At 68.8% G+C, this 114,248-nt stretch carries 98 protein-coding genes and 2 tRNA genes (2 of these 100 only partly in view); 45 read left to right on the forward strand and 55 right to left on the reverse strand.

Going from position 1 to position 114,248, the window contains the following annotated elements; translation table 11 throughout:
• The 7 genes from rpoN to TSB10P1A_RS15430 all read right to left on the reverse strand — a co-directional run.
• Positions 1-599: the start of an RNA polymerase factor sigma-54 gene (rpoN, locus tag TSB10P1A_RS15400; RefSeq protein WP_186388809.1), read on the reverse strand. 961 nt of this gene lie to the left of the window's left edge; 599 of the gene's 1,560 nt are visible here — the first part of the coding sequence; it begins with the start codon at positions 597-599; its stop codon lies beyond the left edge, outside the window.
• Between the two features lie 220 nt (positions 600-819).
• Positions 820-1,623, reverse strand: coding sequence for an LPS export ABC transporter ATP-binding protein (gene lptB, locus TSB10P1A_RS15405; RefSeq protein ID WP_186388810.1), 804 nt, complete (start codon positions 1,621-1,623; stop codon positions 820-822).
• Positions 1,624-1,749: 126 nt separating this feature from the next.
• On the reverse strand, positions 1,750-2,364 hold the full coding sequence (gene lptA, locus TSB10P1A_RS15410) for a lipopolysaccharide transport periplasmic protein LptA (protein WP_186388811.1): 615 nt from the start codon (positions 2,362-2,364) through the stop codon (positions 1,750-1,752).
• Entirely contained in the window at positions 2,361-3,071 is a 711-nt protein-coding gene (gene lptC, locus TSB10P1A_RS15415; protein ID WP_186388812.1) for an LPS export ABC transporter periplasmic protein LptC, read from the reverse strand. The genes lptA and lptC overlap by 4 nt, the downstream gene beginning before the upstream one ends.
• 150 nt (positions 3,072-3,221) lie before the next feature.
• Positions 3,222-3,857 (reverse strand): ribonuclease D, encoded by a 636-nt coding sequence (locus tag TSB10P1A_RS15420; RefSeq protein ID WP_186388813.1) that lies wholly within the window; start codon positions 3,855-3,857, stop codon positions 3,222-3,224.
• A 162-nt stretch (positions 3,858-4,019) separates the two neighbouring features.
• The gene (aqpZ, locus tag TSB10P1A_RS15425) at positions 4,020-4,706 is read right to left on the reverse strand and encodes an aquaporin Z (protein ID WP_186388814.1); all 687 of its coding nucleotides are present in this window, start codon (positions 4,704-4,706) and stop codon (positions 4,020-4,022) included.
• A 226-nt stretch (positions 4,707-4,932) separates the two neighbouring features.
• A tRNA-Leu gene (locus TSB10P1A_RS15430) sits at positions 4,933-5,019 on the reverse strand.
• Positions 5,020-5,362: 343 nt separating this feature from the next.
• Here TSB10P1A_RS15430 and TSB10P1A_RS15435 point away from each other — a divergent pair.
• A complete protein-coding gene (locus TSB10P1A_RS15435; RefSeq protein ID WP_186388815.1) occupies positions 5,363-6,367 on the forward strand; it encodes a complex I NDUFA9 subunit family protein in 1,005 nt (334 codons plus the stop codon).
• Positions 6,368-6,380: 13 nt separating this feature from the next.
• On the opposite strand, the gene TSB10P1A_RS15440 is transcribed toward TSB10P1A_RS15435, so the two are convergent.
• Positions 6,381-6,746 carry a DUF1127 domain-containing protein gene (locus tag TSB10P1A_RS15440; RefSeq protein ID WP_186388816.1) on the reverse strand — a complete coding sequence of 122 codons (366 nt, stop codon included), beginning with the start codon at positions 6,744-6,746 and terminating at the stop codon, positions 6,381-6,383.
• 166 nt (positions 6,747-6,912) lie between these two features.
• On the opposite strand from TSB10P1A_RS15440, the gene TSB10P1A_RS15445 reads away from it, so the two are divergent.
• Positions 6,913-7,938 carry a YafY family protein gene (locus TSB10P1A_RS15445; RefSeq protein WP_186388817.1) on the forward strand — a complete coding sequence of 342 codons (1,026 nt, stop codon included), beginning with the start codon at positions 6,913-6,915 and terminating at the stop codon, positions 7,936-7,938.
• Here the strand turns inward: TSB10P1A_RS15445 and TSB10P1A_RS15450 are convergent.
• Positions 7,921-8,727: an undecaprenyl-diphosphate phosphatase gene (locus tag TSB10P1A_RS15450; RefSeq protein ID WP_186388818.1), complete on the reverse strand. Its 807-nt coding sequence runs from the start codon at positions 8,725-8,727 to the stop codon at positions 7,921-7,923. The two genes, TSB10P1A_RS15445 and TSB10P1A_RS15450, sit on opposite strands and share 18 nt — an antisense overlap.
• Positions 8,728-8,855: 128 nt before the next feature.
• Here TSB10P1A_RS15450 and TSB10P1A_RS15455 point away from each other — a divergent pair, with 128 nt between their 5' ends.
• Together TSB10P1A_RS15455 and queG are read left to right on the forward strand one after the other, a co-directional pair.
• Positions 8,856-9,548, forward strand: a complete 693-nt coding sequence (locus tag TSB10P1A_RS15455) for a glutathione S-transferase family protein (protein WP_186397188.1) — start codon at positions 8,856-8,858, stop codon at positions 9,546-9,548.
• Positions 9,545-10,732, forward strand: a complete 1,188-nt coding sequence (queG, locus tag TSB10P1A_RS15460; protein ID WP_208987118.1) for a tRNA epoxyqueuosine(34) reductase QueG — start codon at positions 9,545-9,547, stop codon at positions 10,730-10,732. Before TSB10P1A_RS15455 ends, queG begins: the two co-directional genes overlap by 4 nt.
• A gap of 21 nt (positions 10,733-10,753) precedes the next feature.
• Here queG and TSB10P1A_RS15465 read toward each other — a convergent pair whose 3' ends face one another.
• From TSB10P1A_RS15465 to TSB10P1A_RS15535, 15 genes are all read right to left on the reverse strand, one after another.
• Positions 10,754-11,254, reverse strand: a complete 501-nt coding sequence (locus tag TSB10P1A_RS15465; protein WP_244293137.1) for an RNA pyrophosphohydrolase — start codon at positions 11,252-11,254, stop codon at positions 10,754-10,756.
• Positions 11,255-11,412: 158 nt separating this feature from the next.
• Positions 11,413-12,594, reverse strand: a complete 1,182-nt coding sequence (locus TSB10P1A_RS15470) for a divergent polysaccharide deacetylase family protein (RefSeq protein ID WP_208987106.1) — start codon at positions 12,592-12,594, stop codon at positions 11,413-11,415.
• A 73-nt stretch (positions 12,595-12,667) separates the two neighbouring features.
• Complete coding sequence (locus tag TSB10P1A_RS15475) at positions 12,668-14,002, reverse strand: S41 family peptidase (protein ID WP_186388821.1); 1,335 nt, start codon at positions 14,000-14,002, stop codon at positions 12,668-12,670.
• Entirely contained in the window at positions 13,999-15,363 is a 1,365-nt protein-coding gene (locus TSB10P1A_RS15480) for a murein hydrolase activator EnvC (protein WP_186388822.1), read from the reverse strand. Before TSB10P1A_RS15480 ends, TSB10P1A_RS15475 begins: the two co-directional genes overlap by 4 nt.
• A 279-nt stretch (positions 15,364-15,642) precedes the next feature.
• Positions 15,643-16,128: a 23S rRNA (pseudouridine(1915)-N(3))-methyltransferase RlmH gene (rlmH, locus tag TSB10P1A_RS15485; protein ID WP_186388823.1), complete on the reverse strand. Its 486-nt coding sequence runs from the start codon at positions 16,126-16,128 to the stop codon at positions 15,643-15,645.
• A 125-nt stretch (positions 16,129-16,253) separates the two neighbouring features.
• Positions 16,254-16,667 (reverse strand): ribosome silencing factor, encoded by a 414-nt coding sequence (gene rsfS / locus TSB10P1A_RS15490; RefSeq protein ID WP_186388824.1) that lies wholly within the window; start codon positions 16,665-16,667, stop codon positions 16,254-16,256.
• Between the two features lie 235 nt (positions 16,668-16,902).
• Entirely contained in the window at positions 16,903-17,511 is a 609-nt protein-coding gene (locus TSB10P1A_RS15495; RefSeq protein WP_186388825.1) for a nicotinate-nucleotide adenylyltransferase, read from the reverse strand.
• Positions 17,512-18,792, reverse strand: coding sequence for a glutamate-5-semialdehyde dehydrogenase (locus TSB10P1A_RS15500; protein ID WP_186388826.1), 1,281 nt, complete (start codon positions 18,790-18,792; stop codon positions 17,512-17,514). It lies immediately after the preceding gene.
• Positions 18,785-19,999 carry a glutamate 5-kinase gene (gene proB / locus TSB10P1A_RS15505; RefSeq protein WP_186388827.1) on the reverse strand — a complete coding sequence of 405 codons (1,215 nt, stop codon included), beginning with the start codon at positions 19,997-19,999 and terminating at the stop codon, positions 18,785-18,787. The genes TSB10P1A_RS15500 and proB overlap by 8 nt, the downstream gene beginning before the upstream one ends.
• A gap of 175 nt (positions 20,000-20,174) precedes the next feature.
• Positions 20,175-21,218: a GTPase ObgE gene (gene obgE, locus TSB10P1A_RS15510; protein WP_186388828.1), complete on the reverse strand. Its 1,044-nt coding sequence runs from the start codon at positions 21,216-21,218 to the stop codon at positions 20,175-20,177.
• A gap of 35 nt (positions 21,219-21,253) precedes the next feature.
• A complete protein-coding gene (locus TSB10P1A_RS15515) occupies positions 21,254-21,796 on the reverse strand; it encodes a GNAT family N-acetyltransferase (protein ID WP_186388829.1) in 543 nt (180 codons plus the stop codon).
• Complete coding sequence (locus TSB10P1A_RS15520; RefSeq protein WP_186388830.1) at positions 21,793-22,437, reverse strand: GNAT family N-acetyltransferase; 645 nt, start codon at positions 22,435-22,437, stop codon at positions 21,793-21,795. Before TSB10P1A_RS15520 ends, TSB10P1A_RS15515 begins: the two co-directional genes overlap by 4 nt.
• Positions 22,419-23,039, reverse strand: a complete 621-nt coding sequence (locus TSB10P1A_RS15525; protein WP_186388831.1) for a GNAT family N-acetyltransferase — start codon at positions 23,037-23,039, stop codon at positions 22,419-22,421. The genes TSB10P1A_RS15520 and TSB10P1A_RS15525 overlap by 19 nt, the downstream gene beginning before the upstream one ends.
• A gap of 136 nt (positions 23,040-23,175) precedes the next feature.
• Positions 23,176-23,445 (reverse strand): 50S ribosomal protein L27, encoded by a 270-nt coding sequence (gene rpmA, locus TSB10P1A_RS15530; RefSeq protein WP_186388832.1) that lies wholly within the window; start codon positions 23,443-23,445, stop codon positions 23,176-23,178.
• A gap of 46 nt (positions 23,446-23,491) precedes the next feature.
• Positions 23,492-24,112 carry a 50S ribosomal protein L21 gene (locus tag TSB10P1A_RS15535; RefSeq protein WP_186388833.1) on the reverse strand — a complete coding sequence of 207 codons (621 nt, stop codon included), beginning with the start codon at positions 24,110-24,112 and terminating at the stop codon, positions 23,492-23,494.
• A 573-nt stretch (positions 24,113-24,685) separates the two neighbouring features.
• Here TSB10P1A_RS15535 and TSB10P1A_RS15540 point away from each other — a divergent pair.
• The 3 genes from TSB10P1A_RS15540 to TSB10P1A_RS23565 all read left to right on the forward strand — a co-directional run bounded on the left by TSB10P1A_RS15540 (position 24,686) and on the right by TSB10P1A_RS23565 (position 27,287).
• Positions 24,686-24,775: transfer RNA gene (locus TSB10P1A_RS15540), tRNA-Ser, on the forward strand.
• A 456-nt stretch (positions 24,776-25,231) separates the two neighbouring features.
• The gene (locus TSB10P1A_RS15545; protein WP_186388834.1) at positions 25,232-25,687 is read left to right on the forward strand and encodes a DUF3788 domain-containing protein; all 456 of its coding nucleotides are present in this window, start codon (positions 25,232-25,234) and stop codon (positions 25,685-25,687) included.
• Positions 25,688-26,099: 412 nt separating this feature from the next.
• Positions 26,100-27,287, forward strand: a complete 1,188-nt coding sequence (locus TSB10P1A_RS23565) for a hypothetical protein (RefSeq protein WP_208987107.1) — start codon at positions 26,100-26,102, stop codon at positions 27,285-27,287.
• A gap of 210 nt (positions 27,288-27,497) precedes the next feature.
• Here TSB10P1A_RS23565 and TSB10P1A_RS15555 read toward each other — a convergent pair whose 3' ends face one another.
• Positions 27,498-28,253 (reverse strand): IclR family transcriptional regulator, encoded by a 756-nt coding sequence (locus TSB10P1A_RS15555; protein ID WP_208987119.1) that lies wholly within the window; start codon positions 28,251-28,253, stop codon positions 27,498-27,500.
• 138 nt (positions 28,254-28,391) lie between these two features.
• Between TSB10P1A_RS15555 and TSB10P1A_RS15560 the strand changes: the two genes are divergently transcribed.
• The 3 genes from TSB10P1A_RS15560 to pcaF are packed head-to-tail and all read left to right on the forward strand — an operon-like array spanning position 28,392 to position 30,996.
• On the forward strand, positions 28,392-29,123 hold the full coding sequence (locus tag TSB10P1A_RS15560) for a 3-oxoacid CoA-transferase subunit A (RefSeq protein WP_186388836.1): 732 nt from the start codon (positions 28,392-28,394) through the stop codon (positions 29,121-29,123).
• 3 nt (positions 29,124-29,126) lie between these two features.
• Entirely contained in the window at positions 29,127-29,795 is a 669-nt protein-coding gene (locus tag TSB10P1A_RS15565; protein WP_186388837.1) for a 3-oxoacid CoA-transferase subunit B, read from the forward strand.
• Position 29,796: 1 nt separating this feature from the next.
• On the forward strand, positions 29,797-30,996 hold the full coding sequence (gene pcaF / locus TSB10P1A_RS15570; protein WP_186388838.1) for a 3-oxoadipyl-CoA thiolase: 1,200 nt from the start codon (positions 29,797-29,799) through the stop codon (positions 30,994-30,996).
• Positions 30,997-31,061: 65 nt separating this feature from the next.
• Here the strand turns inward: pcaF and TSB10P1A_RS15575 are convergent, their stop codons facing one another.
• Positions 31,062-32,075: a cyclase family protein gene (locus TSB10P1A_RS15575; protein WP_186388839.1), complete on the reverse strand. Its 1,014-nt coding sequence runs from the start codon at positions 32,073-32,075 to the stop codon at positions 31,062-31,064.
• 1 nt (position 32,076) lies between these two features.
• Complete coding sequence (locus TSB10P1A_RS15580) at positions 32,077-33,012, reverse strand: 3-hydroxyacyl-CoA dehydrogenase NAD-binding domain-containing protein (protein ID WP_186388840.1); 936 nt, start codon at positions 33,010-33,012, stop codon at positions 32,077-32,079.
• 92 nt (positions 33,013-33,104) lie between these two features.
• On the opposite strand from TSB10P1A_RS15580, the gene TSB10P1A_RS15585 reads away from it, so the two are divergent.
• From TSB10P1A_RS15585 to TSB10P1A_RS15600, 4 genes are read left to right on the forward strand one after another with little or no spacing between them, the layout of a single operon-like run.
• The gene (locus TSB10P1A_RS15585) at positions 33,105-34,427 is read left to right on the forward strand and encodes a short-chain fatty acid transporter (RefSeq protein ID WP_186388841.1); all 1,323 of its coding nucleotides are present in this window, start codon (positions 33,105-33,107) and stop codon (positions 34,425-34,427) included.
• 2 nt (positions 34,428-34,429) lie between these two features.
• Positions 34,430-34,735, forward strand: coding sequence for a YciI family protein (locus tag TSB10P1A_RS15590; RefSeq protein ID WP_186388842.1), 306 nt, complete (start codon positions 34,430-34,432; stop codon positions 34,733-34,735).
• 2 nt (positions 34,736-34,737) lie between these two features.
• Complete coding sequence (gene catC / locus TSB10P1A_RS15595) at positions 34,738-35,028, forward strand: muconolactone Delta-isomerase (protein WP_186388843.1); 291 nt, start codon at positions 34,738-34,740, stop codon at positions 35,026-35,028.
• Positions 35,025-35,744, forward strand: a complete 720-nt coding sequence (locus TSB10P1A_RS15600) for an SDR family NAD(P)-dependent oxidoreductase (protein ID WP_186388844.1) — start codon at positions 35,025-35,027, stop codon at positions 35,742-35,744. Before catC ends, TSB10P1A_RS15600 begins: the two co-directional genes overlap by 4 nt.
• 27 nt (positions 35,745-35,771) lie before the next feature.
• Here TSB10P1A_RS15600 and pcaD read toward each other — a convergent pair whose 3' ends face one another.
• From pcaD to TSB10P1A_RS15615, 3 genes are all read right to left on the reverse strand, one after another.
• A complete protein-coding gene (pcaD, locus tag TSB10P1A_RS15605; protein WP_244293138.1) occupies positions 35,772-36,554 on the reverse strand; it encodes a 3-oxoadipate enol-lactonase in 783 nt (260 codons plus the stop codon).
• Positions 36,538-37,458, reverse strand: a complete 921-nt coding sequence (locus TSB10P1A_RS15610; RefSeq protein WP_186388845.1) for a LysR family transcriptional regulator — start codon at positions 37,456-37,458, stop codon at positions 36,538-36,540. Before TSB10P1A_RS15610 ends, pcaD begins: the two co-directional genes overlap by 17 nt.
• A 110-nt stretch (positions 37,459-37,568) precedes the next feature.
• On the reverse strand, positions 37,569-38,660 hold the full coding sequence (locus tag TSB10P1A_RS15615) for an NADH:flavin oxidoreductase/NADH oxidase (protein ID WP_186388846.1): 1,092 nt from the start codon (positions 38,658-38,660) through the stop codon (positions 37,569-37,571).
• Positions 38,661-39,053: 393 nt separating this feature from the next.
• Between TSB10P1A_RS15615 and TSB10P1A_RS15620 the strand changes: the two genes are divergently transcribed.
• The 5 genes from TSB10P1A_RS15620 to TSB10P1A_RS15640 all read left to right on the forward strand — a co-directional run bounded on the left by TSB10P1A_RS15620 (position 39,054) and on the right by TSB10P1A_RS15640 (position 43,541).
• Entirely contained in the window at positions 39,054-41,102 is a 2,049-nt protein-coding gene (locus TSB10P1A_RS15620; RefSeq protein WP_208987108.1) for an alpha/beta hydrolase domain-containing protein, read from the forward strand.
• 195 nt (positions 41,103-41,297) lie between these two features.
• Positions 41,298-41,639: a helix-turn-helix transcriptional regulator gene (locus TSB10P1A_RS15625; protein ID WP_208987120.1), complete on the forward strand. Its 342-nt coding sequence runs from the start codon at positions 41,298-41,300 to the stop codon at positions 41,637-41,639.
• A complete protein-coding gene (locus TSB10P1A_RS15630; protein WP_186388848.1) occupies positions 41,636-42,112 on the forward strand; it encodes an SRPBCC domain-containing protein in 477 nt (158 codons plus the stop codon). Before TSB10P1A_RS15625 ends, TSB10P1A_RS15630 begins: the two co-directional genes overlap by 4 nt.
• Complete coding sequence (locus tag TSB10P1A_RS15635; protein WP_186388849.1) at positions 42,109-42,753, forward strand: glutathione S-transferase family protein; 645 nt, start codon at positions 42,109-42,111, stop codon at positions 42,751-42,753. The genes TSB10P1A_RS15630 and TSB10P1A_RS15635 overlap by 4 nt, the downstream gene beginning before the upstream one ends.
• Before the next feature lie 176 nt (positions 42,754-42,929).
• Positions 42,930-43,541: a hypothetical protein gene (locus TSB10P1A_RS15640; protein ID WP_186388850.1), complete on the forward strand. Its 612-nt coding sequence runs from the start codon at positions 42,930-42,932 to the stop codon at positions 43,539-43,541.
• A 27-nt stretch (positions 43,542-43,568) separates the two neighbouring features.
• On the opposite strand, the gene TSB10P1A_RS15645 is transcribed toward TSB10P1A_RS15640, so the two are convergent.
• From TSB10P1A_RS15645 to TSB10P1A_RS15655, 3 genes are all read right to left on the reverse strand, one after another.
• Positions 43,569-43,793 (reverse strand): hypothetical protein, encoded by a 225-nt coding sequence (locus TSB10P1A_RS15645; protein ID WP_186388851.1) that lies wholly within the window; start codon positions 43,791-43,793, stop codon positions 43,569-43,571.
• Positions 43,794-43,901: 108 nt separating this feature from the next.
• On the reverse strand, positions 43,902-45,899 hold the full coding sequence (locus TSB10P1A_RS15650) for a biotin carboxylase N-terminal domain-containing protein (protein WP_186388852.1): 1,998 nt from the start codon (positions 45,897-45,899) through the stop codon (positions 43,902-43,904).
• 8 nt (positions 45,900-45,907) lie between these two features.
• Positions 45,908-47,485, reverse strand: a complete 1,578-nt coding sequence (locus TSB10P1A_RS15655; protein ID WP_186388853.1) for a carboxyl transferase domain-containing protein — start codon at positions 47,483-47,485, stop codon at positions 45,908-45,910.
• A gap of 204 nt (positions 47,486-47,689) precedes the next feature.
• Between TSB10P1A_RS15655 and TSB10P1A_RS15660 the strand changes: the two genes are divergently transcribed.
• Complete coding sequence (locus TSB10P1A_RS15660; protein ID WP_186388854.1) at positions 47,690-48,862, forward strand: acyl-CoA dehydrogenase family protein; 1,173 nt, start codon at positions 47,690-47,692, stop codon at positions 48,860-48,862.
• 107 nt (positions 48,863-48,969) lie between these two features.
• On the forward strand, positions 48,970-49,578 hold the full coding sequence (locus tag TSB10P1A_RS15665; RefSeq protein WP_186388855.1) for a TetR/AcrR family transcriptional regulator: 609 nt from the start codon (positions 48,970-48,972) through the stop codon (positions 49,576-49,578).
• Between the two features lie 33 nt (positions 49,579-49,611).
• On the opposite strand, the gene TSB10P1A_RS15670 is transcribed toward TSB10P1A_RS15665, so the two are convergent.
• Positions 49,612-50,244, reverse strand: coding sequence for a LysE family translocator (locus tag TSB10P1A_RS15670; protein ID WP_186388856.1), 633 nt, complete (start codon positions 50,242-50,244; stop codon positions 49,612-49,614).
• 381 nt (positions 50,245-50,625) lie between these two features.
• On the opposite strand from TSB10P1A_RS15670, the gene TSB10P1A_RS15675 reads away from it, so the two are divergent.
• Positions 50,626-52,041, forward strand: coding sequence for a dicarboxylate/amino acid:cation symporter (locus TSB10P1A_RS15675; protein ID WP_186388857.1), 1,416 nt, complete (start codon positions 50,626-50,628; stop codon positions 52,039-52,041).
• A 42-nt stretch (positions 52,042-52,083) separates the two neighbouring features.
• Here TSB10P1A_RS15675 and TSB10P1A_RS15680 read toward each other — a convergent pair whose 3' ends face one another.
• The 4 genes from TSB10P1A_RS15680 to amt all read right to left on the reverse strand — a co-directional run bounded on the left by TSB10P1A_RS15680 (position 52,084) and on the right by amt (position 60,576).
• Positions 52,084-55,293 carry an efflux RND transporter permease subunit gene (locus TSB10P1A_RS15680; RefSeq protein ID WP_186388858.1) on the reverse strand — a complete coding sequence of 1,070 codons (3,210 nt, stop codon included), beginning with the start codon at positions 55,291-55,293 and terminating at the stop codon, positions 52,084-52,086.
• 118 nt (positions 55,294-55,411) lie between these two features.
• On the reverse strand, positions 55,412-56,575 hold the full coding sequence (locus tag TSB10P1A_RS15685; RefSeq protein WP_186388859.1) for an efflux RND transporter periplasmic adaptor subunit: 1,164 nt from the start codon (positions 56,573-56,575) through the stop codon (positions 55,412-55,414).
• Entirely contained in the window at positions 56,572-57,168 is a 597-nt protein-coding gene (locus tag TSB10P1A_RS15690) for a TetR/AcrR family transcriptional regulator (protein ID WP_186388860.1), read from the reverse strand. Before TSB10P1A_RS15690 ends, TSB10P1A_RS15685 begins: the two co-directional genes overlap by 4 nt.
• Positions 57,169-57,270: 102 nt before the next feature.
• Complete coding sequence (gene amt, locus TSB10P1A_RS15695) at positions 57,271-60,576, reverse strand: ammonium transporter (RefSeq protein ID WP_208987109.1); 3,306 nt, start codon at positions 60,574-60,576, stop codon at positions 57,271-57,273.
• 343 nt (positions 60,577-60,919) lie between these two features.
• Here amt and TSB10P1A_RS15700 point away from each other — a divergent pair, with 343 nt between their 5' ends.
• The gene (locus TSB10P1A_RS15700) at positions 60,920-61,462 is read left to right on the forward strand and encodes an invasion associated locus B family protein (RefSeq protein ID WP_186388861.1); all 543 of its coding nucleotides are present in this window, start codon (positions 60,920-60,922) and stop codon (positions 61,460-61,462) included.
• Between the two features lie 111 nt (positions 61,463-61,573).
• Here the strand turns inward: TSB10P1A_RS15700 and TSB10P1A_RS15705 are convergent, their stop codons facing one another.
• Positions 61,574-62,344, reverse strand: coding sequence for a SapC family protein (locus tag TSB10P1A_RS15705; protein WP_186388862.1), 771 nt, complete (start codon positions 62,342-62,344; stop codon positions 61,574-61,576).
• Positions 62,345-62,525: 181 nt separating this feature from the next.
• On the opposite strand from TSB10P1A_RS15705, the gene TSB10P1A_RS15710 reads away from it, so the two are divergent.
• Positions 62,526-62,933, forward strand: a complete 408-nt coding sequence (locus TSB10P1A_RS15710) for a hypothetical protein (protein WP_186388863.1) — start codon at positions 62,526-62,528, stop codon at positions 62,931-62,933.
• 191 nt (positions 62,934-63,124) lie between these two features.
• Entirely contained in the window at positions 63,125-63,448 is a 324-nt protein-coding gene (locus tag TSB10P1A_RS15715) for a hypothetical protein (protein WP_186388864.1), read from the forward strand.
• A gap of 9 nt (positions 63,449-63,457) precedes the next feature.
• Here the strand turns inward: TSB10P1A_RS15715 and TSB10P1A_RS15720 are convergent, their stop codons facing one another.
• The 5 genes from TSB10P1A_RS15720 to TSB10P1A_RS15740 form a co-directional block, all read right to left on the reverse strand.
• A complete protein-coding gene (locus TSB10P1A_RS15720) occupies positions 63,458-64,138 on the reverse strand; it encodes a GNAT family N-acetyltransferase (protein ID WP_186388865.1) in 681 nt (226 codons plus the stop codon).
• A 34-nt stretch (positions 64,139-64,172) separates the two neighbouring features.
• The gene (locus TSB10P1A_RS15725; RefSeq protein WP_186388866.1) at positions 64,173-64,706 is read right to left on the reverse strand and encodes a phage tail protein; all 534 of its coding nucleotides are present in this window, start codon (positions 64,704-64,706) and stop codon (positions 64,173-64,175) included.
• Between the two features lie 10 nt (positions 64,707-64,716).
• Positions 64,717-65,244, reverse strand: a complete 528-nt coding sequence (locus TSB10P1A_RS15730) for a phage tail protein (RefSeq protein ID WP_186388867.1) — start codon at positions 65,242-65,244, stop codon at positions 64,717-64,719.
• A gap of 34 nt (positions 65,245-65,278) precedes the next feature.
• Positions 65,279-65,779: a phage tail protein gene (locus TSB10P1A_RS15735; RefSeq protein WP_186388868.1), complete on the reverse strand. Its 501-nt coding sequence runs from the start codon at positions 65,777-65,779 to the stop codon at positions 65,279-65,281.
• A gap of 304 nt (positions 65,780-66,083) precedes the next feature.
• Entirely contained in the window at positions 66,084-80,345 is a 14,262-nt protein-coding gene (locus TSB10P1A_RS15740; protein ID WP_186388869.1) for a hypothetical protein, read from the reverse strand.
• 353 nt (positions 80,346-80,698) lie between these two features.
• On the opposite strand from TSB10P1A_RS15740, the gene TSB10P1A_RS15745 reads away from it, so the two are divergent.
• Positions 80,699-81,190 (forward strand): ureidoglycolate lyase, encoded by a 492-nt coding sequence (locus TSB10P1A_RS15745; protein WP_186388870.1) that lies wholly within the window; start codon positions 80,699-80,701, stop codon positions 81,188-81,190.
• An 18-nt stretch (positions 81,191-81,208) separates the two neighbouring features.
• On the opposite strand, the gene TSB10P1A_RS15750 is transcribed toward TSB10P1A_RS15745, so the two are convergent.
• The 7 genes from TSB10P1A_RS15750 to hutI form a co-directional block, all read right to left on the reverse strand.
• Positions 81,209-82,759 carry a TRAP transporter large permease subunit gene (locus tag TSB10P1A_RS15750; protein WP_371515133.1) on the reverse strand — a complete coding sequence of 517 codons (1,551 nt, stop codon included), beginning with the start codon at positions 82,757-82,759 and terminating at the stop codon, positions 81,209-81,211.
• Positions 82,759-83,298 (reverse strand): TRAP transporter small permease subunit, encoded by a 540-nt coding sequence (locus TSB10P1A_RS15755; RefSeq protein ID WP_244293139.1) that lies wholly within the window; start codon positions 83,296-83,298, stop codon positions 82,759-82,761. The genes TSB10P1A_RS15750 and TSB10P1A_RS15755 overlap by 1 nt, the downstream gene beginning before the upstream one ends.
• A 130-nt stretch (positions 83,299-83,428) precedes the next feature.
• Positions 83,429-84,526 (reverse strand): TRAP transporter substrate-binding protein, encoded by a 1,098-nt coding sequence (locus TSB10P1A_RS15760; protein WP_186388871.1) that lies wholly within the window; start codon positions 84,524-84,526, stop codon positions 83,429-83,431.
• A gap of 80 nt (positions 84,527-84,606) precedes the next feature.
• Positions 84,607-86,280 (reverse strand): urocanate hydratase, encoded by a 1,674-nt coding sequence (hutU, locus tag TSB10P1A_RS15765; RefSeq protein WP_186388872.1) that lies wholly within the window; start codon positions 86,278-86,280, stop codon positions 84,607-84,609.
• Positions 86,277-87,095 (reverse strand): N-formylglutamate deformylase, encoded by an 819-nt coding sequence (gene hutG / locus TSB10P1A_RS15770; protein ID WP_186388873.1) that lies wholly within the window; start codon positions 87,093-87,095, stop codon positions 86,277-86,279. The genes hutU and hutG overlap by 4 nt, the downstream gene beginning before the upstream one ends.
• Complete coding sequence (hutH, locus tag TSB10P1A_RS15775) at positions 87,092-88,639, reverse strand: histidine ammonia-lyase (protein WP_186388874.1); 1,548 nt, start codon at positions 88,637-88,639, stop codon at positions 87,092-87,094. Before hutH ends, hutG begins: the two co-directional genes overlap by 4 nt.
• Positions 88,639-89,871: an imidazolonepropionase gene (gene hutI / locus TSB10P1A_RS15780; protein ID WP_186388875.1), complete on the reverse strand. Its 1,233-nt coding sequence runs from the start codon at positions 89,869-89,871 to the stop codon at positions 88,639-88,641. Before hutI ends, hutH begins: the two co-directional genes overlap by 1 nt.
• Before the next feature lie 113 nt (positions 89,872-89,984).
• Between hutI and TSB10P1A_RS15785 the strand changes: the two genes are divergently transcribed.
• The 10 genes from TSB10P1A_RS15785 (at position 89,985) to TSB10P1A_RS15830 (ending at position 101,264) form a co-directional block, all read left to right on the forward strand.
• Positions 89,985-91,358, forward strand: coding sequence for a formimidoylglutamate deiminase (locus TSB10P1A_RS15785; protein ID WP_186388876.1), 1,374 nt, complete (start codon positions 89,985-89,987; stop codon positions 91,356-91,358).
• A complete protein-coding gene (locus TSB10P1A_RS15790) occupies positions 91,358-92,104 on the forward strand; it encodes a GntR family transcriptional regulator (protein ID WP_186388877.1) in 747 nt (248 codons plus the stop codon). The genes TSB10P1A_RS15785 and TSB10P1A_RS15790 overlap by 1 nt, the downstream gene beginning before the upstream one ends.
• Positions 92,105-92,302: 198 nt before the next feature.
• On the forward strand, positions 92,303-93,337 hold the full coding sequence (locus TSB10P1A_RS15795; protein ID WP_186388878.1) for a TRAP transporter substrate-binding protein: 1,035 nt from the start codon (positions 92,303-92,305) through the stop codon (positions 93,335-93,337).
• A 66-nt stretch (positions 93,338-93,403) separates the two neighbouring features.
• Complete coding sequence (locus TSB10P1A_RS15800) at positions 93,404-94,672, forward strand: flavin-dependent oxidoreductase (protein ID WP_186388879.1); 1,269 nt, start codon at positions 93,404-93,406, stop codon at positions 94,670-94,672.
• Between the two features lie 2 nt (positions 94,673-94,674).
• Positions 94,675-95,154 (forward strand): MarR family winged helix-turn-helix transcriptional regulator, encoded by a 480-nt coding sequence (locus tag TSB10P1A_RS15805; protein WP_186388880.1) that lies wholly within the window; start codon positions 94,675-94,677, stop codon positions 95,152-95,154.
• A 324-nt stretch (positions 95,155-95,478) separates the two neighbouring features.
• Positions 95,479-95,988: a hypothetical protein gene (locus TSB10P1A_RS15810; protein ID WP_186388881.1), complete on the forward strand. Its 510-nt coding sequence runs from the start codon at positions 95,479-95,481 to the stop codon at positions 95,986-95,988.
• A gap of 57 nt (positions 95,989-96,045) precedes the next feature.
• Positions 96,046-97,317: an imelysin family protein gene (locus tag TSB10P1A_RS15815; RefSeq protein ID WP_186388882.1), complete on the forward strand. Its 1,272-nt coding sequence runs from the start codon at positions 96,046-96,048 to the stop codon at positions 97,315-97,317.
• A 110-nt stretch (positions 97,318-97,427) separates the two neighbouring features.
• On the forward strand, positions 97,428-98,930 hold the full coding sequence (locus TSB10P1A_RS15820) for a di-heme oxidoredictase family protein (RefSeq protein WP_186388883.1): 1,503 nt from the start codon (positions 97,428-97,430) through the stop codon (positions 98,928-98,930).
• Between the two features lie 47 nt (positions 98,931-98,977).
• On the forward strand, positions 98,978-100,141 hold the full coding sequence (locus TSB10P1A_RS15825; RefSeq protein ID WP_186388884.1) for an imelysin family protein: 1,164 nt from the start codon (positions 98,978-98,980) through the stop codon (positions 100,139-100,141).
• Positions 100,122-101,264: a DUF1513 domain-containing protein gene (locus TSB10P1A_RS15830; RefSeq protein ID WP_186388885.1), complete on the forward strand. Its 1,143-nt coding sequence runs from the start codon at positions 100,122-100,124 to the stop codon at positions 101,262-101,264. The genes TSB10P1A_RS15825 and TSB10P1A_RS15830 overlap by 20 nt, the downstream gene beginning before the upstream one ends.
• A gap of 19 nt (positions 101,265-101,283) precedes the next feature.
• Here TSB10P1A_RS15830 and TSB10P1A_RS15835 read toward each other — a convergent pair whose 3' ends face one another.
• Positions 101,284-101,808, reverse strand: coding sequence for a glycine cleavage system protein R (locus TSB10P1A_RS15835; protein WP_208984448.1), 525 nt, complete (start codon positions 101,806-101,808; stop codon positions 101,284-101,286).
• Between the two features lie 73 nt (positions 101,809-101,881).
• Positions 101,882-102,406 carry a cupin domain-containing protein gene (locus tag TSB10P1A_RS15840; protein WP_186388886.1) on the reverse strand — a complete coding sequence of 175 codons (525 nt, stop codon included), beginning with the start codon at positions 102,404-102,406 and terminating at the stop codon, positions 101,882-101,884.
• Between the two features lie 446 nt (positions 102,407-102,852).
• On the opposite strand from TSB10P1A_RS15840, the gene TSB10P1A_RS15845 reads away from it, so the two are divergent.
• Genes TSB10P1A_RS15845 through cobM form a run of 6 tightly spaced genes read left to right on the forward strand, consistent with a single transcriptional unit; the run spans position 102,853 to position 109,227 of the window.
• Positions 102,853-104,037 carry a sirohydrochlorin chelatase gene (locus TSB10P1A_RS15845; RefSeq protein WP_371515134.1) on the forward strand — a complete coding sequence of 395 codons (1,185 nt, stop codon included), beginning with the start codon at positions 102,853-102,855 and terminating at the stop codon, positions 104,035-104,037.
• A gap of 10 nt (positions 104,038-104,047) precedes the next feature.
• The gene (locus TSB10P1A_RS15850) at positions 104,048-104,701 is read left to right on the forward strand and encodes a precorrin-8X methylmutase (protein WP_208987110.1); all 654 of its coding nucleotides are present in this window, start codon (positions 104,048-104,050) and stop codon (positions 104,699-104,701) included.
• Complete coding sequence (gene cbiE / locus TSB10P1A_RS15855; protein WP_186388888.1) at positions 104,698-105,924, forward strand: precorrin-6y C5,15-methyltransferase (decarboxylating) subunit CbiE; 1,227 nt, start codon at positions 104,698-104,700, stop codon at positions 105,922-105,924. Before TSB10P1A_RS15850 ends, cbiE begins: the two co-directional genes overlap by 4 nt.
• Positions 105,921-106,649 (forward strand): precorrin-2 C(20)-methyltransferase, encoded by a 729-nt coding sequence (cobI, locus tag TSB10P1A_RS15860; RefSeq protein ID WP_186388889.1) that lies wholly within the window; start codon positions 105,921-105,923, stop codon positions 106,647-106,649. The genes cbiE and cobI overlap by 4 nt, the downstream gene beginning before the upstream one ends.
• Positions 106,619-108,439 (forward strand): precorrin-3B C(17)-methyltransferase, encoded by a 1,821-nt coding sequence (cobJ, locus tag TSB10P1A_RS15865; RefSeq protein ID WP_244293140.1) that lies wholly within the window; start codon positions 106,619-106,621, stop codon positions 108,437-108,439. Before cobI ends, cobJ begins: the two co-directional genes overlap by 31 nt.
• A complete protein-coding gene (cobM, locus tag TSB10P1A_RS15870; protein ID WP_186388890.1) occupies positions 108,436-109,227 on the forward strand; it encodes a precorrin-4 C(11)-methyltransferase in 792 nt (263 codons plus the stop codon). Before cobJ ends, cobM begins: the two co-directional genes overlap by 4 nt.
• A gap of 15 nt (positions 109,228-109,242) precedes the next feature.
• Here cobM and TSB10P1A_RS15875 read toward each other — a convergent pair whose 3' ends face one another.
• Both TSB10P1A_RS15875 and cobA read right to left on the reverse strand, forming a co-directional pair.
• Complete coding sequence (locus tag TSB10P1A_RS15875) at positions 109,243-110,565, reverse strand: cobyrinate a,c-diamide synthase (protein WP_186388891.1); 1,323 nt, start codon at positions 110,563-110,565, stop codon at positions 109,243-109,245.
• 2 nt (positions 110,566-110,567) lie between these two features.
• Entirely contained in the window at positions 110,568-111,506 is a 939-nt protein-coding gene (gene cobA, locus TSB10P1A_RS15880; protein WP_186388892.1) for a uroporphyrinogen-III C-methyltransferase, read from the reverse strand.
• Positions 111,507-111,608: 102 nt separating this feature from the next.
• Here cobA and TSB10P1A_RS15885 point away from each other — a divergent pair, with 102 nt between their 5' ends.
• The 3 genes from TSB10P1A_RS15885 to TSB10P1A_RS15895 all read left to right on the forward strand — a co-directional run.
• Complete coding sequence (locus TSB10P1A_RS15885) at positions 111,609-112,715, forward strand: cobalt-precorrin-5B (C(1))-methyltransferase (protein WP_186388893.1); 1,107 nt, start codon at positions 111,609-111,611, stop codon at positions 112,713-112,715.
• Positions 112,712-113,467, forward strand: coding sequence for a cobalt-precorrin-6A reductase (locus tag TSB10P1A_RS15890; protein WP_186388894.1), 756 nt, complete (start codon positions 112,712-112,714; stop codon positions 113,465-113,467). Before TSB10P1A_RS15885 ends, TSB10P1A_RS15890 begins: the two co-directional genes overlap by 4 nt.
• Before the next feature lie 91 nt (positions 113,468-113,558).
• On the forward strand, positions 113,559-114,248 hold the 5' end (the start) of the coding sequence (locus TSB10P1A_RS15895) for a GumC family protein (RefSeq protein ID WP_208987111.1). 1,383 nt of this gene lie beyond the right edge of the window; 690 of the gene's 2,073 nt are visible here — the first part of the coding sequence; its start codon is at positions 113,559-113,561; the stop codon falls past the right edge of the window.

Here is a 114,248-nt window from a genome sequence, read left to right on the forward strand (position 1 = left end):
TCGAGATCGAGGCGCAGGTAGCCGGCATCGTCGAGATTGTCGATCAGCACCTGGGCGACGAGACGCTCCACCGGATCGGCGATCGCCAGCACCATCTGGTCGCCGAGATGCTGCTGCAGCGACACGTCGGAGGCGACGAAGGCCTCCAGATTGTAGTCCTCCGAGGTGCTGCCCGCGCCGGTGCGCGTCGTCAGACCGGTCTGCCAGGGGTCGCGCTGCTGCGCCTCGCCCGCCCCCGCCTCGGTGCGCCCAGTGCCCGGATCGTCGGGATAGATGTTGCCGAGATCGGTGTCGAGGCGCTGGGCGATGTCGCGGGCGCTGTCGGAGAGTTCCGAGCTGAGCCAGGCATCGCCCTCCGCCTCTCCGGAAGAGGAGGGCGCCGCGGCCTCGGCCGCCTCGCGCTCTGACGGGCTGTCGGCCTCGCCGGCTCCGCCTTCGCCCTCCGCGCGCTCCAGCAGCGGATTGCGCTCCATCTCCGCCTCGACATAGCTCGTCAGGTCGAGCGACGACATCTGCAGCAGCTTGATCGCCTGCATCAACTGCGGCGTCATGATCAGGGTCTGGCCCTGGCGGATCTCGAGCTTTGGCGACAGCGCCATGCAGGCTCCCGGACATGCGGGGCATTTCGATGCAAGGAAACCCCGGCCGCGGCGGGCCCATACCCGCGCGCTCCGGCGGCGGAACTGCCCCGTCCTCCGCCCGCTCCCCGGACCCGTCCGTCCTGCATGCCGGCGGCGCCGGACATGCGGGCGCGCGTCGCACCTGCCCCCCGGCGCGATTGGTCCGCTTCTTGCTTTGTACCCTATGGGAGTTTTCGCATCAAAGCGTAAACTGTTCGCCGAGATAGAGACGGCGGACATCCGGGTTGGCGACGATCTCGAGGGGCGAGCCCTCGGTCAGCACCTCGCCGGCGGCGATGATATAGGCCCGGTCGATCAGGCCGAGCGTCTCGCGCACATTGTGATCGGTGATCAGCACGCCGATGCCGCGATGGGTGAGGTGGCGCACCAAGTGCTGGATGTCGCCGACGGCGATCGGGTCGATGCCGGCGAAGGGCTCGTCGAGCAGCATGAAGGTCGGCCGGCTGGCCAGCGCCCGGGCGATCTCGACGCGCCGCCGCTCGCCGCCCGACAGGGCGATGGCGGGCGAGGCGCGCAGATGCGTGACGCCGAATTCCTCCAGCAGCGAGTCGAGGTCGTGCTGGCGCTGCTTGCGGTCCGGCTCCACCACTTCCAGCACGGCGCGGATATTGTCCTCCACCGACAACCCGCGAAAGATCGAGGCTTCCTGCGGCAGGTAGCCGATGCCGAGCCTGGCGCGCCGGTACATCGGCAGGCGGGTGATGTCGAAGCCGTCGAGGCGGATGGTGCCGTGGTCGGGCTGGATCAGCCCGGTGATCATGTAGAAGCAGGTGGTCTTGCCGGCGCCGTTGGGGCCGAGCAGGCCGACCGCCTCGCCGCGCTGGACCATCAGGCTGACATTGCGGACCACCTGGCGCCGCTTGTAGCTCTTGCCGATACCGTCGACGACGAGCAGCCCGTCCTCGCTGGCCGGGTCGTAGGACGGGGCGGCGGTTCCGGTCCGGTCCTGCGTGCCTTTGCGGAAGATGGAGAGGATGTTCACGGATCGGTCCACAGTTGCGCGGCGCGGAAAGGCGGCGCGGGCCGCCTCGTCGGTCTTGCTTGTTGCTTCATTGCATGAAGGCGGCGCTCGTTCAATCCGGCGCGCCCGCCGTCGTTCCGCGCCGGATCAGTTCTGCGGCGCGGTCTCGCGCAGGGTGTTCGGCTGGATCAGCACCCTGACGCGGCCGGATTTCGGCGCCTCGAGATCGGCCTTGCCGGTCTTCAGGTTGACCGTCAGCTTGTTGCCGACGACCACGTTCGGCCCCTGCGACAGCACCACCTCGCCGCCGGTCATCACCATGATCTGCCGGTTCATGTCGAACGAGGCCTGGTCGCCGGTCGCGGTCTGGTCCTTGGACGAAATGTAGACCCGCCCGCTCGCCTCCAGCTTCGAGATGCGCTGGTTGACGCCGCCGGCGGCGGAACCGTCGTAATGCACGACGAGGCGCTGGGTCTTCAGCATCGCGTCGCCCTGGGTCACGACGACGTCGCCGGTGAAGATCGCGCTCTGGCTCTTGTCCTGCACCTGCAGTTCGCGCGCCTCGATCTGGATCGGCTCGCGCTCGTTGGAGCCGAAGCCGGCGAAGGCGTCGGAAAAGGTCTGGGCTCCGGCGCTGCCGGTGGCGAGCGCCAAGCTGAGGAGAGCGCTGCCGGTGGCGAGCGCCAGGCCGAGAAGAGCGCCGCCGGCGGCGGCGGCGAGACGGGCGGAAAGGGCGGGCAGGGCGTGCCGCGATGCGATCATGGAGCTTTCTCCGCGTTCGGCGGCATCACCGTCATGGAGATGCCGTCGGTGAAGGTCAGTGTACCCGCGTCCTGGTCGAAGCGCATCCGCCCGGCGGTCAGCGAGCCGAAGGAGGAGGTGAACAGCGTCTTTTCCTCGCTGCGCAACTGCCCGCTCTTCAGGTTGGCGTCGAGCGAGCCGAAGCGCGCCGTCTCGCCGCCATTGGCGGTGACGTCGACGCCGTCGTCGAGCCTCAGCGTTTCGGCCGAGCTGTTATAGGTGCCGCGTGCGGCGACAATACGAACACTCTGCTCGGCCGAAAGCCGCAGGTCTGCGGTGATGTGTTCCAGGTCGATGATGCGGGGATCGCTGATCCGCTGGATCGCCCGCCGCGCCGAGACCTTGTAGGAGCGCTCGCCGTCATGGCCGGACAGTTCCGGACTGTCCATGACGAGACCGTCGGCGGTGATGGTGATCAGGCCGAGGCCGAGGCCGGAAAGGATGCTGCTGACCGCGATCATCGCGACGACGACGAGCATCATCACGATGCCGGCGCCCGGCACCAGGAACCGCAGCCGGCGGACGCGGCGGCTGTGACGGCGGGCCGCCTCGCGGGCAGCCGCGCGGCGGGCGGCCTCGCGCACCGGATCATACGCGCCCGCCTCCTCGGGCCCGCCGAAATCCTGCCCGTCGAAGGCAGGCTGCAGTCTGTAGGCCTCCTGGTCCAAGCCCGTGTCCGTCCGTCCGTCTGGTCTTGTCGCGGCGATGGCGATGCGGCACCGGTCCGCACCCATGCGGGCCGCGCGCATTCCTCGTCCTGCCCCTATATAGGGGGCCGGGCGGGTCCTGTCTGCCTCCGCCGGAAAGAGGCGCCGGTCTCAGCTATGGGCGAAGATGTCGGTGTCGTCCCAGCCGGCGAGATCGAGCGCCGCCCGCGCCGGCAGGAAGCCGAAACAGGCCTCGGCGATCTGGGTGCGCCCCTCGCGCTCCAGCCGCTCGGCGAGCTTGTCCTTCAGCGCATGCAGGTAGAGCACGTCGGAGGCGGCATAGGCGAGCTGCGCCTCGGTGAGGCTTTCGGCTGCCCAGTCCGAGCTCTGCTGCTGCTTGGAGATCTCGATGCCGACCAGCTCGCGGGCAAGGTCCTTGAGCCCGTGCCGGTCGGTATAGGTGCGCACCAGCCGCGAGGCGATCTTGGTGCACCACACCGGCGCGCAGTCGATGCCGAGCCCGTGCGACAGCACGGCGACGTCGAAACGGGCGAAGTGGAAGATCTTGGTCTTGGCCGGATCGCCGAGCAGCTTCGCAAGGTTCGGCGCGCTGGTCTGGCCGGCCGCGATCTGCACCACATCCGCGCTGCCGTCTCCGGCCGAGAGCTGCACCACGCAGAGCCGGTCGCGATGCGGCTTGAGGCCGAGCGTCTCGGTGTCGATGGCCACCGCGCTTGCCGTCCGGTAGGCGGCCATTTCGGGCGCGGAGAGATCGGGCAGGTCGCCGCGATGCAGGCGAATGGTCATGCAGGGGGCCTCCTGGCGGGATGCGTATCTGTGCCTTGTCGAAAGTGACGCCCTTGATATCGGCGTTTCCCGGCCGCGTCCATCGTCTGCGGGAGGTGGGAGGTGGGAGGCGCGCGCGCGCGCTGCGCCTCCCGTGGTCGGATCGCTGCGCGGGACCTGCGATCAGTCGCGCTCGCCCATCACCTTCCAGACCAGGCCGCCGACGACGGCACCGATGACCGGGGCCACCCAGAACAGCCAGAGCTGCCCGAGCGCCCAGCCGCCGGCGAACAGCGCCTGGCTGGTGGAGCGGGCCGGGTTGACCGAGGTGTTGGTGACCGGGATGGAGATCAGATGGATGAGGGTCAGCGCCAGGCCGATGGCGATGGGGGCAAAGCCCGCCGGCACCCGGCCATGGGTCGAGCCAAGGATGACGATCAGGAAGCCCGCCGTCAGCACGATCTCGATCAGCAGACCCGAGATCATGGAATAGCCGCCGGGCGAATGCGCGCCGTAGCCGTTGGCGGCGAAGCCGCCGAGATCCGCTCCCGCCTTGCCGGAGGCGATGACATAGAGGATCGCCGCCGCCGCCACCGCGCCGGCAAGCTGGGCGAGGATATAGGGAAGGAGGCTCGTTGCCGGGAACCGTCCCGCCACCGCCAGCCCGACCGAGACGGCGGGATTGAAATGGCCGCCGGAGATGCCTCCGACCGCATAGGCCATGGTCAGGACGGTCAGGCCGAAGGCCAGCGATACGCCGACGAAGCCGATTCCAAGTTCGGGAAAGCCGGCGGCAAGAACGGCGCTGCCGCATCCACCGAAGACAAGCCAGAACGTTCCGATGGTTTCGGCCAAGAGTTTCTTTTGCATTGCGTTTTTACCCCCCATAGGCGGTTAATCAATCATGCAAGGGGACACTGGGCAGGCGGCAAGTCAACTGGAAATTGTGCGTGCGGGTGCCCGCAGCGAATGCGGCAGGCGCCAGCCGGTGCCGCGGCCCCCCCCCGTCGGGGCCGGCGACCCAAAACGAAAAAAGGCCCGGCGAACCGGGCCTTTTTCGTGTGTCTCGGACCTATTGGCATGTCCGGGACGAATTTGGTGCCCAGGAGAGGACTCGAACCTCCACGCCCTTTCGAGCGCTAGCACCTGAAGCTAGTGCGTCTACCAATTCCGCCACCTGGGCTGTGAGGCGCGCTTGTAAGGAACGGTCGCAGGCTTGTCAACGGGGGTTTTGCGATGTGTCCACGTATGTGCAAAACCGGCCTTCACAGACGCGGATGCAAGGGCTATTGAGACCGGCAGGCGCCTTTGCCGGGGCCGCCCTCCGCCGGCCGCGCGAATCGGCGCATCGGCGGATGGGGTCCGGCCAGGATGCCGACCGACTTGCGGGGCCCGGCCCCGCCGGCGCGAAGACGATCATAGGCGCAGAGGCCATCGCCGGCGCACCGTCACAGGCAGGGACGGCGCCGGGTAGGAAGCCGGGTAGGAAGCCAGGTAGGAAGATGGTCACGAAGGGAGCGACAGTCATGTCCGCGGCATCTGGTTCGAAGGCCCTGAACGGCAAGCTCGTCACCGTATTCGGCGGCTCGGGTTTCATCGGGCGTCACGTGGTCCGGGCGCTGGCCCGGCGCGGCTACCGGGTGCGGGTGGCGGTGCGCCGCCCCGATCTGGCCGAGCATGTGCAGCCGCTCGGCGCCGTCGGCCAGATCATGCCGGTGCAGGCCAACCTGCGCCATCGCTGGTCGGTCGACCGGGCGGTGCAGGGCTCGGATGCGGTGGTCAACCTGGTCGGCATCCTCTATGAGGCCGGCGCCCAGACCTTCGACGCGGTGCAGTCCTTCGGCCCGCGCGCGGTTGCCGAGGCGGCACGCGCCGCCGGCATCGACAAGGTGGTGCATCTGTCGGCGATCGGCGCCGATGCCAATTCTCCCGCCGCCTATGCCCGCTCGAAGGCGGCCGGCGAGCAGGCGGTGCTGGAGACGGTGCCGCAGGCGGTGATCCTGCGCCCCTCCATCGTCTTCGGTCCCGAGGACGATTTCTTCAACCGCTTTGCCGCCATGGCGCGGATGTCGCCGGCGCTGCCGCTGGTCGGCGGCGGCGCGACCAAGTTCCAGCCGGTCTTCGTCGGCGATGTCGCCGAGATGGTCGCCCGCGCGGTCGACGGCGAGCTGAGGCCCGGCGGCATCTATGAACTCGGCGGGCCGGAGGTGCTTTCCTTCCGCCAGTGCCTGGAGACGATGCTGAAGGTGATTCGCCGCAACCGCCTGCTGCTGCCGCTGCCCTTCCGCCTCGCCCGCCTCCAGGCGCGGGTCCTGCAGGTGCTGCCCAAGCCCCTGCTGACGGTCGACCAGGTCGAGATGCTGAAGGTCGACAACGTCGTCTCGGGCGAGGCCGAGGCGGAGGGGCGGACGCTCAAAGGGGTCGGCATCGAACCGCGCACTCTCGCGGCGATCCTGCCGACCTATCTGGATCGGTTCCGCCAGCACGGCCAATATGCGGCCAACCGGATGACCCCCGGCCCGGAGGTCTGAGACCCCGTCCCCCTCAGCGCCGGGGCTGGCGACGGCTCGCCTCGGGCCGGCCGACGCGCATCCGCTCGTACCTGATCATGTCGTCGTCCGGCTCGTAGCCATAATAGCCGCGCGACAGGCCGATATCGCGCAAGCCTGCCTCGTCCAGCCGCTCCAGCGCCGCCCGCGTGCGCCGGGCCGAGCGCCAGACCATCCAGCGGGCGATGAGCGCCTGTATGGCCCGCCCCAGCAGGAGCGCCGGCAGGAAGCGCGGCGGCGTCGGAAAATCATACGGATCGGCCGTCGCAGGGCTGTTCGGGTGCGCCCCCTTCCCGGCGGCCCGGGCGTTGACCGCAGCAGTCCTGATCGCCCCGGTCCGGTTCACGCGCATGTCGGTCATGACTGTCTCTCCTGTTGCCAGGCCGCTCTCCCCGTGAGGCCCGTCGAGGGCGCTGCATTGTGGAAAGCGGCGATGCGAAGCAGGATGGCAGGGCATACCTGACACCAGCGCGTCAGGTATGTTCGGGCAGTGTCGCGGCAGGTGATTTTTTCCGGAGACAAGAGCGATGAACGCCATCGAACGGGCGCTCGGCATCCTGCTGCTGCTGACCGGCGGCCAGCGCAGCGCGGTCGAACTGGCGGAGCGATTCGGCGTCTCCGTGCGCACCATCTACCGCGATGTCGACCGGCTGCTGGCGCTGGGCATTCCGGTGGAGGCGGAGCGCGGGGCGGAGGGCGGCTACCGGCTGGCGCGCGACTACCTGCAGCCGCCGGTGGCGCTGACCCGCGGCGAGACGGCGGCGCTGCTGGTGGCGCTGGCCCTGGTGCGCGGCTTGCGGGCGACGCCGCTGCTGTCGGAGCTCGATGCGGCCGAGGCCAAGCTGCTGGCCTCGCTGCCGCGCGCCGCGCGCGAGCTCTTCGCGCAAGGCGAGCGCATCGTCGGCATCGAGTGCCCGCCCGTCGACATCTTCCATCCCGAGCCGGACGGCACCGGCGAGGGCGACACCCAGCTTGCCGTCGACCGCTTCATGCAAGGGCTTCTCGCCGCGAAGCGCGTGCGCCTCACCCACGAGAACCCCTATCGCGGCCGCAGCGCCGACTACGACATGGAGCCGCACGGCATCCTGTTCGACCGCGACCGCTGGTATCTGTTCGGCCACGATGTCGATCTGGGGTCGGAGCGGCTGATCCGCGCCGACCGGGTGCGGCAGATCGAGGTCGGCGGCTTCGGCTTTCGCCCGCGCGCCTCCCTGTCGGTGCAGAGCCAGATCGGCCGCGCCTGGCTGTCGCGCGCCATGCGCCGCTGGGAAGGCGAGGGGCGGGTCAGCCGGCTGCTCGTCACGCAGGAGCAGGCAGAGCGGCTGCGGCGCGACTGGTATTATCGCCACGCGATTTTCGGCGCGCCAAGCGGGGAGGGCGCCGCCGACACGCGGCTGGAGGTGTGCGTTCCCAGCACCGAGGCCGAGGTGATCCTGCCCTTGGTGCGCTGGCTGGGGCCGGGGGCGCGGCTGCTTGCCCCCGACGATCTGCGCCGCCGGCTCGCGCAGGACCTGGCGGCGATGGCGGCGGAGGCCTCAGCCGACGAGATATAGGCCGGCGAAACCGGCAAGGCCGACGCCGATGCGCCACCAGGCGAAGGGCGCGAAGCCGTGCCGGCTGACGAAATTGAGCAGCCCGCGCACCACGAAGACGGCGGTGACGAAGGCGGCGACGAAGCCGACGGCGATGACGGTGACGTCGTCCACCGACAGGATGTCGCGGTTCTTGTAGAGGTCATAGGCGAAGGCGCCGGCCATGGTCGGCATCGCCAGGAAGAACGAGAACTCCGCCGCCGAGCGCTTGTCGGTGCCCAGCAGCAGGGCCCCGGCGATGGTGGCGCCGGAGCGCGAGACGCCGGGCACCATCGCCAGCGTCTGGAAGAAGCCGATCGCCAGGCACAGCCACAGCGGATAGTCCATCACGTCGTCATAGCGCGGCACCCGCTTCATCCGGTCGACGGCGAGCAGCGCGATGCCGCCCAGGATCAGCGTGGTGCAGATCAGCGCCGGCGATTCGAACAGCACCGCCTTGATGAAGCCATGGGCGAGCACGCCGATCACCGCCGCCGGCAGGAAGGCGAGCAGGATGCCGGCGACGAAATGCCGGGCCACCGCCTCGTGCGGCAGGGCGACGGCAATGGTCCACAGGCGGTGGAAATAGACGGAGAGGATGGCGAGGATGGCGCCGAGCTGGATCAGCACCTCGAAGGACTTGCCGGTGCTCTCGAATCCGATGAAATGTCCCAGCAGCAGGATATGCCCCGTCGAGGAAACGGGAATGAACTCGGTCAGGCCCTCGACAAGGCCAAGGATCAGCGCTCCGACGAGCGTCTCCGTTTGCATGGGCTGAACTCTCCGGCTTCCTGGGGAATTGCTGCGTTGTGTGACGACGTGCTGCAGCGTATACGGGCGCCTCATGGTGCCGCCCGCTCTGCACCGTTTGATTAACCGTAACCGGTTACGATCCTCTTATGCTGACGTTGTATCGCCATCCGTTCTCGCCGCAGTCGCGTTTCGTGCAGCTTGTGCTCGCCGAATACGGCGCAAAGGTGGAGTTTGTCACCGAGCGCCCCTGGGAGCGCCGCCGCGAGTTCCTGATGCTCAATCCGGCCGGCGCCCTGCCGGTGCTGCGGGAGAATGACGGCCCGCCGGTGTGCGGCGCCTTCGCCATCATGGAATATCTCGACGAGACGCGCGGCTATGCGGTCGGCGACCGGCGGCTGATGCCCGACCATCCGGACGCGCGGGCCGAGACCCGGCGGCTGGTCGACTGGGCGGTGAACAAGCTCGACAACGAGGTCATCGGCCCCTTCGTGCGCGAGCGCATCTACAAGCAGGACATGCCGTCCTCGCAGGGCGGCGGATCGCCGGATTCGGCCATCCTGCGCGCCGCGCGCGCCAATATCGGCCACCATCTGCGCTATTTCGGCTATCTTGCCGCCTCGCGCAACTGGCTGGCGGGCGAGCGGCTGACCTTCGCCGATTTCGCCGTCGCGGCGGAGCTGTCCTGCGCCGATTATCTGGGTGAGGTGCCATGGGCGGAGGAGGAAAACGTCAAGGCCTGGTACGCGCGGATGAAGTCGCGCCCGAGCTTCCGTCCGCTGCTGGCGGAAAAGATGCTGGGCATGCCGCCGGCGCCGGTCTACGCCGACCTGGACTTCTGAGCCCGCAGCAGGCGGAGCGGCTGAAGGCCACGCTCGCTGACAAGGCGCGGGCGCTCGGCTTCGACGACATGCGCATCGCCGACGCAGCCGCACCGCCCGACATTTCCGAAAATCTCTCACGGTTCCTCGCCGCCGGCCATCACGGCTCGATGGCGTGGATGGCCGAGACGGCGGAGCGGCGCGCCGCGCCCCAGGCGCTGTGGCCGGAGGCGCGGCGGGTGATCAGCCTGGCGCTCTCCTACGCGCCCGACGAGGATCCGCTGGCGACGCTCGCCGAGCGTGAGCGCGCGACCATCTCCGTCTATGCCCGCAACCGCGACTATCACGACATCATCAAGGGCCGGCTCAAGGAGCTGGCGCAGCACCTGCTGGCGCAGGCCCGGCGGATGGGGCTGGATGAAGGGGAGGTGAAGGTGTTCGTCGACACCGCCCCGGTGATGGAAAAGCCACTGGCCCAGCAGGCGGGCCTCGGCTGGCAGGGCAAGCACACCAATCTCGTCTCGCGCCGGCTCGGCTCCTGGTTCTTCCTCGCCGAGATCTTCACCGATCTGGAGCTGCCGGTGGATGAGGCCGAGGTCGACCATTGCGGCTCCTGCCGCGCCTGTCTCGACGCCTGCCCGACGGACGCGTTCCCCGCGCCCTACCGGCTCGATGCGCGCCGCTGCATCTCCTATCTCACCATCGAGAACAAGGGGCCGATCCCGCGCGCCTTCCGCACCGCCATCGGCAACCGCATCTATGGCTGCGACGATTGTCTCGCCGCCTGTCCCTGGAACAAGTTCGCGGTCGAGGCGCGCGAGGCACGGCTGATCGCCCGCGACGAGCTGCGCGCGCCCGCCCTCGCCGACCTGCTTGAGCTGGACGATGCGGCCTTTCGTGCGCTCTTTTCCGGCTCGCCGATCAAGCGCATCGGCCGCGACCGCTTCCTGCGCAACGTGCTGATTGCCGCCGGCAATTCCGGGGCGTCGTCGCTTGTCGCAAGGGTGGAGGCGCTGCTCGGCGACGCCAGCCCGCTGGTGCGCGGCGCGGCCGTGTGGGCCTTGTCGCGCCTGCTGGCGGCGGACGCCTTTTCCCGCCTCGCCGCCTTGCGGATGGCGAGCGAAGACGACGGCGAGGTGCGCGCGGAATGGCAGGCGGGCTTGGCCGCGTGTACGGCAGATGGGCAGGGCGGACAGTCGTCCTGATCCGCCGACGCCCCGCGAATTCTAGCGGGTGAAGGCGGAAAACGCCTGCACGACGCTTTCATAGACGGCGCGCTTGAACGGGATGACGAGGCCGGGCAGGTCCTCCGCCCGCCGCCAGCGCCACTCGCAGAATTCCGCCTTGTGGCCGTCGGGCGGGGTCAGGATGTCGATCTCCCGCTCCTCGCCCTCGAAGCGAAAGGCGAACCATTTCTGGGTCTGGCCCTTGTAGCGGGCCTTGTGGCGGATCGGCACGATCTCCGGCGGATAGTCGTAGGAGAACCAGGACGGCGCCTCGGCGATCAGCGAGATCGAGGCGATCGCGGTCTCCTCGTAGAGCTCGCGGCGCGCGGCGGCGAGCGGGTCCTCGCCTGCGTCGATGCCCCCCTGCGGCATCTGCCAGCAATAGTCCGGGTCCGCGCCGCCCTCCGGCGCCCGCTTGCCGGTCCACACCAGCCCGTCGGCATTGAGCAGCATCACACCCACACAGGGGCGATAGTCGGGCAGGGCGGTGGGGCTGAGCACGCGGCGGTCTCCTTCGGCGAGGCTGCGAGGATAGGCGAGGGTGATACGCGGGCGAGAGCCGGGCGGCAAGGGGAGAGGTGCCTGATAGGCGGAAGACGGGCAGGCGGAAGACGGGCAGGCGGACGAGGGGCAGGCGCGCCAACGGCCGGCGCGCGGCGTTATTGGCCGACCCGGTCGATCGAGGCGCTGATCGGGATGAGCTGCAGCCCGCGCTCCTCCAGGTCGCGCGACCATCTCTCCAGCTCGTCGATGGTCACCGGCAGGGCGCTGGCAATGCCGACCGCCATGCCGCGCGCCCGCGCCGCCCCTTCCAGTTGCAGCAGCCGGGCGGTGATCTCCTTCGGCCGCGGCACGTCGTCGATGACGAGGTCGGCGTGGGAGAAGGGCGTGCGCAGCCCGCTGGCGGTCGAGGTCGCGACACTGCGCGAGGACGAGCCGTCGTCCACATACATCAGCCCGCGCCGAGTGACCTCGCCGAGCAACTGCTGCAGCGATCCCTCCGTGGCGGTGAAGCGGGCGCCCATGTAGTTCATCACGCCGACATAGTTGGAGAGCCGGCTCATCAACCAGGCGAGCCGGTCGCGCAGCTCGTCGGGCGAGTGGCTTACCAGCAGCGTGTGCGGCCCCGGATCGTTGTCGGGATAGTCGAACGGCTCCATCGGCAGTTGCAGCAGGAGTTCGTGGCCGGCGCGGCGGGCCTGCTGCATCCAGCGGTCGATGCTGGAGCCGTAGGGGGCGAAGGCGAGGGTGATGTCCGGCGGCAGCCGGTCGATCGCCGCCTGGGTGCTGGTCTGCGACAGGCCGAGGCCGCCGACGACGATGGCGATCTTCGGCACCGAGGCGAAGGTCTGGCTGACCGGCCGGGCATAGATGTCGAGCGGCCGCAGCCCGGTCTCCGAGACGGTCGGCAGGCGGCCATGCGGACCCGTTTCGCTCACGCGCGCATCCGGCCGCTCCGACAGGCCCTGGCCGGCGACGAGCGCCGGGGAGGCCTCGTCCACGGGCGTGCCGGTCTCGTGTCCGGAGAGGGGCTTGGGTTCGAAACGCGGACCCAGCGTCTCGTCGCGATCCGCGACCTGTGACCTCGCCTCGCCCCGGTCGGGCAGCGAGGGGCGGATCTCCACGACGCCGAAGTCGCGGGCGGTCAGGCCGTCGAGGGAGCGTTCCAGCGGGATCGAGGCGGTGGGCTCGCCGCCGAGCGGATCGTCGACCACGCCGATCCACACCAGGGCGGTCAGTGCCAGCAGGGTGATCATGCCGGCGCCGATCAGCCCGAGCGGAAGGTTGAGATATCTCTTCTTGCTCAGCCCGAGGGGAGTCGAGAGGTCATTTCCCGCCATGGTGCCTCATCCGCTTTCAAGACGGGCGGGTGCGGCCTCCCCTCCCCAGGGCGCCCGCACCCGGTCGTTTCTGTCAGTTCGGAACCGCGGCCTTCCGGTCGCCGACCGGCGGGAAGGCGCTGTTCACCTGAACGCCGTTGAGCAGGTCGAGCGCCAGCTTCAACTGGGCGTCGTCCTTGGGGTCCGGCGGCACATAGGCCTGGCTGCCGGACTCTTCCTCGCCCTCGCCCTGCAGGTGGCCGCGCAGGCCCGCCTCGCCCTTGGTCTCGGCGCCGTTGGCGCGCAGTTCCTCGGGCAGTTCCTGCAGCACCTCGATGTCCGGGGTGATGCCCTTGGCCTGGATCGAGACGCCGGACGGGGTGTAGTAGCGCGCCGTCGTCAGCCGGATCGCGCCGTTGGCGCCGAGCGGGACGATGGTCTGCACCGACCCCTTGCCGAAGGACCGGGTGCCGAGCACGGTGGCCCGGCGGTGGTCCTGCAGGGCGCCGGCGACGATCTCGGAGGCCGAGGCCGAGCCGCCGTTGATCAGCACGATCACCGGCTTGCCGTTGGCCAGGTCGCCGGAGCGGGCGTTGTAGCGCTGGGTCTCGTCGGCGTTGCGGCCGCGGGTCGAGACGATCTCGCCGCGCTGCAGGAACGCATCGGAGACGGCGATCGCCTGGTCGAGCAGGCCGCCGGGATTGTTGCGCAGGTCGAGCACGAAGCCCTTGAGCTTGCCGGAGCCGATTTTCTTGGCCAGCTCGCTCATGCCGTCCTTCAGCCCGTCATAGGTCTGCTCGTTGAACTGGGTCACGCGCAGGTAGCCGACATCGCCTTCCTCGCGGAAGCGGACGGACTTGATGCGGATGACGTCGCGGGTGATGGTCAGCTTGATCGGCTCGGCCCGGCCCTCGCGGCGGATGGTCAGCTCGATGCCGGTGTTGACCGGCCCGCGCATCTTGTCGACCGCTTCCGACAGGGTCAGGCCCTGGATCTGCTCGCCGTCGAGATGGGTGATGAAGTCGCCGGCCATGACGCCGGCCTTGTGGGCGGGCGTGTCGTCGATCGGGGTGACGACCTTGACGAGGCCGTCCTCCATCGTCACCTCGATGCCGAGGCCGCCGAACTCGCCGCGCGTCTGCACCTGCATGTCGCGGAAGTGCTTGGGCGAGAGATAGCTCGAATGCGGATCGAGCGAACTCAGCATGCCGTTGATGGCCGACTCGATCAGCGCCGCGTCGTCCGGGACCTCGACATAGTCGGAGCGCACGCGCTCGAAGACGTCGCCGAAGAGGTTGAGCTGCCGGTAGGTGTCGGAGGCGGCGGCGTTGGCCACGCCGCTGACCCGCACCGGCATCTGCGAGAGGGCGGTGATTGTCGCGCCACCGATGAGCGCACCGACCAGCAACAGGGAAGCTTTCCGAATCATCCGCGAGCCTTTTCTTCTTCGGGCCGAACCCACCAAGGCGTGGGATCGATCGAAACGCCGTCTTTCCTAAATTCCACATAGAGCACGGGTTGCGGGGCGACGAGGTCGAGGGTCGCCGCGCTTGCGACGCGCGTCTCTCCCATCGTCGCGACAGGCTCCCCTGCCAGCACGAACTGTCCCTGCTCGACATTCGTCCGGTCCATGCCGGCAAGGAGGATATGATATCCGTCGCCGGCGTTCAGGATCAAGACCTGGCCGTAGGAACGGAAAGGTCCGGCATAGACGACCCATCCGTCCGCCGGGGCCACCACCTGGGCATTGGTGCGGGCGGCGATCGAGCGCCCCTGCGCCGTGCCGCCGAAACCGTCTTCCGCGCCGAAGTCCCGCAGCACCGTGCCGGAGACCGGATCGCCGAGGCGGCCCTTGGCGTCGGCGAAGGCGATGGCCGGCGCCAGCCGGCCCGGATCGCTGAACGGATCGCTCGGTCGTGGCGCCGCACGGCGCTCCGCGTCGGCCTTGCGGGCGGCATCCGCCGCGTTGCGGGCGCTGGCGATGTCGCGTTCCAGCGCCGCGATCAAATCCTTGAGAGTGCCGGCTTCCTCGGCCAGTTGCCGCGAGCGGTCGCGCTCCTGGGCCAGTTCCGCCTCGCTTCTCTCGTGGTCGCGCTTCTTCGAGGCGACCAGCATCTCCACCCGGGTGCGCTCCTCGGCAAGGCGCTGTCCGTCGGCGACCAGCCGGTCGCGCTCGGCGGCGCTCGACACCTTGAGCTGGCGCAGCGAGGCGAGATCGCTCGCCAGCGCCTGCGCTTCCACATGCAGTTCCGGCATCACCGCGTTGAGCAGCAGGGCGCTGCGCACCGCGGCCAGCGCGTCGTGCGGCTGCACGGCGAGCGGCGGCGGCGGATGCCGGCCGATGCGCTGCAGCGCCGAGAGCACCTCGGCCAGCACGTCCTGTCGCTCGACAAGGGATGCGCGCACTGCGTCCTCGTTCTCTCCCAGGCGGCGCAAACGGTCTTCCGTCGCCGCCAGTTGTTCCTCCAGCCGGGTCACCCTCTGCGCTGTGCGCAAGAGGTCGGCGTTGAGCGCCTGCCGGTCGCGCTCGATGGCGCGGATTTCCCGGGCAAGCGCGGCCTGCCGGTCCGCCGACAGCGACAGGTCGCGGGTCAGCGTCGACAGTTCCTCCTCGCGGCGAGCCTTGCGCTCGGCCAGGCCGTCCGGTTCGGAGGCCGGATCGGCGGCGGCGGCCTGCTGCGCCGTCTCGATCTGTTCCTCGCTGGCCAGGCTCCGGCCGGACCCGTGCGGCGCAGCGGCCGCCGCGAGCGCGGCGAGACTGAGGATCAGCAGCAGATGACCTGTCCGCATGGCTCTCGGCAGTTGGTCGCATGTTCACCGTTGCGCCCGTGCGGACCGCGACGCCGGTCGTGCCGGTGCGGGATCCGCCGGACGCGGGGAGCCCGGAGGGGCTGACTATGGATGACCAGCTTGCCCCAGGGACGTTAACGAAACGTCAACCCTAACGATTGGTAAACCCACGATCCTGCCTGTCACCGCAAGCCCTAGACGAGAATTGGGGCGGAATACGGGCAGTCCCCGGCGTCAGGTAGCCCCCAACTCAGCCCCCCAACTCAGGTACCCCCCAACTCAGGCACCCCGATGATAGGGATGGCCCGACAGGATCGTCACCGCCCGGTAGAGCTGTTCGGCGGCCAGCGCCCGCACGATCTGGTGCGGCCAGGTCATCCGGCCGAAGGAGAGTTTGAGACGCGCGGCCTCCAGCAGCGCCTCGCCGTGCCCGTCCGGGCCGCCGATCGCCAGCGCCAGGTCGGCGGTGCCGGCGTCGCGCAGCTTCGCCAGGTCCTCGGCGAAGGCTTCGCTGGTCATGTCGCGCCCGGTCTCGTCGAGGCAGAGGATCGCCGCGCCCGCCGGCAAGGCGGCCAGCAGCGCACGCGCCTCTTCCGCTTTGCGGTCCTGGGCGCGGGGGCTGCGCGACTCGGGCAGTTCGATCACCGACAGCGGACCGAGCGACACGCTCCGCCCGGCCTTGTCGATGCGCGCGCCGTAGCGGCCCATCAGCTCGCGCTCCGGGCCGGCCTTCATGCGGCCGATACAGGCGATGTGCAGGCGCATGGGCGAGCCGGGACTTTCTGCTTTTGGATCGGTCTTGAGGGGGCGGCAGGCGGCCAAAACCTCTCGTCCCGCCAGCGCTGGGCCCGGCGGGCTGCGGCCCTCGTCGTCTCCTCGCTACGCCGGCGTCAGCCGGCGTAGTGCACCGGTGCGCTCACGTCGTCGACGGACCACAGCTTCTCGATATTGTAGAAGGCGCGGACCTCGGGGCGGAACACATGGACGATCACGTCGCCCGCATCGATGAGCACCCAGTCGCACTGGGGCACGCCTTCGATCTGGGCGTTGCCATGGCCGGCATCCTTCAGGTCGCGCAGCAGGTGATCGGCGATGGCGCCGACGTGCCTGTGCGAACGGCCGGAAGCGACGATGACCTGGTCGGCCATCGGCGATTTGCCGGTGATGTCGATGGTGACGATGTCCTCAGCCTTGGAATCGGCCAGCGAGGCGAGGACGCTCTCGAGCAGGTCCGCACGCTGCTGCGTGCCGGCTGCTGCGGGGTGAGGGGCGGTGGGAGCCGTCGCCTCGGTGTCGAAGGTCATACTCAGACGGATTGCCTTTCATCCGGTTCGTCCGGCCGCGCGCCCGGCCTGCACCGCAAGGTGCATCCATGGGCTGCGGCCTGATGGATAGGGACGTGCTGCCTGGGGCAGGCGTCCGTTATCCGGCCTTGTACGCCGAAACGCGGTACGGCGCGACTCTTCCGGCGCAGGAAAAGAGTGGCCCTCGTTGGTGGCGTTTTCAAGACACCGTTGCGATCTTGCCGAACGGAACCTTTCACCGTGCTTTCGCATCGGCGCGCAGGCGGGTCGAGGAGGAGGCGTCGCGCGGCCCGGTCAGGAAGGTCCAGGCCGGCGGCGCCAGGCCCGGCAGGAGCCGCGCGTCGGCCTCGTCGAGACGGCAGCCGGCAAAGCTCTGCGCCGCCGGCGAGGCGAGCGCGGGCAGCGTCGCCCCCGGCCGGTCGACCACGGCGATCGGCACGCGCGCGAAAATGCCGCGCCAGTCCTGCCAGCGGTGGAAGCTGGCGAGGTTGTCCGCTCCCATCACCCAGACGAAGTTGAGCCGTGGCCGCATCCGCGTCAGCAGCGCCAGCGTGCGGGCGCTGTAGGGCGTGCCGAGCTGCGCCTCCAGCGCCGTCACCGCCATGCGCGGATGCCGGGCGAGCGCCTCGACCGCGTCGAGCCGCTGCCCCAGCGGCGCCAGGTCGGCATGGTCCTTCAGCGGATTGCCGGGCGTCACCAGCCACCACAGCCGGTCGAGCCCGAGCCGGGCAAGCGCGATGTCGGCGACCAGCCGGTGGCCGGAATGCGGCGGATTGAACGATCCCCCGAACAGGCCGATACGGTTGCCCGGCTCGGCATGCGGGATGGCGAGCCGAGGGTCCATTCAGGGGCGCACCTGCCCGGTGCCGTGGACCCGGTACTTGAAGCTCGTCAACTGCTCGACGCCGACCGGCCCGCGCGCATGCATGCGCCCCGTGGCGATGCCGATCTCCGCGCCCATGCCGAACTCGCCGCCATCGGCGAACTGGGTCGAGGCATTGTGGGTGAGGATCGCCGAATCCACCTCGGCGAAGAACCGCGCCACCGCCTGCGGGTCCTCGGCGATGATGCCGTCGGTGTGATGCGAGCCGTAAGTCTCGATATGCTCGATCGCCGCCTCCAGCCCGTCGACGACGCGCACCGACAGGATCGCGTCGAGATATTCGGTGCGCCAGTCGTCCTCGGTCGCCGCGCGTGCCTGCGGCACGGCGGCGCACACGTCCGCATCGCCGCGGATCTCGCAGCCCGCCTCGATCAGCGCGTTGCAGACCGGTACCAGCAGCGTCTCCGCCACCGCCCGGTCGATCAGCAGCGTTTCCATCGCCCCGCAGATGCCGGTGCGGCGCATCTTGGCATTGACCGCGATCTTCAGCGCCATCTCGGGATCGGCGCTGCGATCGATGAAGATATGGCAGAGGCCTTCCAGATGCGCGAAGACCGGCACCCGCGCCTCCTGCTGCACCCGCGCGACGAGGCTCTTGCCGCCGCGCGGCACGATCACGTCGAGCGTACCCTCGAGCCCGGCCAGCATCTCGCCGACGGCGGCCCGGTCGGTCACCGGCACCACCTGGATCGCCGCTTCCGGCAGGCCGGCACGGGCGAGCCCGCGCGCCAGCGCGGCATGGATGGCGAGATTCGAGCGGATCGTGTCGGAGCCGCCGCGCAGGATCACCGCATTGCCGGCCTTCAGGCACAGCGCCCCGGCATCCGCCGTCACGTTGGGCCGGCTCTCATAGATCACGCCGATGACGCCGAGCGGCGTGCGCACGCGCTCGATCTGCAGCCCGTTCGGCCGGTCCCAGGCGGCGATCACCGCGCCGACGGGATCGTCCAGCGCCGCCACCGCCTCGATGCCGGCGGCAATCGCCTCGACGCGCTCGCCTGTCAGCGTGCCGCGGTCGAGATAGGCGGCGCTCTGGCCGCCTGCCGTCATCGCGGCGATGTCCTGCGCATTCGCGGCGAGGATCTCGGCGGTTGAAGCACGCACCTCTTCGGCCATCGCCGCAAGGGCGGTATTCTTCGCCGCCGTGCTTGCCGTCGCCAGCCGGCGCGAGGCCGCGCGGGCCTCGCGGCCCATCTGCCGCATCAGCGCCGCGATATCGGTCTTCGCCACTCGTTCAAGCATCGCTGCCGCCTCCCGTCGCCGTCTCTCCGGTCTGCCCGCTTAGCACGAGATCGTCCCGGTGCACCATCTCCGCGCGGCCCGCATAGCCGAGGATCGCCTCGATCTCGCGGCTGTTGCGCCCGAGGATCAGCCCCGCCTCCGGATGGTCGTAGGCGACCAGCCCGCGGCCGATGTCGCGCCCGTCCGGCGCCACCAGCCGCACCGCGTCGCCGCGGTGGAAGTCGCCCTCCACCCGGCGGATGCCCGCCGGCAGCAGGCTGCGGCCTGAGACCACCGCACGGATCGCGCCGGCATCCAGATGCAGCGCGCCGCGCGGTTCCAGATGGCCGCCGATCCAGGCCTTGCGGGCGCTGGCGGGCGTCGATCTTGCGTGAAACCACGTCGCCCGGCCACCCGCTTCCAGATGCGCCAGCGGGTTCATCCGCTTGCCGCTGGCAATCGCCATCGCCGTGCCGGCGGAGGTGGCGATCTTGGCCGCGTCGATCTTGGTGCGCATGCCGCCGCGCGACAGTTCGGAGCCGGCGGCGCCCGCCATCTGCTCGATCTCGCCGGTGATCGCCGGTACTTCGGGAAGGAACACCGCATCCGGATTGCTGGCGGGCGGCGCGGTATAGAGCCCGTCGACATCGGACAAGAGCACCAGGCAGTCGGCGCTGGCCATGGTGGCGACGCGCGCCGCCAGCCGGTCATTGTCGCCGTAGCGGATCTCGGAGGTGGCGACCGTGTCGTTCTCGTTGACGATGGGAACGGCGCCGAGCTTGAGCAGCGTGCCCAGCGTCTCGCGGGCGTTGAGATAGCGCCGCCGCTCCTCGGTGTCGCCGAGCGTCAGCAGCACCTGGCCGGCGGTCAGCCCGCGCGCGCCGAGCGCTTCGGCATAGGCCTGGGCCAGCGCCACCTGGCCGACCGAGGCGGCGGCCTGCGCCTGTTCGAGCTTCAAGGGTCCGCGCGGCAGCTTGAGGACGCCGCGCCCCAGCGCGATGGCGCCGGAGGAGACGACGATGAGCTCCGTGCCGGCCCGCGCCAGCATGGCGAGATCGTCGGCCAGCGCCTCGAGCCAGTCGCGCTTCAGCCGGCCGTCCTCGACGAGCAGGGCCGAGCCGATCTTGACGACGAGGCGGCGGTGGGAGGAGAGGCGGCCGGTGCGCGTTGCGGTGTCGGCCTCGCCAGGGGTCGAGGGAGCCAGCGACTCGGAGAGGGGGGTGGACATCGGGTGTGGTCCGTCAGGTCAGGTGCGCGGCCCGTTGCAGCCGCGCGGAAGACAGGGGAGGGTGGGGCGGGGCGCCCTTGCGCGCCCGCTCATACGCTCCCGGTCATGGTCGGCCCATCACGGCCCCTCCGTTGCGGCCCGGATCTGTCCGGGCCTGGTTCCTGTGCTCGGCGCCTTACGGCCGCCAGGGTTCGCTCGGCACCTGCGGCACCGTGTTCGCCTCGTCCTCGCGGTCGCGGTCGATGGCGCGGCGGATCATCCGCAGCGCCCGGTCGACATTCTCGCCGCTCGCCGAGGACAAGAGCAGCGGCTTCTGGCCGCAGGCCTCCTCCAGCAGGGCGGCCCGCTCCGCGCGGGTCTCCTCGTCCAGTGCGTCGACCTTCGACAGTGCCACCACTTCCGGCTTCTCGTCGAGCCCGGCGCCATAGGCGGCGAGTTCCCCGCGCACCACGCGGTAAGCCTCGCCGGGATCTTCCTGGGTGCCGTCGACCAGATGCAGCAGCGCCCGGGTGCGCTCGACATGGCCGAGGAACCGGTCGCCGAGGCCGATGCCCTCATGCGCGCCCTCGATCAGGCCGGGAATGTCGGCCAGCACGAAGCCGTTGCCGTCGATCTCGACGACGCCGAGATTGGGATGCAGCGTGGTGAAAGGATAGTCGGCGATCTTCGGCCGCGCCGCCGAAACGGTGGCGAGGAAGGTCGACTTGCCGGCATTCGGCATGCCGACGAGGCCGGCATCGGCGATCAGCTTCAGCCGCAGCCAGATCCACTTCTCCTCGCCCTCCAGGCCGGGATTGGCGTGGCGCGGCGCCTGGTTGGTGGACGACTTGAAATGCGCGTTGCCGAAGCCGCCATTGCCGCCCTTCAGCAGCAGCAGCCGCTCGCCGACGCGGGTCATGTCGGCCAGCACCGTCTCGTTGTCCTCTTCCAGGATCTCCGTGCCCACCGGCACCCGCAGCACCACATCGTCGCCCTTGGCGCCGGTGCGGTTGCGGCCCATGCCGTGCATGCCGGTCTTGGCCTTGAAATGCTGGGCGAAGCGGAAGTCGATCAGCGTGTTGAGCCCGTCGACGCATTCGATGAAGACATCGCCGCCGCGTCCGCCGTCGCCGCCGTCCGGGCCGCCGAACTCGATGAATTTCTCGCGCCGGAACGAGACGGCGCCCGCGCCGCCGTCGCCGGAGCGGACATAGATCTTGGCCTGGTCGAGGAACTTCATGCGTCGTGTCTTTCTGCTCGCCCCGCGGTCGGTCGTCAGACCTGGCGCGGGAGCTCGTATGTCGTGCGGTCGAGCCGGTAGCGCCGCGCCGGCCGGGTTTCGCCGCAGGCCAGGCTCGCGCAGTCCGTCTCGCCGATGTCGCGGAAGCCGAGCTTGGCCAGCACGTTCCGCGATCCGGAATTCTCTGTCATCGCGCGGGCTTCGACGGCCTGCGCATCTCTTGCCCCGAAAATCCAGGCAAGCGCGGTGCCGACGGCCTCGCTCATATAGCCGCGTCCCCAATAGGGCCGGCCAAGCCAATAGCCGATCACCGGCGTTTCGTCCAATCCGCGCAGCGACAGCACTCCGATGAAGCCGCTGCCGTCGTCGATGGCGAACTCGAGTTTCGCCGGATCACCACCGATGCCGGCAAGCCAGGCCTCGCCGTCCGCGCGCGAATAGGGATGCGGCATGCGCTCCAGCATCCGCGCGATCTCGGCATCGTTCGCAAGGTGTGCCAGCCGGTCGAGATCGCCGGGAACCGGCGCGCGCAAGCTCAGCCGCGCGCTCCTCAGCACGGGGTGGACGAGCGCGCTCATACCGCCGCCTCCGCAAGGCCGGCGCCGGCATCGGCGCCAAGCCTGTTCTCGCGCTCCAGCCGCAGCACCACGTTCTCCACCTCGCGTCCCAGCGCCAGCGAGGTCCGCATCATCCGGCCCGTCTCGCGAAAGCCGAGGCGCGACAGCACCTTGAGCGAGGCGGCATTGTCGGCGAAGGCCCGCGCCGCCATCGCCTGGCAGCCATGGGCGGCAAAGCCCCAGCCGAGCGCCGCCGCTGCGGCCTCGCCGGCATAGCCGAAGCCCTGGAACGGCCGGCCGATCCAGTAGCCGATCGACGGGCAGTCCGGATGCTCGGCAAGCTCTCCCGGCGCCTTGATGGCGACGAGGCCGATCAGGACGCCGCCGAGAGTGATGGCGAAGGCAGCCTCGCCGGCGAACGGGTCCGTGTCGATGGCAGCGGCGACGAACTCCGCCGCCACCCCGTCCTTCGGCGGCCAGGGCATGCCGGTCAGCCAGCGCGCCACCTCATGGTCGCGGCTGCACAGCCTGTCGATGGCCTCCGCGTCGCCCGTCTCCAGCGGCCGCAGCACCAGCCGCCGCGTGGCGATCCGCTCGTTCAGGCGTCCGTTGTTCAGGCGCCCCTTATTCAGGTGTCCCTCATTCAGGCAGAGGTCAGGCATGTCATCCGCCCCCACTGCTTGAGGGCGCGCCAGGTGCTGCGGTCGATGGCGAAGCGGTCGACCGAGACCGGTCCGCCGGCGCCGCGCGAATGCAGCATCCCCTGGTCGACGAACTGGAAGCCGCATTTGACCAGCACCCGCCGCGAGGCCGGGTTGGTGACGCGGGCCGCCGCCGCCAGCCGGTCGATGCCGGGCAGGGTGAAGACGTGGTCGACCACCGACTGCGCCGCCTCGGTGGCATAGCCCTGGCCCCAGAACGGCTCGCCGACCCAGTAGCCCAGATGCAGCGGCTCGCCCTCGTCGAGCGCGCCATAGCCGATGGCGCCGATGACGCGGCCCGTCGACTTCAGGCGGATGGCGAACTTGGCCCGCGTTGCCGTTCGGTTCGCCGAAAGGGCGATGAGGTTTCGCCCGTCGACGACGGTGAACGGGTGGGGCATCGTTGCCACCATCGTGGCGATGCGGCGGTTGTTGGCGAGAAAGACGAGATCGGCGAGGTCGTCGTGACGCAGCGCGTCCAGCCGCAGCCTCGCGGTTTCCTGCGGCCCGGCGGCCGCGACCAGACTTTCTTCTTCCAGGCTCTCTTCGAGATCCGCAACCATGGTGTCCTCCGGCAGTGCGACGAAAGAAAGAAAAGGGGAGATGGCGGCCCATCTCCCCTGATCGTCGCGATCATGCCGGTTTGCTCAAACCGCCGGGTCGATGGGACGCCGGCGGTTCGAACCAAACACGTCGGCGTTACTCTGCTGCGTCTACGAGTGGCATCACGTTGATAAACGTGCGTTTGTTGGCTTTGTTCTGGAAGGTTACCGTGCCCTCCACCGTGGCGAAGATCGTATGATCCTTGCCCATGCCGACACCCGTGCCCGGATGCCACTTCGTGCCGCGCTGGCGCGCGATAATATTGCCCGGGACGACCGTCTCGCCGCCGAACTTCTTGATGCCCAGACGTCGGCCCGCGGAATCGCGGCCGTTACGGGACGAGCCACCTGCCTTTTTGTGTGCCATGACGAAACTCCTCGTCGAACCTTAGATCAGACCTCAGCGGCGGCAATCAGTTGCCGGCCAGCTCCGTTGCCTGCTGGACCCAGTTGTCGCGCTCGATGCGGCCCTTGAAGGACAGGGCTTCGTCGACGCGGGCGATGTCTTCCGCGGTGAAGGCGGCGACCTGGGCGTAGGTCGTGATGCCCATCGCGTTCAGCTTCTTCTCCAGCACGGGGCCGACACCGGAGATCTTCTTCAGATCGTCGGCGGGCGCATCCGGCGCGGTGAACAGGACCGGCAGATCGCCCTCAGCGCCTGCATCCTCGGCCTTCTCCGCCTTCGGAGCAGCGGCCTTCTTCTTGGTCGCCGGCTTGGCGCCACCGGTCAGGATGTCGGTGATCTTGACCAGCGTGAAGCTCTGGCGGTGGCCGTTGCGGCGACGCGAGTTCTGCCGACGGCGCTTCTTGAAGATGATGATCTTGCGGTGGCGGGCCTGGTCGACGACTTCGCCGACGACGCTCGCACCCTCGACCAGGGGCGCGCCGATCATGGTGTCGGTCTCGCCGCCGACCATCAGCACGTCCTCGAAAGTCACGGTCTCACCCGCCTCGGCCGAGAGCTTCTCGACCTTGAGCAGGTCATCCTGGGCGACGCGGTACTGCTTGCCGCCCGTCTTGATCACTGCGAACATGTCTCGCACGTCCTTCTTTTCGTTTTGCTCGCCGGCCGGCCTTTGTGGCCTGCCGGGCTTCGTCATCCTGCCCTTCGGCGTCCCGGCGGGCCACACGGCCCTTGCGGGAACTTGACGAGGACACGGCCTGCAGGAGGCGTCGTGCCTCTCTTGAAACCGTCCCTGCCGGCGCGTCGGGCGCATGCCCGTCAAAGCCTGGCGAGATGGTCTGCCGGACCCCCGGAAAGCCGCAGTCAGGCCCTGTCTTTCAAGGCGGTGGCTGTGGGTTGCGGGGAGCGGCGGAGAGCCTCGGGCAACGGAGGGGCCTTTTCGGGCCCTTTGCGAAGCAGCGCGACTATACGGATCGGCGATGCAAAGTCAACGCTTGCCCGCGCGGTTTTGTGCGGCTTGCGCGGCGCGGTTGCGCTTTTGTGACAGGGCCGCTGTGACGGGGCCGCTGTGACAGGGGCGCTGTGACGGGACGCCCGCCCGCCGCCTCATCCGCAATGGGGAAAGTTGCAAGTCGCCTCTTGTGCCGTCCGCCGCACTTCGCTATGTACCGTCGCACTTTGAGACCACGACATCTCATATAGCGGAGAGGTGCCGGAGTGGTTGAACGGGGCGGTCTCGAAAACCGTTGAGCGCGCAAGCGTTCCGAGGGTTCGAATCCCTCTCTCTCCGCCATTATCTGACTTCGCGCTGTCGCCCTTCGCGCTGCCGCCCTCCGGGCTTCGCTCCAGTCGGGGCCTCGCATGAGCTCGGACGGCCCTTGGCCTTGCGAACCCTGCGGGTTCGAAATGTCTGCGCGATGCTCCGCCATTCTCTTGATCTCACGCCAACTCGCTTCGCTCGCGGCCCCGATGGGGCGGCCTGACCGGCCGGTCGCGCTGTCGCGCTCCTCACCCCGAGTGCGAAATCCTCCCGAACGCTCCGCCATGTGCCATCGATCGCGCGATAGTTCCGCCGGTCTCCCCTGCCGCCGAACAATGCCGGGCACCGCCGCCCGATAGCGATGAAGGCGGTGGCGGCAGGATGCGCTCCTATGCGCACTGGTCCCGATGGGATGCCCGTCGAGACGTCATGGCCCTTTCCTGTCCTTGCCGCATTTGCGATGCTCTCGCGGACGCAAGGGGTGGCTGCATGAACCATTCGCCCGAGATTGGAAGCCGGATCGCCGACACGTCAGCGCCGCCGGACGAGACGGCTGTCCGCGACTGGATCGGGCCGGACGCGTTCACGCGGTGGGCCGCGTTGCGGGAGTGGATCGAGGGCGCATATCCCGGCGTTTTTACGCCCGATTGGGTCTATGGCGGCAAGAAGCACGGGTGGTCCCTGCGCTACAAGAAATCCAGGGCGTTCTGCACGCTCCTGCCCGAATACCGGGCCTTCTCTGCCGTGGTCGTGCTGGGAGGGGCGGAGCGGGAGAAGGTCGAGGCGCGGCGCGATCGCCTTAGCCCCCGCCTCATGGCGCTTTATGACGAGGCGGAGACATATCGAGATGGCAAGTGGCTGAAGATCGGCATCTCCTCAGTCGAGGAGTTGAAGGACGTCACTGAGCTCCTGACGCTCAAACGCCCCCGCAAGGCCGCCGCCTGATCAAGACCAAAGCCCGCGTCCCGGAGCACGACATAGCGCCAGACGGCGATACCGCGCAAGATCAGGCCGCCGCCATCGCTGCTTACGTCGATAGCGCCGGCGGCAGCGTGGATTTCGCGCTGATGCGCCTGCGCCGCGATCCTGAAATGGAACTGCGTCGCATTCTTGATACGGAATTGTCGTTCCGCATGCGCTCGCCTGCGGTCGACCGGCCGCGCCTCACTCAGTCTGCGCTCGTTGTGGAATATGTTCATCGAACGCTATCCGCGCGAGCGCAACTTGTAGAAAGCCTTCATCTACGCTGTTGATGTACGTAATGCCGTCGTGCATGGTCAGGATGTGCCGCGTGACGTTGCCGAAGAAGCTCTTTCGTTGGGCTTGCGCGTCCTTGATTTGATTAGGATGTTGAAGCATGAGCGAAGAGCCAGTGCGCCCATCTTCGATACCTGCGGTAGGAATCCTTGTGAACAATCTAGGTGAGCCCATTCTACTTTCGGGGTTGGAACTCGACGCTGTTGCCGCCGAGGCTGCCCAAAAAGGTTCGTCTGTCAATGTTTGGACAAGGCTCTCACTCACCTCCGATGAGGCAATCTTTCACCGTATCGCCAGATCACTCGCGGACCATCTTGAGTTTCGTGCTCGCGAAGCCAGCAACTCCGTCAACTTGGCGCGCGCAGACACGACGCTGCTGGTTATTCGGCCCGACAATAGTGGAGAACTCTGGCTCGACGCAGCCGCCGTGTCCATAAACATCGTTGCAAAGCGCTCGATAGAGACCGGAATGCTAGTGTTCGAGCGTGACATTGCCGATGTAACAGGCATGTCATTCCCAATGGTGCAGATCGGGGAGGCGGACCGTGTTGTGTGCCTGTTCCGTGAGGGCTGGCGGTTCGCTCTATTCTTCGACTTCAATCCCGAACGAAAATTGTCCTTAGTCGCCATGGAGCGGGATCTCGGCACTTTGTACCGACGATTGCGCTACAGGAAGGTGTACGATGCCATCGCCAGCGCCACCGTCTTCGGTCGCCTAGTGCAAGCTGGCTGGTTTCCTTTTGCCGAGATTATAGGGACAGAGTTTGAGCAGCTTTCTTTGCACTGCGAGAGCGATTTTGACCTTGCCGACGTCGAAGCCGAGCTCGTCGCAAAATTCGACACTAAGCGGTTAGAACAGATGTTCGCCCGCTGGATGGTCAAACCGCATTTCGCTGGCAAGGAACGTCTCCTCCGCTCGGCGCTCAAGGGATATCTCGCCGGCGACCCGGTCCCTGTGCTTAAAATCGTGCTGACCGAGATCGAGGGCATTCTCAACGATGCGCACCGCAAGTTATACGGAACAGGGGCAAAGCAGAAAGCGCTGCTGGCATTTGCCGTGCGCTCGGCCGAAGAAAAACGCGGGCACCCCGACACGCTGATGTTTCCAGCGGCCTTTGGGCGCTATCTTGCGGAGTATACATTTGCCAATTTCGATCCGGAACAAGGCGGCGGCACTGCAGGCTCGCGGCATGCAGTTGGCCATGGCGCGGCAGAAAGCGGCAGCTACACCCAGACACGCGCACTGCAAGCCCTGCTAACCCTGGATCAACTGGCGTTCTTCACCTGAGCGGAAAGCGGTGACGAAGGTAAGGCAGAAGGGCGCATTTTGTCCGAAGCTCCTTGGTCCGGTGAAAGGCGACTTTCGAGGCGCAGCCACCCAAAAACCCGCCAGTCCGCTCCCGCCCCCTTGTAGCCGCGCGCGCCGAACATGCCGCGCCGGACGCGGGCTTGCCGCCCAAAACCCGCCAGTCCCCTTCCACCCCCTTGTCGCCGACCCCTATCCCAGCATCCGGCGCAAGGTGTCCTGCACCCGCAGCAGCGCGGGCAGGAAGTGCCGGCGCAGGTCCTCCGGCGTGGCGCGGGCGGCGGAGACGCCGATGTTCAGCGCGGCCACCACCTTGCCTCTTGCCGAGAGCACCGGCACGGCGATCGAGCGCAGGCCGATCTCGATTTCCTGGTCGTTCAGCGCATGGCCGTCGGCGCGCACCTGCGCCAGCCGCCGCATCACCGCCTCCGGGTCGGTCAGCGTCAGCGGCGTGCGGGCGGGCAGCGGTCCGGGGCCGAGCCGCCGGCGCGCCTCCTCCTCGGGCAGGGCAGCCAGCAGCACCCGCCCCATGCTGGTGCAATGGGCGGGCAGGCGCGAGCCGGGCATCAGGGCGATCGACATCACCTTCTGCTGCGCGGCGCGGGCGATATAGACGATCTCGTCGCCGTCGAGGATCGACACCGACGAGCTTTCGCCGATCTCGTCCGACAGCGCATCGAGCACGGGCTGGACGAGCTGCGGCAGCGGCATCGCCGCAAGGCAGGCGGTGCCGAGCCGCAGCACGCGTGGCGTCAGGGTGAAGAACTTGCCGTCCCATTCCGCATAGCCCTGATGGGTCAGCGTCAGCAGGCAGCGCCGCGCGGTCGCCCGGTCGAGCCCGGAGGCGGCGGCGACCTCGGCGATGGACTGGCGCGGCCGGTCGGCGGTGAAGGTCTCGATCACCGCCAGCCCCTTCGCCAGCCCGCTCATCATGTCGCGCTCGCTGATCGTCATGCGTGCCTTCAGCGCCCTTTGTGCGATATCGTAACAAAGTGCAATTATCGCACAAACCGGATTTACGGCAAGCCCCGCGCCGCCTATCCGTTGGCGAGGATCGGGCGAGGGTGCCCACGAAGGGGAACCGACATGGACAAGACAGTCGCAGACCTTGCCACCGCGGTGGCGGGGATCGAGGACGGCATGACCGTGATGATCGGCGGGTTCGGCGGCGCCGGCGCGCCGATCGAGCTGATCCACGCCTTGATCGACCGCTACCGCGCCACCGGCCATCCGACGGACCTGACGGTGGTCAACAACAATGCCGGCAACGGTCATGTCGGCCTCGCCGCCCTGATCGAGGCGGGGATGGTGAAAAAGCTGATCTGCTCCTTCCCGCGCTCGGCCGATCCGGTGGTGTTCACCGAGCTTTATCTCGCCGGCAGGATCGAGCTGGAACTGGTGCCGCAGGGCACGCTCGCCGAGCGCATCCGCGCCGGCGGCGCCGGCATTCCGGCCTTCTACACCCCGACCTCCTACGGCACCGATCTGGCGAAGGGCAAGCCGGTCGAGGAGTTCGACGGCCGTCCCTATGTGCGCGAGCGCTGGCTGAAGGCGGATGCGGCGCTGGTCAAGGCCGAGGCGGCCGACAGCTACGGCAACCTCGTCTACCGGGCGGCGGCGCGCAATTTCAACCCGCTGATGTGCATGGCCGCACGCGAGGCGATCGTCCAGGTCAGCCGCATCGTGCCGCCCGGCGGTCTCGATCCGGAGGCGATCGTGACGCCGGGCATCTTCGTCCAGAAGGTGGTCGCCGTCGCCGATCCGCATCAGGAGGAAGACCTGAACCGCGCCAATGCCGCCTATCCGCTGGAGGCCTGAGACATGGATAAGCTGTCGAACAACCAGATCGCCTGGCGGGCGGCGCAGGACATCGCCGACGGCGCCTATGTGAATCTCGGCATCGGCTTTCCCGAGAAGGTCGCGCAGTTCCAGCCGGCCGGGCGCGAGGCGATCTTCCATACCGAGAACGGCATTTTGAATTTCGGCGAGGCGCCGCCGCCGGGCCAGGAAGACTGGGACATCATCAATGCCGGCAAGAAGGCGGTGACGATCCGCCCCGGCACGGCGTTCTTTCACCATGCCGACAGTTTCGCCATGGTGCGCGGCGGCCATCTCGATGTGGCGATCCTCGGCGCCTATGAGGTGGCGGAGACCGGCGATCTGGCGAACTGGTCGACCGGGCCGAAAGGCGTGCCGGCCGTTGGCGGCGCCATGGATCTGGTGCACGGGGCCAAGCGCGTTGCGGTGATCACCGAGCATGTCACCAAGGACGGCAAGCCCAAGCTGGTGAAACGCTGCAGCCTGCCGCTGACCGGCGTTGCCTGCGTCACCCGGGTCTATACCAGCCTTGCGGTGATCGACATCGAGGGCGGCCGCTTCGTGCTCCGCGAAAAGCTCCCCACCCTGTCGCTCGAGGCGCTGCAGGCGGTGACCGGCGCCGAGCTGCTGGTGCCCGGTCCTGTTGCCGATCTGATCGTTCCCGAGGTGTGACATGCGCGACGCCTTCCTCTGCGACTATATCCGCACCCCCATCGGCCGCTTCGGCGGCAGCCTGGCCCCGGTGCGTGCCGACGATCTTGGCGCGGTGCCGATCCGCGCCCTGATGGCGCGCCATGCCGGGCTCGACTGGGAGGCGGTCGACGATGTCATCTATGGCTGCGCCAACCAGGCCGGCGAGGACAACCGCAATGTCGCCCGCATGTCCCTGCTGCTGGCCGGGCTGCCGCTCACCATTGGCGGCACGACGATCAACCGGCTCTGCGGCTCGGGGATGGATGCGGTGCTCACCGCCGCCCGCGCCATCAAGGCGGGCGAGGCGGAGCTGATGATCGCCGGCGGCGTCGAGAGCATGAGCCGCGCGCCCTTCGTCCTGCCGAAGGCAGACACCGCGTTCTCGCGGGCGGCGGAGATCCATGACACCACCATCGGCTGGCGCTTCGTCAATCCCCTGATGCAGGCGCGCTACGGCACCGATTCCATGCCGCAGACCGGACAGAACGTCGCCGACGACTTCGGCATCAGCCGCGAGGCGCAGGACGCGATGGCGCTGGCCTCGCAGGCCAAGGCTGCGGCGGCGCAGGCAAGCGGACGGCTGGCGCGGGAGATCGCGCCGGTCGCCGTGCCGCAGCGCAAGGGCGAGCCGCTGATCGTCGAGCGCGACGAACATCCGCGCGCCACCACCGCCGAGGCGCTGGCCAAGCTGAAGCCGCTGTTCGCTGGCGGGTCGGTCACGGCGGGCAATGCCAGCGGCGTTAATGACGGCGCGGCGGCGCTGATCATCGCCAGCGCCGAGGCGGCGGCGCGCCAGGGGCTGACGCCGATCGCGCGGATCCTCGGCGGCGCGGTGGCGGGCGTCGAGCCGCGGATCATGGGGATCGGCCCGGCCCCGGCCTCGGAAAAGCTGATGGCGCGGCTGGGGCTGGGTGAGGTCGATTTCGATGTGATCGAGCTGAACGAGGCCTTTGCCAGCCAGGGCCTGGCGACGCTGCGCCGGCTCGGCATTGCCGACGACGACCCGCGCGTCAACCCGAATGGCGGGGCGATTGCGCTCGGCCATCCGCTCGGCATGTCGGGCGCGCGGCTCGTCGGCACGGCGGCGCTGGAACTGGCGCTCGCCGGCGGCCGGCGCAGCCTGTCGACCATGTGCATCGGCGTCGGCCAGGGCATCGCCATCGCCCTGGAGCGGGTCTGACCGGGCCCTCGCGGGGACGTTGATCAAAGCGGAGCGGCGACGGGTTCCGCCGCCCGGTTCCCGTCTCAGATCGTCGCGACCGGCGTCACCGGAGAGCCGATGGCGCCGGGCAGGCGCAAGGGCGGGGCGGTGAGAAAGGCCGCGTGCCGGCCGCGCGCGGCAAGCGCCGCCGCCAGGTCGCGGAAGTACCACAGTTCCGCCAGCGGCAGGCCGAGGCGGAACAGGCAGTGGTGGTGCAGCGGCAGGCGGAAGCAGCAATGCTCCGAGGCCTTCTGCATGTGCTCCACCGCCTCGTTGTCGGCGGCGATCGCGGCGATCCGGCTGTCGCCGATCCAGGCGAGCAGGGCGGCATCGCTGCCGTCCAGCACCGCGCCGAAGCGCGACAGGCCTTCCGGATCGGGCGCCTCCTGCATGTCCAGCAGCGCCTCGGCATAGCCGGTGCGCAGCATCAATATGTCGCCGGGCCGCAGGGTGACGCCCTGGCTGTCCATCGCCTGTTGCAGCAGCTCGAGGCCGACCACCGTGCGGCCGGGACCGAAGGCGGTGAGCAGATCGACCAGCACGCCGCGTCCCTGCACGCCGGTCGCGGCCATCGGCGCGACCGACAGGCGGCGGGCATAGGAGCCGTGCGGGCTGCCCTCGCTCGCCCCCAGCACATGCTCGCCCGCGCGAAAGCCGTTGTAATAGACCGCCTCCGCCGTCCCGTCGCCATCGGCGTCGAACAGCGCGCCGACATGGGCGAGCGAATCCCACTGCGTCGAATATTGCATCGACATCAGCACCTGATCGTCGCTCAGCACATCCTGCAAGCCGGCCTCGGCCCGTTCCAGCGGGTAGTTGATATAGGGCGTGTCGCCGAGATAGGTCGGCTGCAGGCGCGGCGGCTTGCGGCGCGGATGGATGCTGACCGCGCCGGGAATGTCGAGCGGCAGCGACAGGCAGAAGGCCAGCCCCTCGCGGATCTCCGCCGCCGCGGCCTTGCGCTCGGCCGCGCCGATATGGTTCAGCGTGCCGAGCTCGTCGTCGGGGCCGAACCGTCCCCAGTTGCCGCCCTCGGGCGCGGTCTTCCAGTCGGGCATCTCACTCGTCCTCCAGTTTCTCGGTCTGCGACCGGGAGCCTGCGCTTTCACGCGCGGTCATGGTTGTGATCAGCGCCGCCAGATCGGCCTCGGCGGCGCGGACAGCCGCCTCGCGCGGCCCGTCCCAAGCGTAGAAGCCCCGCCCGGCCTTGCGCCCGGTCTTTCCGGCGGCAACGCGGCTGCGCAGAACCTCCGCCGGTGTGTCGGTCGCTGAGAGCTGCGGGTAGAGGTAATCTGCGATCGACAGATGGGTGTCCAGCCCGTTCAGGTCCCGCTGCAGGAAGGGGCCGAAAAACGCCATCCGCGCGCCGATCGACCAGCGCAGGATGCTGTCGATCGTCTCGGCATCGGCCACCCCCGTTTCCAGCAGATGCAGGCATTCGCGCATCATCGCATGCTGGATGCGGTTGGCGACGAAGCCCGGCACCTCCCGCCGCAGGATCGCCGGAAGCTTGCCCGAGCGCGCCAGGATCGCGGCAAGCTCCTGCAGCCGCGCCTCGTCCATCCCCGGCCCGGCGATCAGCTCCACCACCGGGATCACGTCGGCGGGATTGAAGAAATGCGCGATGGCAAGGCGCTGCGGCGCGCGCATCCCCGCCGCCAGCTCCGCGGTGGTCAGCCCCGACGTGTTCGAGGCGATCAGCGTCTGCGGGGTGAAGAATTCCTCGGCCGCCGCAAGGGCCGCATGTTTGATCGCCAGCTTTTCCGGCACCGCCTCGATCACCAGCCGGCAGCCGCGCCACCCGTCCGGCAGGCCCATGGGCGCGGCGGCGAAAACCGCGCGACCACCCTCCGGCAGCGCCTCCTTGAGGAAGGCATCGGCCTTTTCAAGGCTCTCCGGCGAGGGGTCGATCACGGCCACGGCAAAGCCCGCCCGCAGGAAATGCGCGGCCAGACGCTGCCCCATCACGCCCGCACCCATGATTGCCACCTGCATCGGCGTCCCCCTGTCAACTTATTCATTGACAAAATAAGTGAAGTTTATTGATAAGCAAGCGTCATAAGCACAGACCTCGAGGAGGGGGGAGCATGAACGCAGTCGCGAATTTCTTCACACGGATCATGAGCCGCTATCTGCCTGATCCGCTGGTGGTTGCCGTCATCCTGACGGCGCTGACGGTGATCTTCGCCATGGTCAGCCAGGGCACCGGCTTCCTGGAGGCCACCCGGTTCTGGGGTGACGGGTTCTGGAACCTTTTGGCCTTCACCATGCAGATGACCATCATTCTCCTGGCCGGCTTCATCCTCGCCCGCACGCCGCTGGCCAACTGGCTGATGGACCGGCTGATCGCTCCGGTCAGCACCCCGGCCGGGGCGGTGATCGCGGCGACGATGATCGGCGCGGTGGCGAGCTGGATGAACTGGGGCTTCGGTCTGGTGATCGGCACGCTGATCGCCCAGAAGCTCGGCCACAAGGTCAAGGGCCTGCACTATCCGCTGGTGATCGCCGCCGGCTATTCCGGTTTCGCGCTCTACGGCGTCGGCCTGTCCGGCTCGGTGCCGCTGCTGATCAACACCCCCGGCCATTTCCTCGAAAAGTCCATCGGCCTGGTGCCGCTGAGCTCCACCATCTTCTCGCCGATCCTGCTGACCACCAGCGTGCTGATCGTGCTGACGCTGCCGTTCTTCAACGCGATGCTGCACCCGAAGGACCCGGCCCAGATCAAGGAGGTCGATCCCGGCACCCAGGCGGCCTTCACCGTCGCCGAGGTGAAGCGCGACACGCCCTCTGACCGGTTGAACAACAGCCCGGTCATCGGCATCGGCCTTGGCCTGTTCGGCATGCTCTATGTCGGCCAGTACCTGTGGAACGGCGGCGGCGTCACGCTGAACTTCGTCAACACCGTGTTCCTGTTCCTCGGCATCCTGCTCTTCGTCACGCCGCACCGCTTTCTGGCGGCGCTGACCGACGGCGTGAAGATCCTCGGCGGCATCATCATCCAGTATCCGTTCTATGCCGGCATTCTGGCGATCCTGTCCGGGTCGGGCCTGGTGGTGACGCTGGCCAACTGGTTCGTGGCGATCTCCTCGGCGGAAACGCTGCCGATCTGGTCGTTCGTCTCGGCCGGCCTGATCAACATCTTCGTGCCGTCCGGCGGCGGCCAGTGGGTGATCCAGGGTCCGGTGATGATGGAGGCCGCGCGCCAGCTCGGCGCCTCGATCCCGGCGACCGCGCTCGCGGTGCAGATCGGCGATCAGTGGACCAACATGGTGCAGCCGTTCTGGCTGCTGCCGGCGCTGGCGATCTCGGGGCTGAAGCTCTCGGACATCATGGGCTACATGGTGCTGATCCTTCTCTACCTCGGCGTCATCTTCGGCGGCACCTGCCTGATCTGGGGGATGATCGGTTAGTCATGCCCTGGATGATCGAGACTTACGACAGGCCCGGATCGGGCGATCTGCGCCTGCGCCTGCGCCCCGCGCATCTGGAGTATCTGGAGGCCAACCGCCACCTGCTGCTCGCCTGCGGGGCCAAGCTCGACGACAACGGGGAGGCCGCCTCGGGCGGCCTCTACCTCCTCGCCGTAGAGAGCCGGGCCGAGGCCGAGGCCTTCATCGCCGCCGACCCGTTCCACACGGGCGATCTGTTCGAGCGGGTCTTCGTGACCCGCTGGCGCAAGGCCTATCTCGACGGCCGCAATACACTGAACGAGGAGTGAGAATGCTGTTTCAGGTCGAAATGACGGTGCGTCTGCCGGCCGACATGCCGGAGGCCGAGGCCGCCGCCATCAAGGCCCGCGAGAAGGCCTATTCCCAGGACCTGCAGCGTCAGGGCATCTGGCGCCACCTGTGGCGGGTTGCCGGATCCTACCGGAATGTCTCGATCTTCGACTGCCGCGACAATGCCCATCTGCACGAGGTGCTGACCGGCCTGCCGCTGTTTCCCTGGATGGAGATCGCGGTGACGGCCCTGTGCCGTCACCCCTCCTCGATCCACGAGGACGACAGGTGAGCCGGCGCGCCGTCGTCACCGGCGGGGCGCGGGGCATCGGGGCGGCCATCGTCGCGCGGCTGCGCGCCGATGGCTGTCATGTCACCGCGCTGGACATCGTCGAGCCGGAAGGGGCCGGGCCGGACCGCTTCGTTCAGGTCGATCTTGCCGATGCGCCGGCCGCCCGCGCCGCCTGCGCGGAAATCGCCGCGCAAGGGCCCGTCGCCTGCCTCGTCAACAATGTCGGCATCGTCGCCCCGGCGCCGCTGGAAGCGGTGGCGCTGGAGGATCTCGACCGGCTGTTCCATGTCAACCTGCGCCCCTCGCTGATCGCCGCCCAGGCCTTCGTGCCCGCGATGAAGGCGGCGGGCCATGGCCGCATCGTCATGAACACCAGCCGGGTGACGCTCGGCAAGGAACTGCGCTCGCTCTACAGCGCCACCAAGGGCGCGGCCCAGTCGATGGCGCGCACCTGGGCGCTGGAGCTTGCGCCCTTCGGCATCACCGTCAACTGCGTCGCCCCTGGCCCCATCGCCACCGAGGCGTTCTGGCGCAACAATCCGCCCGAGGCCGCCAAGACCCGCGCGATCGTCGACAAGGTGCCGATGCGCCGGATGGGCACCGGCGAGGACGTGGCGCAGGCGGTCTCGTTCTTCTGCGATGCGAGATCGGGCTTCGTCACCGGCCAGACTGTCTTCGTCTGCGGCGGCGTGACGGTGGGTCTCGCCGGCGCCTGAGCGCCGGCCGCGCCTTTTGCCGTTCCGTCAGGCCAGATGCTCCCGCAGCAGCGCCGCGAAACTCGCGGGCTGCTCGACGCAGGGCAGATGGCCGGCATCGGCGATCTCGACGAAGCGGGCGCCGGGGATCGCCTCGGCGGTCGCCCGCACCAGGGCCGGCGGGGTCGAGGCATCGGCGCTGCCGGCGACCACCAGTGTCTTCACCGCGATGCGCGCCAGATCGGCGGTGTAGTCCGCGTCGCGGATCGCCGCGCAGACATCGGCATAGCCCTGCGCCGGGGTCCGCTCCAGCATCGCCCGCCACAGCGCGAAATCCTCGCTTCCGGCATAGGCGGGCACGAACCAGCGTGACAGGATCGCGTCGGAGATCGAGGCGATGCCGCCGCCCAGCACGGCCTCGATCCGCGGGTTCCAGATCTCCGGCGTGCCGATCCTGGCGGCGGTATCGGCCAGCATCAAGTGGGTCATCGCCGCCGGCCGCCGCAGCGCCAGCCGCTGCATGATCAGCCCGCCGACGGAAAGGCCGATGCCGGCGAAGCGGGTGATGCCGAGATGGTCGAGCAGCGCCTCCACGTCGCTCGCCATCGTCTCGATCGTCAGGCCCGCGCGCGCAAGGCTGAGGCCATGGCCGCGCTTGTCGTGGCGCAGCAGGCCCCAACTCTGCGGCAGCAGGGCGACCACCCGGTCCCAGACCCGCAGGTCGGTGCCCAGCGAATTGGCGAAGACCAGCAGCGGTGCGTCGCCCTCGGCCGGCCGATAGCGGTAATGCAGCCCGTCATGGGCGGTGAAGGTCTCAAGGCGTGGGGTCAAGGTCGGGTCCTTCGGCAATGTCCTGGTCGATGCTGGAGAGGAAAAGCTCCAGCGGCGGGCTTTCGCGGTCGCGCCGGTAGATCAGCGCGATTTCGGCCCGTTTGGTGGTGCCCGCCAGCGGGCGATAGACGACGCCCGGCAGGTGCACCCGGCGCAGCGCGTCGGGCACGACGGCAACGCCCAGCCCGGCCTCGACCAGCGAGACGATCGAGGCGAATTGCGGCGCGCGATAGAGGATGTTCGGCGTGATCCCCGCCTCGGCCCAGGCCGCCTGGACGGCGGCGGCAAAGCCCATGTTCGGCGGCAGGTGCGTCGCGATGAAATCGGCCCCGTCGAAGGCCGCGAGGCTGACCTCCTCCCGCGCGGCCTGCGGATGGTCCTTCGGCAGGGCGATCCACAGATCCTCGAAATGCAGGCTGCGCGTCGCCAGATGCGGCGAGATGTCGGGATAAGGCAGGCGCACGATCCCGGCGTCCAGATTGCCCGCGATCACCTCGGGGAACTGGCGGTCGAGATCCATCTGCACCAGCCGCAGGTCGATCTGCGTCGCCTTCGGCCGGAAGTTCCGCAGCACCCGTGTCAGCACCCCGTTGTAGCCGGCCGTGCCGATATAGCCGAGCGACAACTCCCCCAGCAGGCCGCGCCCCGCCCGCAGCGCCACATCCTCGGCCCGCTGCGCATGACGGATCACCGCCCTTGCGTCGGGCAGGATCAACTGCCCGGCCGGCGCGATCGCGACCTTGCGCCGCGTGCGGTCGAACAGCCGGGTGCCGACGATATCTTCCATCTGCTTGAGTTGCTGCGTAAGCTGCGGCTGCGACATACCGAGGCGCTGCGACGCCCGGCCGAAGTGCAACTCCTCGGCCAGCACCGTGAGAAGCTCATAATGCTTCAGGGTCAGCACTTATACGCCTCTTGAATTATTCTCAGAATCTTATTGGAAAATATAATAAATTATCCGGTGCAGGACATCAAGCGTTTGCGCGCCCCGCACGCCTGCCGCAAGGCGCGCCCTCAGCGGTTGCGGCCGGGCCAGCGCTCGATGGCATAGCCCGCCTGTTTCGGCCACAGCGCCCGCGTTTCCGCGCCGAGCCGGCGCGCCGCATGCAGCGGCCAGTTCGGGTCGTCCAGCGCCGCCCGGCCGAGCGCGACGAGATCGGCGCGCTCCTCGGCCATCGCCGCCTCGGCCAGTTGCGCCTCGCCCATCAGCCCCACCGCCATCACCGGCAGGCCGGCCGCCTGGCGGATCTGTGTTGCCCAGGGCAGGTACATGCCCGGCCCGATCTCGAAGCGCGCGCCGGTGAAACCGCCGGCCGACACGTCGATGACGTCGACCCCGCGCTCGCGCAGCGCGCGGGCGAAGACGATGCTGTCCTCGACGGTGCGCCCGCCCTCCAGCCCGTCGCTGGCCGAAAGCCGCACGGCCAGCGGCATATCGCCCGGCATTGCCGCGCGCACCGCCTCCACCACCTGGAGCGGGAAGCGCATGCGGTTCGCGGCGCTGCCGCCATAAGCGTCCTCGCGCCGATTGGAAACCGGCGACAGGAACTGGTTCAGCAGGTAGCCATGCGCGGCGTGGATCTCGATCAGATGGAAGCCGGCCTTGACCGCCCGCCTGGTCGCGGCGGTCCAGGCCTCAACCTCCGCTCCGATGTCCGCCTCGGTCATGGCGCGCGGCACCGGCGCGTCCTCGGCATGGGGCAGGGCGGAGGGGGCGACCGGCTGCCAGTGCTCGGCATCGGCCTCGCGCTCGTCGGTGCCGATCAGCCAGGGCGGGATCGACGAGGCCTTGCGGCCGGCATGGGCGAGCTGGATGCCGGCGACCGCCCCTTGCGCCCGCAGCAGCGCGGTGATCCGCGCCATGCCGGCGATCTGCCCGTCCTCCCACAGGCCCGGACAGCCATAGGTGATCCGCCCTTGCGCGGTCACCGCCGTCGCCTCGACGATGACGGTGCCGAAGCCGCCCAGCGCGAAGCGCCCGAGATGGACGAGGTGATAGTCGCCGACCACGCCGCCGCGCGCCGAGTACTGGCACAGCGGCGAGACGACGAGGCGGTTTTTCAGCGTCAGCCCGCGCAAGGCGAGCGGCGAGAGCAGGGCGGTCATCGCGGATCCTTTCCGGAAGTCTCCGGCCCGGATGGGCCGGCCTGGGCTGTTGCGCCGCGCTCGTGCGGGGAGCATGGCCCGATGGGTCGGCCTTTCGTAGCACGCGGCGCCGGCAACGGGGAGCGGGTCGCGACAGCCTTCGAACCGCAACTCCGCCCGCCATCCCGCGCCCGCCGTCCCGCGCCGCCGCCCCGTGCCGCCGCGCCTGCCGTCCCGTGGCCGCCGCCCCGCGCCGCCGCCCCGCGCTCCCCGGACGTGGCCGCGGGGCGCTACAGGCGCCGCGGCGGTAGTCGTGAATGCAGAAACATTATTTTTGTATGCAAGATATTGACTCCTGAATGCAGGAGGCGCCTCATATCGACATGTCACATGACATGACCTGGGAGGGGACCAATGAGACAAGATCCGAAGCCGGCGGCAAACCGTCAGGCCATGCCGTTGGGGCAAGCGCGTGCGGAGCGGGGAGGAGACAAGGCCGGGCGCCGGACGGCGCCCCTGCGGGCGCTGCAACTGCTGACGAGCACCGCCCTGTGCCTTGCCGGCTGGACGGGCACGGCCATGGCCGAGGTCGAGCGGTTCGAAATCACCCGCACCCTGAGCCCGGCCTTCGAGGGACAGACCTTCGGGGCGACCGGCGCCTATGAGCGGATCGACGGCATCGCCCATCTTGCCATCGACCCAATGAGCGAACGCGGCCGGCGCATCGTCGACCTCGACAAGGCGACGCCCGACGCGGACGGCTTGGTGCGCTATTCGGCCGAGGTCAGCCTCCTGCGACCGGTGGAGGCGGCGACCCGGTCAGGCACGCTGCTCTACGAGGTGCCCAATCGCGGCCGCAACCTGATGTTCAACCTGTTCAACATGGCGGATACGACGGCGATCCCGGAGACCGCCGGGCAGGCCGGCGATGGCCACCTGATGGAGCAGGGCTACACGCTGGTGTGGAGCGGCTGGCAGGGCGACCTGACCGGCGAGCTCCTCAAGATGACGCTTCCGGTGCTGCCCGATGTCACCGGCATGAGCCGGGAGGAATTCGTCTTCGACAAGGCCGAGGCGGTGAGCACGGCGACCCTCACCTATCCGGCTGCCGACGAGGATCCGGCCAAGGCGAGCTTGAGCGTCCGCCTGCGCCCGGAAGATCCGCGCAGCACCGTCGCCGGCCTGTCGTTCCGCTACCTGTCGCCGACCTCGATCGAGATCACCCGGCCGGACGGGCTCGATGCCGGCGCCATCTACGAATTCGTCTATCCGGCGAAGGACGCGGTGCCGGCGGGCCTTGCCATGGCCGCGACCAGCGACGTCGTCTCCTGGCTGCGGGGCAATCCGGGCCATGCGGCCGAACCGGTCGCGACCGGCATCGAGCACACGATCGGCATCGGCATCTCGCAGTCCGGCCGCTTCCTGCGCGACCTGATCCATCACGGCTTCAACGCCGACGAGGGCGGCGCGCGGGTCTTCGACGGGGCGATCCCGCATATCGCCGGTTCGCGCAAGACCTTCACCAATGCCCGCTTCGCGCAGCCCGGCCGCTACTCGCGCCAGCACGAGGACCACGACGTCTACGGCGACCAGTTCCCCTTCAGCTATGCCGAGACGACCGATCCCTTGAGCGGGCAGAGCGGCTCGATCCTCAGCGCCTGCGGCGAGACCGACACCTGCCCGAAGGTGATGCACACCGACACCTCGACGGAGTTCTGGCAGGCGCGGGCGGCGCTGGTGTCGACCGCGCCGGACGGCACGCCGCTGGAGATGCCGGAGACGGTGCGGCTCTACTTCATGAGCGGCGCGCCGCACTTCAAGGCCTGGAGCGCGGCGAGCGGCACCACGCCCGTCTGCCGCAACCCGACCAATCCGCTCAGCGCGGCGCCGGTGATGCGCGGCCTGCTGCAGGCGATGCGGGCCTGGATCAGCGACGGCACGCCGCCGCCCGACAGCCGCTTCCCCTCGCTTGCCGACGGCACATTGGTGCCGCTGCACAAGTTGAACCTGCCGTCGCTCGCCGGCGAGGCGGTGCTGCCGGTCTACAACGTGCTGAAGCTGCGCGACCATTCGGTGACGCCGCCGCTGGCCGGGCCGGCCTATCCGGTGCTGGTGCCGCAGGTGGACGCCGACGGCATCCCGCAGGGCGGCATCAAGGATCCGCTGGTCGCCGTCCCGCTCGGCACCTATTGGGGCTGGAACCTGCGCGCCGAAGGTTATGCCGGGGGCGGGCTGTGCGGCCTGGAAGGCAGCTTCCTGCCGTTCGCTGCCGCTGCGCAGGCGGCCGACGGCGACGCACGCGCCCCGCTCGCCGCGCGCTATGCGGACGAGGCGGCCTATCTCGCCGCCTTGCAGGCGAGCGCTACGGCGCTGGTCGAGGCCGGATTGATGCTGGAGGCGGACATCGCCGCCGTGCTCGACAAGGGCCGGGCGACCTATGCCGCCGTGACCGGCGCGAACTGAACCTGTGAGAGGGCGGGGGCGATGCGGCTCCCGCCCGCCACCCTCGACTGCCCTCGACCGCTCCCGGGCGCCCGCGCGCCGCACGCTCCCTTTCCGCCGCAGCCGCGCCCGTCGACGTCCCGCTTGACGGGAGGTCCTGTTCGTCGTATTTAGCGATAAAGCTAATTAGCTAAGAGGCTAAATATGCATCAAACAATCGATCCCCTCAGCCTGACGCTTTCGGCGCTGGCCGATCCCACCCGTCGGGCGATTCTGGCGCGGCTGGTCCAGGGGGCGGCGACGGTCAACGAGCTTGCGGAGCCGTTCGACATCTCGCTGCCCTCTGTCTCTCGTCATCTCAAGGTGCTGGAAGGCGCCGGCCTGATCTCGCGAGGCCGGGAGGCGCAGTGGCGCCCCTGCCGGCTGGAAACGGCCCCGCTTCGCGAGGTCGACGGCTGGCTGGAGACCTATCGCCGGTTCTGGACAGACAGCTTCGACCGGATGGAGGCCTATCTGGCCGAAATCACCGGCAAACCGGCGACGGAGGAGACACAGTGACCCTGCTGCGCGACGACGAATTGCTGATCGAGCGGGTCTTCGACGCCCCGCTTGCGCTGGTCTTTCGCCTTTGGGAAAGCCGCGAGCACATGCTGCGCTGGTGGGGGCCCGAGGCTTTCACCACGCTGGACCTGGACTGGCAGCTTGTGTCCGGCCGGCCTTGGCGCGGGACGATGGTCTCGCGGCGCCATGGCATCGCCGGCTTCGGCGGCGTCATCCGCGAGGTCGACAAGAACCGCCGCATCGTCTTCACCTTCCAGTGGGACGAGGGCTCCGGCCGCGACCTGGACACGCTGGTGACCGTCACCTTCGAGGAGCGGGACGGCAGGACCCTCCAGCGCTTTCACCAGACACCGTTCTCGAGCCTTGCCATCCGCGACAGCCATGTCGGCGGCTGGACCTCGCTGTTCAACCGGCAGCAGCTCTATGTCGAGAATCTCGCCTTCGCTGAATCGAAAGGACTGCGCACATGATCACGCTGACCACCTATGCATGGGTTCCCGATTTCGCCGCGCCGCTGATGCGGGCGTTGAGGGTGCGCTGGGCGCTGGAGGAGGCGGGCCTGCCCTATGAGGTTCGCACCATCGCGCTGGGGCCGGAGCAGAGTTCGGCGGAGCACCTGGCGCGCCAGCCCTTCGGCCAGGCGCCGGCCATCGAGGACGACGGGCTGACCCTGTTCGAAAGCGGGGCGATCGCCCTCTATGTCGCCGAGCGCAGCGAGACGCTGCTGCCCAGCGACCCGGCAGGACGGGCGCGGGCGATCGGCTGGGTCTTTGCCGCGCTGAATTCGGTGGAGATCGCGGTTCAGCCGCTTGCCGAGATCGACCTGTTCCATGCGGAGGCGGACTGGGCGGCGGCGCGGCGCCCGCAGGTCGAGGCCTTCCTGCGTCGGCGGCTGGGCCAGTTGCAGGCGGCGCTCGGCGAACGGCCCTACCTGGAGGGCCGCTTCACCGTCGGCGACCTGATGATGGCCGACGTGCTGCGCATCCTTGGGTATACCGACATGCTCGCCGACTTCCCCAAGCTTGCCGCCTATCTGCGGCGCTGCGAGGCACGCCCGGCCTTCCAGCGGGCGCTCGCCGCCCAGTTGGACGGGTTCAAGGCAGCCGCTTAAGGGGCGAGAGTCGCGAGGGGCGGGACCGGCATGCCACGCGGCGGCTGACTTTTGCCGCGAAACCGGGTGATATGGAGCCGGTCGACGGCCCGGCAGCGAAAGGACGCCCGATGCGATTGGCAATGCGTGCAACTGTGCGTGCAACTGTGCGAGCGAAAGTGCGCGCGAAAGTGCGGATGACATTTCTCCTGCTGCTCGCGATGTTTGCGGCGCCCCTTGCCGGGCCGGTGCGGGCGCAGGCACCCGGCATCGCGCCTTCGGACATTCTCGATGCCGCCATCGGCGACTGGAACAAGGACGGGCGCGAGGACCTTGCCCTTTTGGCGGTGACCGACCGCGACGACATGCAGGTCGGGCTCTATGTCTATCTGCGCGGGGCGGAGACCGACGGCAGCCTGCTGACCTTGGTGCTCACCGTGCCGGACAAGATCTGGGGCGCGCGCGGCGGCGAGGGCGGCGCCTTCGGCCAGGAGCCGTCGATCAAGGCGCTCGCCAACGGCTCCATCGCCATCACCACCCAGAATTTCGGCATCGGCCGCGAACGCTGGGAGCACACGCTGTCGCTCGCCTATCGCGACGGCCGCTTCCTCGTCGCCGGCCTCACATTCAGTTCCTTCGATTCCCTGCAGGAGGAGGAGCCGCTGGCCTGCGACCTCAACCTTTTGACCGGGCGCGGCATCGTCAACGACAAGCCGGTGCGCTTCGCGCCGCTGTCCCTGACCTTCGACCGCTGGGAGACGACGAGCGGCGAGGACCCCGGCATCCGGATCTGCCGGGGGCGCCAGTAGGGGGCGAACAAGGGGCGGGCCGCGCGATCAGCGCTTGCGCAGGAGATCGCGCGCCAGCGACACCAGCGCGAAGAGGACGAAGCCGGGCAGGATCGAAAGGATCGCCAGGCTCGCCGCGCCCATTTCGCAGCCGCCGGCATCGCCGGGGCCGCAGCCGCCGGCGGCATGGGCAAGGCCCAGCACGCCGAAAAACACCACGACCGGCGTCACCAGCAGGCCGAGAAGCCCGGACAGCAGCGCTCTCAAGATCATTGCGATTCCCCCTCGCGGCGCGCGCCCGCGCTGCCACACCATCCGGCAGTCAAGCCCGGACGGGCGCGGGAGGCAAGTCCCGTCCGCTCGGGCGCGGGACGCGCTCCCTCAGGCGCCGTCCACAGGCTCCAGCCGCACCAAGAGGCGGCCGGCCTCCACCGTGTCGCGTTCGGTTGCCGCGATCTCCGCCACCCTGCCGTCGGCCGCCGCCTTCAGCTCCATCAGGAGCTTCATCGATTCCATCACCACCAGCGTGTCGCCCTTGGCGACCGTGTCGCCTGCCCTCACGCGGATCTCGACGACGAGACCCGGCATCGGCGCGGCGATCCGCTCCGGCGAGGCGCTGTCGCCGGCGCTTCTGTCCTGGCCGAGATCGCCGAGGGGCAGCACCGCGCAGGCGATCTCCGTGCCCGGCCCGCACAGCCACACCCGCCCGTCATCGATCACGGCGGCGAAGCTCTCCGCCACACCATCGCGGGTGATGCGCAGCCGCTCCGGCCCGGTCCACTGCGCGGCGATCTCCTGCGTCCCGCCGTCCTTGTCGATGGTCTGCCAGCATCCGGCCCCGCGCGTCTCCAGCACCACGCGGCTCTCGGGCGCGGCCGCATCCACATAGGTCGCCCGCGCCGGGCAGCCGGCCCGCGCGAGCAGGCGAAACCCGGACAGCGCCTGCCAGGGCGTTGGTGCGGCGCGCGGTTTGCTGGCCAGCGCTGCGGCGGCAAGGGTCAGTCCGTCTGCCTTCGGTGCCTGCCAGCCATCTTTCCAGCCTTCTGGCCAGATGCGGGCAATGAAATCCGTGGTGACCTTGCCCTGCGCGAAATCGGAGCTGGCCAGCGCATCGCGCAGGAACAGCCGCGTGGTGGCCAGTCCCGCCACTTCCAGCCGGTCGAGACCGGAGAGCAGCTTGCGCCGCGCCGCCTCCCGGTCGGGCCCGTGGGCGATCAGCTTGGCGATCATGGAATCGTAAGCCGCGCCGACCTCCGCCCCCGGTTTGACGCCGGCATCGCAGCGCAGTTCCGCCGGCGGCGACCACAGCAGCACCTTGCCGGTGTCCGGGCGAAAGCCGGCGCTGGCATCTTCCGCCGTCAGCCGCGCCTGGATCGCATGGCCGTTGCAGGTCACATCGTCCTGCGTCAGCGCCAGTTTCTCGCCGGCCGCCGCGCGCAGTTGCAACTCCACCAGATCGAGCCCGGTGATCTCCTCGGTCACCGTATGCTCCACCTGCAGCCGCGTGTTCATCTCCAGGAAGTGAACCTCCTGCGTTGCCGCATCCATCACGAACTCGACCGTGCCGGCGCTGTCATAGCCGATGGCTCGGCCGAGCCTGAGCGCTGCCTCGAACAGCCGCGCGCGGGTCTCGGGGCGCAAGCCCGGCGCCGGCGCCTCCTCGATCAGCTTCTGGTGGTTGCGCTGGACCGAGCAGTCGCGCTCGAACAGGTGCAGCAAGGTGCCGTGCTTGTCGCCGATCAGTTGCACCTCGACATGGCGCGGATTGCGCACCAGCTTCTCGATGAGCAGACGCCCGTCGCCGAAGGCCCGCTCGGCCTCCGTGCGGGCCGCATCGATGGCGGCTATGAGCCCCGCCTCGTCGTGGACGGCGCGCATGCCCTTGCCCCCGCCGCCCGCCGAGGCCTTGACCATCACCGGCAGGCCGATCTCTCGCGCGGCCCGGGCAAGGTTCTCCGTCGACTGGTCCTCACCGCTAGTGCCGGGAATGCAGGGCACGCCGGCCTCTTCGGCGAGGCGCTTCGCCTCGATCTTGGCGCCCATCGCCGCGATCGCCCGTGCGTTCGGCCCGACAAAGGCAATGCCGTTGTCCTCGCAGGCCCGCGCCAGTTCCGGCCGCTCGGACAGGAAACCGTAGCCGGGATGGATCGCGCCGGCCCCGCTCGCCTTGGCCGCGGCGATGATCCGGTCGAGGCGCAGGTAGCTGTCGCTTGCCGCCGCCCCGCCGATGGCGATGGCCCGGTCGGCCATCCTCACATGCAGCGCGTCCCGGTCGGCATCGGAATGCACGGCGATGGTGGCGAGCCCCATGCGGCGCGCGGTGCGGATGATGCGGCAGGCGATCTCGCCGCGATTGGCAATCAGCAGGCTGTCGAACATTTCGCGCCTCACATCCTGTAGACCGGCCGCGGGCCGGTGTCCGTGTCGCCGCCCGCCCCCAGCGCCAGGCACAGGCCCAGCACGTCGCGGGTCTGGTCGGGCTCGATCAACCCGTCGTCCCACAGCCGCGCGGTGGCGTAATAGGGATCGCTCTGCTCCTCGAACTGCGCGCGGGTGCGCCGGTCGAGCTCGGCGATCTCCGCTTCGTTCGCCTGCGATTTCAGGCTGGCCCGGCGCAGCTCGCTCACCACGGTCGCGGCGACATCCGGGCTCATCGTCGCGATGCGGGCATTGGGCCAGGAGAACAGGAAGCGCGGCCGGAAGCCGCGCCCGCACATGCCGTAATTGCCGGCGCCGTAGGAGCCGCCGACGATCACCGTGTATTTCGGCACGCGCGCATTCGAGACGGCATAGACGAGCTTGGCCGAATGTTTGGCGATGCCGCCGCGCTCGGCGTCGGTGCCGACCATGAAGCCGGTGATGTTCTGCAGGAACAGCAGCGGGATCTGGCGCTGGTCGCACAGCTCGATGAAATGCGCACCTTTCAGCGCGCTTTCGGAAAACAGCGCCCCGTCATTGGCGAGGATCCCGACCGGATAGCCATGGATATGGGCAAAGCCGGCGATCAGCGTCGCGCCATAATCGGGCTTGAATTCGGCAAGCTGCGATCCGTCGACCATCGAGCGGATCAGCGCGCGCATGTCGGCCGGGCGCTTCAGGTCCACCGGCGCATGCTCGCTGGGGCGCCCAGTGGCGGCAAGCGGCGCCACGCTCTCGCGCGGCGGCGGCGTCACCTTGCGCCCCTCGCCCAGATTGGCGACGATCTCGCGCAGCTTGCCGATGGCGCTTTCCTCGTCGGGCGCCACATGGTCGCTGACGCCGGAGACGGTGGTGTGCATGTCGGCACCGCCCAGCGTCTCGCCGTCGACGATCTCGTTGATCGCCGCCTTGACGATGGGCGGGCCGCCGAGATGGATGCGGCCGGTGCCGCGCACCATGATCACCTGGTCGCTGAGCGCCGGAATATAGGCCCCGCCCGCGGTGCAGCCGCCGAAGACGACGGAAATCTGCGGCAGGCCGGCCGCCGACATCCGGCACTGGCGCCAGAACGCCCCGCCGAAATGGTCCTTGTCGGGAAACACCCGGTCCTGCTCGGGCAGGAAGGCGCCGCCGCAATCGACGAGGTAAATGCAGGGAAGGCCGTGCTCTTCCGCCACTTCCTGGGCGCGCGAATGCTTGCGCACCGTCTCGGCGAAGAACGAGCCGCCCTTCACCGTGGCATCATTGGCGATCAGCATGCAGGGCCGGTCGTGGATCAGGCCGATGCCGGTGACGAGCCCCGCCCCCGGCACCTCGCCGCCATAGAGCCCGTGCGCGGCCAGCGGCGACAGTTCCAGGAAGGCGGTGCCGGGATCGAGCGTCAGCTCGATGCGCTCGCGCACGAAGATCTTGCCGCGCTCCGCGTGGCGGGCGCGGAATTTCTCGCCGCCGCCTTGCGCTGCCGCCGCCTGCACCTGTCTCAGTGCGGCCACCAGGTCGTCCATGCCTGTCACGAGCTGCTCCTCCCGTTCGCATCGCCTCGCCATCGTTCAAGACCCGGCCGGTTTCCCGACCGTTTCCCCGGCCGTCTCCTGGCCGGCTCCCCGTCCGTGTCCCCGGCCGTGTCCCCGGCCGTGTCCCCGGCCCGGTTGGGCGATTGACAATCTACCTAACGGCCGTTAGAAAAACTGTCAACTGGACGGGAGCGCGGGTGCCGCACACCACGGCCAGGCAATCGTGAGGGGGATCGAATGACAGCTTCCGGTTTCGATGTGACCAGCGCCAGCGACGTCTTCTTCGAGGAAGAGCACAAGATGCTGCGCGATCAGGTGCGCCGCTTCGTCGAGGAGGAGATCAAGCCTTACGGCGACCAGTGGGAGGCGGACGGCGCCACCCCGCGCGAGCTGCTGCGCAAGATGGGCGCGCTCGGCTTCTTCGGCATCCGCTATCCGGAAGCCTATGGCGGCAGCGCCATGGACGAGCGCGCCACCGTCGTGCTGTCGGAAGAGCTCGGCCGCTCGACCTATGCGGGCGTCGCCATCACCGCGCTGGTCCACACCGACATGGCCTCGGTCCATCTCTTCAACGCCGGCACCGACGCCCAGAAGGCGAAATACATGCCCGGCATCGTCAGCGGCGAGATCATCACCGCCGTCGGCGTCACCGAGCCGGACGCCGGCTCCGACGTCAAGGCCATCCGCACCACCGCCCGCCGCGAGGGCGACCACTATGTGCTCAACGGCAGCAAGACCTTCATCACCAACGGCGTGCTCGCCGATGTCTACTGCATCGCCGCCAAGACCGTTAGCGACGGGCCGGCCAGCAAGGCGGTGACCATGTTCATCATCGAGAAGGGCATGGCGGGCTTCACCGTCTCGCGCGCCCTCGACAAGCACGGCTGGCGCAGCTCCGACACGGCCGAACTCTCCTTCGTCGATGTCCGCGTGCCGGCCGAAAACGTCCTCGGCGAGGAGGGGCGCGGCTTCTACGAGATCATGAAGAACTTCCAGAACGAGCGCCTCGTGCTCGGCGCCATGGCGATGGGCGAGGCGCAGGCGGCCATCGAGCTGACGCTCGCCTATGTCCGCGAGCGCAAGGCCTTCGGCGCCCCGCTCTGGGAAAAGCAGGCGATCCGCCAGCGCCTCGCCATGCTGGCGGCACGCGTCGAGGCGGCGCGGCAGATGGTCTATGCCACCGCCGCCCGTGCCGCGCGCGGCGAGCAGCTCGTGCGCGAGGTGTCGATGATCAAGGCGCTGTGCGGCGAGCTGGTCAACGAGGTGATGTATGCCTGCGTCCAGTTCCATGGCGGCATGGGCTTCATGCGCGAGAGCACCATCGAGCGCATGTCGCGCGACGCCCGCGTCCAGGCGATCGGCGGCGGCGCGACCGAGGTGATGTTGGAGGAAGTCGCCAAGCGACTGTGACCGCGATGCGCGCCTTCGTGCTGGAAACCGGCTTTGGCCTTTCGCACCCTTGAAAAGGGCGAGCACTTGCGAAACATAGGCCTCTCGCTCTCGCAGGACCCGTCCCGTTGACCGCCGCCCGTCCCCAGCCGCAGAAGAAGACGAAGAAGGCGCTGGAGGCCCGGCAGGTCATCATGGCCGCCGCCGCCCGGATGATGCGCGAGCGCGGCTATGCCGACACCTCCTTGCGCGATCTGGCGGCCGAGGTCGGCATGAAGGCCGGCAGCCTCTACTACCATTTCGCCTCCAAGGACGAGCTCGCCATCGAGGTCATGCGGCTCGGCGTGCAGCGCGTCTGCGATGCGGTGAACGAGGCGCTGGCGAAGCGTCCGGACGCCGGCCCGCGCCAGCGGATCGTCATTGCGCTCAAGGTCCATCTGGAGACGCTGCTGTCGGCGAGCGACTTCGCCTCGGCCCATATCCGCTGCTACCCCTTCGTGCCGGAGGCGGTGCAGCAGGAACTGCTGGCGACGCGCCGCAACTACGACAAGGTCTGGAGCGCGATCATCCGCGATTATCTCGGACCGGATGCCGACGGCCTGCGCGTCCGCTACCTGCGCCACGCCCTGATCGGCGCGCTCAACTGGTCACTGGAATGGTTCGATCCCGCCCGCGACAGCGTCGCCGGCTATGTCGCCGCGCTCGAGCGGCTGCTGCCGCCCGAGGCGAAAATGTGAAACCAAAGTGTGAGGCGAAGTCTTGAGCCGCGCTCAGCGCTGCGAGGCGGCGACCATCGCGCCGACGCCGATGAAGGCACCGCCCGTCACCCGGTTGAACACCCGTCCCCAGCGCGTCAGCCACGGCGCCAGCCGTCCGGCCGCCCCCGCCAGCACCACCTCATAGGCGAACTCGACCGCCGCGTAGGTGCCGGCGAAGATCACGAACTGCAGCCACAGCGAGGTGCCCGGCCGCATGAATTGCGGCAGGAAGGTCGAAAAGAAGATCAGCGCCTTCGGGTTCGACAGCGCCACCAGCAGCCCTTGCGTGAAGGCGCGGCGGCGGCTGATCGGACGCGCCGCCGGGCCGCCTTCGCTCGCCGCCTGGATGCCGGCGGTGAAGGCCGGTGCCCGCCACAGCCGGATGCCGAGCCAGACGAGATAGGCCGCGCCCACCCATTTGACGACGGTGAACAGCATCTCGGAGGTCAGCATCAAGGCGCCGAGGCCGGCGAGCGAGGCACCGATCAGCACCGTCATGCCGGTGATGCAGCCGAGCGCGGTGAACACCGTCCGCCCGAGCCCGTAGCGGACCCCGTGATTGAGACACAGAAGACCGTTCGGCCCCGGCGTCAGCGACAGGGCGACCGAGGCCAGCAGGTAGACCAACCACAGATCGAAGCTCATGCCGGCACTCCAGACGGACAGACAGACAAGCAGACTGACGGAAAGATAGACAGATAGACACGCAGGCAGACAGGCAGGCGGGGACAACATGCGGCCGGCGCGAAAAGTCGGGGCCGTCGCGAGGGCGATCCTAGCACGCGCCGCGCCGTTGGAAAGGGGCCGTGCGCGGCTTGGCGATTTTGCGACGATTGAGACGGGTTTGGCCGATTTCGAGACGGAATTTTGCAAAATTCGTCTCAATTTTTGCGAGCCGTGTTATCCCCGCGCGGTCGTGAGACCGCGGGCTTTCCCCCTTGCCCCTGCCCGCCCCGCGCGGGCTATGGTGGGGCCTCGGGCGAGGGCGGGGCAGGGGTGGCCGAAACCGGAAAGGAACGGGAAAGAATGACGGAATTGCGCGCCGGCGGGGCGACGGAGACGGAGACGGGGCATCTTTCGGGCCAGCGCTTCAAGCTGCGGGTCTGGATCACCTCGCGGCTCTGGGCGCAGGTGGTCGCCGGCATGGTGCTCGGATTTGTCCTCGGTCTGCTGCTCGGCGAGGGCGCGGGCCTGGTTGCGCCGGAAACCGCCGAGGCCATCGGCCTGTGGCTGGCCTTGCCGGGCCGGATCTTCCTGGCGCTGATCGCCATGGTTCTCGTGCCGCTCGTCTTTTCCTCCATCATTGGCGGGCTCGCCGGCGCCGGATCCGGCGACACGCTGCGGCGCGTCGGCGTCCGCCTCGCCGGCTTTATCCTCGCCACCACGACGGTGGCGGCGATCCTCGGCGTGACGCTGGCGCAGTGGCTGCGGCCGGGCGCGGCAATGGCCGGTTACCCCCGCAGCGGCCAGCCGCAGCCCGGCCCCGTCCCCGGCTCCGTCCCCGGCTCCGGCCCTGGCTCCGGCCCTGGCTCCGGCGCGGAGGAGGTGGAAGCGGTTGCCGCGCCGGGCGTCGGCACGCTGCCGGATCTGATCGTCGACATCCTGCCGCAGAACCCCACCGCCTCCATTGCCCAGGGCGACATGCTCGCCGTCGTGGTGCTGGCGCTGCTGGTCGGCATCTCCGTCACCCAGATCGACCGGAGCCGGGCCGAGCCCTTCCTCAAGCTGATGGAAGCGCTGCTGTCGATCTCCATGAACATCGTCAAATGGGCGATGTTCCTGGCGCCGTTCGCCGTGTTCGGGCTGATGGCGCAACTGGTTATCCGGGTCGGGCCGGAGACGCTGGTCGGGATTTCCGGCTATGTCGGCGCGGTGCTGCTCGGTCTCGCCGCGCTGCTCGTGCTCTATCTGGCGCTGGCCGGCCTGGCCGGCGGCATCACCCCGCGCCGCTTCCTGGAGGCGGCCGGCGGCAACCTGCTGCTCGCCTTCTCGACGTCCAGTTCCTCGGCGGTGATGCCGGTGACGATCCAGACCGCGCGCCGCCTCGGCGTGCCGGAAGGCATCGCCAATCTGGTGGTGCCGCTGGGCGCGACCATGAACATGGCCGGCACCGCGCTCTATCAGGCGGTGGCGATCCTGTTCATGGCGCAACTGGCGGGAGTGGAACTGACCGGCCTGCAGATCGCCGTCGTCACCGGCACGCTGGTCGCCTCCTCGATCGGCGCGCCCGGCACCCCCGGCGTCAGCATCGCCATTCTGCTCAGCGTCGCCGCCAGCGCCGGCATTCCGGCCGATGGCATGGTGATCATTCTCGGTGTCGACCGGCTGCTCGACATGTGCCGCACGGTGGTCAACGTCACCGGCGATCTGGTCGCCTCGGTGTGCCTGCGCGGTCTTGGAGAGGAGCCGCCGGCGGCCGACCCCGACCCTGTTCCCGTCTGAGACGGGCGGGCGCGGGGCGAACGGCCGCCGGGCGTCGCCGGCCTATTCGGCCGGGGTCCTGTCGGGCGCCCGATCCGCCGTCCTGTCGGCCGCCGGCGTCGTCTCCGCCTGGACCGGCGGATGCCCGTCGTCTTCGTGCCTGGGCAGGTGGCCGTCGATCGGGATGCGGCGGAACATCCGCATCACGAAGACGAAGAACACCGGCACGAAGAACACGGCGAGGATCGTGCCGGAGATCATGCCGCCCATCACGCCGGTGCCGATGGCGTTCTGGCTGCCGGCGCTGGCACCACTGGCGATGGCCAGCGGCGTCACGCCCAGGGTGAAGGCCAGCGACGTCATCAGGATCGGCCGGAAGCGCAGATGCGCCGCCTCGATGGTCGCGTCGATCAGCGAGCGCCCCTCGGCCATCAGGTCCTTGGCGAACTCGATGATCAGAATGGCGTTTTTCGCCGACAGGCCGACAATGGCGATCAGGCCGACGGTGAAGTAGACGTCGTTCGGCATGCCGCGCAGCGTCACCGCCGTCACCGCGCCGATCACCCCGAGTGGTACCACCAGCATCACCGCGAAGGGGATCGACCAGCTCTCGTAGAGCGCGGCCAGCAGCAGGAACACGAACAGGATGCTGAGGCCGATCAGGAACGGCGCCTGCGATCCCGACTGGATCTCCTGCAGCGACTGGCCCGTCCACTCGTAGCCGAAGCCGGCCGGCAACTGGCCGGCCAGCCGTTCCATCTCGGCGATGGCATCGCCCGACGAATAGCCGGGCGCCGCCTCGCCGGAAATGCGGATCGACGGGTAGCCGTTATAGCCGACGATCTGCGAGGGGCCCTTGCGCCACTCGACGCTGGCGAAGGCCGAGAGCGGCACCATGCCGCCATTGCTGTTGCGCACATTGAGCCGCAGCAGGTCGTCGGTCTGCATGCGGGCGTCCTGGTCAGCCTGCACGGTGACCCGCTGCATCCGCCCGGAGTTGGGGAAGTCGTTGACATAGCTCGAGCCGAGATTGGCCGAGATGGTGGCGTTGATGTCGGCGAAGGCGACGCCGAAGGCATTGGCCTTCTCGCGGTCGATGACGAGATCGACCTGGGCGGCGTCCGGCAGGCCGTCGATGCGCAGGCTGGTCAGCGCCGGGCTCTGCCCGGCGGCGCCCATCAACTGGTCGCGGGCGGCGGCGAGTGCCTCGTTGCCGCGGCCGCCGCGATCCTGCAGGCGGAAGGTGAAGCCGTTCGAGGTGCCCAGACCCTGGATCGCCGGCGGCGACAGGGCGAAGGAGATCGCGTCCTTGATGCCGAAGAGCTGGCCGTTGGCGCGCCCGGCGATGGCGCCGGCGGAATCCGACGGTCCGCGCTCCGACCAGTCCTTCAGCGTCACGAAGGCAAGACCGGCATTCTGGCCGGCGCCGGAGAAGCTGAAGCCGAGAATGCCGACAATGCGCGACACGGCGCTTTCCTTGCCGAAGATCGCCTCGACCTGCTCCATCACCTCCAGCGTGCGGTTGGCGCTCGCCTCGGGCGGGGCCTGGATGTTGACCAGCAGATAGCCCTGGTCCTCGTTCGGCAGGAAGGAGGAGGGCAGGCGCATGAAGCCCCAGCCGAGGCCGACGAGCAGGGCGAGATAGATGATCATCATCCGTCCGGCCCGGCGCGAGATCCAGGAGACGACGGAGCTGTAGCCGTTGGTGGTGCGGCCGAAGCCGCGGTTGAACCAGCCGAAGAAACCCTTCTTCTCCTCGTGGTGCCCCTTCGGGATCGGCTTCAGCATGCTGGCGCACAGCGCCGGGGTGAAGGACAGCGCCAGGAAGCCCGAGAACAGGATCGACACGACCATGGTCAGGCTGAACTGCTGGTAGATGACGCCGACGGCGCCCGGGAAGAACGCCATCGGCACGAACACCGCCGTCAGCACCAGGGTGATGCCGATGATCGCGCCGGTGATCTGCGTCATCGCCTTGCGCGTCGCCGCCCGCGGCGACAGGCCTTCCTCGGCCATGATGCGCTCGACATTCTCCACGACGACGATGGCGTCGTCGACGAGGATGCCGATCGCCAGCACCATGGCGAACATGGTCAAGACGTTGATCGAGAACCCGGCCGCCAGCATCACCGCGCAGGTGCCGAGCAGCGCCACCGGCACCACCAGCGTCGGGATCACCGTGTAGCGGAAGCTCTGCAGGAACAGGAACATCACCACGAAGACGAGGGCGACGGCCTCCAGCAGCGTGTGGATCACCTTCTCGATCGACGCCTCGACGAAGGGCGAGGTGTCGTAGGGGATCTCGTAGGCGATGCCGGGCGGGAAGAAGCGGGCAAGTTCCTCCATCTTGGCGCGCACCGCCTCGGAGGTCGCCATGGCATTGCCGGTGGGCGAGAGCTGCACGCCGATGGCAGCGCTCGGCTGGCCGTTCAGCCGGGTCGAGAAATTGTAGCTCTCGCCGCCGATCTCGATGCGCGCGACATCCGACAGGCGGACGGTCGAGCCGTCCGGATTGGCTCTGAGCACCACCTGGCCGAACTCCTCGATCGAGGAGAGCTGGCCCTTGACCAGCACGCTGGCGGAGATCTGCTGGGTGATCGGATTGGGCAGCGCGCCGATGCGTCCCGCGGCGACCTGGGCGTTCTGCGCCCGGATCGCGTTGACGATGTCGCTCGACGTCAGGTTGAGGCCGAGCATCTTGTCCGGGTCCATCCAGATGCGCATGGAGCGCTCGGTGGCAAAGAGCTGGGCGCTGCCGACGCCGTCGATCCGGCGCACCTCGCCGAGCACGTTGCGGCTGAGATAGTCGCCGAGGTCGACCACGTTGTAGGAGCCGTCGGTGGAGGTGACCGAGACCACCATGAGGAAGCCGGCGCCGGCCTGCTCGATGCGGATGCCCTGCTGGGTGACGATGCTGGGAAGGCGCGGCTCGACGCGGCGCACCGCGTTCTGCACGTCGACCGAGGCCTGCGACACGTTGGTGCCCGGCTGGAAGGTGGCGGTGATCGAGATCCGGCCCGAACTGTCGGAGGTGGATTCGAAATAGATCAGGCGGTCGACGCCGTTCAGCTCCTCCTCGATGGGCCGCGTGACGCTGAGATAGGCGTCTTCCGGCGCGACGCCCGGATAGTTGGTCGAGATGGAGATCTGCGGCGGCGCGACGTTCGGATACTGGGCGACGGGCAGGAAGGGGATCGCGATCACGCCGGCAAGCGTGATGAAGATGGCGATGACCCAGGCGAAGACCGGCCGGTTGATGAAAAAGGACGGCATCAGATCAGATCCTGTGGGACCGGCCCGCGGGCGGCGCGGGAGGGCGCCGGCGGCCACGGGTGGGCCGTTGCGTCAGGACGGGGCGGGGCGGCCCTGGCGGGCCGGCCGTCCCGACGGGTTAGTTGGCCGCGACTTCGGCCGTCTTCTGGGCGCCCTGCCAGGGCGTCGCCGCGACGGGCGCGCCGGGGCGCAGCTTCTGGAAGCCCTCGACGATCACCTTGTCCCCGGGCGCCAGGCCCTTGGTGATGACCCAGCGGGTGCCGACGATGCGGCCGGTCTCGACGGAGCGCAGCTCCGCCTTGTCCTCGGCGCCGACCACATAGACCTGCGCCTGGCCGCCGGCGTTGCGCTGCACCGCCTGCTGCGGCACGGCGACGGCGTTTTCCTCGATACCCTGCTCGATCAAGACCCGGACATACATGCCCGGCAGCAGGTCGCCGTCCGGATTGGGGAACTCGCCGCGCAGGGTGATCTGGCCCGTCGTCGTGTCGACCGCGGCCTCGGAAAACAGCAGCCGGCCCTTTTGCGGATATTCTTGTCCATCATCCAGCTTGAGCCGCACGGCGGCCTCGCCGGCGCGCGGACCGGTCAGCGCGCCGACCTGCAGCGACCGGCGCAGGCTCAGCAACTGGTTGGCGGATTGAGTGAAATCGGCGTAGACCGGGTCGAGCTGCTGGATCGTCGCGAGCACGCCGCTGGAGGAATCGACCAGCGCGCCCTCGGTCAGCAATGCCCGGCCGATGCGCCCGGAGATCGGCGCCCGCACTTCCGAGAAATGCAGGTTGAGCTCGGCCGCGTCCAGACCGGCCTGGGCGATGGCGACATCCGCGTCGGCCTGGGCGAGGGCGGCGATGGCGTTGTCGCGCGCCTGCACGCTGGTCACCCGGCGCTCATGCAGCTCCTTCTGCCGGTCCGCGTCCTGGCGGGCCTGCAACTGCACCGCCTGGGCGCGCTGCAGCGTCGCCCGCGCGCTCGCCACCTGGACGCGAAACGGTTCGGGATCAATGCGATAGAGCACGTCGCCCTCCTGGACGATGCTGCCCTGCTCGAACACCCGCTCGACCAGAATGCCGGAGACGCGCGGGCGCACCTCGGCGATCCGCGTCGGGGCGATGCGTCCCGGCAACTCGTTGGTAATCGGCAGCGTTTCGGCCGCGAGTTCGACGAAACTCACGCCGGTCGGCGGCATGGCGGGGGCGCCCGCCTGGTTCTTGCTGGCAACGTCGTTGCAGCCGGCCAGCAGCGCGGCGGCAAGGATCACGGCAGTCAGTCTGGATGTCATCGGGGCGACCTCTCGGGGGAAGAGGAGGGTGAGGGGGCGGGCGCGGGAACCTGGTCCACGAGCCAGCCAATTTCGGCAATGATTCTAGCGCGTTCTTCCGGCGCCCAGTTGTGCAGTCCGAGCCATTCGAGCGACATCAGTCCCTCAAGGGCGAGAAAGGCAAGCAGCGCCCCGCGCGGACTGCGCGAGGTGCCGGTGATCTGGGCGATGCGCTGGCCATAGGTCCGCGCGATCGGCTCGCGCAGGTCGGCGTCCTGGGCGAGCGAGGCGAGCAGGCCGAGCGCCACCGCCCGGTCCTCCTCGGTGAGCAGGTGCGAGGCCACCTCGATACGGCTGCGGATTGCCGCGTCCGGATCGCCGGAAAAGCTCTCCGCCAGTGCCTGCTCGCAGCTTGTGTGCGCGGCCACCCGCCGTTCGACGACCGCTTTGATCAGGGCCTGTTTGGTCTTGTAGTCGTAAAGGACGCTGGCCTTGCTGATGCCGGCCTCGCAGGCCACCGCATCGAGCGTCAGGCGCGCCGCGCCGTCCCGGATCACGACCTGTTCGGCCGCGTCGAGCACGGTGTCGCGCTTGATTGTCCGCTTGCGTCCCATTCCAGCCTCGGTTTTTCCAACCGGATGGATATATATTTTCCAACGGCGGATGCAACCGCTTTTTGCGCCGCAGCACGGAGGGAAGATCGGGTCCCGGGGGCGTCAATCGCTGCCGCGGACCTGCAGGGGGCGGCGGCGGGAGGGATGCGGCGTGCGCGGCCCGAGCATCTCCCGCATGCGGCCGGCCGTGCTGCGCAGCACTGGCGCCGCCCGCTCGCGGACATCGTCCGCCGGGTCGGCGCAGCGCATGGCGACGAGCAGCGCCACGGTCGTCGGGTCGAGCCGCGTCTGCAACTCGGACAGGGGCGCCGGCCGGCCGATCAGATAGCCCTGCACCTCGTTGCAGCCTTCCTCCGCCAGCACCCGCAATTCGTCCGCCTCCTCGACGCCTTCCGCCACCACGCTCATGCCGAGCGCGTCGCCGAGCCGGACGATGGTCTCGACGATGGAGCGTGCGCTCGGCGTCTTGCGCATGGCGCGGATGAAGGACCGGTCGATCTTGATGACGTCGAAGGGGAAGCGCGACAGATAGCCGAGCGACGAGTAGCCGGTGCCGAAATCGTCGAGGGCGATGCGCACGCCCAGCGATTTGAGCGCGGTAAGGATCTGCAGCGCCCGCCGGTCGTCGTCGATCAGCACGTTCTCGGTGACTTCGAGTTCCAGCCGGCTGGCGGCAAGCCCGGCCGTTTCCAGCACCTCGCGCACCGTCTCGACGAAGTGCTTCTCGCGGAACTGCAGCGGGCTGACATTGACGCTGATGCGCGGGATCTCGGGATGGGCGCAGGCGATGGCGCAGGCCTGGCGCAACACCCACTCGCCGATGGCGATGATGCGGCCCGACTGCTCGGCGACGGGAATGAAGTCGTTCGGGCTGATCATCCCCTTTTCCGGGTGATGCCAGCGGATCAGCGCCTCGTAGCTGCCGATGCCGTTGCTCCTGAGGTCGAGCCGCGGCTGCAGGTGGAGCTCGAACTCCTCCCGCTCGACGGCGAGGGTCAGATCCGCCTCCAGCAGCCGGCGCTTGCGCAGCACCGCGTCCATACCGTCCTCGAACAGGCAATAGGTGTTGCGGCCGAGGCTCTTGGCCTTGTACAGCGCGGTGTCCGCGCGCGAGACGATGATCTCCGCGTCGTCACCATGCAGCGGGCTGACGGCGATGCCGATGCTGGCGCCGCTGCGCAGCGTCAAGCCGTTGCCGCAATCGATGGGCTGCGACAGGACATGGACGATCCGGTGCGCGAGGTCGGCTGCCTGGTTGGCGAAGGCGATCTGGTGCTGGATGACGGCGAATTCGTCGCCGCCGAGCCGCGACACGGTGTCGGTACCCGGCACCATCGCCTTCAGCCGGTCGGCGGTGACGCGGATCACCCGGTCTCCGGCGAGATGACCGTGAACGTCGTTGATTTCCTTGAACCGATCGAGGTCGATCATCAGCACCGCGGCGGATCCCCCGCGCCGCCGCGCCTCCGCCAGCACCGCCGACAGCCGCTCGGAAAAGACCGTCCGGTTGGGCAGGTCGGTGAGCGGATCGTGCTGGGCGAGGTGGCGGATGTGCTGCTCCGCCTTCTTGCGGTCGCGCAGGTCGACAATGGCCGATACCCGGGTGCGCTCGCCCCGATAGATCACTTCGCGGGCGCGCACCTCCACCGGGACGAGGCTGCCGTCGACATGAACGATGCGCAACTCGTTGGGACCGCTTTCGCTCAGGGCGAGTTGGTGCCGCACCCGCTCGCGGTCCTCCTCGATGACATGGTCGAGGATCGCGCTGCCCTTGAGCTCGTCCAGCGATCGGCCGGTGAGTTCCTCCAGCGCGTGGTTGCCGTCGATGATCGTGCCGCGTACCGAAATGACGATCGCCTCGAAGGTGGCATTGGCAAGCGCGGTGAGCCGTTCCGCCTCCTCCTCCGCGCGGCGCAACTCCGCCTCGCGGCCGCGCGCCCGTTCCTCGTTCTGGATCGACTCCATCAGACGGTTGAACAGCCTGCTCATCCGCTCCGCCTCGTCGCCCGGCTCCACGGCTAAGCGCAGGCTGAGATCGGCCCGCCCCTCGACGAGCCGGCCGACGGCATCCTCGACATGGCCGATGCCGAGCCGGGTGCCGTGCTCGGCCTCGTTGAGGCCGCGGATCTCGCCGTCGTGGTCGATGCGCAGGGCGACGCCCCGCTTCAGGACCAGGAAGAAGATCAGGCCAAGAGTGAAGGCGAAGGCGAAGTTGAGCGCCGCGCCGCCCGCCTGCACGGCAAGCTGTGCCAGCCGGTCGCCGGTCGGCAGGTTCGCGACCGGGGCCAGCAGGGCGAGGCCGAGCGTGCCGACCACGCCGGCAATGCCATGCACGCTGATGGCGCCGACCGCGTCGTCTATCCGGAACTGCCGCTCAAGGACAGAGATGCCGGCGACCGCGGCAAAGCCGCCGGCAATGCCGATGACCAGCGCCCCTTGCGGCTCCAGCACCATGCAGCCGGCGGTGACCGCGACAAGCCCGCCGATCATCCCCGAGAAAGCCTTTGCGGGCAGCAGAACGCCCTCCCGCGCCCAGGCGGTCAGATAGCCGGCGCAGGTGCCGGCGGCGGCGGCCAGCACGGTGTTGGCGATGACATGGGCAATGTCCGGGGACGCCTTCAGCGTCGAGCCGCCATTGAAGCCGATCCAGCCGACAAACAGCAGCAAGGCGCCGGCGGTCGCCAGCACCGGGCTGTGCCCCTGGAAGCGCACCGGCCGGCCTTCGGCGTCGAAGCGCCCGATGCGCGGACCGATGACGAGGCAGGCCGCCAGCGCGATCCACGCGCCGGTGCCATGCACGACGGTGGAGCCGGCGAAATCGACGAAGCCGGCATTGCCCAGGAAGGCGCCGGGATTTTTGACAAGCGCGTTGCCCCAGGCCCAGTGGGCGAAGACCGGATAGACCAGGCCGGCGATGAAGACGGAGCAGGCGACATAGGCTGCCAGCGGCATCCGCTCGGCAACCGCGCCGGAGACGATGGTCGCCGCCGTGCCGCAGAACATCACCTGGAAGACGAAGAAGGCAAGACCCCAGGAATCCAGCCCGCCGAGCAGCAGCATGGCCGGATCGAAGCCTATCCCGACGCTGGATGTGGGCCCGAAGGCGACCATGAAGCCGACGGCCGCAAAGACCAGCACGGAGAATGTGAAGTCCAGGAGGTTCTTCTGGGCGACGTTGATCGCGTTCTTCGAGCGCACCGTTCCCGCTTCCACCAGCAGGAAACCGACCTGCATCAGCAGCACCAGGCCGGCGGCGACCAGCAGCCAGACCAGGTCCAGGGTGCGGTGCAGCGAAGCCAGTGCCGCTGTCTCGCTCGCAGACGCCTGTGCGATCCCTGCGGACAGCACCGCCAGCGCTGCGGCGCAAGCCAGGATAGGCTGTCGAAGCCTTGAGCCGAATGCCGCCATGTGCCCCCAAGATCCCCGTCTGTCCTTTGTTTGTCGCAGGTTAGGAACCAGCAGTTAAAAACTGATTGAAACCTCATGATTGTGGATTGAACGTCAGGATTGCATGATAGAGAGCCCGCTTAAGCCATTGCGACCGGCGGCTTTTTATTGTGCATCGCGATATGTACTTCTTCCCTAGCGGCAGTTTTTCGCCCGGGTGACCGGCCTCCGCAGGCGCAGCCATGGCCGGGAGGCCGGAGATCGGCCAACAGCCGCTTCACTTTCCGCAGCGATGGGTTAGGATCGCGCGCTGATTGCAACCGGCACATCGCACAGGCATTCCTACGTCATGGAAAATCCGCTCATGTCCTTTTCTTTTCGTCATTCCGTTTCCGGTTTTCGTCGTGCCGCATTGGCCGGATTGATCCTGGGCGCAAGCTTCGGCACGGCCGCCGGGCAGGATGCCGCGCCGAAACCGGCTGAGGGCGGCGCGGCGGCGCCGAACTGGGTGGTGCAGTGCTCGGAGGCGACGGAGACGGCGCCGAAGCGCTGCCGGGCGCTGCAGAACATCGTCATGCAGGACAGCGGGCAGCGCCTGCTGACCGTTGTCGTCGAACCGCGCGAGGGCGCCCCCAACCATGCGCTGGTGCTGGCGCTGCCGCACGGCGTTTTCCTGCCGACCGGCACGCAGATCCAGGTCGACGAGGGCGAGCCGGTGGCGATGGCGATCCAGACCAGCGACGCCAATGGCGCCTATGCCGGCACGGCGATCAGCGACGAGTTGCTGGCCTCGCTGAAGAAGGGGCAGCGCCTGATCGTCGCCTTCAAGACCGCGCAGCAGCAGGATCTGGCGATCCCGGTGACGCTGATCGGCTTCACCGCCGCCTATGGCCAGCTCGGCGGCTGAGCGGCTGCCCGGCGCGGTGGCCAAAGGCCCGGCGGGCGGGGGTCTGCCGGGGAAACGAACAACGGGCAGGCCGATGGGCCCGCCCGTTGCGCGTCAGGGTGGAGGCGAAGCTCAAGCCTCGGCCGTACGCCGGACCAGGTCCGCCCAGTTCCGCATCGACCACAGATGCGCGTAGATCACCGGCAGGGCGCCGCTCTTGCGCAGATCGAGGAAGGCCTGGTCGGACAGGGCGTTAACGCGGGTCTCGTCGATGATGCTGAAGTCGTTGACATTGAGCACCTCGCCGCCCGGCAGGGTGAAGCGGCCGGCATTGGGGGCGAACAGGTCGTGCTCGGCGATCTGGCGCATCAAGGCCTCGCTCTCGCGGCTCTCGCGCTGGAACGCGGCGCAGAAGTCGAGCGCCTTGCGCGTCGCCTCGGTCGGCTCGGCGCCCTCGAAAAACCGGGTCTCCCCGTCGGCGGTGATCTTGTCGCTGGCTGCGTCGATGCACAGGGCGAACTCGCTCGCCTCGTCATTGCGCGCCAGGATGAACGGATAGCGGCGCACATAGGAGGGAATGTAGGTGTCCGCCGCCCAGGCCCCCTCGCCGTCGACGAAGAGGTTGCGGTCCTGCCGCAGACCGAGCACGGCGACGGCGGCCGGCGGGGTGGTGCCGGCGGCGAAGACGATCGGATAATGGCGCGCGGCGACGCCGAATTCGATGGCATTGAGGGGAACGGCATGGGTGCGGGCGGCGAACCGGTAATCCGGCGCAAGAGCGATGCCGAGGTCGCCGTGGCGGTCGGCCCTGAGGGCTTCCGGGCGGCTGTAGAACAGCGGCAGCGCGGACGGCCCTCCCGACGCCGGGCGCGGCGTGTCCGTGTCGGCTTGGGTGCTGGTCATAATGGTCCGTCCTCGATTATGCATTTGTGATGAATGGTTGCTGCCCCGTCGACGACCGGACGGCGAATTTCTTGTACAAGTCCAACGGCTGGTTGCCTAGACCATACCATCCGGCCTTCAATAAGCGCGAGTGCCGACGGAGTCGGCCTCCGCGCGCGGCGTTGGGGAAGATCGGGAAACCATGGCGACACTTGGCGAAAGCCACCAGGGCGTGACCTTCAGCGGCGAGGACATCCGCCTCGATGGCGCGGCCTATCGGGCCTGCGTCTTTCGCGACTGCCGGATGCGCTATGAGGGCGGCCCTCTGCCGGTGCTGGAGGGCTGCGATTTCGTCGGTTGCAGTTGGGCCTTCGACGGCGCGGCGGCGAACACGCTGCTGATGCTGGGCGCGCTCAACCAGGGCGGTTTCGCCCCGGTGGTCGAGGCAACGCTCGCCGCGATCCGCAGCGGCGATGTGCTGTCCACGCCCGCGCAACCGGCCACCGCCGCTCGCAGCCCCGGCGCCCGGGTCATCGATCTCGGCTTCGGCCGGTTCCCCGTGCCGAGATTGCGGCGCCGTCCGGTCACGGGCAACGGAGAGGGGCACTAGTCGCCTTGCCGGTCCCGTGCGAACTTCAGAGTCGAAAAGAGTGTCGAGCAAGCTTATGTTTCTAATGTGGTTTTGGAGTTTGAATTAGGCTCCGAGGAGCGCTGGCAGAACGAGGCGACTTTCAAAGTCACCACACTGGATCGTCCTGCGTCTTTCACGATGCCAAGGGCCGATGCCGCAACGGGGGACGGATGACCGACATGCTGGATCTTGCGACGGTAACCAGGACCGATTTCGAGGCGATGCGGCAGGAGCCGATCCTGCTGGTCGCGGCCAATGGCACGGTCGATCTGTCGATCGAGGAGGTTCGCCAGATGGGCAGCGGAGCCGGCATGCGCGCGGGCGGCGCCTTCTCCGTTGTCTTTCGCGGCCCGGCCACGCCGTTTGTCGAACAGGCGATTCACCGGCTGGAGGTCGGCCTGCCCGACAGCGGCCGGCAGGCGGCTCTCGACCTCTTCCTGGTGCCGGTCGGCCATGATGCGCAGGGGCGCCTCTATGAGGCCGTCTTCACCTGACCGCAGCGGTCAGGCCGGCGATCCGGTCTCGGTGTCGATCGCGGGGCCGGAAAGCGGATCGCACGGCGGCGACCAGCGCATCAGTTGATAGACCCCGGCCTCGCCGGACGTGACGAAGCCGAGGCGCAGGTAGAGCCGCATCGCCGGATTGAACTGCTCCACATGGATGCTGACGCTCCGCCCGCCAGCGGCGGCGAGGGCCAGCACGTCCTCCAGCATCGCCCGACCCAGCCCCTGGCCGCGCTGGTCCGGCATCAGGGCGATGTCGATGATGCGGATCTCACTGTCCCGCGTGTCGAGATAGAGCCGGCCGACGGGCCCGCCCGAGACTTCCGCGATCAGCCAGTCGCTGCCGGGAAAATACCGCATGTAATGGCTGTGCTGGGCCTGGAACTGCTGGGCGAGAAAGGCCTGCTTCTGTTCCGCGCTCCATGGCACCGGGGCAAGCTCCTCCTCCCGGGTCGAGGCATAGAGGCGAAACAGGAACGGCAGGTCGTCGGCCTCCTGCATCCGTCGGAAGCCCAGCCCCCGTTCCCGTGCGCGCGGCAGGTCAGGAAGGTTCGCAGACCCCGTCCGGGCAGGAGGGGCGGACGGGCCGAGGCTCTCCGGTACGGCGACGCCGGACACGCTCGACTTGCCGGTGGAGCCCGGGCGAGGGCGCTCGTCCGGGACCGGGGTCTGCTCGCTCATCTTGCGCGGTCCTGCGTGCTTGCCTGCCTCGCCCTCACGGACGCGGCGGGAAGATGCCGTACAGCGCGATGATGAAGTTCAGCGTCAGATACGGCTGCATGTTGTTGTGCGGCGAGTTGCCGCCCTGCATCGCCACCATCTGCGGCGCCATGGACTCCGGCGGTGTGGAGGTTTCCGTGTACTGGGCGACGCCGCTTCGTGCAGACAGCAGGTTGCCTTCCGGCGAAAGGCTGTTGGCTCCACTGAGGGGGCCGGATGCCACCGCCTGCAGCGCATGGGTGTGGTGCGGCATTTCGGTCTGGAGCAGCGTTACGGTCGGGGTGCCGGCGGACTCGCCGAGCGCGCGGAACGTCAGCCCCGGTCCCTGTCCGTGCTGCATGGGCGAGCGGCCCTGCAGGTCGGGGAGGGCATAGGTTGTCTTGCCATCGCCGCCATAGGTGGTTCCCAGCAGAGAGAACAGCGCGGTGTTCTGCGAGATCGGCATGATCTGGCCATTGCAGAACGCCCAGTTCTTGGGGGCGAAGTTGCCGGCGAAGATACGGATTTCCGCAACGAAAGGATCGGACATGGGGAACCTCTCAGGCCGGCGAGGGATAGACGCCGTAGAGCGAGATGATGAAGCTGACGGCGAGATACGGCGCCATGTTGTCGTGTGGCTGGTTGCCGCCCACCGGCAGGATCGAGTTGGCCGCCAGTTGCACCAGCGGCGGCGCGCTCTGGGAGGAGAAATAGGAGTTGCCGGCCGGGCTTGTTGCCAGCACATGGGCCTGCGGCGAGGCTTGCGTGCCGGCCGCCCCGCTGGCCAGCAGCGGATGCGTGTGGTTCGGCATCTGCTGGGTGGTCAGCGTGACCTGTTCGGATCCGCCGATCTCCGCCAGGGCATAGTCCGGCAGGCCGGGACCCTGGCCGAAATGCTGCGGCAGGCGGCCGCGCAGGTCCGGCAGGGCGAAAGTGGTCTGGCCGTCGCCGCCATAGGTGGTGCCGATCAGGTTGTAGAGCACCTCGTTTTCGGAAATGGACAGGAGCTGGCCGTTGCAGAACTCCCAGCCGAGAGGCGCGAAATTGCCGCCGAACATGCGGATCTCGCCAACGTAGGGATCGGACATGAGGATTCTCCTCGTTCTGTCGAGACAACGTGGATCAGTTGTGAGACGGGAAGATGCCCTGCAGCGCGATGCAGAAATTCAGCGTCAGAAACGGCTGCATGTTCTGGTGCGGCTGGCTGCCGCCGACGCTTGCAAGGCTGGTCGCCTTCATTGTGACCGCCTCCGCGAATGGCCCGTAGAGCAGTGCGGGGTTCTCGCCGAGGTAGTTTCCGGTCGGTGTGGCGGTGTTTACGCTCGCGCCGGATCCCTCGGCGAAGTGGGTGTGCTGCGGCATCTCGGTGATGGTCAGCGTATGGGTCGTCTGGCCGGCCGGTTCGCCAAGGGCATGCCCGGCGCCGGTGTGAATCGGCACGCGGCCGCGCAGGTCCGGCAGGGCGAAATTGGTGACGCCATTGCCGCCATACGTGATCCCGAGCAGAGCGAACAGGGCCTGATTCTGGTTGATCGGCAGAAGCTGACCGTTGCAGAAGGCCCACCCCTTTGGCGGATAGTTGAAGCTCAAGATCTTGATTTCCGCAAGAAACGGTTCTGACATTCCGCCCTCCCAGGCGCCTATGGGTGTCGCGAGCCGCGACCGGGAATGAAAATCTCTGAAAAAGCCCCGGCCAAAAACTATGTGCTGATCCTGTTACAATTTACGATAGATATCAAGCGCTAATAAAACTTCATTTCTGCGAGAAAAGTTGACTTTGAGGGGAATTTTACAACCAAAAATAGATTTTTCTGCTGTTCGATTGCATTTGTGGTCATGCCTGCGGCGCGGTCTTCGTCCTGTTCCAAACGGACGGTCTTCGAGGTCATGCCGCCGCCGCGCGGGCGGCGGCGGTGAGCCGCCCGGATCAGGGGCCGGTGGGCAGGTTGCAGGTGCCCGCGGTGAACGGCTGGGTCGACGTGTAGGGGTTCACGATCGTGCCCGAGGGGGCCGAGGTTTGCTGCCCCGACAGGTAAGTTTCGACGGGTTGGCTATTTGGATCGAAGTCCGGCGCGGTGGCATCGGTCGCACCGAGGCCCTGGACATGGAATGTAGCGGTGTTCGCGATGACGATGTCGAAGTAGTCGCTGGGGGTGGTCGTGAACGTATTGTTCGCAATGTTGACGCAGACCGTTGCCGAGCCCGAGCCGAGGTTTTCCACCTGGACGCTATTGCCGCTGTTCGCGCTGATTGTGTTGCCGAGGATGGCGAGGTCGAGACGTGCCGTACTGCCATCCAACTGGGCAGCGATGCCGGCACCGTTGCTGAGGGTGATGGTGTTGTTCTGGATCGTCAGGGCGTTGTTGCCGCTCGCCACACCGATGTAGATGGCGTTCACCGTGGCGCTGCTCGACATGGTATTGCCGCTGATCGTGCCTTGCAGGCTGCCGCCGGACGAGGTCTGGAAACGGGAGAGATAGCCACCGTTGTTGCTTCTATGGAAAGTGTTGCCGGTGACGTTGAAGGCGACTTCTCCGCCGGTGGCATTGATATCGAGCACGACCTGCGTGCCGGTACCATTACCGCGCAGAGTGCTGTTCTGGAGCCGCAGGGTATGCGAACCGGCGGCGAAGACGCCGCGAATCGCCGCTGCCGGTTGTGCTCCCGCGGCGCCGGTGTTGACGATCTCCACCTGGTAGAACGCGGCGGAGCCGCCAAGCAGCACCGTTGCCGTGGCATTGGACGAGGTGAGGATCGGACGCACGCTGTCGATCGTGCCGCCCGTTGCCGTGATGACCGCCGAACCTCCGGAGATTCCGGTCAGCAGCAGGTTCGCCGGCGCGCCGCCGCCGCCGGCGAAGCCGAGCGTGGTGACGTCGACGCTCTGGCCATTGGCCAGCGAGATCAGGCCCCGGCCGTCCGGCAGGGTCAACGACCCGGATCCCAGATTGATCGTGTCCTGGGTGGTGTTCGCGGTCTCGTCGATCAGCACGATGATGTCCTGGCCCGAGGCGAGCGCTTCCGCGAGCGTGCCCGGGTCGGCGAAGGTGCCGGCGCCGCTGGTTTGGCTGCTGCCGACGACGAAGTAGCTCGCTCCGCCCTGCAGGTTGGAGATGTCCGTCGTGCCGAGGATCGAGCCGAAGGCCACATCCTCCAGGTCGAACGTGCCGGTCGCGGCCATGCCCGTCGTGACCACCGCGAAGCCGGTGGTGTCGATGGTGCTGGCCACCGGTGCCGAACCGTCGCCATACTGGAACCGCACGCCGTCCGCGATATTGGCGTTGGTCAGGTCGATGCCGGTCTGGACGTTGTGGATCGCGCTCGGATTGGCGATGACCACATCGGCGTTGTTGGCATAGCCGGCAAGATCGATGCCCTTCGAGCCGACGCCGCCGGTGCCGGTGATGTCCAGCGTGTTGAACGTCATCGCGCCGCGATAGGTGCTGGTGAGCCTGAGGCCCGTACCGCTGGTCAGGCCGGTGACGTCCACATCGTTGAAGCTGACCGTGCCGTTGGTGCCGGCACCCTGGATCGCCACGCCGCTCGTCGTGGTGATGGCGAGCGTGCCGGTGGTGAAGCTGACCGTGGACGTGGCATTGTTGCCCGACAGCGAAATGCCGGTCTGGGCGCCGCTGGAGATGGTGTTGTTCGAGCCGGAGAAGGTGAAAGCGGCGTTGGCGGCGCTGTTGGCGATCGACAGGCCGGTCGAGGCGGACCCGGTGAGGGTTATGTTGCCGGTCAGGTTCACCGTGCCGCCGATGGTGTTGAAGGCCATGCCGGTGCCGGTGCTGTTCGTCGAGCTGACATTGGTCGCAGTGAGGTTCAGCGTGGTGCTGCTGATGTCGAGCGCGGCGCGGTTGTTGGCTTCGATACTGCCGGCGCTCGTCGTGCCGATATTGAGCGTGCCGGTATTGCTCGCGAGAATGCCGGCCCCATTGTTGGTGGCAATCCGGTTGATCGAGCCGAAGGTGAAGCTGCCGGTGTTGTCGATCAGGCGGAGACCGCCGCCGGACTCGCCGCTATCGTCGTGGTCGATCGTGACGTTGCCGAAGTTGATCCCGCCCGCACCCGCCGTCGTGCCGCTGATGTCGACGGCATAGGTGTCGTTGCCGAGCGCGTTGTTGGTGACCAGGGATCCGGTGGCGATGGCAAGGGTGCCGCCATTGCTGACCAGTGCCCGGCCGCCCGCCGCCCCCGCGCCGCGCTGTTCGTCGTTGTAAACCAGATTGGCGAACGTGACAGACGAGCTGGAATGGTTGCCCAGCAGCACGAAGCCGGCGCCCACCGTCGCCGAGGCATTCGTGGAGTTGCGGACCTCGGTCTGGCCCTGGAAATTCGCGATAAAGCTGGCTTGCGCGTCGGTGATGTTAACGCCGCGCAGCGTCGGATTGATGATGTTGACGTTGCCGGTGACGGTGAAGCTGCCGGAGTTGTCGTTGAGGTGAATGCCGTAGGCGGCGTTGTCGGCGTTGGAGGCCGAGCCGAGGTCGAACGTGCCGAGCGAGACGGCGGCCGAGGATCCGAAAACGCGGAGGCCGCTGCCGGTGGTCCTGTTGATGCTGGAGGTGGCGACCGAGAAGGTGCCCGCGCCGCCGACGCTGGTAAGCTGGATCACGTCGCTGGTCGACGTTCCGGTCTGAGTGACCGTGTTGAACGCGACACCCGATGCGCCGATGGTCATGCCGTCGATCAGGATCGCCTGCCCGGTCGCCGTATCGATCGTGTTGGCGGAATTGGACACCGTTATGGTGCCCCCGCCCGAGGCCGAGAAGCCGGCGCCGGAGGTGGTGTCGATGTCGAGAGCGCCGGTGAAGTTGACGGTGGCGCCGGTGTTGTTGAGCAACCGGACAGCCGTATTGGCGCCGGTCGCCAGCGTGCCGAGACCGGAGAAGGTGATCGTTCCGCCGGTGTTGCTCTCGACATTGATGCCGGTCGCGCCGCTGCCGGTAAATGTGATGTCGCCGGAGAGCGCGGCCGTAGAGCCGGTTCGCGACACGACATAGACGGCCTCGCCGACGCCGCTCTGGGTGATGGCGGCGGCAATGCTGATCGCCCCGCCGCCGCCATTGATCCACACGCCCCGGCCGCCCGCGACGTTGACCGTGCCGCCGTTGACGCTCACCGCGCCGTCGCCATAGGTGTAGATGCCGTTCTGGCTGCCGGAGATGCCGACCGTCGTGAAGGTGACGGTGCCCGCATGCGTGCTGGACACGCCGAAGAAGCTGTTCGCGACATTGGCGATGGTCGCGCTGTCGAAGGCAACGGTTCCGCCGGTGCCGCCGAGAAGGACGCCGTGTCCGCCCGTGGTGCCGGCGACCGACAGGGTGCCGCCGGAAAAGGCGCCGGCATCGAGGTCGAGCGAGATAGCGTGGCCGGCAACCGTGCCGGACGCGGTGAGCGTGTCGAAATTGATGCCGCCGACGCCGGCCAACAGGTTTTCCGCATTGATCAGACGGCCGGTGTCGGTGGTGATCGATGTGGTGGCGGCCGCCGCGGTCCGCAGCGTCACGGTCGAGCCGCCGGAACTCTGCACGTCGAGACCGGTGCCGGAACTCGTGGTGATGGCGAGATCGCCGGTGAAGGTGAGGTTCAGCGTGTCGCCATTGGTCACGTCGATGTCGACACCGCCGCCGGCCGTGCCGGCATTGTTGATGACCGTGGCGCCGATGCTGAACGTGCCGACCGAATTGGTGATCAGCAAGCCGGCATTGGTCGAGTTGGTGACGTTCAGCGTGCCGATGGTCAGTGCGTTGTTGCCGGCCGCCGTCGCATTGCCGCCCTCGACATAGACGCCCGAGCCGCTTGCATTGGTCGAGTTCACCGTGCCGAAGGTCAGGTTCATGGTCAGCGGGTCGAGGAACAGCGCGGTGCCGTTCGTCGTGTCGACCGTGCCGGAGCCGCCGCCATTCAGCGTGAAGACGGTGTTGAAGCCATTGGTCTTGGTGTCGACCTCAAGGCCGGTGCCGCCGTCGTTGAAGATGTTGAGCGTGGTGAAGCCGAGTTCGCCGGTCGTGTCGATCAGCGACAGGCCGTTGCCCGCAACCCGGTTGCCCGTGCCCTGGCCGACATTCAGCGTGCCGGCGGCAACCGCCGCGCCCGCGCCGTCGCTGTCGAAGTCGACCTTCTCGAAGCGGATGCCGCCGCCGGTGCCGTTGCCGATCACCGTGTTGTTGGCGAACGAGCGGATGCCGATCGAGCTTGCCGTCGTCGAGACGTTCTGGCCGATGACCGACACGGTCGCGGCGGACGAGCCTGTTTCGAAGGTCGTGTTGTCGATCGACAGCAGCAGGTTGTTGGCCGTGCCGGCGCCGGTTTCGGCGACCTGCAAGGCGGTGCCGGTCGAGCGGATGACGTTGGTGCCCGTCAGGTTGACGGTCAAAGTGCCCGCGCCGGCGGACGAGACGACAAGGCCAGACCCGGCGATGTCGCCGGTATCGCCATTGCCGCCCGAGCCCATCGTGATGTCGGACAGGGACACGGTATTGGCGATCGCATTGCTGTTGGCGATGCGGATGCCGCCGCCGGAGATCTGGCTGCTGGCTCCGAGCGTCAGACCCGAGATCGTGGCGTTGGCATTCTGGATGAAGACGCCGTCGCCGCCGGTCGCATCGATGGTGTTCGTCCCGGTCAGCGTGAAGGAGCCGACGCCGTCGTCGTCCTGGATGAAGATGCCATGGGCGCCGGCGTCCGATCCGGTGCCGTTGATGTCGATATTGGTCGCGGTCACGACCGCGTCGGACCCGGCATAGGCAATGCCGAAGGCCGGTCCGGCAGCCGGGGTCGCGGTGAGCGCCGAGGTCGCCCCCGCATGACCGAGGGCGAAGGTGCCGGTGCTGTCGGAGGCGAAGGTCACCGCCGTGCCGCGCGAGGCGATCTGCAGTCCCGTGCCGGCCGTGCCGACATTCACCGTACCGTGTGATCCCGTGAACACCATGCCGAGGCCGGTGTTGTTGATGACCACGCCGTTCGCGCCGGTGCCGATGTTGAGGGTCGTGGTGGTCGTGCCGGAAGTCCCGAGGCCGACGAAGGTCTGGGTGCTGGTGGACCCGATGTCCAGATCGGCAATGGTGAGCGCGCCGGACGTGGTGAGGTCGGCGAGCGCGACGACATCCGCGGTGGCGGTGCCCGATCGTGTGAAGGCGGCATTCTGGATGGTGATGCTGCCGGTGCCCGAGACACCGTCAAGGCGCATGCCGGCCGCGTCGCCGGTCGAGGTGATCTGGTCGAAGCCGATGTTGCCGCCCGCCACGACGGTGGCGAGCGTCAGCGCTGCCGTCTGCGAACTGGTGATCGTGTTGCTGCCGCTCGTCGAAAAGGCCAGCGAACCGCCGGCCGTACCGTCGAGGCGCAACCCGCCGTTCAGCGTCACGCCGTCGAGAAGCACCGTGGAACTGCCCGCGGTGGTGGCGACGTCAAACGCGTAGGCGCCGGTACCCCCGCCGATGGTGCTCGATCGGATCACCGCGTCCGAGCCCGCGCCGTAGCTCGCCAGGATGCCGGCGCCGCTGCCGGCATTGGCGATGATGACGTTCTGCAGCGTCGCATTGCCGGCGAGTTCGACCGTGTTGTTGGCACCCGAAGTCGTCAGGATCGGCCGGACGCTGTCGATGGCCGGATCGGAGGCGGTCACCGAGGTGCCGGTGTTGATGCCGGTGAGCCTCAGGCTTGCCGGCGCGCCGCCGGCCGAAAGCCCGAGCGTTGCAAGGTCGAATGTCTCTCCGCCGATCATGGCGATCAGCACCTGGCCGCCGGCGAGGTTGAGCGTGCCGTCGCCCTGCACCACCGCGTCGATCAGGTTGCTGGTGCCGTCGTCGCCGCCGGTGCGGCTGTTGTCGACGAGGATGATCGCCGAGGCGCCTGACGCCTCGGCCCCGGCAATGGTGCCTGGAGTGAGGAAACTGCCGGCTCCCGGGCCGACGCTGCCATCGGTGCCGACGACGTAGTAGCTGACGCCCTGCAGGTTGGCGACGTTGCTCGTTCCGAAGTCGACATCCTCGAAATTGTACTCGCCGGTCGCCGTGAGGCCGGTGGTGACGATGGCGACGTTGCCGCCGACTGCCGATGTGTCGATGGTGCTCGCCACCGGCGCCGAACCGTCGCCGAACTGGAACCGCACGCCATCGGCGATATCGGCATTGGTCAGGTCGACGCCGAACTGCACGTTCTGGATCGTGCTGGCCCCGGTGGTCACCACGTTCTGGCTGTTCGTATAGCCGGTCAGGTTGATGCCGCGCGATCCGGCAGCTCCGGTGCCGGTGATGTCGAGCGTCGCGAAGGTGATCTGGCCGTCGAAGGTGCCGCCGGACAGGTCGAGGCCGGTTCCGGACGCGCCGACGCCGGTGATGTCGACGTCGCCGAAGGTGATAGCGCCATTGGCGCCGGTGGCGCGGATCGCCCGGCCGCTCGACCCGCTCATGGCGATGGTCGTGTCGCCGAAGCCCAAGGTGCCGGAATTGCCGTCAAGGAGAAGGCCGAAGCCGGACGATGTCGCGATGTTCGTCGTGCCGAACCCGACCGCCGACGAGGTGCCGGTGATCTGGATCCCGGCTCCGAGCGTTCCCGAGATTGTCGTGGTTCCGGTGACGGTGAAGGCGCCGCCCGAAACGGTATCGAGGCCGATCGCCGGGGCGGCACCGACATCGCTGCTGTCGATCGAGGTCAGTGTAATGCCGCCGGCGCCGATACCGGTGTTGGCGAGCGACACGGTCTCGCTGTCGAGGGAGGACAGTGTCCCCCCGCCAATCCCGATCGTGCCGCCGTTCTGCACCGACAGCGCGAGCCCGCCGAACGAGGCGACGTCGAGATCGGCAAAGGTATAGTCCGCCGCCTGCCCGTTGTTGTTGATCAGGATACCAACGGAAACCCGATTGCTGATGGTGCCGAAGTCCACGGTGCCGGTGAAGGAAACGCTGTGCGCGCCCGAGGCGCCGCTCGCGGTGAGGCCCGCGACCCCCGTGCCGCTGGCGCTGACGCTGCCGGCATGGGCGAAGCTGCCGCCGGCAAGGTCCTGAAGCTCCACGGAGGTTCCGCTCGTTGCCCCCGTCAGGTCCCAGGTGCTGCCGGCGTCGAACGAATAGGCTGCGTTGCCGCCGAAGATGCGGATCGCGGAGCCGCCCGAAATGTCGACATTCGTGCCGGTGACCGTGCCGCCGGCATTGGTGAACAGCAGGCCGCGACCGCCGCTCGCCGTCGTGATCGACAGGTTGCTCAGCGCCGTCGTGCCGCTCGTGCCGGACAGCGAGAGGGAGGTTCCGGTCGCGCCCGTCGAGACGAGGTTGGAGAGGGTGGTGCCCGAGGCGCTGCCGAGAGTGATATCTCCCGCGTTGCCCGAGAAGGAGGAATTCGAGATGGCGGTGCCAACGGACGTGCCGATGGAGATGCCGAAACCGGAAAAGTTGCGGATGATCGATTGATCCACCGTCAGTCCGGTCGATGTGCCGGACGTCCGGATAGCCGTCGTGGTCGTGCCGCCGCCCTCGAGGATCACGCCGGAGATGCGGTTGCCGGTCGAGGCGAGGGTGATGACGTCGTTGCCGGCCGTCGTCGTCAGGGTCGCGGCACCGTTGCCGGTCGGGTCGGCGATGGTGAGGCCGGCCGCAGACAGCAGGATGGTCGGGGGCGCGGTGATGTTGACCGCGAGCGCCTGGCTGCCGCCCGCTCCGTCGCCGAAGCTGAGAAGCTGGACGTTGTCGAGCAGGTTCAGCGTGTCATTGGCATTGCTGCCGGCGGTGCTGATCGCCATGCCATTGTCGATCAAGACGATGATGTCGCCCGCCGCGATCGCGGCCTCCGCAGCCGCCAGGGTCATCGGGTTGGAGGCGTCCGAGCCGGAGCCGTCGCCGCCGCCGACCGCGCCGTCGGCGTCGACGAAATAGACCCGGCCCAGGCCGAACCCGTTGCCGGGGCTCGTCTGGAAGGCGATGTCACGGAAATTGTAGGTGCCGGCCACCGGGGCGCTGCCGGCGTCGATGGCGACGGTCGCCGAGATCGACGAGCCGGTGTCGGTGGTGTCCTCGCCATCGCCGAAGGTGAAGGCGAGATTGGTGGTGTTGTCGAGGAAGACGCCGGTATGGACGCCGGCGATGGAACTGGACTGTCCGCCCGCCACCGTGTCGCCGAGTTGCACCGTGCCGCCGCCGAGCGCGCCGCGCAGGTCGACCGCGATGGTGCCGGCGGAGCCATTGCCGGTCACGTCGAAATCGCCGGCCGTCACGGCGGCGTTGAGCGTTGCCCCGGTCATCTCCAGACCCGTCGAGTCGCCTGAGTTCAGTGCGATGTCGAGGCTGGCGAAAGAGATGTTGCCGTCGATCGTGCCGGAAATGTCGACGGCTGCGCTCCGCGCTTCGCGCGCATTTAACGGCGACCCGGCGGGGATGAAGGCGGCGAACGGATTGCTGATCACCGTCTGGCCGAAGCTGATCGCGCCGCTGGTTGAGGTGATGCGGATCGCATCCTCGGCCGTGTTCGAGATCGTTGTCGTGCCGCCGACCGTGAAGGTGCCGCTGTTGCTGCTCAGATCGATGCCGACGGTGGCGCCGCCCGTCGAGACGTTGGAAGCGCCGGAGGTGCCGATGGTGAGAGTGTCGAACGAGAAGGCGGCGCTGGAACTGGCGACCGAGACCGCCGTCGTGGTCGTCCGCAGGAAGTTGCCGCCGCCCAGATCCAGGAAGGTCTCCGGCGCGGTGATGGTGGTGGCGCCGGTGACCGAGAAGGAGCCGGCATACTGGTTGGCGCTGAGACCCGAGCTCAGCGTCAGGCTCGACAGGGTGATGTCGCCATTGGCCACGCCGCTGCCGCTGCCGAGCCGCACGGTGCCGGCGGAGATGTCGCCGTCGGCGATCCCGACTGTCAGACCGGGATTGCCCGATCCCAGCGACAGACCGGTGGTTATCGCATTGACGGTGTAGTTGCTGAAATCGATCCGGCCGGAATTGGCGCCGGCCGTGTTGTCGAAGAAGATGCCGTGGACGACCGCCTGTCCCGGCGTGCCGGCGGTGAAGGTGCCACCATTGACGGCCTGGATGCCGGCTGTGAACGGATCGGCGTCGAACGTGACGCCCTGGAACATCACGCCATTGCCGAAGACCGCCGGATCGAAGGAGGTGGCGTCGCCGAGCAGCGTGTTGTTGGCGAAGTTGGTGACCGTGGCCAGACCGTTGTTGGCGATGACGCGCACACCGCTGTCTTCGGTCCGGAACGTCGAATTCGAGATCGAGACAATGGCGCTGTCGTCGCCGCTCGTGGTCACGACGAGGCCGTGCTCGGTCGGTGTCAGGGTGGCGCCGGAGGCGTCGTGAGTGATGGTCAGGTTGTCGACGGACAGCGTCAGCGAGCGGGTGGCGCCGCTGTCGTTCTGGATGACGTCGAAACTGTTGAACGACGTGCCGCTGGCGACGGTGGAGAGCACGCCGCCATTGACCGAGAACGAGCCGTCGAGATTCTGCAGCACCACCGAGGACATGTTGGAATTGGTGGCATTGACCTGGTCGAGCGTCACGTCGACCGCCATTCCGGCGAGGTTGAGCGCCGCGCCGCCTGTTGCGGAGAGTGTTCCGCCGGTGATGTTGAGGGTTCCGCCGCCGCTGGCGGTGAGGGCGGCCGCGCCGCTGGTGACGATGTCGAGCCCGCCGGTGAAGGCGATGGTGGAGGCGGTGCCGGCATTGTCGAGGGTGACGCCGCCGCCGAGCGCGGTGGTGGTGCCGAGGGAGACCTGGCCGCCGAAGGTGACGTTGCTGGTGCCCGTCGCCCCGGAGATGGTGATGCCCGAGGCGGTGCCGCCGTTGGAGGAGATCGCGCCGAAATGGCTGAAGCTGCCGCCGATGCGGCCGGTGATGGCGACGGCGGTGCCCGACCCGTTGACGATCGAACTGGCGGCGTCGAAGGAGATCGTCGCATCGCCGCCGCTGACGGCGAGCGCGCTGCCGCCGGCGATGTCGACATTGCTGCCGGTGACGGTGCCGCCGGCGCCCGACAGCGACAGGGCGGTGCCGGTCGTGTTGGAGATCGCAAGGTTTGTGAGGGTCACCGCGCCGGTTGTGTTGGCAAGGTCGATGCCGGCGGTGGCGGTGACGCCGGTGAGGGTGAGGCCGGCGATGCCGGAGCCGGAGATGGCGTTGCCGGCGGAACTGCCGATGAGGATGTTGCGGATCGCGTTGCCGTTGGCGAGCGACAGGGTCGCCACCGCGCCGGAGGAGTTGGTCAGCGTCGCCGCGCCCAGGCCCGTCGGGTCGGTGATGGCGATGCCGCCGGCCGGCAGGTTGGCGCCGGTGATGTTGACCGGGATGACGAGGCCGGCCTCGGTGAAGGAGCGGCCCTCGCCGAACGTGTCGATGGTCTGGCCGTCGTCCAGCGTGAAGGTGAGGCCGGCGGTGTCGATGGCCGAGCCGTCATTGATCAGGATGAAGTTGACGGCGCCGAGGCTGCTGGCCTGGGCGATGGCGGTGGCGATGGAGGCGCGGTTGTCGGCGCTGGAGCCGTCGCCGGTGCCGGTGGCGGTGGCGGCGACATAGTAGTTGTTGGAGAGGCTGACGGCGAAGTTGAAGCCGCCGGTGAAGGCGGTCGAGCCGAAGGCATAGGAGCCGTTGCCGGCAACGACGCCGATGCCGTCCAGCGCATAGGTGTTGCCGGAGACGCTGCCGCCGCCGAAGGTGAAGTTCGCGCTGGGGGCCGCACCTGCCGCGCCGTTGCTGCCGAGCACGATGCCGGTTTCGACGCCCGAGATGGTGCCGCCATTGGTGATGGTGACCGTCCGGCCGTTCTGCGTGCCGGAGATGTCGATGCCGCGCGAGCCGGCCGCATCGGTGCCGGTCACGTCGAGGCTCGCCATCGTCACCGTCGCATCGCCGCCGGCAAGGTTCAGGCCCGTTCCCGACCCAAGGCCGGTGATCGCGACGGCGCCGAAGCTGAAGCTGCCGCCGGTGGAGCCCGACAGGTCGATGCCGTTGCCGCCCATGCCCGACAGGGTGGTGGCGCCGGTGACGGTGAAGCTGCTGCCCGCGCCGAGCGCCAGCGACAGGGCATCGCCGGCCGCGCCGCTGCTGGCGAGGCTGGACAGCGTCACGTCGACCGCCATTCCGGCGAGGTTGAGCGCCGCGCCGCCTGTTGCGGAGAGTGTTCCGCCGGTGATGTTGAGGGTTCCGCCGCCGCTGGCGGTGAGGGCGGCCGCGCCGCTGGTGACGATGTCGAGCCCGCCGGTGAAGGCGATGGTGGAGGCGGTGCCGGCATTGTCGAGGGTGACGCCGCCGCCGAGCGCGGTGGTGGTGCCGAGGGAGACCTGGCCGCCGAAGGTGACGTTGCTGGTGCCCGTCGCCCCGGAGATGGTGATGCCCGAGGCGGTGCCGCCGTTGGAGGAGATCGCGCCGAAATGGCTGAAGCTGCCGCCGATGCGGCCGGTGATGGCGACGGCGGTGCCCGACCCGTTGACGATCGAACTGGCGGCGTCGAAGGAGATCGTCGCATCGCCGCCGCTGACGGCGAGCGCGCTGCCGCCGGCGATGTCGACATTGCTGCCGGTGACGGTGCCGCCGGCGCCCGACAGCGACAGGGCGGTGCCGGTCGTGTTGGAGATCGCAAGGTTTGTGAGGGTCACCGCGCCGGTTGTGTTGGCAAGGTCGATGCCGGCGGTGGCGGTGACGCCGGTGAGGGTGAGGCCGGCGATGCCGGAGCCGGAGATGGCGTTGCCGGCGGAACTGCCGATGAGGATGTTGCGGATCGCGTTGCCGTTGGCGAGCGACAGGGTCGCCACCGCGCCGGAGGAGTTGGTCAGCGTCGCCGCGCCCAGGCCCGTCGGGTCGGTGATGGCGATGCCGCCGGCCGGCAGGTTGGCGCCGGTGATGTTGACCGGGATGACGAGGCCGGCCTCGGTGAAGGAGCGGCCCTCGCCGAACGTGTCGATGGTCTGGCCGTCGTCCAGCGTGAAGGTGAGGCCGGCGGTGTCGATGGCCGAGCCGTCATTGATCAGGATGAAGTTGACGGCGCCGAGGCTGCTGGCCTGGGCGATGGCGGTGGCGATGGAGGCGCGGTTGTCGGCGCTGGAGCCGTCGCCGGTGCCGGTGGCGGTGGCGGCGACATAGTAGTTGTTGGAGAGGCTGACGGCGAAGTTGAAGCCGCCGGTGAAGGCGGTCGAGCCGAAGGCATAGGAGCCGTTGCCGGCAACGACGCCGATGCCGTCCAGCGCATAGGTGTTGCCGGAGACGCTGCCGCCGCCGAAGGTGAAGTTCGCGCTGGGGGCCGCACCTGCCGCGCCGTTGCTGCCGAGCACGATGCCGGTGTCGACGCCCGAGATGGTGCCGCCATTGGTGATGGTGACCGTCCGGCCGTTCTGCGTGCCGGAGATGTCGATGCCGCGCGAGCCGGCCGCATCGGTGCCGGTCACGTCGAGGCTCGCCATCGTCACCGTCGCATCGCCGCCGGCAAGGTTCAGGCCCGTCCCCGACCCAAGGCCGGTGATCGCGACGGCGCCTGTCGAGATCGTCGCGCCGGTGGTGCCGGTGAGGTCGAACCCGTCGCTGGTCGTGCCCGCGCCGAGGCCGTCGATCACCGTCGTTCCGGTGAAGGCGAAGGACCCGCCGCCGGTGATCACCACACCGTCATTGCCGGTGTTGGTGGCGGTCAGGTTGCTTACATTGATGACGCCGCCATTGTTGGCGAAGGACAGCGCATCCCCGGTGACATTGGAGATGTTGATCGTCGAAAGGCTCGTCGTGCCGCTGTTGTTGGCGATCGAGACGCCGTTGGTGCCGCCGTCGATGGTGATGTTCGAGAGGGTCGCCGACTGGTTGTTCAGGAAGACCGACGTGCCGGTGATGCCGCTGAAGGTGAGGTTGCTCAGCGAGGCGCCGGTCGCGCCGGTGATGCGCACGCCGTCGACGGCGTTCTCGATCGCCAGGTTCGACAGCCGGACATTGGCGACGTTGTTACCGGCGATCACCGTCGTGCCGCCCTGCAGCGTCAGTCCCTGGATGAGGACGTTGTCGGCCAGGGTCACGGTGGTCACGCCGGGATCGCCGTCGATGGTGCCGGCGGTGCCCGAGGTCAGGAAATTCGTGGTGAGGCCGCTGGACAGGCGCACGGCGACGCTCTGGCCGCCGCCGACCAGCACCTGGCCGGACTGCAGCGTCACGCCGGAGGTGGTGACGGTGCCGTTGTCGCCGAGCACCACGACGATGCCGTCGGCGCCGGCGCTGGCGAGCGCGGCGGACAGGCTGGTCGGATCGAGGAAGCCGCCGGTGCCGCCGCCGGTGCTGTCGGCATAGTAGATGCCGCCATAGCTGCGGCCGGTGGTCGGGTTGACCACCGGAATGGCGGCCTGCGCCGACGAGCGGGTGCGAGTGCCGGCGCGGATGCCCTTGTCGCGGCGCACGCCCTCGCCCATGCGCTCGCGGATCGGCGTCAGGCGCGAGGCGCGATCGTCTCCGGCCTCGACCCGGCCGGCATAGAGCGGCATGCGGAAGCGCGCCGAAGCGATGGCATCCAGCTTGTCGTGCTTGTCATAGACGAGTTCGGCGCCCAGCGTCAGGCGCGAGCCGGACAAGCCGAGCGCGTCGTTGATCCGGTATTCCACGCCGAGGCGGGCGCCGGTCTCCATCTTGTAGCCGCCGCGGTCGTAGACATAGCCGCCGACATAGGTGCGGAACTGCTGGTCACGGGCAAAGGGCGAATCGAAGAGGGCGCCGATCTCGCCGGTCAGGCCGTAGAGCAGGGCCTCCTTCCGTTCGACCAGGGCGCGCTGCTCGACGAGCTGGTTGTTGACGATGTCGACGCCGGTGGCGACGGTGCGGCTGGCAAGTTCGGTCGCGCCGCCCAGCGGGATATGCGCGTTGAGCCGCAGGTCGAAGATGGAGGTGAAGGCCTCGAGGCCCAACGTGGCGCCGAGGTGGTACTTGCTGTTCTCGGTACGGACCACATCGACGAAGGCATTGGCGCCGAGCACCAGATCGTCGGCGACCAGTTCGCGGATGCCGAAGCCGACCGACATCGACCCTCGGGCATTCTCGCCATAGTCGAGGCGCAGGTCGAGGAAGACCAGGCTGTCGCCGTCCTGTCCGACGGGCATGAAGCCTTCGAGGAAGGCGGCCGATTCCGAACCGGCCTGGGCGCCGAGTTCACCCCACGCGCCCCAGTAGCGATCGATCTGGGGCGCCGCATCCTGGGCCGCCGCCGATCCGGCTCCGGCAAGCAGGGCGGCCACGCAGGATGTGGACAGCAGTTCGCGACCGGGCCCTGCGCGAAAACGGCTATGAGGAAAACGGTAGGAAATGGCCCCCTCCCAAGGTGCACGTCAACGCCTGCAAGCAATAAAAGGCACGCCAGAAATAATGGTGCGTGCACCTGCCACTTTCACCACCTTTAAGGGATATGCAATCGTCGCTACACGCCATGGGTGGGTGCGGTAAGGATTCCTTAATCCCTGTTGCCGGCGGGTGACACTTGCAACGACTGCCGTTACAGGCGCGTTATGAGGTGCATCGGGCGGTGGATGCACCCTCGTGCCGGGGTCTGCCGGTGCAACGTCGATGCCGCAAACTTGTCTGGGAGGATCGCTTGAGCCATCTGCTGACGCCGGAGCCGCTGACCCGTGAGGCCTTTGCGCCCTTTGGCGAGGTGATCGAGGCCCGTCATGAGGCAAGCCACCTCATCAACGGGGGGCGCACCCGCCGGTTTCACGCCCTTGCCGAGGCCGATTCCGGCCCGGACGGCAAGCCGATCCTCTCGATTTTCCGGGGGACGCCGTGGCCGAGCCCCGTCACCGTGCGGATGCTGGAGCGCCATCCCCTGGGCAGCCAGGCTTTCGTGCCGATGCAGGATCATCCGTGGCTGGTGGTCGTCGCCAGCCACGCGCGCCCCGGCGATTGCCGCTGCTTTCTGGCGCGGGGCGACCAGGGCGTCCAGATCGCCCGGGGCGTCTGGCATCACCCGCTGCTGGTGCTCCAGCCGGTGCAGGACTTCCTGGTCGTCGACCGCAGCGGTCCCGGCGTCAATCTGGAGGAAGTGTTCTTCCCCGAGGACGAGGGCGTGGTCATCGCCCCTGTGTGAGTGCCTGCCGAGACGTGTTCAGAAGATCAGGCGCGGCAGGGTCGTCGCCACCTGCGGCAGCAGCCAGATCATGCCGATGCCGGCGATCTGCAGCACGATGAAGGGGATGACGCCTTGGTAGATCTGGCCGGTCGTCACCTCGGGAGGCGCCGCGCCGCGCAGGTAGAAAAGCGAGAAGCCGAAGGGCGGGGTCAGGAACGAGGTCTGCAGGTTGATCGCGATCAGGATCGACAGCCAGACCGGATCGTGCCCCATCAGGATCAACACCGGTGCGACCAGCGGCAGCAGGATCACCGAGATCTCGACGAAGTCGAGGAAGAAGCCGAGCAGGAACACGAGCGCCATGACGAAGAGCAGGGCGGCGTCGGGGCCGCCCGGCATATTGGTCAGGAACTCCTCGATCCGGTGATCGCCGCCGAGCCCGCGGAAGACCAGCGAGAAGATGCTGGCGGTGAGGATGGTGGCGAAGATCATCGCCGTCACCGACAGGGTGGAGTTCATCACCGGCTTCAGCACATCGGCGCGGAAGGTGCGGGCGAGCGCCTGCAGGATCGCGGCGGTGGCGATCGCCACCAGCAGGGTGGCGAGGCCGCCGATCGCCCAGTCGATCGGCCCGACGTCGCTGCGCTGCAGCCGGACCGGGTGGACCGAGATCAGCACGGCGAGCAGGGCAAGGCTTGCGGCGCCGGCGATCACCAGGCCACTGCGGCCGTTGCCGAGCCGGGCGGAGGCCATCAGCAGCGCGCCGATGGCGCCGACCGCCGCGGCCTCGCCCGGCGTCGCGATGCCGCCGAGAATGGAGCCGAGCACGGCGATGATCAGCAGCACCGGCGGCAGGATGGCGGCGGCGATCTTCGAGGCGGGAGGGCGGTCGCCCCCGTGCTGCATCGCCGGGGCGGAGGCGGGCGACAGCCACGCCTTGACCAGCAGATAGACGATGTAGATGGCGACCAGCATCAGGCCGGGCAGCAGCGCGGCGGCGAAGATCTGGCCGACCGAAATGGTCTCGATGGTGAACTTGCCCTGGCGGAACTGCGCCTGCTGATAGGCATTCGACATCACGTCCGAGAGGATGATCAGCAGGGTCGAGGGCGGAATGATCTGGCCGAGCGTACCGGAGGTGCAGACGATGCCGGAGGCAAGCCGCGGATCATAACCGTTGCGCAGCATGGTCGGCAGGGCGATCAGGCCCATGGCGACGACGGTGGCGCCGACGATGCCGGTGGAGGCGGCCAGAAGTGCGCCGACCAGCACGACGGAAATGCCGAGCCCGCCGCGCAGCGTTCCGAACAGCCGGCCGGCGGTCTCCAGCAGGTCTTCGGCGATGCGGCTCTTCTCCAGCACCACCCCCATGAAGACGAAGAGCGGGATGGCGATCAGCACGTCGTTGGTCATGACGCCGAAGACGCGCTGGCCGAGCGCGCCGAGCAGGCTGATGTCGAACTGGCCGGTGAAATGGCCGAGAATGGCGAAGAGCGTCGCGATGCCCGCGAGAATGAAGGAGACCGGATAGCCGATCAGGATCGCGGCGATCAGCGCGGCGAACATCAGGAGGTCGAGCGGCAGCATCAGGCGCGGGTCCCGGTGTCGGAGGCGGCAGTGGCGCCGTGCGGCGCAGCGAGGCGGGAAAGGTCGCGCAGCAGGCAGGCGAGACCCTGCAGGGCCAGCAGCACGCAGAAGGCGGGCACCAGCGACTTGAGCAGGAAGGAGGCCGGAATGCCGCCGACGGAGATGGCGCCCTCCATCACGGCCCAGGAATTGCGGACCGAGGGCCAGGACCACCAGATCAGGATCGCCATGGACGGCAGCAGGAAGACCACGGCGCCGAGCGCGTTGATCGCCGCGCGGCCGCGCGTGCCGAGCTTGGCGTAGAAGATGTCGACGCGCACATGGCCGTCGACCAGCAGCGTGTAGCCGGCGCCGAGCATGAACAGGGCGGCGTGCATGTAGAGCACGCCCTCGTTCAGGAAGATGAAGCTGATGCCGTAGACATAGCGCAGCACCACCACGCCGAATTGCAACAGCACCATGAAGAGCGCCAGCCAGCGCACCAGGGCGCCGACGGAGCGGTTGACCAGGTCGAGCCAGTCGGCGAGGCGGGCGAGCACGGGCCTTGTCCTCTCGTGCGGTCGGTCGGGGGGAAGATCGCGGGCCGGCGAACGGCCCGCGACCTGTCGCGGATGCAGCGCCGGGGTCCGCAAGCGCGCCCGGACCCTAGCAGGTTTTACCGAGGTGCGCTCAGTACTTGTAGTCCATGGCGCGGGCGTTCATCTGCCCGTTGTCGGCATAGACCATGTAGTCGGAGACCGAGGCGCGATAGGCAAGGAAGCTCTCGACGATCCGGCGCACCAACTCGTCGTCGTTCTCGCGCAGTTCGCCGATGACCTCGCCGGCGGCATTGCCCATGGCGACGATGACGTCGTCCGGCAGCTTCTTCACCTGCACGCCCTGCTCGGCGACGAGCTGCTGCAGCGCCAGCGCATGCTTGGTCGTGTACTCGGTCCAGACCGGGTTGTAGAGCGACTCGCAGGCAAGCGCGACGGCCTGCTGCAGGTCGGCCGGCAGGGCCTCGTAGGCGGCCATGTTGACGGCGCATTCCTCGGCGGAGGACGGTTCGCCGACGCCCGGCCAGTAGTAGTTCTTGGCGACCTGCTGGAAGCCGAGGGCGGAATCCGACCAGGGGCCGATGAACTCGCCGGCGTCGAGCGCGCCCGACTGCAGCGCCTGGAACATGTCGCGCCCGCCCATCGCCTGCACGGCCATGCCGAGTTTGGCGCACATTTCCGAGGCAAGGCCGGTGGTGCGGAAGCGCAGGCCCTTGAGGTCGTCGACCGAGTTGATCTCGTTGCGGAACCAGCCGGCCCATTGCGGGCCGGAATTGCCGCAAAGGAACGGCTTCAGGCCGAAGCGGCCATAGATCTCGTCATAGAGCGCCTGACCGCCGCCATGGGCGAGCCAGCCGAACTGCTCGTCGGCGCGCAGGCCGAACGGCTGCGAACCGAACAGCAGGATGCCCTTGGACTTGGAGCCCCAATAGGCCGGAACCGCGTGGTAGAGCTCGGCGGTGCCTTCCGCGACGGCGTCGAACACGCCATTGCCCGGCACCAGCTCGCCGGCGGCAAAGAGCTGCACCTCGATGCGGCCGCCCGACAGGGCGGTGATGCGGTCGGCGAGCATCTGCGCGGCGACGCCCGGGCCCGGCAGGTTCTTCGGCCAGGCGGTGACCATCTTCCAGCGCTTCACGTCCTGGGCGATGGCCGGGGCCGCGAGGGTTCCGGTGGCGGCAGTGGCGACGGCGCCGACGCCGGCGGTCTTCAGGAAATCACGTCTTTTCATGGCAGCACAGTCCTCTGGTTGGTTTTCCTTCACAGCATCATGGGGCCTTGCCGGCCCTTTGAACGTCCCGCGGTCCCGCCTCAGTTTCCGAGGATGGCGGGCAGGCGCAGTCCGTGTTCCCTGGCGCAGTCGAGCGCGATCTCATAGCCGGCATCGGCGTGGCGCATCACGCCGGTCGCCGGATCGTTCCACAGCACCCGCTCGATGCGGCGGTCGGCATCCTCGCTGCCGTCGCAGCAGATCACCATGCCCGAATGCTGCGAGAAGCCCATGCCGACGCCGCCGCCATGGTGCAGGCTGACCCAGGTCGCCCCGCTTGCGCAATTCAGCAGCGCGTTGAGCAGCGGCCAGTCGGAGACCGCGTCCGAGCCGTCCTGCATGGCCTCCGTCTCGCGGTTGGGCGAGGCGACGGAGCCGGAATCGAGGTGGTCGCGGCCGATGACGATCGGCGCCTTCAGCTCGCCGTTGCGCACCATCTCGTTGAACGCGAGACCCAGCCGGTGGCGGTCGCCGAGGCCCACCCAGCAGATGCGCGCCGGCAGGCCCTGGAAGGAGATGCGCTCGCGCGCCATGTCGAGCCAGCGGTGCAGATGCGTGTTGTCGGGCAGCAGCTCGCGCACCTTGGCATCGGTCTTGTAGATGTCTTCCGGATCGCCCGACAGGGCGGCCCAGCGGAACGGACCGACGCCGCGGCAGAACAGCGGGCGGATATAGGCGGGCACGAAACCGGGGAAGGCGAAGGCGTTTTCCAGCCCTTCCTCCAGCGCGACCTGGCGGATGTTGTTGCCGTAGTCCAGCGTCGGTACGCCCATGTTCCAGAAGTCGACCATGGCGGCGACATGCTCGCGCATGGAGGCGCGCGCGGCCTTCTCCACCGCCTTCGGGTCGCTCTCGCGCTTGGCCGCCCATTCGGCCATGGTCCAGCCCTTCGGCAGGTAGCCGTTGATCGGATCATGCGCCGAGGTCTGGTCGGTGACGATGTCCGGTTTCACCCCGCGCCGCACCAGCTCGGGGAAGATCTCCGCCGCATTGCCGAGCAGGCCGACGGACTTGGCTTCGCCCGCCTTGGTCCAGCGCTCGATCATCTCCAGCGCCTCGTCCAGCGTCTCCGCCTTCTCGTCGACATAGCGGGTGCGCAGGCGGAAATCGATGGAGTCCGGATTGCACTCCACCGCCAGGCAGCAGGCGCCGGCCATCACCGCGGCGAGCGGCTGGGCGCCGCCCATGCCGCCGAGGCCGCCGGTGAGGATCCACTTGCCCTTGAGCGAGCCGCCATAGTGCTGGCGGCCGGCCTCGACGAAGGTCTCAAAGGTGCCCTGCACGATGCCCTGGCTGCCGATATAGATCCACGAGCCGGCGGTCATCTGGCCGTACATCATCAGCCCGGCCTTATCGAGCTTGTTGAAGTGGTCCCAGTTGGCCCAGTGCGGCACCAGGTTGGAATTGGCGATCAGCACCCGCGGCGCGTCCTTGTGGGTGCGGAAGACGCCGACCGGCTTGCCCGACTGGACGACCAGCGTCTCGGTCTCCTCAAGGTCACGCAGGGTCGCTACGATACGGTCGAAGTCGTCCCAGGTGCGCGCCGCCCGGCCGATGCCGCCATAGACGACGAGCTCGTTCGGCTTCTCGGCCACATCCGGATCGAGATTGTTCATCAGCATCCGCAAGGGCGCTTCGGTCAGCCAGGACTTCGCGGTGATCTCGGTGCCGGTGGCCGCCCGCACGGTGCGGGTGTTGTGGCGCGGGTTGGTCATGTGGTTCCTCCGGAGGCAAGCGACCCGTCGAGCGCGAGGCGTTCCAGACGGGTGAGAAGGGTCTTGAGATGGACGCGAAGGGCGCTTGCCTTGGCCTCGTCATAGGCAAAGGGCGCGCTCTCGCTTGCCAAATGGGTCGACTGGGCGAGCTCCATCTGGATGGCGTGGACATTATCCGCCGGCCGGCCGTAATGGCGGGTGGTCCAGCCACCCTTGAAGCGGCCGTTGAGGGTGCTGGAATAGCCCTGCGCCCCGCCGCAGACCTCGACGATGGCCTGCTCGATCAGGGGGTGGCAGGTGGCCCCGTCATTGGTGCCGATGTTGAAATCGGGAAGTTTGCCGGCAAAAAGAAACGGGATATGCGAGCGGATCGAATGGCAGTCGTAGAGGATCGCGACGCCGTGGAGCGCCTTCACCCGCTCGATCTCGGCGGCGAGCGCCGCGTGATAGGGCGCGTGAAACGCCTCGCGCCGGGCAGCGACATCGGCGTCGCTGGGGGCCTCGCCGTCCTTCCAGATCGGCACGCCGTCGAAGTCCGTCTCCGGCACGAGGCCGGTGGTGTTCTGCCCCGGATAAAGGCTCGCGCCGGCCGGGTCGCGGTTGGCATCGACGACATAGCGATGGAACGTTGCGCGCACCGTGGTGGCATCGTCCAGCAGCCCGTCATAGAGCCGGTGGATGTGCCAGTCGGTATCCGCGAGCTCAAGGCCGCGCGCGTTGAGCCGGGCGGCGATCGCCTCGGGCACATGGGTGCCCGTGTGGGGCAGGCCGAGGATGACGGGGCTCGTGCCCTTGCGGATCTCGACGGGCGTCATGCGGCCTCTCCCAGCGACAGCAGGGCCGTTTCGCTCGCCGCCGCGACGACCTCGCGGCTGGCGATGAGGCGGGCTGCGACCTGAAGGTCGGGCGCCATGTAGCGGTCGGCCTCGAGCGGGGCCACATGCCGGCGCAGCCGGGCGACGGCGGCGGCCAGCGGCGCGCTGGTGGCGAGCGGGGCGCGGTGCTCGATGCCCTCGGCCGCGCACAGCATCTCGACGCCGAGAATGACGGCGAGATTGGCGTTCATCCGCTCCAGCCGCCGTGCGCCATGGGCGGCCATGGACACATGATCTTCCTGGTTGGCGCTGGTCGGGGTGGAATCGATGGAGCAGGGATGGGCGAGGTGCTTGTTCTCGCTCATCAAGGCGGCCGTCGTTACCTCGGCGATCATCATGCCGGAGTTGAGGCCGGGATCGCGGGCAAGGAAGGGCGGCAGGTCGAAGGACAGCGTCGGGTCGACCATCAGCGCCACCCGGCGCTGGGCGATGGCGCCGAGTTCGGCAATCGCCAGCGCGATCTGGTCGGCGGCGAAGGCGACCGGCTCGGCGTGGAAGTTGCCGCCCGAGACGATGCGCCCCTCGTCGATCAGCACCAGCGGGTTGTCGGTCGCCGCATTCGCCTCGATCTCCAGCGTGCGGCCGGCCATGCGCAGCAGGTCGACGCAGGCGCCGGCGACCTGCGGCTGGCAGCGGATGCAGTAGGGATCCTGCACGCGGCTGTCGCCGGTGCGGTGGCTCTCGCGGATCTGCGAGCCTTCCATCAGGGCGCGCATGGCGCTCGCCACCTCGATCTGGCCGCGATGGCCGCGCAGCGCGTGGATTTCCGGCAGCAGCGGGGCGGTCGAGCCCATGATCGCGTCGGTGGACAGGCTCGCGGTGAGCAGAGTCGCCTCCGCCAGCCGCCAGGCGGTGAACAGGCCGGTGAGCGCGCAGGCGGTGGAGAACTGCGTGCCGTTGATGAGACCGAGTCCCTCCTTCGGGCCGAGCACCACCGGAGCAAGGCCGGCTTTCTCCAGCGCGGCGCGGCCGGGCATGCGCGTGCCCTGATACTCCGCCTCGCCTTCGCCGATCAGCACGGCGGTCATGTGGGCGAGCGGGGCAAGATCGCCGGAAGCACCGACCGAGCCTTGCGAGGGAACGCAGGGGGTGATGCCGGCGGCGAGGCAGTCCTCGATGAGCTTCAGCACCTCAAAGCGCACGCCCGAGGCGCCGCGCCCGAGCGACAGCAGCTTCAGCACCATCATCAGCCGCGTCGTCGCGCCGTCGAGCAGCTCGCCGACGCCGCAGCAATGCGAGAGGATCAGATTGCGCTGGAGCGTCGCCGTGTCGGTGCCGGCGATCTTGACGCTGGCGAGCTTGCCGAAGCCGGTATTGACGCCGTATACGGCTTCCTCGCCCATGGCGGCCGCGGCGACCCGCTCGGCGGCGCGCTCGATGTCCGCTTGCGCGCCTCGGTCGATGCGGGCGGCGAGCTCCTCCCGATAGATGCGTTCGAGCTGGGCGAGCGTGACGCGGCCCGGCGTAAGGGTCATGACGCTCATTATGCGCCTCCGAAAATGCGGTGGTGCAGCGGGTTGAAGCCGATGCGGTAGGTCAGTTCGGCCGGCTCCGCGACGTCCCAAACGGCAAGGTCGGCGCGCTTGCCGGCCTCGATGGTGCCGATCTCGCCGGCAAGGCCGAGCGCGCGGGCGGCCTCGCGGGTCGCGCCGGCAAGGCATTCTTCCGGCGTCAGGCGGAACAGCGTCGCGCCCATGTTCATGGCGAGCAGCAGCGAGGTCAGCGGCGAGGAACCGGGATTGCAGTCGGTGGCAAGGGCGATCGGCACGCCGGCCTTGCGCAGCGCTGCAACGGGGGGCGCCTGCGTCTCGCGCAGGGTATAGAAGGCGCCGGGCAGCAGCACGGCGACCGTGCCGGAGGCGGCCATGGCATCGATCCCGTCCTGCCCGAGATATTCCAGGTGATCGGCCGAGAGCGCGCCATACTGCGCGGCCAGCTTCGCGCCGCCGAGATCGGAGAGCTGTTCGGCATGCAACTTGACCGGCAGGCCGAGCGCCTTTGCGCGCTCGAACACCTGCGCCATTTCGGCCGGAGAAAAGGCGATGCCCTCGCAGAACCCGTCGACGGCATCGACCAGGCCGGCCGCATGGGCCGCCTCGAGGCCCGGCAGCACCACCTCGTCGAGATAGGCTTGCGAGCGCCCCTTGTAGTCGGCCGGCACCGCGTGGGCGGCAAGCCACGACGTGACGACGCGCACGCCGCGTTCGCGCCCGAGGCGCCGGGCGGCGGCGAGCATGCGGATCTCGCCGGCAATCGTCAGGCCGTAGCCCGACTTGATCTCGATGGTGGTGACGCCTTCGCCGATCAGCGTGTCGAGCCGGGGCAGGGCGGAGGCGACGAGCTCGTCCTCGCTCGCTGCCCGCGTCGCCGCGACGGTGGAGACGATGCCGCCGCCGGCGCGGGCGATCTCCTCATAGCTTGCCCCTTCGAGGCGCAGCTCGAACTCGCGGGCCCGGTTGCCGCCATGGATGATATGGGTGTGGCAGTCGACGAGGCCGGGAGTGACGAGGCGGCCGCCCAGCGACCGGGACGGCCAGGACGCGAATTGTGCGGGTAGTTCGGCGGCACTGCCGCACCAGGCGATACGGCCATCGGCACCGATTGCGACGGCGCCATCCTCGACGAGACCATAGGGGGTGGCGCCCGCGACCAGGGTCGCAAGACGCAACGCGGTCAGGACCTCGCCGGCGGCGGATCCGGTCGCAGTTTCTGGCATGACCCCTCCCAGGGCTTCCGGTCGAATGGTTCTTCTGGTGTGCTGCAATATGTGTTTGTTTAATTACGATATGTATGTACATAATTGTCAATCTCAAAAATGAGGCGGACGGAATGCGGATCTTCGCGGAGACGGCCTTGCTGGCCACGGGATGGGCGCGCAACGTGGTGGTGGAGATCGCCGCGGACGGGCGGATCGGCAAGGTATTGCAAGGCGTTGACCGGGCAGAGGTGGCGGCCGAGCACGCGGTCGGGATCCTGTTGCCGGCACCGGCAAACCTGCACAGCCATGCGTTCCAGCGGGCGATGGCGGGCCTGAGCGAGTTTCGCGGCACGGCCGAGCACGACACGTTCTGGACCTGGCGCGAGATCATGTATCGCTTCCTCGGCGCCTTCACGCCGGAGACGGTGGAGGCGGTGGCCGCCTTCGTGCAGATGGAGATGCTGGAGGCCGGCTATGCCGCCTCCGCCGAGTTCCATTACGTCCACAGTCAGGCCGACGGCACGCCCTATGCTGACCGGGCGGAGCTTTCCCGCCGGATCGCGGCCGCCTCTGAGATCTCCGGCATCGGCCTGACCTTGCTGCCGGTCTATTACACGACAGGCGGCCTCGATCGCCGGCCGCTCGCCGGCGGCCAGCGCCGCTTCGGCTCCGATCTCGACGGCTTTGCGCGGATCGTCGAGGGGGCGGAGGAGGCTGTGGCAGCGCTTGCCCCTGACGCGCGGCTCGGGATCGCTCCGCATTCGCTGCGCGCGGTGCCGGCGGAGGACCTTGCGAAGGTCACCGCCCTGCGCCCCGCCGATCCCCTGCACATGCATATCGCCGAACAGACCGGCGAGGTGGAGGAGGTGCTGGCCGCCCATGGCCGCCGCCCGGTCGAATGGCTTTTCGACAACCATCAGGTGGACGAGCGCTGGTGCCTGATCCATTGCACCCATCTGACCGACGGCGAACGCAAGGCGATCGCGACGAGCGGCGCGGTCGCGGGCCTGTGCCCGATCACCGAATCGAGCCTTGGCGACGGCATCTTCGATGGTGCCCGCTATCTTGCCGACGGCGGCACGCTGGGTATCGGCTCCGATTCCAACATTCGCATCGCACTCTCGGAGGAGCTGCGGACGCTGGAATATTCCCAGCGCCTGCGCGACCGGCACCGGGCGGTGCTGGCGACGAGCGAGCGCTCCTGCGGCCGCCGGCTCTACGACGAGGTGCTGAAAGGCGGCGCGCGGGCGCTCGGCCGCGACAGCGGTGCGATCCGGGAAGGCGCCTGGGCCGATCTCGTTGCCCTCGATGCGGCGTCGCTGCACCTGGAGGGACTGTCCGGCGACACGTTGCTCGATGCATGGATCTTTGCCGGCGACGACCGGTTGGTGCGCGACGTGTGGGCGGCGGGGCGCCATAGGGTGCGGGACGGCAGCCATGTCGACCGCGCGCGGATCGAGGCCGGCTACCGCGACGCGATGCGGACCTTGAAGCGGAGCATGTGATGTCGCGACCCGTCGTGCCTGCGAAGGATGTCGATCCGGTGCCGGCCGGCATCCGGGTGCCGAATTCCTTCCGGGCCATCAAGGCGGAAATCCTCAAGCGCATCAGCGAGCGGGTCTGGCTGCCCGGCGAGCTGATTCCGGGCGAGGAGGATCTGGCGCGCGAATTCGGCTGCGCCCGCGTCACCGTCAATCGGGCGCTGCGGGAACTTGCCGAGATCGGTCTGGTGGAGCGCAAGCGCCGCGCCGGCACCCGCATCGCCGAACATCCCTTGCGCGAGGCGCGGCTGGAGATCCCGGTGGTGCGCAGCGAGGTCGAGGCGCGCGGCGCCCAGTACCGCTTCTCGATCCTCAGCCGCGAACGGCTGGAGGCGCCGGAGGCGATGCGCGCCCGGCTCGACCTGCCGGCCGGCACGCCGATGCTGCATGTGCGCTGCCTGCATTTCGCCGACAACCGGCCCTGGCAATTCGAGGACCGCTGGATTCACATCGCCGCCGTTCCCGACATCGCCGACGAACCGTTCGAGCGCATGAGCCCCAACGAGTGGCTGGTGAAGTTCGCCCCCTTCTCGGAGATGGAGATCGGCCTCAGCGCCGCGGCGGCGAGCGGCGAGGAAGCGACGCTGCTCGCCATCCAGCCCGGCGCGCCGGTCTTCGTCTTCGAGCGCACCACCTGGCTGATCGATCAGCCGATCACCCATGTGCGGATGCTGCATCCCCAGTCCTACCGGATGGTCTCGCGCTTCTAAGGTGCGGATCGGCGATTGATCGTTCGCCCGTTGACGGGCATAATCGTTTACATAATAAACGATCTGGATGCGGTCCGCCGGGAGGAGCCGGGGTGGTCGCGTCCGCATGGGCTTGGCCCGGACCGGCGGCAGCCGGCAGGGCAGGCGACGGACGGCGCGACGCGCCGGAGCCGTGCGAGATAACTGGGAGGACACCGAATGCTTCGACTGAAATCGCTCGCCGTCGCTGCGACGGCGCTGGCTTGCGCCGGCATTGCCCCGGCACTGGCGCAGGACGTGACCCTGCGCGTGCATCATTTCCTGCCGGCGCCGGCGCCGGTCCCGAAGAACTTCATCACCCCCTGGGCCGAGAAGGTGATGGCCGAGTCCAACGGCCGCATCAAGGTCGAGGTCTTCCCGGCGATGCAGCTCGGCGGCACGCCGCCGGCGCTCTACGACCAGGCCCGCGACGGCGTCGTCGATATCGTCTGGACCCTGCCGGGCTACACGCCGGGCCGCTTCCCGGGCAGCGAGGCGTTCGAACTGCCGTTCATGGCCGCCAAGGCCGAGCCGACCAGCGAGGCCTTCTGGGATTTCTACGAGAAATACCTGAAGGGCGAGTTCAAGGACGTCCATCCGATCGCGGTGCATGTGCACGGCCCCGGCCTGCTGCATGTCAAGGGCAACGGCGTCACCGCGCTGGAGGACATGAAGGGGCTGAAGCTGCGCGGGCCGACCCGCCAGACCAACGCCCTGCTCGGCGCGCTCGGCGCAACGCCGGTCGGCATGCCGGTTCCGGCGATGCCCGAGGCGCTGTCCAAGGGCGTGATCGACGGCACGGTCGTGCCGTGGGAGGTGACGACGCCGCTGAAGGTGGCCGAACTCGTCAACAGCCACACCGACTTCGAGGGCTCGCGCGGCCTCTACACCGCCACTTTCGTCTTCGCCATGAACAAGGCGAAATACGACAGCCTGCCGGAGGACCTGAAGGCGGTCATCGACGCCAACAGCGGCCGCGAGGTGTCCAAGTGGGTCGGCCGCGTCATGGACGAGGGCGATCTGCCGGGCATCGCCGCCGCCGAAAAGGCGGGCAACACGATGCGCAAGCTGCCGCCGGAAGAGGTCGAGCGCTGGAAGGCCGCCGCCGAGCCGGTGGTCGCCGCCTGGATCGCGGAAGTCGCGGGCAAGGGCTATGACGGCGCCGCCATGGTCGAGGATGCCCGTGCTATGATCACGCAATACGCGGGCGAGTGATTGGCGTTCCCTGCCGGCCGGCAGCGGCCGGCAGGGGCTTTTCCCAGGCATCCAAGGATCTCCGCCATGACCGTTCTCGTTGCCGGCGCGGGCATCGCCGGCCTGACGCTCGCCCTCAGCCTGCACCGGATCGGCGTGCCCGTGCGCATCTTCGAGGCGGTGCGGGAGATCCGGCCGCTTGGCGTCGGCATCAACCTGCAGCCGCATGCGGTGCGCGAGCTCGATGAACTCGGCCTGCTCGACCGGCTCGACGCCATCGGTCTCAGAACCCAGGAAGTCGCCTATTTTTCCAGCCACGGCCAGCCGATCTGGTCGGAGCCGCGCGGGCTGGCCGCCGGCTATGACTGGCCGCAATTCTCCATCCATCGCGGACGGCTGCAGATGATGCTGCTCGACGCGGTGCGCGAGCGGCTCGGCCCCGATGCGGTGACCTGCGGCATTTCCGTCGCTGCCTGGCGCGAGAGCGAGGGCGGCGTCGAGATCGATCTCGTCGACCGGGAGACGGGAGCCTCGGCCGGCAGCGCGCGCGGCGCGGTCTTCGTCGCGGCCGATGGCATTCATTCCACAGCCCGCTCGGGGCTCTATCCGGACGAGGGTCTGCCGGTATGGGGCGGCATCGTCATGTGGCGCGGCGTCACCCGAGCGCCGCATTTTCTCACCCGCCGCTCGATGGCGATGACCGGCTGCAAGCCGCGCAAGTTCGTCTGCTATCCGATCGAGGACATCACCCTCGACGACGGCCGGCCCGGCGCGGTGATCAACTGGATCGCCGATCTGAGGATGCCCGCCGATCACATGTGGCGGCGCGAGGACTGGAACCGGCCGGGCAATCCGGACGACTTCCTGCCGCGGTTCGACACCTGGCGCTTCGACTGGCTCGACATCCCTTCGCTGATCCGCAATGCCGAGCACATCTTCGAATATCCGATGGTCGACCGCGATCCGCTGCCGCGCTGGACCCATGGTCCGATGACGCTTCTGGGCGATGCCGCCCATCCGATGTATCCGATCGGCTCCAACGGCGCGAGCCAGGCGATCCTCGATGCCCGCGTGCTGACCCGCGAGATCCTGCGTCACGGCGCGGTGCCGGCCGCGCTTGCGGCCTATGAAAAGGAGCGGCGTCCGGCGACGGCGCGCATCGTGCTCGCCAATCGCGCCGACGGCCCCGACAAGGTGCTCGACGTGGTCGAGGAACGGGCGCCGGACGGCTTCGGCCGCATCGAGGACGTGCTGTCCCGCGAGGAACTGCTGGAGACGGCGGCCGGCTACAAGCGGATCGCCGGCTTCGATGTCGAGGCCTTGAACCAGCGCCCGCCGATCGTGCCGGCAGCCTGATCATGGCGGCAGGCGGAGGCCGGGACGAGGCCGCCTCGGGCAGGGAGCTCGACTACGGCCTGCTCAACCGGCTGGTCGGCCACCTGCTGCGCCATGCCTTTCTGCGCGGTCACCAGGCCTTTGCCGAGGCATTTTCCGGCGAGGCGCTGACGCCGTTGCAGTTCATGGTTCTGGAACTGGTGGACCGCAATCCCGGTGTCACCCATCGCGATGTCGCGGCCGCCATGTCCACCGCTCCTTCGGTTCTCACCACCGCGCTGAAGCCGCTGGTTGCCGGCCGGCTGCTGGAGCAGGTCGGGGTGGCCGGCGACGGGCGGCGGGTGGCCTATCGCCTCACGGCCGAGGGCCGCAGGTATTTTCACGCGCTGCGCCCGCGCATCGACGCTGCCGAACGGCTTCTGCTCGCCGGCCTGGATGAGACGGAGGCCGAGACGCTCAGGAGCTTCCTGCGCCGCATGACCGGCCGGGCGGCGGAGGGGTGAGACTGCCGGAGCCCGTCCGGGTTCACAGCGGTGTCCCCGCTGGCTGACCAGATTCAGCGGCTGTTTGCCGCGGGCGTCGATCCGCGCCCCGGGCGCTCCCGCGCATCTGTTCCGATCGCCCTGTTTCGCAAGGCGGAATCGCATCGGGAGCGGGCTCACCCGCGCATCTGCAGTTTAGATCTATTATAATGTATTGATTTTGCAAGAATATTATCTTGACTACAAAACTCATAATAGCATTAGGTCTGCGAAGCTCGGCAGGGTCTGGACCCTTGCCGGACCCTTTGATGTCGGGGCCTTTACCCCCGTCGATTGGAGGCTGACGTGACTGTGAATACGCAAGGCCGCCCGACCGCGCCGGAGCGCGCGGACGAGGCGGAGACGCTTGTCGTCGAAGGGCTGCGGCGCTGGCTCGCCGGGTATCAGACGGGCAGCATCGAATGCTGGGAAACGGCCTGGACGCTCTATGCCGGTCGGCTCGGCGTGAGCCGGGCCCGCCAGGCGGTGACGGGACTGTCCTGTTTCGCCAGGGCGCTGAACGGCTGGGCGAAATACGGCCTGTCCCTGCTCCCCTATGACTGCCCGCATCGCTGTGCCCATGAGTGCCTCGCGGTGGCGCTGGTTGCGTCCTGGCAGCGGGGCGACCGGGAGGCGGCCGCGAATATCGCCGAGGAACTGGTGGTGGCCGGCGGCCTGCCTTCCACGCTTGAGGCGGCCGCGAATTTCGCCGACACGCTCCGCCGGCTCGATCTGGTTCTGCCAAGCCCCGCCTGCCTGGCCTGCCGGGGTGCCGTTCCGGTGGCGACGCATCAGGCGGCGGAGACCCGGCACTGACATTTTCCAGTGCGCCGTGGCGGCGCGCATATGAGACGAAAGAGAGGAAAAGCCGAAATGAAAAAGACCCTGTTGCTGGCGGCTGCGCTGGCGAGCATCGCACTGCTGCCGGCTGGTGTCGCCCGGGCGGGCGACGCGGCGGCCGTGCTTCAGACCTATGGCGACATTGCGCAGGCGGCCTATTCCGAATCGCTGACCACCGCGCAGGCTCTGTCGTCCGCCGTCGATGCGCTGATCGCCAGCCCGTCCGACGAGACGCTGGCTGCCGCCCGCAAGGCCTGGCTCTCCGCCCGCCGTCCCTATCAGCAGACCGAGGTCTACCGTTTCGGCAATGCCATCGTCGACGACTGGGAAGGCAGGGTGAACGCCTGGCCGCTCGACGAGGGGCTCATCGACTATGTCGATGCCGGCTATGGCAGCGAGAACCCGGAAAACGCCTTCTACACCGCCAATGTCATCGCCACCCCGAAGATCATTGCCGGCGGCCGCGAGATCGACGCCACTGAGATCACCCCGGCCCTGCTGTCCGAGGAGTTGCAGGAGGTCGGCGAGATCGAGGCCAATGTGGCAACCGGCTATCATGCCATCGAGTTCCTGCTCTGGGGTCAGGATCTGAACGGCACCGGCCCCGGCGCGGGCAACCGTCCGGCCACCGACTACGACACGGCCAACTGCACCGGCGGCAATTGCGATCGTCGCGCCGCCTATCTGCGGGCGGCGACGGACCTTCTGCTCGACGACCTGAAGGAAATGGCGGATGCCTGGACGCCGGGCGGTGCCGCCCGCGCGGAGCTTGCCGACAAGGGCGAGGCCGGCGGTCTTGCGACGATCTTCACCGGCATGGGCTCGCTGTCCTATGGCGAACTGGCCGGCGAGCGCATGAAGCTCGGCCTGATGCTGCACGATCCCGAGGAGGAGCACGACTGCTTCTCCGACAACACCCACATGTCGCACTACGACAATGTGATCGGCATCCGCAATGTCTGGTTCGGCCGCTATGAGGGCTTTGCCGGAACGTCGGTCGAAGGCGCGTCCTTGCGCGATCTGGTCGCGGCCAAGGATGCGGCCGTCGCCGATGATCTGACCGCCAAGCTGGACGCCTCGCTCGCGGCCTTCGAGGTCCTGCGCAGCCGCGCCGAGACCGTGGAGGCCTATGACCAGATGATCGGCGAGGGCAACGAGGAGGGCAATGCGGTGGTCCAGGCTGCGATCGACGCATTGATCGTCCAGACCCGGGCCATCGAGCGGGCCGTCGCCGTGCTCGGTCTCGACGAGATCGCCTTCGAGGGTTCCGACAGTCTCGACAACCCGAGCGCGGTTTTCCAGTAAGACCTGCGGACTGTCACCAACCGGCCGCGGCGGAGGACACGGGTCCGCCGCGGCCCCCACCCACGGGCCGGATTGCGGGGCATCCGGCACCCAGGCAATGTGATCCATCCATGCCGTCAGCACATCTTTCCGTCGCCGCCATCCTGTGTGTGGCCGCGAGCCTTGCCATGCCCGTCTGCGCGGGGGCGGACGAGTTGCCCCATCGTGACGATCTCAGCCCGCGCGACCGGGCCAGGGTGGCGAAGGTCACCGCGAAGCCGGACGACTTCTCCGCCCCGGAGGCCTTCGAGGCGATGCCCGGCGGCGCGACCACCTATCTCAAGCGCATCAACGTCAACGCCTTTTCCTTTCCCTCCACCAACCTCTCCTTCGAGGAGCAGCAGCGTTTCGCGCTCGGCAACGGCCTGTTCCGCAAGCTCTGGGTGTCGTCTCCGTCCTCGACCAATGCCTCGGATGGTCTCGGCCCGCTGTTCAACGCCCGCTCCTGCCAGGGCTGCCACCTGAAGGACGGGCGCGGCCATCCGCCGCGCGAGGGCGAGGAGCCGGTGGCGCTGTTCCTGCGCCTGTCGGTGCCGGGGGAGCCCGAGGCCGGCAAGCTGCTGCGCCCGGAGCCGACCTATGGCGGCCAGTTCCAGAACTACGCGGTGCCTGGCCTGCGCGCCGAGGGGCGCCTGGACATCTCCTACACGGAAAAGCCGGTGACGCTCGGCGACGGCACGGTGGTGACCCTGCGCGTGCCGCACTACCGGATGACCGACCTCGGCTATGGCCCGATGGCGCCGGACGTTCTGACCTCGCCGCGCGTGGCGCCGCAGATGATCGGTCTCGGTCTGCTGGAGGCGATCCACCCGGCCGACATTCTCGCCAATGCCGATCCGGACGATCTCGACGGCGACGGCATTTCCGGCCGACCGAGTTGGCTTCCCGATGCCGCGACCGGCGCCAAGGTGCTCGGCCGTTTCGGCTGGAAGGCGGAGGAGCCCACCGTTCGGGCGCAGTCGGCTGGCGCCTTTTCCGGCGACATCGGCATTTCGACGCCGGACGCGCCCGATCCCTATGGCGATTGCACCGCCGCCCAGACGGAGTGCCGGTCGATGCCGACCGGGGAACAGGCCAATCTGGGGCCGACGGAAGCCCCGGACCCGATTCTGGAACTGGTCGACTTCTACGCGCGCAACCTGGCCGTGCCGCACCGCCGCGATGTCGACGACCCGCAGGTGCTGGCCGGCAAGGCGCTGTTCCATGCGCTGGGCTGCGCAAACTGCCATCGGCCGAAATATGTGACCTCCCGCAAGGCGGAGATCGAAGCCCACCGCTTCCAGTTGATCTGGCCCTATACGGACATGCTGCTGCATGACATGGGGGAGGCACTGGCGGACAACCGGCCGCTTGCCAATGCCACCGGCCGGGAATGGCGCACGCCGCCGCTTTGGGGTATCGGACTGACGGGCGTGGTCTCTGGCCAGGAGAGCTATCTGCATGACGGGCGGGCGCGCACGCTGGAAGAGGCGATCCTCTGGCATGGCGGCGAGGGCCAGGCGGCGCGCGACGGCTATGCGGCGCTGGAGCGCGAGGACCGGGAGGCACTGCTGCGCTTCCTCAAGTCTCTTTAAGCGGGCAGCGGCCGGCCAAGGCCGGTGATGAGGACGGGAGCGTGACGATGACGGGCGCGACTTGCGAAACGGCGATGCGGGACATGGGGGCCGATGCCGGCAGGCGGCTTGCCGCTCGCGGGCGGGGGGTGCTGCTGTCGGCGGTTCTGTCCGGCCTCGTGGCGCTGGCGGGAGTGTCCGCGCTCCCGCGGTCGGCTGCGGCGGATCTCGACTATTCCCGTTTCTGGCCGGCGGCCGTTGCCGGCTTTGCCGTCCCGGCGAGCGACGCCCTGGTGCAGACGATGCCGGCTCTGGCGACCGCTATCGAGATCGCCTGTACGGGCGGCTCTCCCGAACCGTTCGAGGAGGCCTTTACCCAGGCCGTCGGGGCGGCGGCGCGGCTCACCGTCCTGCGGGCCGGGGCCCTTGCCGACGACAATCGCCTGGAGCGCATCGCCTTCATTCCGGACGGGCGCGGCGTCGTGCGGCGGCAGGTGACGCGCCTCATTGCCGAGCGCGATCCGACGACGCTCGACGCCGCGCGCCTGCGCGAGAAGAGCGTCGCGCTGCAGGGGCTGACGGCGCTGGAATGGGTGGCCTTCGACAAGGACGGCAAGATCGTGCTGGCCGATCGCGGCGAGGAGGGGGCCTATCGCTGTGCCTATGCGGCAAGCCTTTCCGAGCGGCTCGGCGCGACCGCCCGCGAGCTGCGGGCGGCGTTCGAAACGCCCTCCGGCCAGACCGCGTTGCTGCTCGCTCCCGGTCCGGACAACGCCCTGGCGCGGACCCACAAGGAGGCGGCCGGCTTCGTCTTCAACGCGGTGATGACCTCGCTGGAGCTGATCCGCGATCAGATGCTGGTGCCGATGGTCGGCGAGCAGGGCTCGGCCGCCGGTGTGGCGCGGGTGCCGTTTTCCCGTTCGCGCAATGGCGCAGCCTATCTGACGGGGGCGATCGACGGTCTGTTCCGGGCCGTGGTGGCTGCGGGCTATGCCGATGGCGCGGCCGAAACCGTCTGGATCGGCAATGCCCTGCGCTTCGAGCGCGACAATGCGTCGAAGGCGCTGGCGGCGCTGCCCGCCGACCTGGAGGCGGCGCTGGCCGACGAGACGGCGCGCGGCCGGCTCGCCTATGTTCTGACCGTGCTGACCGGCCTGCGCACCATGCTGTCCGGGGAACTCGCCGGTCATCTGGACTTTCGCGGAGGCTTCAATGCTCTGGACGGCGATTGACAGGCGCTCCCTGCTGGTTGGCGGCGGGGCGGCGCTGGCCGCCCTTGCCTTCGGACACCGACCGGGGCGGGCGGGCGAGCCTGTTCCGTCCGAGGACCCGCTGTTTGCCGCCGCCCGGCGCGGGGCGGATGGCCGCCACAGCATCGTCGTCACCGGGCTCGACGGCACCGATCGGCAGGTGATCCCGCTGCCCGGCCGGGGCCACGATATTGCGGTCTGTCCCGCGAGCGGACGCTGCCTTGCCTTCGCCCGCCGTCCGGGCACTTTCGCGGTCCTGTTCGATGCGGCGGGCACGCGCCCGCCTGTGGTCTTCGAGGCAGTGCCGGGCCGGCATTTCTATGGCCATGGCGCCTTTTCGCCCGATGGCCGGCTCGCCTATGCGACGGAGAACGACTATCTCGGCAATCGCGGCGTGATCGGCGTCTATGATGTCAGCGGCACGCGGCCGCAGCGGGTCGGCGAGTTCTGGTCCGGCGGCATCGGCCCGCACGACATCCTGCCGCTGCCCGACGGGCGCAGTCTCGTCGTTGCCAATGGCGGCATCGAGACCCATCCCGACACCGGGCGCCGCAAGCTCAACCTGGAGACGATGTGCCCCAACGTCACCGTGATCGACCGCGACAGCGGCACGGTGCGCGGCGTCGCCGACCTGCCTCCCGGCCTGCACAAGCTGTCGCTGCGCCACATGGCGGTGACCGGCGCCGGCAAGGTCTGGATCGGGGCGCAATATGAAGGCGGTCTTGAGGAAACGCCGCCGCTGATGGCCTCCCTCGATCTGGAGGACGGCCGCCTGCGCCTGCATGATGTGCCGGATGCGCTGCGCGGCCGCCTTGCCAACTATGTCGGCTCGCTCGCCATGAGCCGGGACAGCGAGGTTGTCGCCGCGTCCTGCCCGCGTGCCGGCCTTGTCCTGTATTTTTCCGCGCGTGATGGCGCGTTCCTGTCCAGCCAGCAGCGCGCCGATGCCTGCGGCCTTGCGGAACTGGATCGCGACGGCTTCCTGATTTCGGACGGGCAGGGCGGCCTCAGCGAGAGCGGCGACCGCGCCGGTGCGCCGACGCTGCTGGCCTCCCTCGCCGGCACGTCCTGGGACAATCACATGGTGGCGATCGATCCGGCCTGACGGCCCGGAACCTGCTGCGTCAGACCGTATCGCTGAAGTCGATTTCGGCCATCAGGTCGCCGGCAAGGGTCTCCAGCGCCGCCGAGAGGTCGCCGGCGGCAAGGTCCACCGGCAGCACCACGTCCACCTGCGCGCGGAACATGCGTTCGCCGCTCATCGAGCCGGCGGAAACCTCCGTCTCCAGCGCGGTGATGCTGACGCCCTTGGCCGCCAGCACGGCGGCCAGCGCATGCACGATCCCCGGATGGTCCTGGCAGATGACGGTCATCCGGGCCGCCTGGCCATGGGTTTCGCGGCTGGTTTCGCTGCGCTTCAGCGTCGTGGCGATGCCCGCGGCGGACAGGCCGGCGAGCGCCTGTTCCAGCGCCTCGATCCGCTCCTGCGGCACTTCGACCCGGACAATGCCGGCGAACGTGCCGGCGAGCCGTGCCATCGAGCTCTCGATCCAGTTGCCGCCATGGGCGGCGATGACGTCTGACAGCCGTTCGACAAGGCCTGGGCGATCGTCGGCGATCGCCGTCAGAACCAGCGAGATCATGGACATGGGCGTAAGCCTCCCGGATGTTTTCCGGCAGGCTAGACCATAGCGCGAACAATGGAAACCGGTACGCGCGTGCTCAAGAAGCGGGTCGTGCCTGCGTCCGGGGGGCGCCGAAGACCGCCGCCGCCAGCCGCGCCATGATCCGCGACAGACGGCCATAGATCCGCAGCGGCAGGCGCGCCACCGGCGGCACCACGTCGTGGCAGAAAGCGATCTTGCGGACATAGCCATGCACCTGCCATTCGAACCAGGTGAAGGCGGGGAAATAAGCAGTGTCGCCGGCCGTCAGCTTGCGCACCTCGCCGTCCGGTCCGGTCACCGTGACCGCTCCTTCCAGGACGTAGACCGCCTCGTCGCAGCCGAAATACCAGTTGAAGCGGCCCCCCGTGCAGTCCCAGACCGACAGGGTGGCATAGCGGTCCTCTCCGCGCGCGATCTGGACGGCACGCGCCTGCGGGTCGCCGTCCAGCACCCAGTCCGGATTGATCGGCGCGGGCGGCAGGTCCAGCCCGTCCAGCCGCGCCAGCGTCAGGCCGGCCGGCGTGCGGTCGGCCGTGGCCATGGCAGCTCCAAGCGCACTGGCGGACGCGGTGTCGGTCATGGTCGGTCGTCTCCCCCTCTGGTGGTGCCCTCCGCTGTATCACCAAGCGGTGAAGAACCGGTTTCCGGCACGGCGCCGGGTTCCGCCGCCTTGCCGACAGCGGCTGCCGTATTTGGCCCTTGCGGGGGGCGCAAGGCTCCACTAGCGTGCCCGGCCAATGACGGCGTCCCTGGAGGGACTGAAAGCGAGTCCGGTGGCGACCGACCCACATCGGGGGTCCAGTCCGGAGCTGTCCGAACGGTATGCGGTCCGGCGCGGCACATGGTCGTGCGGGAGCCCTGTCCTGTATCCGGCCGCTTTGCTCTCTCCCGGTGCCGCCGCGCCGGACCCGTCCGGCTTGCCATGCGGGCGTGTGGCCAAGAGGGAGCTTTTGAGATGAAACCGGAATTTGTCTTCGCCGCCGTTTTGGCCGAGCGTCCCCTGCGTTGCGACCGGGGAGAGGCATGATGGCCGATGCGATGACTGCGACGGGCGAGAAGCTGGGCCTGATGATCTGCGGCCATGGCAGCCGCAATCGCGGCGCGGTGCGCGAATTCGCCCAGCTCGCCGAGCGGCTGAAGGCCCGCTTTCCCGGCTGGCCGGTGGAATACGGCTATCTCGAGTTTGCCAATCCGGTGATCAAGGACGGTCTCGACCGGCTGCGCGAGCAGGGCTGCACCCGCATCCTTGCCGTGCCGGGCATGCTGTTTGCCGCCGGCCATGCCAAGAACGACATCCCGTCCGTTCTCAACACCTATCAGGCGCAGCATGACGGCGTGACGATCACCTATGGCCGTGAGCTCGCCATCGACACCAGGATGATCCGCGCCGCCGGCGACCGCATCCGCGAGGCGCTGGAAAAGGCAGGCGACGACGTGCCGCTGCACGAGACCCTGCTGATGGTCGTGGGGCGCGGCGCCTCCGATCCCGACGCCAACTCCAATGTCTCCAAGGTTACCCGCATGCTGTGGGAGGGCTTCGGCTTCGGCTGGGCCGAAACGTGCTATTCCGGCGTCACCTTTCCGCTTGTCGAGCCCGGCCTCGAGCACGCGGCGAAGCTCGGCTATCGCCGCGTCGTCGTCTTCCCGTATTTCCTGTTCTCCGGCGTTCTCGTCAGCCGCATCTACAACACCGCCGACGAGGTGGCGGAGCGCCATCCGGATATCGAGTTCGTCAAGGCCGGCTATCTCAACGACCATCCCCAGGTCATCGACACGATGGCCGACCGGGTCACCGAGATCCTGCAGGGCGCCAACCTGATGAACTGCCAGATGTGCAAGTATCGGGAGCAGGTGCTCGGCTTCGAGGCCGATGTCGGGCGGCCGCAGGAAAGCCACCACCACCATGTCGAGGGGCTCGGCGCCGACGCCGAGTGCAAGCTATGCGAGGACGTGTGCACCGGCGCCTGCGAGGCGCAGGCCGCGAGCCATCACTCCCACCATCACGACCATGACCATGGCCATCACGACCACCATCATCATGATCACGGCCATCATCATCATGACCATGACCATGATCATGGGCACCACCACCACCACCACGGCCATCACCACCACCATGGTCACGGCCACGATCACGACCATCACCATCCGCCCTATCCCCATGCGGACCATCCGCTGGGGCCAAAGTCGATGAGGAAGCGGACCACATGAGGTGTGGGGCGTGAGCGGCGGGCGCTACGACTACGAGCGCGATCCTGCGGAAATCTATCGCCGCTCCTTTGCCATCGTGCGCGAGGAGGCCGACCTTTCCGCCCTGCCCGAAGCGCTGCACCCGGCTGCGATCCGCATCGTCCATGCCTGCGGCATGCCGGAGGTGGTGGCCGATCTTGCCTGGCGCGGCGATGTCGCGGCGGCGGTCGGCGAGGCGCTTGCCGCCGGTGCGCCGGTCTTTGCCGATGTGCGCATGGTCTGCGAGGGGGTGATCCGCGCCCGCCTGCCGGCCTGCAACGATCTCGTCTGCACGCTCAACGAGCCGCCCGTGCCCGGCCTTGCCCGCCGTCTCGGCACCACCCGCTCGGCCGCGGCCGTCGACCTGTGGCGCGACCGGCTGGAGGGCGCCGTCGTCGTCGTCGGCAACGCCCCGACCGCGCTGTTTCATCTGCTGGAGCGGATCGCCGAGGGCTTTCCGCGCCCGGCCGCGATCCTCGGCTTTCCGGTCGGCTTCGTCGGCGCGGCGGAATCGAAGGAGGCGCTGCTGGAAAGCCCGCTCGATATTCCCTGCCTGGTGCTGCGCGGCCGGCGCGGCGGCTCGGCCATCGCCGCCGCCGCCCTCAACGCGCTGGCCGCCGGCGTGCCGGAGGAGGGGACCGCGTGAGCGACAAGGACACGGTACGACCCGCCCCCTGGCTCACCGTGATCGGCCTCGGCGAGGATGGTATCGACGGGTTGTCCCCGATTGCCCGGCAAGCTCTGCTGGAGGCTAAACGCGTCTTCGGCGGTGCCCGCCATGGCGACCTCGTTGCCCCGCTCGGGATCAAGGTCGAGACCTGGCCGAGCCCGTTTCACGAAGGGCTGGACGCGCTGCTGGCCGCGCGCGGCAAGCCCGTCGCGGTGCTGGCGAGCGGCGATCCCATGTGGTTCGGCATCGGCTCGACGCTCGCGCGCTCCGTTCCGCACGACGAAATGCTTGTCCTGCCGGCACCCTCGTCCCTGTCGCTTGCCGCCGCACGGCTCGGCTGGCCGTTGCAGGACGTCGAGACCCTGTCGCTGCACGGCCGCCCGCTCGATCTGCTGCGCGCAGTTCTTTATCCCGGCGCCAGGCTCCTCTGCCTGACGTCCGGTGCCGGCGCGGCGGAAGAGATCGCCGACCTGCTCGTCGACGAGGGCTATGGCGCCAGCCGGCTGACCGTGCTGGAGCATCTCGGCGGACCGGCCGAGCGGGTTCTCTCGGGCAGCGCCGAGGGCTGGCGCGGTGAGGTCGCGGCCCTCAATGTGGTGGCGCTCGAGGCGGTCGCGGTGCGCGACACGCCGCTGCGCCCGCGCCTTCCCGGCCTGCCGGACGATGCCTTCCGCCATGACGGCAAGATCACCAAGCGGGAGGTCCGCGCGGTCACGCTCGCCCGCCTTGCGCCCATGCCCGGTGCCCTGTTGTGGGATATCGGCGCGGGCTCGGGCGCGGTCGCCATCGAATGGCTGCGCGCCGCTCCCCGCAGCCGCGCCATCGCACTGGAGCCGGACGATACCCGCCGCGCCACCGCACGGGCGAATGCGGCGGCCCTCGGCGTGCCGCATCTCGACCTTCGCCCCGATGCCGCGCCGCAAGGCCTCGACGGCTTGCCGGCGCCCGACGCGATCTTTCTCGGCGGCGGCCTCACCGCGCCCGGCACGCTGGAGGCGGCGCTCGCAGCGCTGCGGCCCGGCGGCCGGCTGGTCGCCAATGCGGTGACGCTGGAAAGCGAGGCGATCCTTCTTGCCGCCCATGCCCGCCATGGCGGCGAGCTGGTGCGCATCGCGGTGTCGCGCGCCGGTGCCGTCGGCGGCATGACCGGATGGCGCCCGCTGATGCCGGTGACCCAGTGGAGCCTGATCGTCCCATGACTGCTGGAACCCTTTACGGCGTTGGCCTCGGCCCCGGCGATCCGGACCTGATGACGGTGAAGGCGCACCGGCTGATCTCGGGCGCGCAGGTCGTCGCCTATCCGGCGCCGGACGACGGCGAGAGCTTTGCCCGCTCCATCGCCGCGGCGATTATTCCGCCGTCCGCCCGGGAAATCCCGATTGTCGTGCCGATGCGCGTTGCGCGCTTCCCGGCACAGGCCGTCTACACCCGCGCGGCCGAGGAGATCGGCGAAGTCCTCGCCTCCGGTACGGATGTGGTGACGCTGTGCGAGGGCGACCCGTTCTTCTATGGCTCCTTCATGTATCTGTTCGAGCGGCTGTCGCGGCGCTTTCCCTGCGAGATCGTGCCGGGCGTGACCTCGCTCACCGCCTGCGCCGCCCGCCTTGCCCGGCCGCTCACCGCGCGCAACGATGTCCTCACCGTCATTCCCGGACCGCTGCCGGACGAGGAGATCGCCGCGCGGATCGAGGCGGCCGGCGCCATCGCCATCATGAAGGTCGGGCGCCACCTGCCGCGCCTGCGCCGGTTGATCGAGGGGCTGGGCCTCATCGATCATGCAGGCTATGTGGAGCGGGCGACGCTTCCGGCAGAAAAGGCGATGCCCCTTGCCGAGGTGACGGACGCCGCCGCCCCCTATTTCTCGATGATCCTGATCTACAAGGGAGACGAAGCGTGGATGCTACCGCCGCAATCCTCGTCCTGACGCCGGCGGCGGAGCCTGTCGCGCGCCGCATCGCGGCCGCGCTTCCGGGCGCCATGCTGCACGGGCTCGCCCACCGGGTGCCCGGTCTCGACGTGTCCTTCGCCGAGACGCTGAACCATATCCGCGCGCTCTATCAGGCCGGCACCCCCATCGTCGGCGTTTGCGCTTCCGGCATCCTGATCCGCGCGCTGGCCGCCGTGATCGAGGACAAGCGGTCCGAGCCGCCGGTTCTCGCCGTCTCGGAGGACGGGGCCAGCGTCGTGCCGCTGCTCGGCGGCCATCGCGGCGCCAATTCGCTCGCCCGCCAGGTGGCGGAGGCGCTGGGCGGCCATGCGGCGGTGACGACGCAGGGCGACACGGCGCTGGGCGTTGCGCTCGATTCGCCGCCCAAGGGCTGGTGGCTCGCCAATCCGCAGGATGCCAAGGGCGTCATGGCCCGCCTGCTGGCCGGCGAGCCCGTCCGTCTCACGGGCGAGGCCCCCTGGATCACCCGCTCGCGCCTGCCGCTGGCGGACACGGCGGAAATGGAAATCGTCGCCAGCGTCGAGGCCATCGCGCCCGGTGCCGACCGGCTCGTCTATCACCCGCGCCGCCTCGTCGTCGGCGTCGGCTGCGCCAGGGGCTGCCCGGCGGAGGAACTCACCTCGCTGGTGCGTGAGGCGCTAAGCAGTGCCGGCCTTGCCGAAGGGGCGGTGGCGCTTGTCGCGACCCTCGATCTCAAGGCGGACGAGGCCGCGGTCAACGCGCTCGCCGGCCAGCTCGGCGTGCCGCTGCGCGTCTTTCCCGCCGCCCGGCTGGAGCAGGAGACACCGCGCCTTGCCAACCCGTCGGACGTCGTCTTCGCCGAGGTCGGCTGCCACGGCGTGGCGGAGGGCGCGGCGCTGGCCGCGACCGGGGCGGAAGGGTCGCTGCTCATCGAGAAGCGCAAGACCGCCAATGCCACCGTCGCCGTCGCCCTTGCGCCGGAGCCGGTCAACCCGGCGGAGGTCGGCCGCCCGCGCGGCCGTCTTGCGGTGATCGGCATCGGCCCCGGCCGCGACGACTGGCGCACGCCGGAAGCCTCGCACCTGCTCGCCGATGCCGACGAGGCGGTCGGTTATTCGCTCTATCTCGACATCGTCGCGCCGCTGATCCAGGGCAAGCCGCGCCATGCCTTCCCGCTCGGCGCGGAGGAGGAGCGCGTCCGCTTCGCGCTGGAGCGCGCCGGCGAGGGGCGCTCGGTGGCGCTGGTCTCCTCGGGCGATGCCGGCATCTATGCGATGGGCGCGCTGGTCTACGAACTGCTGCACCGCGACACCACGGAGGGCGGCGTCTCGGATGCGGCAAAACGCGTCGAGGTGGTCAACGCCCCCGGCATCTCGGCGCTGCAGGCAGCTTCCGCGCGCATTGGCGCGGTGCTCGGCCATGACTTCTGCACCATCTCCCTGTCGGACCTCCTGACCCCGTGGCAGGCGATCGAGCAGCGGCTGAAGGCCGCCGCCGCCGGCGATTTCGTCATCGCCTTCTACAATCCCGTGTCGAAGCGCCGCCGCACCCAGTTGGCCGAGGCACGCGAGATCCTGCTCGCCGCCCGCCCGGCCGATACGCCGGTGGTGCTCGGCTACAATCTCGGCCGCGAGGGCGAGACGCTGACCGTGACGACGCTCGGCGAGCTCCGCGTCGACGATGTCGACATGCTGACCACCGTGCTGGTCGGCTCGTCCGCCTCGCGCGCCGTCATGACCGGATCGGGCCGGCCCTTCGTCTACACCCCCCGCGGCTACGCCAAGCGCATCGAGGAAAAGCTGTGACCGTCCACTTCATCGGCGCCGGGCCCGGCGATCCCGACCTCATCACCGTTCGCGGACTGAAGCTGATCGCGGCTTGCCCCGTCTGTCTTTACGCCGGTTCGCTGGTGCCCGAGGCCATCGTGGCGGCCGCGCCCGAGGGCGCGCGCGTGATCGACACCGCGCCGATGACCCTCGACGAGATCATGGCGGAGATCGAGGCGGCGCATGCGCGCGGCGAGGACGTGGCGCGCGTCCATTCCGGCGACCCTTCGCTCTATGGCGCGATTGCCGAGCAGATCCGCCGGCTGAAGGAGAAGGACATTCCCTTCGACGTGACGCCCGGCGTGCCGGCCTTTGCCGCCGCCGCCGCCGCGCTCGGCCAGGAACTGACCGTGCCGGAGATCGCGCAGACGGTGATCCTCACCCGCACGACGATGAAGTCCTCCGACATGCCGAAGGGCGAGGATCTGGAGACGCTCGGCAGGAGCGGCGCGACGCTGGCGATCCACCTCTCGATCCGGAACCTGCGCGAGATCGAGCGCCAGCTCGTTCCGCTCTATGGTGCCGACTGCCCGGTCGTCGTCGCCTACCGGGTCGGCTGGCCGGACCAGAGCTTCATCCACGGCACGCTCACCGACATTCGCGACAAGGTGCGCGAGGCGAAGATCACCCGCACCGCGCTGATCTTCGTCGGCCGGGCACTGCAGCCGGCCGAGGACTTCCGCGACAGCGCGCTCTATCACGCCGATCACGTCCATGTGCTGCGGCCGAAGAAGAAAAAGGCGAAGGCCGCAGTGTCGTCCGCCTGACCGGGCGTCACGCCGTCAGGCGCGATCGATCAGGTGAATGAACGAACCCGAGACGCGGCCGACGCGCAGGCCGACATCGCCGACCAGCGCTCCAAGCGCATCCCGTGCCTGGAACAGCCGCTCCGCCTGGCCTTCCTGCACGATGGTCGCGTAGTGGAATTCGTGCCCCGCAAGCTGTCCCTGCCACGGCGCGCCGGCAAAGGCGAAGAGCCGCCGATAGCCGAGCTGGCGCCTGCGCGTTGCAAAGCTCGTCTCCAGCGGCAGCAGGCCCAGCATCGGGTGGCGGGTTCCGTCAGTGTCCGTCAACTCGTCGCCCAGCACCATGTAGCCGCCGCATTCGCCATAGATCAGCGCGCCGCGCGCCGCCGCTGCATGCAGGCCGGCCCTGAAGCTGCCGGCCGCCGCGATCCGGCCGGCATGCAGCTCCGGATAGCCGCCGGGCAGATAGACCGCGTCGCACTGCGCATCCGGCGCCTCGTCGGCGAGCGGCGAGAAGAACGACAGCTCGGCGCCCTGCGCCTGCCAGCCTGTCAGGAGATGCGGATAGGCGAAGGCGAAGGCGATATCGCGGGCAATCGCGACGCGCTGGCCGGGCGGCGGCAGCGTTGCCGCCGCGCCGCTGCGGGTCAGCGGAAGCGCCAGCGCGTGGATCGCGTCGAGGTCGCAGCTCTCGGCGACGCGGGTGGCCGCGTGATCGAGAAACGCGGCGAGATCGCCATGTTCTCCCGCCTGCACCAGCCCGAGATGGCGTTCCGGCAGGTCGAGCCCGGCATCGCGCGGCACCGCGCCGAGCACCGGCATGCCGATGCCGGCAAGCGCCGAACGCAGCATCTCGGCGTGGCGCGGGCTGCCGACCCGGTTGAGGATCACGCCGGCGACGGTCACGTCCGCGCGGTGGTCGCGAAAGCCCCGCACCAGCGCGGCGACCGACTGCGACTGTTTCCCCGCATCGACCACCAGAACCACCGGCAGCCCCAGCCGAGCGGCAAGATCGGCGGTCGAGCCGCTGCCGTCGGCCGCGCCGTCGTAAAGGCCCATCACACCCTCGACCAGCAGCAGATCCGCATCTTCCGCCTGACGCGCGGCGAGCGTCTCGACGAGGTCGCCGCGCATGGCGAAGGGATCGAGATTGACGCAGGGCCGTCCGCTCGCCGCCGCATGGAAGGCGGGATCGATATAGTCCGGCCCGGTCTTGGCGCTGGCGACGCGGATGCCGGCCTTGCGGAAGGCTTTGAGCAGGGCGAGCGTCAGGGTGGTCTTGCCGCTGCCCGACGCCGGTGCGGCAATGACGAGGCCGCTGCCTGCCCTGGATTCGCCTGCCCTGATTTCGGCGGTCATGGTCAGCCGCCGCTCGCCGGCCGTGCCGTGGCCGCCTCGCGCAGGCCCAGCGGGTTCGGGTCGAGCTTGCGCCCGGCGGCCGCGCCGAGCCAGTCGAGCCCGGCGCGCAGCCGCACCACCTCGCCCACGACGACGATGGCCGGCGGCTCCAGCTTCGCGGCCTCGGCCTCGGCGGAGGCGCGCGCCAGCGTCGTCTCCAGCACGGTCTGGTCGGGCAGCGAGGCATTGCAGACGATGGCGACCGGCTCCTCGCCCCGGCGCCCGCCGGCCAGCAGCTTGGAGACGATCAGGTCGAGATGCTTCATCGCCATATACATGACGATGACCGGCGCGCCGCGCGCCACCGCGTCCCAGTCGATGGCCGAAGGCGTCAGGCCGGTCTGGTCGTGGCCGGTCAGGAAGGTGACGGTCTGGTTGGTGTCGCGATGGGTCGCGGGAATGCCGGCATAGGCCAGCCCGCCGATGCCGGCCGTCACGCCGGGAATGATGCGGAACGGCACGCCATGCGCGACCAGCGTCAGCGCTTCCTCGCCGCCGCGGCCGAAGACGAACGGGTCGCCGCCCTTCAGCCGCAGCACCCGCTTGCCGGCCCTTGCATAGTCGACCAGCTTCAGCGAGATGTCGCGCTGCTTCGGGCTCGGCTTGCCGCCGCGCTTGCCGGCATAGTCGATGATCGCGTCGGGCCGCGCGAGATCGAGGATCGAGGCGTCGACCAGCGCGTCATGGACGATGACGTCGGCCTGGGCGAGGCCGTTGAGCACATGCAGCGTCAACAGGCCGGGATCGCCCGGCCCGGCGCCGGCCAGCCACACCGAGCCGGGGGCGAAGTCGGGAAGGCGGACGCCGCGCGGCAACAGCCCGCCGAGCGGGGTCTCGGGGGCGGCGGCGGGGCGGGGAGCGGCCGTGTCGGCAGCCTGGTCCGGGCGGTTCGCGTTTGACATTCCGATCATTTCTACGCCGCTGCGGCCGCCGCGCCAAGGTCGGTTGGCGTCGGCGTCCATAGCAATTGCGACCTTGCCGCGCCCGCCCCTATAGTCCGGCGCATGAGCCGCAAGGAAACATCCGCGCTTCGCCGGGGCTGGACCACCGGAACCTGTGCGACCGCCGCCGCCAAGGCCGCCTATCAGGCCTTGCTGACCGGCGCGTTTCCCGATCCCGTCGAGGTGACGCTGCCGAAAGGCGAGCGACCCGCCTTCGCGCTGGCGCTGGAGGAGTTGGGCGAGGGCTTTGCCCGCGCCGGCATTGTCAAGGACGCGGGCGACGATCCGGACGTCACTCATGGTGCGACGGTGATCGCCAGCGTGCGCCTCGCGCCGGCCGGATCCGGGGTTCTGTTCCGCGCCGGCGAGGGCGTCGGGACGGTGACGCTGGCCGGCCTGCCGATCCCGCCCGGAGAACCCGCGATCAACCCGGTGCCGCGCGCCATGATCGCCGGCGCCATTGCCGAGGTGGCCGCCCGCTTCGGCGCGAGCGGCGATGTCGAGGTGGAGATCTCGATCCCCGGCGGCGAGGCGCTGGCGCAGCGCACCATGAACCCGCGCCTCGGCATCCTCGGCGGCCTGTCGGTGCTCGGTACCACGGGCATCGTCCGCCCGTTTTCCTGCGCCGCCTGGATCGCCTCGATCCATCGCGGCGTCGATGTGGCGCGCGCCGCCGGCCTGCCGCATGTGGTCGGCGCCACCGGCTCGACCTCCGAGGATGCGGTGAAGGCGCGCCACGACCTGCCCGAGACGGCCTATCTCGACATGGGCGACTTCGCCGGCGGACTGCTCAAGTATCTGCGGGCCCATCCGGTGCCGAAGCTGACGCTGGCCGGCGGCTTCGCCAAATTCGTCAAGCTGGCGCAGGGAGCGCTCGACCTGCATTCGGCGCGCAGCCAAGTGGATTTCGCAGCGCTCGCCCTGCTGCTGGAGCGGGCAGGGGCCCCAAGCGAGATCGTCGAGGCGGCGCGGGGCGCCAACACCGCCAAGGAGGTGCTCGACCGCGCCGAAGCCGCCGGCATCGATGTCGCCGCCGAGGTGGCGCGCGGCGCCCATGCCGCCGCCCGTGCCGTACTGCGCGATGCGCCGGTCGATGTCGAGGTGCTGGTGGTCGACCGGGCCGGCGCCGTCGTTGCCCATCGCCCGTTCGATGCGGAAGGTCCCGCGTGAGCGCGCCGCTTCCCGTCCTGCTGCTGGCCGGCACCGGCGAGGCGCGGGCGCTGACCGGCCGGCTTGCCGATGATCCGCGATTTGCGGTCACCGCCTCGCTGGCCGGCGCCGTCGAGCGGCCACAGGCCTATCCGGGCCGCGTGCGCATCGGCGGCTTTGGCGGGGTGCTGGGGCTGGAAGAGTGGCTGCGGGGCGAGGGCATTGCCGCGGTGATCGACGCCACCCATCCCTTCGCGGCGCGCATCTCCGCCAATGCTGTCGCCGCCTCGCAAGCAGTTGGCCTTCCCCTGTTGCGGCTGGAGCGCCCGGCCTGGCAGGCCGGGCCGGGCGATAACTGGCAGGAGGTTGCCGATCTGGACGCGGCGGCGGCACTCCTGCCCCAGGGCGCCCGTCCGTTCCTCGCCGTCGGTCGCAAGGAGATCTCGCGCTTCGCAACGCGCCGCGATCTCGACTGTTTGACGCGGATGATCGACCCGCCGGAGCCGGAAACTGCACTGCCGCCGGGCCGGCTGCTGCTGGCTCGCCCTTCCAGGGATATCGACGCGGAAGCCGCCTTGCTGGAGCAGCACGGCGCGACTCATCTGGTGACCAAGAACAGCGGCGGCCCCTTCGGCGAGGCGAAGCTGCTCGCCGCCCGCCGTCTCGGCCTGCCGGTGATCATGGTGCGCCGGCCGGCTCTTGCCGGCGGCGAGGTGGTCGCGGATGTCCCGGCCGCGCTGGCCTGGCTGGAGGCGCGGGCCGCCTGTCGGTGAGGCCGGCGCTTGTTCCACCACCTTTGGCCGGTGATGCCGAATGCACGACCACTTGAGGAAATGTTAACCATGACGGTCGAGACTTGCGAGCGTGCCCGCCCGTGGCGTGGTGCCGGGGCGCAATGCGACCCGTGAGACCAGCAGCGGCTTCCCGAGCATGATCGATATCTACCAGATCCCCGGCATTCTGAAGAAGCGCATGATCTGGCTGATCATTGTGCCTCTGGTCTTCATGACGCTGGCCGTTGTCTATCTGATGCTGCGCACGCCGACCTACAAGGCCTTGGCGGAACTGCTGATCGAGCCGCAGGCCCTGCAGATCGTCGGCAACGAGATCGTGTCGCGCCAGGGCGGCGACAGCGTCCAGCGCCTGGCCGTCGACAGCCAGGCCTATGTCATTCTCTCCAACTCCGTGCTGAACGAGCTCATCGACAAGCTGGACCTTGAAAACGACCGGGCGATCCTGCCGCAGTCCGGGGGGCTGCTGTCGAAGCTGCTGGGCGGCGGCACGGCGCCGTCGGCGGAGGATCGCAGGTCCGCGACAATCGCCGGGCTGCGCGAGCGTCTCAAGGTAATACGCATAGAGAATGCCTTCGTCTTCAACATCTTCATGGAGCATCCTGATCGCTTCCGGGCCGCCGAGATCGCCAACGAGGCGGCGCGCATCTATCTCGACGAGCAGCGCGTCCAGCGCACCGAAGCGACCCTGCGCGCCTCGGTCGAGCTGCAGGCCCAGGCGGACAACATGCGCCGGCGGGTGGAGGCGGCGGAGGCGAAGGTC

Origin of the sequence: Stappia sp. TSB10P1A, from assembly GCF_900185725.1 — a bacterium.
In the GTDB taxonomy this organism is placed as follows: Bacteria; Pseudomonadota; Alphaproteobacteria; order Rhizobiales; family Stappiaceae; genus Stappia.

Coding starts and splice junctions, on each gene's coding strand:
- lptA (WP_186388811.1), bottom strand. CDS start 2,364: ATGATCGCATCGCGGCACGCCCTGCCCGCCCTTTCCGCCCGTCTCGCC.
- TSB10P1A_RS15420 (WP_186388813.1), bottom strand. CDS start 3,857: ATGACCATTCGCCTGCATCGCGGCGACCTGCCCGATCTCTCCGCGCCC.
- aqpZ (WP_186388814.1), bottom strand. CDS start 4,706: ATGCAAAAGAAACTCTTGGCCGAAACCATCGGAACGTTCTGGCTTGTC.
- TSB10P1A_RS15435 (WP_186388815.1), top strand. CDS start 5,363: ATGTCCGCGGCATCTGGTTCGAAGGCCCTGAACGGCAAGCTCGTCACC.
- TSB10P1A_RS15440 (WP_186388816.1), bottom strand. CDS start 6,746: ATGACCGACATGCGCGTGAACCGGACCGGGGCGATCAGGACTGCTGCG.
- TSB10P1A_RS15445 (WP_186388817.1), top strand. CDS start 6,913: ATGAACGCCATCGAACGGGCGCTCGGCATCCTGCTGCTGCTGACCGGC.
- TSB10P1A_RS15450 (WP_186388818.1), bottom strand. CDS start 8,727: ATGCAAACGGAGACGCTCGTCGGAGCGCTGATCCTTGGCCTTGTCGAG.
- TSB10P1A_RS15455 (WP_186397188.1), top strand. CDS start 8,856: ATGCTGACGTTGTATCGCCATCCGTTCTCGCCGCAGTCGCGTTTCGTG.
- TSB10P1A_RS15470 (WP_208987106.1), bottom strand. CDS start 12,594: ATGGCGGGAAATGACCTCTCGACTCCCCTCGGGCTGAGCAAGAAGAGA.
- TSB10P1A_RS15475 (WP_186388821.1), bottom strand. CDS start 14,002: ATGATTCGGAAAGCTTCCCTGTTGCTGGTCGGTGCGCTCATCGGTGGC.
- TSB10P1A_RS15480 (WP_186388822.1), bottom strand. CDS start 15,363: ATGCGGACAGGTCATCTGCTGCTGATCCTCAGTCTCGCCGCGCTCGCG.
- rlmH (WP_186388823.1), bottom strand. CDS start 16,128: ATGCGCCTGCACATCGCCTGTATCGGCCGCATGAAGGCCGGCCCGGAG.
- rsfS (WP_186388824.1), bottom strand. CDS start 16,667: ATGACCTTCGACACCGAGGCGACGGCTCCCACCGCCCCTCACCCCGCA.
- TSB10P1A_RS15495 (WP_186388825.1), bottom strand. CDS start 17,511: ATGGACCCTCGGCTCGCCATCCCGCATGCCGAGCCGGGCAACCGTATC.
- TSB10P1A_RS15500 (WP_186388826.1), bottom strand. CDS start 18,792: ATGCTTGAACGAGTGGCGAAGACCGATATCGCGGCGCTGATGCGGCAG.
- proB (WP_186388827.1), bottom strand. CDS start 19,999: ATGTCCACCCCCCTCTCCGAGTCGCTGGCTCCCTCGACCCCTGGCGAG.
- obgE (WP_186388828.1), bottom strand. CDS start 21,218: ATGAAGTTCCTCGACCAGGCCAAGATCTATGTCCGCTCCGGCGACGGC.
- TSB10P1A_RS15515 (WP_186388829.1), bottom strand. CDS start 21,796: ATGAGCGCGCTCGTCCACCCCGTGCTGAGGAGCGCGCGGCTGAGCTTG.
- TSB10P1A_RS15520 (WP_186388830.1), bottom strand. CDS start 22,437: ATGCCTGACCTCTGCCTGAATGAGGGACACCTGAATAAGGGGCGCCTG.
- TSB10P1A_RS15525 (WP_186388831.1), bottom strand. CDS start 23,039: ATGGTTGCGGATCTCGAAGAGAGCCTGGAAGAAGAAAGTCTGGTCGCG.
- rpmA (WP_186388832.1), bottom strand. CDS start 23,445: ATGGCACACAAAAAGGCAGGTGGCTCGTCCCGTAACGGCCGCGATTCC.
- TSB10P1A_RS15535 (WP_186388833.1), bottom strand. CDS start 24,112: ATGTTCGCAGTGATCAAGACGGGCGGCAAGCAGTACCGCGTCGCCCAG.
- TSB10P1A_RS15545 (WP_186388834.1), top strand. CDS start 25,232: ATGAACCATTCGCCCGAGATTGGAAGCCGGATCGCCGACACGTCAGCG.
- TSB10P1A_RS23565 (WP_208987107.1), top strand. CDS start 26,100: ATGAGCGAAGAGCCAGTGCGCCCATCTTCGATACCTGCGGTAGGAATC.
- TSB10P1A_RS15560 (WP_186388836.1), top strand. CDS start 28,392: ATGGACAAGACAGTCGCAGACCTTGCCACCGCGGTGGCGGGGATCGAG.
- TSB10P1A_RS15565 (WP_186388837.1), top strand. CDS start 29,127: ATGGATAAGCTGTCGAACAACCAGATCGCCTGGCGGGCGGCGCAGGAC.
- pcaF (WP_186388838.1), top strand. CDS start 29,797: ATGCGCGACGCCTTCCTCTGCGACTATATCCGCACCCCCATCGGCCGC.
- TSB10P1A_RS15575 (WP_186388839.1), bottom strand. CDS start 32,075: ATGCCCGACTGGAAGACCGCGCCCGAGGGCGGCAACTGGGGACGGTTC.
- TSB10P1A_RS15580 (WP_186388840.1), bottom strand. CDS start 33,012: ATGCAGGTGGCAATCATGGGTGCGGGCGTGATGGGGCAGCGTCTGGCC.
- TSB10P1A_RS15585 (WP_186388841.1), top strand. CDS start 33,105: ATGAACGCAGTCGCGAATTTCTTCACACGGATCATGAGCCGCTATCTG.
- TSB10P1A_RS15590 (WP_186388842.1), top strand. CDS start 34,430: ATGCCCTGGATGATCGAGACTTACGACAGGCCCGGATCGGGCGATCTG.
- catC (WP_186388843.1), top strand. CDS start 34,738: ATGCTGTTTCAGGTCGAAATGACGGTGCGTCTGCCGGCCGACATGCCG.
- TSB10P1A_RS15615 (WP_186388846.1), bottom strand. CDS start 38,660: ATGACCGCCCTGCTCTCGCCGCTCGCCTTGCGCGGGCTGACGCTGAAA.
- TSB10P1A_RS15620 (WP_208987108.1), top strand. CDS start 39,054: ATGAGACAAGATCCGAAGCCGGCGGCAAACCGTCAGGCCATGCCGTTG.
- TSB10P1A_RS15635 (WP_186388849.1), top strand. CDS start 42,109: ATGATCACGCTGACCACCTATGCATGGGTTCCCGATTTCGCCGCGCCG.
- TSB10P1A_RS15640 (WP_186388850.1), top strand. CDS start 42,930: ATGACATTTCTCCTGCTGCTCGCGATGTTTGCGGCGCCCCTTGCCGGG.
- TSB10P1A_RS15645 (WP_186388851.1), bottom strand. CDS start 43,793: ATGATCTTGAGAGCGCTGCTGTCCGGGCTTCTCGGCCTGCTGGTGACG.
- TSB10P1A_RS15650 (WP_186388852.1), bottom strand. CDS start 45,899: ATGTTCGACAGCCTGCTGATTGCCAATCGCGGCGAGATCGCCTGCCGC.
- TSB10P1A_RS15655 (WP_186388853.1), bottom strand. CDS start 47,485: ATGGCGAGGCGATGCGAACGGGAGGAGCAGCTCGTGACAGGCATGGAC.
- TSB10P1A_RS15660 (WP_186388854.1), top strand. CDS start 47,690: ATGACAGCTTCCGGTTTCGATGTGACCAGCGCCAGCGACGTCTTCTTC.
- TSB10P1A_RS15670 (WP_186388856.1), bottom strand. CDS start 50,244: ATGAGCTTCGATCTGTGGTTGGTCTACCTGCTGGCCTCGGTCGCCCTG.
- TSB10P1A_RS15675 (WP_186388857.1), top strand. CDS start 50,626: ATGACGGAATTGCGCGCCGGCGGGGCGACGGAGACGGAGACGGGGCAT.
- TSB10P1A_RS15680 (WP_186388858.1), bottom strand. CDS start 55,293: ATGCCGTCCTTTTTCATCAACCGGCCGGTCTTCGCCTGGGTCATCGCC.
- TSB10P1A_RS15685 (WP_186388859.1), bottom strand. CDS start 56,575: ATGACATCCAGACTGACTGCCGTGATCCTTGCCGCCGCGCTGCTGGCC.
- TSB10P1A_RS15690 (WP_186388860.1), bottom strand. CDS start 57,168: ATGGGACGCAAGCGGACAATCAAGCGCGACACCGTGCTCGACGCGGCC.
- amt (WP_208987109.1), bottom strand. CDS start 60,576: ATGGCGGCATTCGGCTCAAGGCTTCGACAGCCTATCCTGGCTTGCGCC.
- TSB10P1A_RS15700 (WP_186388861.1), top strand. CDS start 60,920: ATGTCCTTTTCTTTTCGTCATTCCGTTTCCGGTTTTCGTCGTGCCGCA.
- TSB10P1A_RS15705 (WP_186388862.1), bottom strand. CDS start 62,344: ATGACCAGCACCCAAGCCGACACGGACACGCCGCGCCCGGCGTCGGGA.
- TSB10P1A_RS15710 (WP_186388863.1), top strand. CDS start 62,526: ATGGCGACACTTGGCGAAAGCCACCAGGGCGTGACCTTCAGCGGCGAG.
- TSB10P1A_RS15715 (WP_186388864.1), top strand. CDS start 63,125: ATGACCGACATGCTGGATCTTGCGACGGTAACCAGGACCGATTTCGAG.
- TSB10P1A_RS15720 (WP_186388865.1), bottom strand. CDS start 64,138: ATGAGCGAGCAGACCCCGGTCCCGGACGAGCGCCCTCGCCCGGGCTCC.
- TSB10P1A_RS15725 (WP_186388866.1), bottom strand. CDS start 64,706: ATGTCCGATCCTTTCGTTGCGGAAATCCGTATCTTCGCCGGCAACTTC.
- TSB10P1A_RS15730 (WP_186388867.1), bottom strand. CDS start 65,244: ATGTCCGATCCCTACGTTGGCGAGATCCGCATGTTCGGCGGCAATTTC.
- TSB10P1A_RS15735 (WP_186388868.1), bottom strand. CDS start 65,779: ATGTCAGAACCGTTTCTTGCGGAAATCAAGATCTTGAGCTTCAACTAT.
- TSB10P1A_RS15750 (WP_371515133.1), bottom strand. CDS start 82,759: ATGCTGCCGCTCGACCTCCTGATGTTCGCCGCGCTGATCGCCGCGATC.
- TSB10P1A_RS15760 (WP_186388871.1), bottom strand. CDS start 84,526: ATGAAAAGACGTGATTTCCTGAAGACCGCCGGCGTCGGCGCCGTCGCC.
- hutU (WP_186388872.1), bottom strand. CDS start 86,280: ATGACCAACCCGCGCCACAACACCCGCACCGTGCGGGCGGCCACCGGC.
- hutG (WP_186388873.1), bottom strand. CDS start 87,095: ATGACGCCCGTCGAGATCCGCAAGGGCACGAGCCCCGTCATCCTCGGC.
- hutH (WP_186388874.1), bottom strand. CDS start 88,639: ATGAGCGTCATGACCCTTACGCCGGGCCGCGTCACGCTCGCCCAGCTC.
- hutI (WP_186388875.1), bottom strand. CDS start 89,871: ATGCCAGAAACTGCGACCGGATCCGCCGCCGGCGAGGTCCTGACCGCG.
- TSB10P1A_RS15785 (WP_186388876.1), top strand. CDS start 89,985: ATGCGGATCTTCGCGGAGACGGCCTTGCTGGCCACGGGATGGGCGCGC.
- TSB10P1A_RS15790 (WP_186388877.1), top strand. CDS start 91,358: ATGTCGCGACCCGTCGTGCCTGCGAAGGATGTCGATCCGGTGCCGGCC.
- TSB10P1A_RS15795 (WP_186388878.1), top strand. CDS start 92,303: ATGCTTCGACTGAAATCGCTCGCCGTCGCTGCGACGGCGCTGGCTTGC.
- TSB10P1A_RS15800 (WP_186388879.1), top strand. CDS start 93,404: ATGACCGTTCTCGTTGCCGGCGCGGGCATCGCCGGCCTGACGCTCGCC.
- TSB10P1A_RS15805 (WP_186388880.1), top strand. CDS start 94,675: ATGGCGGCAGGCGGAGGCCGGGACGAGGCCGCCTCGGGCAGGGAGCTC.
- TSB10P1A_RS15815 (WP_186388882.1), top strand. CDS start 96,046: ATGAAAAAGACCCTGTTGCTGGCGGCTGCGCTGGCGAGCATCGCACTG.
- TSB10P1A_RS15820 (WP_186388883.1), top strand. CDS start 97,428: ATGCCGTCAGCACATCTTTCCGTCGCCGCCATCCTGTGTGTGGCCGCG.
- TSB10P1A_RS15825 (WP_186388884.1), top strand. CDS start 98,978: ATGACGGGCGCGACTTGCGAAACGGCGATGCGGGACATGGGGGCCGAT.
- TSB10P1A_RS15830 (WP_186388885.1), top strand. CDS start 100,122: ATGCTCTGGACGGCGATTGACAGGCGCTCCCTGCTGGTTGGCGGCGGG.
- TSB10P1A_RS15835 (WP_208984448.1), bottom strand. CDS start 101,808: ATGTCCATGATCTCGCTGGTTCTGACGGCGATCGCCGACGATCGCCCA.
- TSB10P1A_RS15840 (WP_186388886.1), bottom strand. CDS start 102,406: ATGACCGACACCGCGTCCGCCAGTGCGCTTGGAGCTGCCATGGCCACG.
- TSB10P1A_RS15845 (WP_371515134.1), top strand. CDS start 102,853: ATGGCCGATGCGATGACTGCGACGGGCGAGAAGCTGGGCCTGATGATC.
- cobI (WP_186388889.1), top strand. CDS start 105,921: ATGACTGCTGGAACCCTTTACGGCGTTGGCCTCGGCCCCGGCGATCCG.
- TSB10P1A_RS15875 (WP_186388891.1), bottom strand. CDS start 110,565: ATGACCGCCGAAATCAGGGCAGGCGAATCCAGGGCAGGCAGCGGCCTC.
- cobA (WP_186388892.1), bottom strand. CDS start 111,506: ATGTCAAACGCGAACCGCCCGGACCAGGCTGCCGACACGGCCGCTCCC.
- TSB10P1A_RS15885 (WP_186388893.1), top strand. CDS start 111,609: ATGAGCCGCAAGGAAACATCCGCGCTTCGCCGGGGCTGGACCACCGGA.